Below are 115,343 nucleotides of genomic sequence, written 5' to 3'. Positions count from 1 at the left end.
CCGCGCATCGGCGCTGCCTTCTTCGGGCAGTGGACCTGCACAGCCGCCCGCGAGCAGCGCGCACACCAATGCTGCGGCCGCGCCGCGACGGATCACAGCTCGATCCGGAAGCGGGCTTCCTGACCCGGAGCTTCGGCCACGCCGACTTCGAGGACGCGCACGCCGCGGCGCGCGAGGATCGGAAGCTCGGACTTCAGACGCTCGCCGAGAAACGCCGCAAGCTCTTCGGCCGACGAATGCCGGATGTCGAGCAGCACGCAGTCGCCGAGCGGAAACGAAAAGCGCATGCCGTCCTCGCAGGTCATGCGGACTTCCGTGGCGTCGACTTCGATCTTCAGCACGTCCGACAGCATCGGGACGATCACGCGCTCATTCAGCGTCGCACAGACTTCGCGGGTCGCGCGCTTGATGTCGCCGAAATCGACGACGTAGCCGTCGTCGCCGACCGGACCTTCCATCCGCACCGACACGCGGTAGTTGTGCCCGTGCAGGCGCTCGCGGAAACCCGGATACGCGATGAAATGCGCCGCATTGAACTTGAAGGATTCCTTGCTGACGAAGACCTCGAAGCTCGACTGCATCCGCAGACTCCGTTTTGTCAGGCGACTTCGGCGATCGCATCGCCGTCGGCGTCAGCAGTCGGCATCACCGGGAGGCGGGCGTCGTCTTCGACGAGCTCTTCGAAGCGGCGGCCTTCGAGCAGGAACTCGCGCACGATGCGCAGGATGTCGGCGGGAAGCGTCGCCTTGCCGAGCACGCGCCTTGTGGCCGCGCCGCCCGGAAGACCCTTGGCCATGTGACACGCAAGCCCGCGCAGGCGACCGAGATAGGCCCGCAGGTCCTTGGTTTCGGCAAGCGAGCCGGCAAAGTGTTCGAGGATCGCGATGCGCTCGAGCGTGGACGGGTCGCGGACCTCGTATCCATTCGCGAGCGCGAGCGTCTGTCCGAAGATCCACGGGTTGGAGATCGCGCCGCGGCCGATCATCACACCGTCGGCGTAACCGCCGCGCAGCCGCTCGAGCGCGCCTTCGGCATCGATGACGTCACCGCTACCGATCACCGGGATCGAGAGCCGGCTCGCGACCTCGCCGATCAGGTTCCAGTCGGATTCGCCGCTGTAGAGCTGGAGCCGGGTGCGCCCGTGCACCGCCAGCATCGCCGCGCCTTCGCCTTCGACCATGCGTGCGACTTCGACGGCGTTGCGGCTGGCATCGTCCCAGCCGGCGCGGATCTTGACCGTTACCGGGATGGAGACCGCGGCACGCACCGCGACGAGGATGTCGCGCAGCACGTCGGGTGTGCGCATCAGCTGGGCGCCGCCTCCGCGACGAACGACCTTCGGCGCCGGGCAACCGCAGTTGATGTCGACGATGTCGGCGCCGATCTCCTCGACCATCTCGGCGGCACGCACCATGCGGTCGACGTCGGCGCCGAAGATCTGGATCGAGAACGGCCGCTCGACTTCCTGGTAGCGGAGCATCGCGATGGTCTTGGCGTTGTCGCGCGAAAGGCCTTCCGCCGCGACGAATTCGCTGACGAGCAGGCCGACGGCATCCCGACCGCTGGCCTCGAGCACGGTGGTGCGGAACGCGCAGTCGGTCACTCCCGACATCGGTGAAAGGATGAGGTTGGTGCGCGTGACGACCGGTCCGATCGAAAGCGGCCTCAGCAGCCCGGGCTCCATCACCGGTCGTCTATCTCAAATCCGGCCCGCGGCCGAATTGCCCCGAATCCGGCCCCGGAGAAACCACCGAGTCCGGGCCGCGGCCGAATTGCCGCCCGCCCGCGTCAGTCCTCGGCGACCAGGGCGTGGGAGCTCGGAAAATACACGGAATGCGTGACACCGTACGGCTTGTCCTCGTAGACGAACGCGTCCTCGACGGCGACGTTGAGCGCACGGCAGATCTTGAGCGCGGTGCGGACCGTCGGCACGACGCGCGCGTTCTTGACCCGGTTGATGTAACTCTGCGCGAGACCCGTGCGCCGCGAAAGCTCCATTTCGGTCCAGCCCTTGTCGTAGAGAATCTTCGAAAGCTTGGTTTTCATCGGCGCACTCCAGAGCGGATCGGGATGCACCACGCGTATCGAAAGCGGCGCCGGACGGTCAATGACATGGCCGCATGTCGGCGCGACGTTACGACGTTCACGCGCCGAGCGCTGATATCCCGGAACGTGCATATGCTGCCGAAGCTTCGGCCGTCGGAGCATGGAGTTCGCGGCGACGAACAGGTGTTTGCAGGCGACGCCGGACAGTTATCCACAGCACGGCGATCATGGCGGCGTGCTTCCTCGTTGTGGCAAAAACCACAATACCGGCAACCATCAAACCGGTGCTGCACAAACGAAGGGCCGCGGATCCAAAAGCAAAACGCCCCGCTGTGAAATCACAGCGGGGCGTTTTCGCTTCAGCCGCCTGGCAGCGACTTACGGGCAGGCCGGGATGCCGCCCGGCGTGTACTGGACGTTGTGGTCCGTCGTGCAGAACGTGGTCGCGCCGCCCTGGCTGATCACGCGGCCCGGTCCCGGCAGTCCGGCCACCGTATTGATCGCCGGGAACTCGGTCGGCGGTACACAGAAGGTCGAGCCCGCAATCGGGAAGCTCGGATCAGGATCGCCGACCGCGACGATCGGATCGAGGAAGCACAGCCTGCGCTGCGACAGCGTGCAGTGATCCCCGTTCGTGCAATCGAAGTTCGAAGCGCACGCGTTCATGCCCGTCCCGTCGATGCGCAGCAGGCCGTCGCAGTAGCCCTGGTCCGGTCCGACCGTGCATCGGCCGTTGAACCCGTCGCCGATGTCCTCACAGAGTCCGCTCGTGCACTTGTTCGGTTGCGGGATGTCACCGATGCCCGGCGACGAACATGTCGAGAGCGTGCATGTCCCGCCCGGCTGCATCCCGCATTGGGCGTTGGTCGTGCAGCTCAGCGTGGACGCGTTCGAGCACTTCGTGTTGCTCAGCAGCGTGCAGGTGCCCGTGTTGACGAGCGTGCAGTCGCTGTTCGTCGTGCAGTTGAACGTGGTCGGGTCGTTGAAGGCGGAACAGAACCGGCCCTGCGTGGCGCACTGGGCGTCCGATGAGCAGCCTCTCGTCTTGTCCTTCGAACACTGCAGGCACGGGCACAGGTCGGTCCCGGGACCGGCAGCGTCGCAGTCCAGAGTCGACGGCAAGGTCGACGTGCCCGTCGTCTGCTCCAGATCGATGACGAGACCCGTTCCCGAGACGTTGGCTCCGTCGCTCGGCATGCAGTCGAGGCTGTAGGAGCCTCCACCCGGAAGCTGCGCTACGCCTCCGCTGCTTCGTGCCGGGAACGTCGCGTTGGTCGCCGTCGCATCGCACGACAGGCCGGTGTTGATGCCGCCGCTGCACGTGCCGCCACGGAGCCCGTCGCTGGCGACGGGGTCGTACGAGCCGCACGTGCCTTGCCCCGCAAGGCAGTCCGAATTGTTCGCGCACGTCTTGGTCGTCAGAATGCTGCACTTGCCGCCGCAGACCGGACACGGCTTGGCCTGCGTGATGCCGAGGTAGATGCGCGTGCGCAGGTTGGCCGTGATGTCGCCCGAGCCGAGATCGACGTTGGCCGTACCGCTGATATCGTTGGCGAAGCGGTTGACGACGCACACCGCCGTGCCGGCCGAGTTGAGCGGGAACGGAGCGCCGAAGAAGCACTCGCAGCTCGCCTGGCCCGAGCACGTGCCGATACAGTCGGCGTTGGTGTCGCAGAACGTTCCGTTTCCGCACTTCTTCTTGAAGTTCGGCGCCGTCGACGTCGAGCAGTTGCCGACGTTCGTCGGAGTGACCGGAGTATGGCAGTCCGCGTTCGTCGTACAGGTAAAGGCCGAGTTACCCGAGCAGCGGCCGGCGCATGTCGGGAAATTGCAGTCGGTATTACTCGTGCACGTGTTGCCGTTGACTCCCGAGCCGCCGACGCACGCCGGGCATTCGCTCACCGCAGACGCGAATGGTTCGTCACACACCGTTCGCGAATTGTTCGAGCAGCGGCAGTTGTCCGTCGACGGATCGATTCCCGCCACTTCGCATTGGCCGCAGCCGGGCGACGGCGGTCCTTCACAAACGAGGTACGCGCGTGTCGCGACTCCATCGTTGATGTCGGAGTTGTGCGCGTTGCCGGTCCAGCCGCTGTCGAGGTCGGCAACCGTCGTGCAGTAGCCGATCGACGTGTTGCACGTGCGAGGGACCGTGCAGTCCGCGTTGCTCGTGCACGCGTCGAGGCTGTCGTGCGAGTACAGCACCAGCTCGCCGAGATTGGGGCATCCAGGATCGGATTCGCCCGAACCCGCACCGCTCTGGCACGTCGACGAGCAGCCGTCGCCGCTGGCGGTGTTGCCGTCGTCGCAGATTTCGCCGGCGGTCGTGTTGATCGTGCCGTCGCCGCAGACCCTGGCCGTGCAGTTGGCATCGCACGTCAGGGTTTCGCCTCCGCCGTCGCAGGTTTCGCCTGCCGCGGAGTTGATGAAGCCGTCGCCGCACGCGACGGACGTGCAGTTGGAGTCGCACGACACGGTGTTCACGCCGCCGCTGTCGCAGGTCTCGCCGGCGTCCGTGACGTTGTCGCCACAGAAAGCAGTGCGGCACGTGGTGCGGCAGGCGTTCGGCGTGACGTTGCTGTTGGAGCCGTCGTTGTCGCACTGCTCGACGCCGCCGCTCGGACCGGTCGTGCACCCAGGGGCACTGCACAGGAATCCGTCGCCGCAGGCCGCCGATGCGCAGGTCGTAAGGCAGTTGTCGGTGTTCAGGCCGTTGCCGTCGTCGCAGGCCTCCGCGCCGCCGCTCGGGCCGCTGACGCAGCCGGCGCCGTTGCACTTGACGCCGTCGCCGCACGTGGCGACCACGCAGCTGTTCAGACAATGGTCGGTGTTGACAGCATTGCCGTCGTCGCAGCCTTCACCGGCGTCGGTGACTCCGTCGCCGCAGCTCGCGAGCTTGCAGTTGGTGCGGCACGCGTTGGGCGTGACGTTGCTGTTGGAGCCGTCGTTGTCGCACTGCTCGACGCCGCCGGTCGGACCGGTCGTGCAGCCCGGCGTGCTGCAGAGATTGCCGTCGCCGCAGGTCGCCGCGGCACAGTTGGTCAGGCAGCTGTCGGTATTCGAACCGTTGGCATCGTCACAGGCCTCTGCGCCTCCGGACGGGCCGCTCACGCAACCCGCGCCGTTGCACCGGACGCCGTCGCCGCAGGTCGCAACCACGCAGGTATTCAGACAGTGATCGGTGTTGACCGCGTTCGCGTCGTCGCAGCCTTCGCCCGCGTCGGTCACGCCGTCGCCGCAGGTCGGGAGCTTGCAGTTGGTGCGGCACGCATTGGGCGTGACGTTGCTGTTGGAACCGTCGTTGTCGCACTGCTCGAGGCCGCCGGTCGGACCGGTCGTGCAGCCCGGCGAGCTGCAGAGGTTGCCGTCACCGCAGGTCGCTGCCGCGCAGTTGGTGAGGCAGTTGTCGGTGTTCAGGCCGTTGCCGTCGTCGCAGGATTCCGCCCCGCCGGACGGGCCGCTGACGCATCCGGCACCGTTGCAGCGGACGCCGTCGCCGCAGGTCGCGACCACGCAGGTATTGAGGCACGCGTCGGTATTGACGGTATTGCCGTCGTCGCAGGCTTCGCTGCCGGCCGCAATCCCGTTGCCGCAGGCCGAGACGGTGCAGTTGTTGTCGCAGCCGTCGCCGTTGGTGGCGTTGCCGTCGTCGCAGACTTCGCCGGCAGCAGTGTTCAGGTTGCCGTCGCCGCACGAAGGCAGCGAGCAGTCGTCATCGCAGGCGGCGGTTTCAGTGCCGGCGTCGCACGCTTCGCCGGCTGCAAGGTTGGTATGCGCGTCGCCGCAAGAAATGGTCGTGCAGTCGGAATCGCAGGATGCGGAGTCGCCGGCCGTGTCGCAAGGCTCGGGCGCTTCGGCGAGGCCGTTGCCGCACTGGCGGCACGTCTGGTTCACGACGCCGTCGTCGAACTGGTCGCAGGGAGTCGAAAGGTTGTCCATGGCGTTGGTCATCAGGCACATGCGGCACTCGACGTTACGCGCCACGCATGCGGACAGGGTCGCGGCCGAGCCGGCCTGGGCAGAGCAGCCCGGAAATGCCGTCGCCAGAGCGACGCCGGCGCATTTCGCCGTGACGGTATCCGACAGCTTGGTGGTCGCGCCGCTGACCTTGCCTTTCGGATCGGCAGAGCTCGGCGTTGTCAGACAGACCTGGAGCTGAACCGCGGTCGCCCCCGGGTTCGACTTGAGAAAGTCCTTCTTGCACCCGTTGAACGCCTTGAGCCGCGTCGATCCGAGCTTCTCGTACGACTTCGTCACGGCGGCCTGGCACGCGGCGCCGTCATGATCGGTCAGCATCGCGGTGTGGACCGTGGATCCGTAGATCGCGCTCAGCAGTGCAACCTCTTCGCTGATCGCTGCCGTGTTTGCCGTTGCGGCACCGGTGAACGCGATCGCCGGCAGCGGCGGACTGCACTTCGACGACTCGGCGTCGGTCGTCTTCGTTTCTGCGCCCGCGACCTTGCCCTTGTTGTCGGCCATCACGCACTGGTCGGTGGTCTGCATTTCCAGATTCCCGGAACCCGCCGCCTTGACGCACGCGGCGTTGTCTTTGCCCTGCGTGGCCGCGACCTTGGCGCCGGCCTTGTTGATCGCGTTCACACAGCCCTGCTGGTCGTTGGTGATCGCGAAGGCCGGAAAAGCGGTCATCGCCATCGCGATGGAGACGCCGAATGTACTGAGAAGGAATGCGGATACGTTCGAGCGAGGCTTCATACAGGTCCCCTCCGGGTTGGTAAGACTACAGGCCGAGAACAGGGCGGCGGGCGTGGTCGTGGCCCGCTGCGTTGTAGACAGGGCCAGCCACGCTGGGTCAAGGGTAAAAAAGCGCAGGTGCGGAGGGTGACGCTCCTCGTCGCCCGCCTTCTTGCTACTGACACCATTGTTGCCAGAGCGCTATAGAAACGCGGACTGATTGATACGAGAACGAAATTTGGGCCGTGGCTCGAAGTCGCAAAGTACGCTGCGGCACAGAAGCCCCCGCCTGCCTTGAGGCCTTTTCAGTTCCGAAACGACTCGGATTCGTTTTTTTCGTCGGGCATGCCGGCTCCCGTCACAACGCCTCCTGCGTCGTTCACCAGTCGGTGCGTTGTGCGGTTCGGCGTCTGGCAGTGCCACGCCGGCGAACATCGATACGCCAACGGTGCTGCACGCAAGTGCGCGATGCTGCGTCTCGTTCTCAACTCGCGCGTAGCTACGACGCGCACGCAGCCTCTACATGACATCCGTAATACGTGCGTAGCTACACGCGCGCTTGCGTGAATGAATTTCCGATCACGCTCTTTAGATACGCCAACATAATTCCCACGTCGCTTTGCATTGACCTCGTGCCAACCGGCCCCGCATACACGGAGCACTCGCAATTCGGCGATGAACAACGTCAATCAGGAGGGGTACGCATGCAAAACCAGAAATGGCTGCCGCGATGGATCGTCATCGAAGTCGCAGCTGTAATTTTCTTCTCTTCATTCAACGCACACGCAACGTCGTGTCCTGGGTCGAGCATCGACCTGTCGGCCTCGCCTTATTTCGGACTGTTCGAGCTGACGACCGACTATGATCTCGGATCGGGCGGAATTTGCTTTAACGTGTCGGGGACCGGCGTCATCGATCTCAAAGGCCACAATATCAGCCGAACCGGTACCGGCGCCGGCACTGCCGCAATCTACTGTGCTAACACGGGCATAACGATTCAAGACACCGGGACGACGAAAGGGACGATCTCGGGGACGAGCGTCTACGGAATTGCAAACTGCTCGACCATCGAGGGCGTGGTTATCGACGGGCGGGCCGGATACGGCGTGTATAACACCGGTAATCCGCTTCAGTCTCTCACCAACACATACATCAATGCCGATACGTTCGGGTTTTACGGCGATCTCGCAAAAGGCTCATCGGCCATCTCATTTAATAATATTCGCGCGACCAATGGCGGCATTTACATCACCGGAATGGCTGATACGAGCGATCTTCGGTCAGCCCGGATCGAACGAAATGTGATCAATGACGGGAAATACTACCAGATCCACAGCGATACGGACCTAGTTGATTTTCGGAGCAACTATCTCCGCGAACAGAATCCTGGCGACGCGGCCCCGGATCCGGCGTATTGCATCGATGTTGCGGGTAGCCCGAGCGGAGATGGTCACACCTATTGTGACGATGACGATTGTGTCTACGGCAGCTCCATCTGCGATACGACGACCGACATCGCTTACGAGTTCCCCGAATACGCATCGACGACGGCATGTCCGTCGAACATCACCACCAATACGACGTTATCCGCCAACTATGACCTCGCAGCCACATCCGGAACTTGCCTCAACATAGCCGCTGCGGGCGTAACGATCGACCTCAACGGACACACGATCATGAATTCGTTGAGCGGCGGCACTGCGATCACATGTGCCAATGTCAGCGGGGTCACGATCAAAGACAGCTCGTCCGGCGTAAACAAAGGCGGCATTCGCGGTGCGTTCGCCAATGGGATCATCAACTGCGCAACGATCGACGCGGTTCGAATGGATGGACCGGATGTTGGAGTGAGCAATTCGAATGGATATCCCCTCGCCGCACTGAAGAACAGTGTCATCACCGCCGTCACTACGGCGGCCGACGTATGGATGGCGAACCGCAACTCATCCACGGTCACCAACAACTATCTACGCGGTGGAACTCAAGGGCTGGTCATCGGAGGCGTGGTGAACAGCGGACTCGGCAAATCGCAATTGACGAACAACGTCGTGCGCGAGTCGAGCACGAACCCACTGCACACCACGGACCACACCACCTCGGCGTACGCCGAGTTCAAGAACAACCTTCTGTATCGCGACGCAACACCGACCGCTACGGGATGCCATTCGCTCGACTTGGCAGCCTACAGCCACCTGATGTGCGCATGCGCCGATCAGTGCGAAACGGATGATCCGCCCATCCTCTACCCACTGCTGTGAGGAAGGAGCACGCCATGTACGCACCTGTGAAAGACAAGATTCCGGCAAATTCCAGAACCAAACCCGGGAGGAGGATTTTCTCAATGAAGAATGAACGCTCCAGCATGATGCTCGCCGCTTTTTTTGCGATGGTCGGCCTGATCGGCGGTTCCGCATCGTCCGCGATGGCCGTCGGCCTCATCACCAGCTGCGGATCTTACGGTGGATCAGGCGACTGGAAATTGAACGGGGCGATCTCCTCGACCAACGCCGATGCCTGCATCACGATGACCAATGGGAAAAATCTCGATACCAACGGCTATACGATTACGTGCATTCGATCGGCCGGATGCGGACCCGCTGTGCAGTGTGAAGATGGTTCGGGGGTCACCAGCATCGTACAAGGTACGGTCAATGACACCGTGAACGATATCGTCAATGGAACTGGAACTTTTTCCGCGGGTGTCAAGAATTGCGGCACCGTAAGGGAAATGAAAATTGTCAACGCCACAACCGGCATTCTCTGGGCCAACGGCGGCAACAACGGCAAGGCCTACCAGCGCAATGTCATCCAGTCGCCTGCCGGTGGGACGGGGATCGATATGGTCTTGCTCGATTCGAGCGACGTCATCGAAAACAACCGGATTGATGGCGGCAGCATCGGCATCCACATCGTCGGAAGGAGTTCGGCGACCGGACCGTTGATTCAGAAGAACATGATAAGGGGTTACACGTACGCAGGTATCAACAACACCGATACCACGTATTTCCGGCTGACGGATAACGTAGTGATCGAGGGAGGCGAAGACTCGATACCGATCAATGCCGTCTATGCGAACGCGACCTTCACGCACAACCTGTGCGAGGATGACGGAGACATTGGCGGCACCGCACCTTGCAGTTGCCAGCTCGATCGCATGATACCGCCCGCTGCCGGATCGACGTTGAGTTGCCTCTGAGGGAACGAGAGCCTCCGGCGGCGCCTGACAAAAGGGGATCGGTGCATTGCACCGATCCCCTTTTTTGCATCGGGCGCCGAACCGGCGCCCGACTCGCCGTTGCGAGCCGATCGTCTACGGACAGGCCGGCGAACCGCCCGGCGTGTACTCCACGTTGTGGTCGTTGTGGCAGAACGTTCTCGCGCTGCCCTGGCTGATCACGCGGCCCGGCCCCGGCAAGCCGGCCACCGTATTGATCGCCGGGTACTCCACCGGCGGTACGCAGAAGGTCGAGCCCGCGATCGGGAAATTCGGATCAGGATCGCCGACCGCGACGATCGGGTCGAGGAAGCACAGCCTGCGCTGCGACAGCGTGCACTTGTCTCCGTTCGTGCAATCGAAGTTCGAAGCGCACGCGTTCATGCCCGTTCCGTCGATGCGCAGCAGGCCGTCGCAGTAACCCTGGTCCGGTCCGACCGTGCATCTTCCGTTGAAGCCGTCGCCGCTGTCCTCGCAGAGGCCGCCGGTGCACTTGTTCGGCTGCGGGATGTCTCCGATGCCCGGCGACGAGCACGTTGAAACCGTGCACTCCCCACCGAATTGCATGCCGCAGTCGGCGTTGGTCGAGCAGCTTCGGGTGGCCGCGTTCGAGCACTTCGTCCCGCTCAGCAGCGTGCAGGTCCCCGTATCGACGAGCGTACAGTCGTCGTTGCTCGCGCAGTTGTACGTGACCGGATCGTTGAACGCTGAACAGAACAGGCCCTGCGCGGCGCACTGCGAATCGGACGAGCACCCCCTCGTCTTGTCCTTCGAGCACTGCATGCACGGGCACAGATCGGTCCCGGCACCGGCACCATCGCAGTCGAGGGTTGCCGGCAAGCTCGTCATTCCGGTCGTCTGCTCGAGATCGATGACGAGGCCCGTTCCCGAGACGTTCGCCCCGTCACTCGGCTGGCAGTCAAGGCTGTAGGAGCCTCCACCTGGAAGCTGCGCCACGCCGCCGCTGCTTCGTGCCGGGAATGTTGCGTTGGTCGCTGTCGCATCGCACGACAGCCCGCCGTTGATACCGCCGCTGCACGTACCGCCGCGGAGGCCGTCGCCCGCGACGGGGTCGTACGAGCCACACGTGCCGCCCGGTGAAGGCGTCGCGCAATCCGCGTTGTTCGCGCACGCTTTGGTCGGGCTCTGGCTGCACTTGCCGCCGCAGACCGGACACGGCTTGGCCTGCGTGATGCCGAGGTAGATGCGCGTGCGCAGGTTGGCCGTGATGTCGCCCGCGCCGAGATCGATGTTGGCGGTACCGCTGATGTTATTGGCGAAGCGGTTGACGACGCACACCGCGGTGCCAGCCGAATTGAGCGGGAACGGAGCGCCGAAGAAGCACTCGCAACCCGCCTGGCCGGTACAGGTGCCGACGCAGTCGGCATTGCTGTCGCAGAACGTTCCGTTTCCGCACTTCTTCTTGAAGTTCGGCGGCGTCGACGTCGAGCAATTGCCGTAGTTCGCCGGCGTGACCGGAATATGGCAGTCCGCGTTCGTCGCACAAGTAGCTGCGACGTTGCCCGAACAGCGACCGCTGCACGTCGGGAAATTGCAGTCGGTGTTGCTCGTGCACGTGTTACCGGCGACGCCCGAGCCGCCGACACACGCGGGGCATTCGCTGGCCGACGATGCGAACGGGTTGTCGCAGACCGTCCGCGAGTTGTTTTCACAGCGGCAGTTGCCCGGCGACGGGTCGATCCCGAGCACATCGCATTCGCCGCAAGCCGGCGCGGGACCCGGACAGTACAGATAAGCGCGCGTCACTACGCCATCGTTGATGTCGGAGTTGTGCGCGTTGCCGGTCCAGCCGCTGTCGAGATCCGCCACGGTCGTGCAGTATCCGATCGCGGTGTTGCACGTGCGCGGAGCGGTACAGTCGCTGTTGCTCGTGCACGAATCCAGGCTGTCGCGCGAGTACAGGGTCAGCTCGCCGAGGTCCGGACACTGGACATCGCCGACAATCAGCGTCGTCGAGGTGGTGGTGGTCGTCGTCGTCGTCGTTGTGGCGACCGGTCCCGACAGGTCGACGATCTGCTGCGCGTTGGTCTGCGCATCGTTCAGCGCCGCCGTGCAGACACACGTCGCCAGCGCCGACGCGGTCGCCGAGCCGCCGCACGCATCGAGAGTCGTGCCAGGCAGCGTCGCCGCAGAGCAGTCGCCCTGGACCGCTTCGTGGCACTTGTCGTACGCGTCGCTGGTCAGCGCCGCGAACCCGCTGCCCGTGCACGTCGAGATATCGTTGAGCTCGTCGTAGCTCGCCTGGCATTTCGTGGCGTTCTTGACGGCCGAGTTGTAGAGCTTGCTGCTGTTCTTGACGATCGACGAATGGCAGTCGAGATCGGCCTCGTTGGTCAGCGGTACCGTCGGGCTGCCGTTGGCCTCGTCACTGTAGCTCTGCGTGTCGCTGTTGGACAGGCACACGATGCAGTCGACGACGTTCGCGAAAGTCGTGACCGTCGGTACCGCGCCGTGGCACGGGATCGGGCAGCCGTCATAGAGCACGTCGGTGGGATTGATGCCGGTGCACTTGTCGACGACCTTCGCTTCGATCTTGTCGGCGGCGGCGGGGACCTTGTTGTCCGGATCGGTCGCCGCGATGTTGTTGCAGTTGACCGCGCCGCCGTCCTTGTCCTGCGACTTGTGGCACTTGGTCATCGATTTGATCGCCGTCTTTACGTACTTGGTGCCGGACTTCCCGATCTCTTTGCGGCACCCGAGCTGGGCATCGGTGAAGGCGGCCGAGGCCGGCGACGGAAGACCCGCGGCGGCGAGCCCCAGCGTCAGCGACGCGGCGACAAAAAAACGTGTCATGTAGGACATGAAAAGACTCCTCCCTGGTTCTGGAAAACAATGGCGGGCAGCGGTCGCAGTATCGTCCCCGGAAGCCGGCCGCGTAACATACTCCTAACCAACGAAAGGGTGCGTAAGCAAGAGATTACTCGGCGTTGCGGGCGTCGCGAGGTCTCGACGCAGTGCGACGAAGGCCCGTCGTGGCCTTATCTGGTGGTAACCCTCGTTCAGAGCTCCAAATGACGACGCCCCGCTGTGACGAGTCACAGCGGGGCGTCGCGACGTTCGGCCGATGACCGAGGTCTTTATGGACAGGGCGGCGAGCCGCCCGGCGTGTACTGGACGCCGTGGTTGTTGTGGCAGAACGTTTTCGCGCCGCCCTGGCTGATCACGCGGCCCGGTCCCGGCAGTCCGGCCACCGTATTGATCGCCGGGTACTCGGTCGGCGGTACACAGAAGGTCGAGCCCGCAATCGGGAAGCTCGGATCAGGATCGCCAACCGCGACGATCGGATCGAGGAAGCACAGCCTGCGCTGCGACAGCGTGCAGTGATCCCCGTTCGTGCAATCGAAGTTCGAAGCGCATGCGTTCATGCCCGTGCCGTCGATGCGCAGCAGGCCGTCGCAGTAGCCCTGGTCCGGACCGACGGTGCATCGGCCGTTGAAGCCGTCACCGATGTCCTCGCACAGGCCGCTCGTGCACTTGTTCGGCTGCGGGATGTCTCCGAGGCCCGGCGACGAGCACGTCGAGAGCGTGCATGTCCCGCCCGGCTGCATGCCGCAGTCGGCGTTGGTCGAGCAGCTTCGGGTGGCCGCATTCGAGCACTTCGTCCCGCTCAGCAGCGTGCAGGTTCCCGTATTGACGAGCGTGCAGTCGCTGTTCGTCGTGCAGTTGAACGTGACCGGATCGTTGTAGTTCGAACAGAAGCGGCCCTGCGTGGTGCACTGGGCGTCCGTTGAGCAGCCCCTGGTCTTGTCCTTGGAGCACTGCATGCACGGGCACAGATCAGTCCCGGGGCCAGCAGCGTCGCAGTCCAGAGTCGACGGCAAGGTCGACGTGCCCGTCGTCTGCTCGAGGTCGATGACGAGGCCCGTTCCCGAGACGTTGGCTCCATCGCTCGGCATGCAGTCGAGGCTGTAGGAGCCTCCGCCGGGAAGCTGCGCCACGCCGCCACTGGTCCTTGCCGGGAACGTCGCGTTGGTCGCGGTCGCATCGCACGACAGCCCGCCGTTGATGCCGCCGCTGCACGTACCGCCCCGGAGGCCGTCGCCCGCGACGGGGTCGTAGGAGCCGCACGTACCGCCTGGCGACGGCGTCACGCAGTCCGTGTTGTTCGCGCACACCTTGGTCGGGCTCTGGCTGCACTTGCCGCCGCAGACCGGACACGGCTTGGCCTGCGTGATGCCGAGATAGATGCGCGTGCGCAGATTGGCCGTGATGTCGCCCGAGCCGAGGTCGACGTTGGCCGTACCGCTGATGTCATTGGCGAAGCGGTTGACGACGCACACCGCCGTGCCGGCCGAGTTGAGCGGGAACGGAGCGCCGAAGAAGCACTCGCAGCCCGCGTGCCCGGAGCACGTGCCGATGCAGTCGGCGTTGCTGTCGCAGAACGTCCCGTTTCCGCACTTCTTCTTGAAGTTCGGCGCGGTCGATGTCGAGCAATTGCCGTAGTTCGCCGGGGTAATCGGAGTATGGCAATCCGCGTTCGTCGCACAGGTATAGGCGACATTACCCGAACAGCGGCCGGCGCATGACGGGAAATTACAGTCCGTGTTGCTCGCGCACGTGTTGCCGTTGACGCCGGATCCGCCGACGCACGCCGGGCATTGGCTCGCCGAGGGCGCGAACGGATCGTCACAGACCGTCCGCGAATTGTTCGAGCAGCGGCAATTGTCCGTCGATGGATCGATACCTCCGATCGTGCATTCCCCGCACGCCGGGGCAGGACCCGGACAGACGAGCGTCGCCCGCGTCACCACGCCGTCGTTGATGTCGGAGTTGTGCGCGTTGCCGGTCCAGCCGCTGTCGAGGTCGGCAACCGTCGTGCAATAGCCGATCGACGTGTTGCACGTCCGCGGGAACGTACAGTCGGTGTTGCTCGTGCATGGGTCCAGACTGTCGCGCGAGTAGAGGGTCAGCTCGCCGAAATCCGGACACTTCGGATCCTGCAGGCCCGGGATCGTCGTGTTGGTCGTCGAGGTCGTGGACGTGGTGCTGGTGGTCGTCGTCGTAGTGGTCGTGACGACGCCGGTCAGATCGAAGAACTCCGGACCGAGCTCCTGCGCGGACGACTTGGCGGCATCGCACACGCACTGGGCGAGATCGAAGTCCGTCAGGTGATCGGCGCACGCGCCGAGCGTCGCGTTCGGCAGCTCGACGTCCGTGCACGTGTCGTAGACCGGCCAGAAGCACGAATCGTAAAGGTCAGTCGTCTCGAAGCCCGCGTTCGCGCAGGTGGTGATGCCGGTGGCACCGTCCTTCTCGGCGTTGGACTGGCACTTGGTGATCGCCTTGAGAATTTTGTTGTAGAACTTGCTTCCGCTCTTGACGATCGCGGAATGGCACGCGGCTTCGGGATCGGTGAGCGGCGGAGAGCTCGGGCTGCCGTTCGCGGTCTCGCTGAAAGACTCACTGTTGTTGTCGGTCAGGCACGAGAGACAGTCGACGACGTCGGAGAAAGTCGCGATGGCCGGAACCAGGACGTTGCACGGAGCCGGACAATTCTCGTACGACACGGCGGCCGGAGTTACACCGACGCACTTGGAATTGACGGTCGACTCGAACTTGGTTTGCGCCGCGGGAACCTTGTTCGCGGAATCGGCCATGTCGATGTCGTTGCAGTCGGTGCCGCTGAGGGACGCATCGGCATCGCGTTTCTTGTGGCACGTGGTCATCGCCTTGAGCGCAGTCTTGGCGTACTTGTCGCCGGACTTCGAAACCGAAGTGCGGCACTTCTGCTCGACGGTCGTAAAGGCGGAGGCCGGTGACGGAAGGGATGCCGCCGCGAGGCCGGCGGCGAGCGTCATCGAGACGAAGAAACGGGTACTGGTAAGCATGGGAAGGCTCTCCTCACTTTTTCCGGCTGGCGTTCGCGCGGGAATACTTCTGGAGCCGGCCTGTCAGGACGCGACTCCCCGCATCATTCCTAACCGTCCGAAGCGACCGTTAGCAAGCGTGCATCTCGTTGAAACGTCCTGCAAAAGCTGAGGATTTGAGCCGCCGTTCAGGCTTTCCATCGCGCGTCACATTTTGACTCTCCTGCGCGACGCGATGACAGTCGCGCACAATGGACCCCATCCGAAGCGTCGATGCGCGAGGACTGCGCTGCCCGGTCAACTGGGCCAAGGCGAAGAGCGTGCTCGAGATTGTCGCTCCGGGCGATCAGATCGAGGTGCTCGTCGACGATCCGCGCTCGGAGCGAGATCTACCCGCGGCCGCCGAAGCCGAGGGCTACGCTGTGCTCAGCGTCGAGGCACTGCCGACCCATTTGCGCATCGTCATCGAGAAATAGCCCGCTGCGCGACTACGCGCTGGAGTCGTTCCGTGACTCCGCAAGCCGGCCGGAGAACAGCTGAACGCGTTTTCAGGCGGAGATGAAAATCGCCGGTTTCAGGTTCAACGCACTGCTCAGTTCTGCCCGGTCGCGGGGGTCCACATCAGCTGCACGTTGACGACGTTGATCAGGTCGGTCTGGCCATACGGACCGGTGACTTTGTCGGTGTACGAATTGTGATCGTCGAAGATCCGGTCGCTCGAGCTGTCGACGCGATATTCGGCGCGCAGCACCACGCCATCGACGATCTCGTAGCCGCCGGTCAGCGTGAAGCTGACGATGTTCTCGTGATTGCGCCGTTCGAAATTCTTGTTCGTGCCTTTCTGATCGGTCCAGGAAAGGCGCATGTCGCCGCTCCAGTGTCCGAATGTCGCCCCGCCGTAGCCGGTTACGTCGCCGACCGTCGCATCGAGCGGCGCACGCGAAGCGTTGTGAGAGTGACCGTCGCCGTCGAACCACGTGCCTTCGAGCCCGTAGCGCCAGTGGTCGCGGCTTCCGGAGATCAGGCCGTTCAGCTCGACCTTGCGGACCGAGTCTTTCTCATCGCTGTAGATTGCGCTCAGCCGCAGGTCTGCGCCCGGGATTCGTGAGCCGATCGACGCGATCACGCCGTATTCGTCGTCGGGATTGTTCTGATCGTTGTCGCTGGTGTGAAAGCCGTTGACGACCGCCGCCATCATGCTCACCGGACCGGCTACTCCGGCAATGGCAGCGCCGTCATGACTGACCGGCTGGTAGAACCACGCACGCGAGCGGCTGATGTTGGGGTCGGCCCACGGCTCGACGACTTCATAGCCGATCGGCGTCGGTATGCGTCCTGCCGAGAACACCGCAAAGCCCGCATCGACGGCCAGGTACATCTCCTGAAGCGCAGCCTCGTCGCCGATGTCGTTGTCGACGACCTCGGACCAGTCGCCGAAATCGAATTTGGCTCCGTAGCTGACGATGCTGCGGGTTCCGCTCACGCCGATCTGTACGAGGTCGATGTTGAACGACTCCTCCGACTCGCCGTCTGCGTATGTCTTCCTGTTCTCGTCCGTGTTCTGTTTTCGAGGCTGATTGATGTCGACGTCAAACGATACCGACGACCCGAACGTGAACGTCGGCCCGGTGTCGTCCGCAAGCGCGACGGTTGCGCCCGCCAGCAGAAAAACCGCAGAAATCCCGGTAGAAACAAGCGATTTTGCCGACGGCATTGCGCCACCGTGCCAGCCGGACTCACGGAGGTCAACGCGCCCCGGTGCGCATCCTCGCTGGTCGGCTTACGGTCGTCGCTCGGACTGCAGCAGGCGAAGCGCCGCCGAGATACCGAGACAGATGCTGCCGAGTATCAGTCCCGCCGGTGCGGATGACCATGCGCCGGCCAGAAGCAGCATGTGACGCGGCTCGGCCATCTTGAACTCCGTCGTGTAGAGCACGTTGCCCGGGTACTTCTCGAGCGCCCTGGCCGCGTCGTAATAGGTATCGTCGCCGACGACGCCGAACGTGCACCAGATCGAACCGGCGATGCCGAGCACACAGAGCGCGATTCCAAGCATTCTCAAATACCGTGCCACGAAGACTCCTCTGTCTTGTCCGGCGCGCTGCCGCCGGGACCGGATCTGTTCACAGTTCGAGCCACAGCACCATCGGCAATGCGTCGGCGCGCCGGCCGACCCATTTCACGCTGGGAACCTTGTCGGCGCTCACGCGCTCGAATCCGCAGCGTTCGAAGAACGACGCCGCCCGCTGGTTCGACGTGCAGGCGAACAGCGCGCGCAGGCCGGCTTCCTTGGCCACGTCGATCAGATGATCGAGCATCCGGTCGCCGACGCCCTCGCCCTGAAACCTGGTGATCGTGTAGAGGCCGACCACTTCGCCGATGCGCCGGCGTGAATAGGCTTCGGTCTCGAGGCCGCAGACCCCGGCAAGCCTCGTGCCGCCGAACCATGCGCCGTAGCCGGCGAGCAGCAACCGGTGCTTCTGCTCCTCGCTGCGCGGAAGCAGGAAGCCTTCGCGCTCGCCGCGTGCGAGCAGCCGTTCGGCTTCCTGGAAATGCTCGACGCCGAGACGGTCGACGGTGCAGTACTCCTCGGCCGTGACCAGCGTGCCGGTGCCCTGGTACGTGAACAGCTCGGCCTCGACGCCTTCGGCCGTGGTGAGGTTGACCGCCTCGATGCCCGAGCGCACCGCAGCCAGCAACTGCTGGAGCTCGGACAGTCCCCAGTCGCCGCAGTCTTCTTCGGCACGGACGACTCGCGCGAGCGCAGCGGCGTGCACGAACGAGCGTGTGCCGGAGCCGGCATCGAGCCCGCCGCGCTCGTCGACGATGACCACCTTGCTTACGCCGAGCCGGACCGCGAGCTGGCGCGAATACGCCAGCGCGCGAGCGCCGGCGAGACCGCGCGGCAGGTACACGTCGACCCGGCAGTCGTCCATGAGACGTTCCGACAACGGAACGAGCGTGGTCGGGCTCTTCTCGAAATCGCGGCGCGCAAGCCTCAGCGGCCTGAGCCGCCGCTTCCGCGGAAACCGTCGCGCGACCAGGATCACCAGCGTCGGGTTTTCCTTGAGCTCGAGAAGCATGTCCGACGCGTGGCGCTCGAACTGGCGCGCATCCTCGACGTGAAAGAGGATCGCGCGGTGGCGAAAGTCCTTCAGATAGAACTGTTTCTCTGCAGGCTCGGGATGCATCGACGTGAACCGGCGCATACGCGCCGACTGCCAGCGTTGCAAGCGAACGCCTGACGGAAAATCGGGGACAGACACCGATTTCCGAAAATCAGTGTCTGTCCCCGATTTCCTGCAGACCGTTGCAACAGTCGACCCCACGCCGTAGGCAACCGCCATGCGCCATCGCAGGTCGATCCTTCCCGCAGCGCGCCTCGGCGCTGTTCGTTGTGCTGCCGCCGGCGCTATCGTTGTCACAATCCTCGGCGGCGCTGCGGTCGGGGCGCGGGCGGCATCGATCGAAGCGGCGCACGGCGCCGTCGCTGCCGAGCACAGGCTCGCATCCGCGGCCGGCGTCGAGATGCTCGAGCGCGGCGGCAACGCGGTCGATGCGGCGGTGGCCGCGGCTCTCGCGACCGGCGTCGTCAATCCGTCATCGTCCGGAATCGGCGGCGGCGGTTTCCTGGTGCTGTGGGATGCGCGGCGCTCGCGTGCCCGGACGATCGATTTCCGCGAGACGGCTCCGCGCGGTGCGACCGAAACGATGTTCGTGCGCGCCGACGGCACCGTCGACAGCGAAGCCAGCAAGACCGGGCCGCTTGCCGCAGGCGTCCCCGGAGAACTGCGCGGATTCGAGCTCGCACTCGAGCGCTACGGCCGGCTGAAGCTTGCCGACGTCGCTGCGCCGGCAATCCGGATCGCGCGCGACGGCTTCGCGATCGAAGCGCACCTCGCATCGATGATCGCCGCAGGACGCGCCCGCATCGCTGCGGACGCCGGCCTTGCGAGCGTGTTCCTGCATGAAGACGGCTCTCCGAAACGCGAAGGCGAGATCCTGCGCCGCCCGGACCTGGCGGCGACGCTCGAGCGCGTCGTGAAGGTCGGCGTGAAGGATTTCTACGAAGGAGAGATCGCCGCCGACATCGTGCGCACGGTTTCGCTGTGGCACGGACGCGGCATCCCGACGCCGGCGGTGCCGGACAATGCGCGAACGGCTTCGCAGCCCGGTTCGCCGGCCGCTTCAGCGGACAATGGGCGGGCAGCGGGCCCGGACTCGTTGCGACCGGCTGCGCCGGACATTCGGCAAGCGGCGTCCCCTCTCGACGCCACCGACCTGCGCAACTACCGCGCCATCGAGCGCGCGCCGCTGACCATGCGTTATCGCGGACGCGAGATCGTCTCGATGCCGCCGCCGAGCTCCGGCGGCGCGGTGCTCGACGAGGCGCTCGGCGTGCTCGCGGCATGGGACCTTGCAAGCATCCAGCCGCAGAGCCCGACGTGGGCACACCTACTCGCCGAAACGCTCAAATCGGTCTTCGCCGATCGCGCGACGTTCTACGGCGATCCGGATTTCACCGACGTACCGATGAAACGTCTGCTCGGACCGGCGCACGCCGCGGAGATCCGCGCGCGGCTCGACTGGAAGCACGCGTTGCCATCGTCGCAGATCGCTCCGGGCACCGGCGCGGCCAACGACGCCGGCACGTCGCACATCTCGGTCATTGATGCCGACGGCAGCGCCGCCGCGCTGACGACCAGCGTGAACACCGGCTTCGGCGCCGGCATCTCGGTGCCCGGCCGCGACATCGTGCTGAACAACACGATGGACGATTTCTCGGTGCAGCCGGGCAAACCGAACGCGTTCGGACTCGTCGGCACCAAAGCCAACGCGATCGCACCCGGAAAGCGCCCGCTGTCGAGCATGACGCCGGTCATCGTCCTCGACGGAAAGCGAGTGCGGCTGGTCGCCGGCGCGTCCGGAGGACCGCTGATCATCACGGCCACACTCGAGACGCTGCTCGGCGTCGTCGACTTCGGGCTGTCCACCGATGCCGCCGTCTCCGCGCCGCGCATTCATCACCAGTGGCTTCCCGACGTGCTGATGCTCGAGCCGGGAATTCCCGACGATACCCGGCGCGCGCTCGAGCGCGCCGGTCACAAGATCATTCCGATGCCCGCCAAGGCATCGGTGCAGGCTGTCGAGCAGTCACCGGCAACAGGCGCACGCGTGCTTCATGCGACGAGCGATCCGAGGAAAGGCGGCGTACCCGCGGGGTACTGAGCTGGAGAGCCTGGAGCGGTCAGAATACGACGCCGCTACATTACAGCGCCATCATACAGCGCCATCATCGACGGGGCTTCCGGCAGCCACCGCGGTTTGCTACGGTCGCGAAGTGGAATCGACGATGAACCGCGCGGCAGGATACTCGTCGAAACAGTACTTCCAGCTCGTCGAGGACGGTCTCCTCGATTCCGACGAGCCTGTTGAGCTGCTCGACGGTCTGATCGTAGCGAAGTCGCCGCAGAACCCTCGACACGCGGCAACAACGTGGAGAATCTCGACGAGGCTCGCGAAGCTGCTCGACGGTCGCGCGATCGTCCGGTCGCAGCTTCCCGTGATCGCCGGTGCGTTTTCCGTACCCGAACCCGATATTGCCGTCGTTCCGATCAGGGATGACGAGTGGCAATCCGAGCATCCCGACGTCTGCATGCTTGCCGTCGAAGTCGCCGACAGCACGCTCGCGCAGGATCGCCTTACCAAATCGCGAATCTATGCTGCAGCAGGCGTCGAGAACTACTGGATCGCGAATCTCCGCTCGCGCCAGGTCGAATGGTTCGCCGATCCCGATCCGGAGCCGCGGGTCTACCGGCAGCGCGGAACCGCGTCCGGCTCCGATCCGTTGCCGCCGACAACCTTCGGGCTCGACCTGTTCGCCGACGAATTGTTTGCGCCCGTGACAGTCGCCGACGCGCGCTAGCTCACGCTGCAGTCTGTTCGGGGGCAGTCGCAAGCCGATAGGCGTGTGTCCACGCCAGCCGCGACATCGGCGCCGTCACCAGAATCCCGACCACAAAGAAAAGCAGTCCGAGAATGTTGAGCATCCCGACCACGAGGACGAGGAGCGCAAACTTTCCCATCCTGCCGTCGACCAGCCGTGCGCTTTCCTTCATCGCATCGACGGCACCGATCGTGCGGTCCACGACCAGCAGCGGAGCGAACATGAAGCGCGTCATGAACACCAGCATGGCGCAGAACGCCGAGAACGCGGTGAAGATGAGGAACACCGCAATCGACGAGTGGTTCTCCCAGATCGCGCCGGCGATGCCTGCGAGGACCGCAACCGCGATCAGGAACGGGATCGAGATCGCAACGAACAGCAGCACGACGCGCAGGAATGGGCCGAACGCCTGGGGATGCCACAGATCGCTCATGCGCGACGTCGCAAGGTCGTCGTGCGCCTTCAGATAGAAAGCGTTGGTACCGACGGCGAGCAGGATCGAAGCCGCGAAGATGACCATTTCGGCCAGCAGCGCGATCGCCGGATTCGCGGAGACGAGCCCGCGCAGCATGCTCTGCGGCACGAACGAGAGCACGCCGACCAGTACCGTGACGCCGACGAGATAAGCCGGCCGCCGTCCGACGGCGTCCCAGCCGAAACGAAGGCACTCGTCGATGTCGAACGGGTTCATGCCGGCTCCAGGCTCAGCCGGCGAAGTCGAACGGCTCCGACAGCATCATCGTCTGGTCGCGGCCGGGCCCGGTCGAAAGGATCCCGACCGGAACTCCGATCAGCTCTTCGAGACGCCTCACGTAGTTGCGCGCAGCGAGCGGTAGATCGTCGAGCGAACGCGCCTCGGTGATCGACTCGGTCCAGCCCGGCATGTCTTCGTAGACCGGACGCACGCGCTCGAAGTCATCGGCGAGCGGCGGAATCGCATCCGTCGGCTTGCCGTCCAGGGTGTATCCGGTGCACAGCCGCAGCGTGTCGATGCCGGTCAGCACGTCGAGCTTGGTCAGCGCGATGGCGTCGACTCCCGACAGCCTGACGCCTTTGCGAACGACCATCGCATCGAACCATCCGCAGCGTCGCGGCCGGCCGGTCGTGGCTCCGAATTCGCCGCCTTCGACTCGCAGGCGCTCTCCGAGCGCATCGGCGAGCTCGGTCGGAAACGGCCCGCTTCCGACGCGCGTTGTGTACGCCTTGGAAATCCCGATCACACGGTTGACGAGCTTCGGGGAGACGCCCGCACCGTTCGGAACCCCTCCCGATCCGGTGTTGGACGACGTGACGAACGGATACGTGCCGTGGTCGACGTCGAGCAGCACTCCCTGTGCGCCTTCGAACAGCACGTTCTTGCCCGAGCGGATCGCCGCGTCGAGGAACGCGGACGTATCGGTGACCATCGGCGCGAGCTTGCGGCCGCATTCGACGAGCTCGTCGATCATGCCGTCGAAATCGAGGCGCTCCTGCGACAGCACCGCATGAAGATAATCGTTCTTGTCCTCGAGCACCGCGCGCAAGACGCGCGTGAAGTGCTCCGGGCACACCAGGTCGGCCATGCGCACGCCGATGCGCGCCGACTTGTCTTCGTACGCAGGACCGATGCCGCGACCGGTGGTGCCGATCATGCCGGTGCCGCGCTTGCGCTCGCGCGCCTGGTCGATCGCCTTGTGATGCGGAAGGATCACGTGCGCTTCCTGGCTGATCAAGAGCGAGCGCTCGCCGGCGAGGAAGCCGCGCTTCCTCAGCGCGTCGATTTCCTTGAGCAGCACGGTCGGATCGACGACCACGCCGCCGCCGATCACGCAGGTCGTGTTCGCATGCAGCGCGCCCGACGGAACCAGGTGCAGCACGGTCTGCACGCCGTCGACGACGAGCGTATGACCGGCATTGTTGCCGCCCTGATAGCGCACGACGACGTCGGCCTGGCCCGAGAGCAGGTCGACGATCTTGCCTTTGCCTTCGTCACCCCACTGCAGGCCGACGACGACCACTGTCTTTGCCGAATTCTTCACCCGCCGATTCTCACAGCTTGACCATCTGCGCGGAGGTCACGTCCTGAAGGCTGCGCAGCTTGTCGAGCTGGCCGGCGTTCAGCGGCGAATCCACATGGTAGAACGCCACCGCCTCTCCGCCAGGCCCCGAGCGTCCGAGCGAAAGGCCGGCGATGTTCACGTTGTGCTCGGCAAGGAACGTACCGAGCCGGCCGACCACGCCCGGAACGTCGCGGTTGTGAAGGATGAGGATGTTGCCTTCCGGTACTGCCTCGAGAAAGAAATCGTCGAAGCGCACGAGGCGCACGATCTTGCCGCCGAACACGGCGCCTTCGATGCGGCGCGACTGGTCGCCGCGCTTGAACGTGACCGACACCGAGTTACTGAAGGCCTTGGAGTCGCGGTTCTTGACCTCGGTGATCTTGACGCCGCGGTCCTTGGCCAGAAACGGCGCATTGACGGCGTTCAGCGGCACGTCGAGCACCGACGACAGCAGCCCCTTGAGCACCGCCGCATTGACCGGGCGCACGTCGAGGTCGGCCACTTCGCCGTTGTACGAGATGACGATCTCGTTCGGCGCGCAGCCGGCGAGCTGGGCGTGCAGGCAGCCGATCTTCTCGCCGAGCGAGACGTACGGTGCGATCGCACCGGCGGCCTCGGCCGACAGCGACGGAACGTTGATCGCGTTGCGGATCGTGCCGTCGGCGAAGAAGTCGCGGATCTGCTCGGCTACCGCGATCGCAACGTTGAGCTGGGCTTCGCCGGTCGACGCGCCGAGATGCGGCGTCGCGACCACCTTCGGATGCGTGACGAGCGGATCGTCCTTGGTCGGAGGCTCGGTCGCGAACACGTCGAGCGCCGCGCCGCCGACGTGCCCGGCGTTGAGGGCGGCGAGCAGCGCGGCCTCGTCGATGATCCCGCCGCGCGCGCAGTTGATGATGCGCACGCCCTTTTTCATCTTCGCGATGGCGGCTTCACCGATCAGTCCGCGCGTATCGGCCGTCAGAGGCGTGTGGACGGAGATGAAGTCGGCGCGAGCGTACATCTCGTCGAGCGACACGAGCTCGATGCCGGCGCGTGCAGCCGCATCGGCATTGACGAACGGATCGTAGCCGATCACGTTCATCTTCAGGCCCTTGGCGCGATCGGCGACGATCGCACCGATGTTGCCGAGCCCGATCACGCCGATCGTCTTGCCGGTGACTTCGATGCCCATGAAATCGTTGCGCTTCCACTGCCCCGCGCGCAGCGTCGCGTTGGCCTGCGGAATGTCGCGGGCGCACGCGAGCATCATCGAGATCGCGTGCTCGCCGGTGGTCACGTTGTTGCCGCCGGGCGTGTTCGCGACGATCACGCCGCGCTTGCTGGCCGCTTCGACGTCGACGTTGTCGACGCCGATGCCGGCGCGGCCGACGATCTTCAGCGACGTTGCGGCCTCGAGCAGATCGGCGGTCACCTTGGTGCCGCTGCGGATCACGAGGCCTTCGTACTTGCCGATGATCTTCTTCAGCTCATCGGGCGGAAGACCGGGGTTGTTGTCCACCTCGAGTCCAGGAGCCGCCTGAAGAATTTCGAGACCCTGCTTGTCGAGCTTGTCGGAAACCAGAATTCGCGCCACGTCAGCCTCTCTCTTTCTCGTTCATGAGTTGCGTGGACAGGTGAAAAACCTGTCCCGATGCTTCAAGCATACATTTCGAGCAGCACTTCCTGGGCTGCGCCCGGTCCGCGACCGAGCGGAACGTCCCTTCCAAAGTGCCGCAGTGCCATTTCCATTGCCGACAGTCCGACCACCACGTCGAACGTGTCAGCGTAACCGATGTGGGCAAGCCGCAGGATCTTCCCCTTGAGCTTTCCCTGTCCGCCCGCGATCGTGACGCCGAGGACGTCGCGCACGTATCTGGTGATCGCGCCGCCGTCGATTCCGTCGGGAACCCACACTCCCGTCACGGCCGGGCTCGGCGCGGCCGGTGCGAGCAGGCGAAGCCCCATCGTCTCGATTCCGCGCCGCGCGGCTTCGGAAAGAATCCGATGTCGGCGATAGACCGCGGGCCATCCGCCGTTGGTCTCGACCATCCGGTAGACGGCGTCGAGTCCGTACAGCAGCGTCACTGCCGGCGTGTACGCGCTGGTGTTTTCGTCGAGGCTCTTGCGGGCCTTGGCGAGATCGAAGTAGTAGCGCGGCAGCTTTGCCTTCGCGTTTGCCTTCCACGCTTTCTCGCTGAGCGCGATCAGCGCAAGGCCGGGCGGAAGCATCAGCGCCTTCTGCGAGCCGGTCACGAGCACGTCGATGCCGGTACGGTCCATCGGGCAGTCGAGCACGCCGACCGACGTGATCCCGTCTACGATCAGCAGCGTATCGGTGCCGCGCGTAAGCTTTGCGATCTCCTCGACAGGGTGCAGCGCGGTCGTCGATGTTTCGCTGTGCTGGATCATCACCGCGCGCGTCCCGGGGCTCCGCCGCAGCGCGTCCGCGACCAGGCCGGGATCGACCGGCGTTCCCCACTCGACGTCGATCTCGTCGACCTCGAGACCGTACGTGCGCGAGATCTCCCCCCAGCGCTCGCCGAATTTTCCGCCGCTGACGACAACCACGCGGTCGCCCGGCGAAAGCGTGTTCGTGACCGCGGCTTCCATTGCGCCGGTTCCGCTCGACGAGAGCGTCAGCACCGGTCCGTCGGTACCGAACAGCCGCGCGGACGCATCCGACACGCGCCGGAACAACTCGCTGAACCCGGGCGTACGGTGCAGCACGACCGGCGATGCCATCGCGAGCAACACCTCGGGAGGAACCGGAGTCGGTCCCGGCGCGAGCAGGTACTTCTTCAGCATGGGTTCGAGCGGGGGAAAGAGGCCGTGAGCTTCGTCCGCAGAGACGTACGCCTCGGCGGCCTCGGATCTCCCGACGTCGGATATTCCCGCCCCCTCCGGATGTCAACAAACCGCCGCCGCGACTTGACACCTGCTCATGCTGCGAAAAAGGTGCGCTTTCGTTGAGTTCCGCCGCTCCAATACGAGCCGCTGCGTGCTGTGCAGGTCCGCACGGTCCGGCAAAGGTTCCGATGATCCGGACGCTCCCGACCGCGCACTGATGACACACGGATTTTTTCACCAGCGCCTGTTCCGGCTATCGCGGAATTGCTGCCGTTTGTCCGGATCGAGCCTTCGACGAGGCGACGGCCGCTCGCCGCGCTCGCACAAGCGGCTGTTCGCCCTGCTGGCCGTGACCATCGTGCTCGCGGCCGTGCAGGCTCGTGCGCAGGATCCCGCCGACGATACGGCCGGAACGCAGCGCGAAAAAAAGGAAGCTTCCGGACGAGCGCCGGTCGCGATACCGGCGCCCGGGCTGATGCACTCGCGTCCGGCAAAAGACGCGCTCGCTGCTCCATCGCCCGAGGTCCACCATCCGACCAACGGCATGGCAGGCGCCGATGCGACCGCCGCCCGGATCGTCGAGCGCATGCTCGGAGAGATCAGCCGCACGCAGGGCGAGCCGAGGCGCCTCAGCCTTACCGAAGCCGTGCGTTTCGCGGTCGCGAACAATCCCGGAATCCGCGCGCAGGGAGAGATCCCGAATCGCGACGCGTGGGAGCCGTTCGGCGCGACCGAGCCGTTCGATCCGAAAGTGCACGCGAACGTCGTCGGCAGCGACATCCGCGCACCGTCGGCCAGCTCGCTCACGTCGGGAACCAGTCCGGTCTTCAACGAACGGGCGATTCGCTCGGGCGCGTCGCTCTCGAAGCTGTTCCGAAGCGGAGGCTTCATGGACCTGACCTGGAACAACCAGGCCGTCCACACCAATTCCCCGTTCTACGGTCTCAATCCGCGTTACGACGAGCGGCTCACGCTTTCGTTCCGGCAGCCGCTGCTCAGAAATTTCTGGGCCAGCAACGAGACCACCGCCGTGCTCGTCGCGAGGTCGGATGCCGAGGAGTCGCTGGCGCAGTTCGAAGCGAATCTTTCGCGTTTCGTCTCCGACATCATCGACGTGTACTGGACGTACGAGCAGGCAGCGGCCGAGCTCGAGGTCAGCCGGCGATCGATTGCGCTCGCGCGTGAGCTCGTGCGCGAAGCCCAGGCCAAGGTCGACGTCGGGCTGCTTGCGCCGGTGGCAGTCAAGGAAGCCGAAGCCGATGCAGCCGCACGCCTCGAACGTTCGATCGTCATCGAGAACGCACTGACGGTTGCTGCTCATGACCTGCAGTACAAGGTCATGCTCGGCGCCGCGGCCGGCAAGGCGCCCGAGCCGGTCGTCCCCGTCGAAGAACACGTCGTGACGCCGATCGAGCTCGACCGGCAGTCGAGTCTTCGAACCGCCGCCGAGTGCCGCGCGGAGATCCGTGCAGCGACATACGCGCTCGGCCGCCGTCGCATCCAGGAGAAGAACGAGCACAACCAGCGGCTCTGGGATCTCAGCCTCGTCGGCCACTACGGATTCCTCGGACTGTCCGGCGATGCCCAGGTGCTGCGCGACACGGAGACGGGCGAACCGATCCTTGACGAGAACCAGCGCCAGCAGGTGCGATCGATCTATGGCGGCGGATACGGCGATGCGTTCGACCTGTGGGGAGACGATTTCCACGACTACGCCGTCGGCTTCGAGATCGAGATCCCGTTCGGAAATGCCCGCGCCCGCGCCGACGTCGCGAAGGCCGAAATCGAGGTCCGCCAGGCGTCCCGCGACCTCGAGCAGACGATCTCGAACGTCGCTCTCGACGTGGAGCGTGCACTGGCCGACGTCGAATCGGCGGCCAAGCGCGTCACCGCATCGAAAGCGTCACGCGAGCTTGCCGAAGAGAACGTCCGCAACCAGACGCGCCGCTACGAGCTCGGTGCGGTCACGACGAAGGACGTGCTCGACTTCCAGGAGAAGCTCGCGATCGCGCTTGCATCCGAGGTGCGGGCGATCACCGACCACGCCCGCGCCGTTACCCGGCTCCGCATGGCGGAGGGGACCCTGCTCGCCCGTTTCGGGATCGAGATTCAAAGCCCGAGCGCGCCCGGCAAGCCGTGGTGGTATCTGTTCTGAGCTAGCGGCCGCGGCATCTTCCGCGACATTGCGGGCTGCGACGGCATTGCGGGTTCCGCGACATCGGGCGTATTGTCGCGCGCGTGAAAACCCTTCGGCCGTACCGGTCTTCTCACATCCTTTTCGTCTCCCTGCTGCTCGTGTCTCTGTTCACACCGTCGGCGCGTGCCGCCGCGGTTACGGTGCAGGAGTTCTCGCCGCAGGGGATCGTCAAGCAACCGCATCAGGTCACCGCGCGATTTTCAGCGCCGATGGTTCCGTTCGGCGATCTTCGCGACCTCGCACCGCCGTTCGTCATCGACTGTCCGGCCAAGGGCTCGAGCCGCTGGATCGATGCAACCAACTGGGTTTACGACTTCGAGAAACCCGTCGCCGGCGGAGTGCGCTGCACGTTCACGCTGCGTGACGATCTCAGGTCGACGAGCGGAAGCCCGGCCGGCGGCAAACGAGCCTTCGCGTTCTCGACCGGCGGGCCCGCCGTCATTTCGATCACGCCGACGCCGGGCGAGTACGAAGGCATCGACGAGCAGCAGGTCTTCCTGCTCGGTCTCGATGCCGACGTCGACTTCGCGCAGGCGCAGGGCCGGATCGGATTCTACGTCGACGGCCTTCCCGGACGCATCGAAGCCGACAAGGTCGAAGGCGCGGATCTCGATGCCATTCTTGCAACCTTGTCGTCGTGGTCGCGCCCGTCGCCGCCGATCCTCGCGATCCGGGCGCGACGCACGTTTCCGAACGACAGGAAGGTGCGCCTGCAGTGGTCGGCCGGCATTCGCTCGACCAGCGGCATCGCGACCGACAAGCCCCAGGTCTTCGAGTTCAAGACGCGCTCGCGATTCGACGTCGAGCTTTCGTGTACTCGCGAGAATGCGCGCGCCGGCTGCGTGCCGATCAAGCCGATCCGGCTCAATTTCACCGCGCCGATTTCGCGCGAAGCGTTCGATGCGATCCGGCTGAAAGGACCGGACGGAAGCGAGCAGAAGCCGAAGCCCGCCGACGACAGCGACGGCGAAATCACCACGGTGATTTTTCCCGGACCGTTTTCCGAGAACGCGGCGTACACGGTCGAGCTTCCGCGCGACCTTCGCGACGATGCCGGCCGCGTGCTCGAGGCGCCCGCGCTCGTTGCAAAGACCGGAGCGATGCCGGTGCTCGCCAAGTTCGCGGCGCCGTTCGGCATCGTCGAGCGCAATGCCGAGCCGGCGCTTCCGGTCACGCTTCGCAACATCGAGCAGATCGTACCGGGCACGCGCGCTACCGCGGCAGCGGTAGCCGACGGCACCCCGCCGGTAACGGGCGTCGACGTGCGCGTGAGCGCGGACGATCCGGCGCGCATTCTCGGCTGGCTGCGCCGGCTCGGCGCCGTCTCGAGGCACCATTCGATCTTCGAGTTCCCCAAAGTCGCACCAGCGAAGACTGCGCCCGGCGCGGCGCCGGAGCCCGAAACGCGGCGTCTCGAGACGGCCGGCGAAAAGACGAGCTTCACGCTTCCGAAACCGCTGCCTTCGAAAGAGACCGAAGTCGTCGGCATCCCGCTCGAGAGGCCGGGCCTGCATATCGTCGAGCTCGCAAGCCCGATGCTCGGCGCGGCGCTGCTCAGCACCGGGCGCACGATGTACGTCGCAGCGGGCGTGCTCGTCACCAACCTTGCGGTGCACTTCAAGTACGGCCGCGAGAGCTCGATCGCATGGGTGACCACGCTCGACACGGCGTCCCCGGTCGGCGGCGCGCGCGTCACGGTCAGCGACTGCAACGGCAAGGAGCTCGCGTCCGCGGAGACAGGCGCCGACGGTGTCGCGCGTTTCCGCATGCTGCCGAAGCAGACCGACCTGCCGAGCTGCTGGAACGACGGCGCGGCCGTCGAGCCGCAAGGGGAAGAGACGGACGTCTCGTACGACTACACGTCGTCGCCGGCGATATCCGGGCTCGATTCCGGGCTTCTCGTGGTCGCGCGCACCGCCGGCGACATGAGCTTCGTGCATACGTCGTGGGGCGACGGCATCGAAGCGTGGCGCTTCCACGTTTCGGGCGGCGAATGGTCCGGCGGCGGTCCGGCGCTGCGCACCGTGTTCGACCGGCCGCTCTATCGCCAGGGCGAAACCGTCCACATGAAGCACGTGCTGCGCACGCGCACGATCGCATCGGGATTCGAGATTCCGCCGGCGGACGCACGATCGGTCAAGGCTACGATCGAGCACACCGCCAGCGGCCAGTCCTATCCGATCGAAGTCGCGTTCGACGATCAGGGTCTGGCCGCTGGCGAGTGGGCCGTGCCGGCCGGCGCGACGCTCGGCACCTACACCGTGCAGTTCACGGCCGGATCATCCGTCGTCGAATCCGGAACGTTTCGCGTCGAGCAGTTTCGCGTGCCGCTGATGCACGGCGACGTGATCGTTCCGCCGACGCTTCCCGCCCGGCCGAAGTCGGTCGACGTCGACCTGTCGGTTCGCTACCTGTCGGGCGGCGCAGCTTCGGGCCTGCCGGTGGTGCTGCGCAGCGAGCTCGTGCCCGGCGCGTTTACCGCGCCCGACGATTACGAAGGCTTCACGTTCGCCGCGGGCCCGATCGAAGAAGCGGCGCAATCGGACGACTGCGAGGAAGGAGACTGTGACGGCGAAGGCTCCGGCGAGCCGGTGTCGCGATCGCTTCCCAAAAAAGAGCTGACGCTCGACGCTGCCGGCGCAGGCCGCGTCACGCTCGCGGACCTGCCGGCCATCGATCGGCCGACCGACCTCGTCGTCGAAGCCGAGTTCCGCGATCCGAACGGCGAGACCGTCAACGTCGCGACCACGCGGACTCTGATGGCAGCTTCGCGCGTGCCCGGCCTCCGCGTCGAGGACTGGCTCGATACCGGCGAGACGCTGCATCCGCAGGTGGTCGTGCTGACGACCGACGGAAAGCCGTCGGCAGGTACGCCGGTCCGTATCGAAGCCGCGTCGCGCCGCTGGCTGTCGCACCGCAAACGCCTCGTCGGCGGTTTCTACGACTACGACAACACGTCGGAGACCAGACGCCTCGGCGTGCTGTGCGAAGGCCGGAGCGACGCGCAGGGCCGCTTCCGGTGCGAGGCCAAGGCTCCCGCCGACGGTCAGGTCGTGCTCGAAGCCATCGTCACCGACCCCGAAGGCAACACCGCCACGACGCACTCCGAAGTCTGGGTCGGCGAGGAAAGCTCGGGCTTTGAAAATCACGCGGGCGATCGCATCGAGCTGGTTCCGGAGAAGCGTTCGTACGAACCGGGAGAAACGGCGCGGCTCCAGGTCCGCATGCCGTTTCGCGAAGCGACCGCGCTCGTCACCACCGAGCGCGAAGGTGTCGGTCTCACGCAGGTCGTCCATCTCACCGGTGAGAATCCGGTCGTCGAGGTTGCGATCGGCGGCGACGAGGCCCCGAACATTTTCATCTCGGTGCTCGCCGTGCGAGGTCGCGTCGGCGACGTTCAGCCGACTGCGCTCCTCGATCTCGGCCGGCCGGCATTCAAGCTCGGGCTGACCGAGCTCACCGTCGACTGGAAGACCCATCGCCTGGCCGTGGACGTGAAAAGCGACCGCGAGCTGTACCGCACGCGCGAAAAAGCCAGGGTGCACGTGCGCGTGCGCGATCCGGAAGGAAGGCCGCCCGAGGCCGGCAGCGAAGTCGCGATCGCCGCCGTCGACGAAGGCCTGCTCGAGCTTTCCGAAAACCGCAGCTGGAACCTGCTCGATGCAATGATGTCGCACCGCAGCTGCGAGGTGGAGACATCGACCGCGCAGGGCCAGGTGATCGGCAAGCGGCACTTCGGCAAGAAGGCACTGCCGACCGGCGGCGGCGGCGGCAACGGATCGACGCGCGAGCTGTTCGACACGCTGTTGTTCTGGTCGCCGCGCGTCAAGCTCGACGCGGCCGGCGAAGCCGACGTGGAAGTGCCGCTCAACGATTCGCTGACGTCGTTCCGGATCGTCGCGGTCGCGACGGCCGGCGCGGGCCAGTTCGGCAAGGGCAGCACGACCATTCGCGCGAACCGCGAGCTGTCGATCCTGTCGGGCCTTCCGCCGCTCGCGCGCGAGCGCGACGAGCTCGGAGCCGAGTTCACGGTGCGAAACACCGGCCAGAGCCCGCTCGTCGTGCGCGCGTTCGGAAGCGCCGAAGCAAACGGAAATGCCGGCAAGGTCGACCTTCCCGCGCAGGAAGTTGCCGTCGGCCCGGGCGAGTCGCGCGTGCTCGTATGGCCGGTCAAGGTTCCCGCCGGTGCGAGCGAGCTCGTCTACAGCATGCGCGCATCGGCCGCGCCGGCCGCCGAAGACCTGCTCACGATCCGCCAGCGGATCATTCCGCGTGAGCCGGTGCGCGTCGTGCAGTCCACGCTCGCGCAGCTCGACGGTTCGATCTCGATGCCGGTGCGGGCGCCCGCCGATGCCGATACCGGCGCTGCCGGAAGCGGCATCGTCGTCAGTGCCGCCGCATCGCTGGCTGCAGGCGTCGCGCCGCTGAAGGACTGGCTCGCGCACTACCGGTACTCGTGCCTCGAGCAGCGCGTATCGATCGCAATCGGACGCGAAGACGACGACGCGTGGCAGAAGATCATGGGCGAGCTCGGCACGTACATCGACGGTGACGGACTGCTCGGGTACTTCCCCGGCCAGACGCCGGGCGACGACCGCCTGACGGCATACGTGATCTCGATCGCGACGGCAGCGGGGCGCAAGATTCCGGAAGAGCTCCTGACGCGCATGAAGGACGGACTCGTCGGCTACGTGAACGGCAGCGTCGTTCGCCCGTCGTGGCTGCCGCTTCCGGATCTTTCGCTGCGCAAGCTCGCCGCCGTCGAAGCGCTCGCGCGCATCGGCGCCGCCGATCCGGCGATGCTCTCGACGATCGCGATCCAGCCCGAGCTGTGGCCGACGTCGAGCGTGCTCGACTGGTGGAGCATCCTTCTTCATCTGCCGGTCGGCGCCGGTGCAGCGCAGCTGCCGGCGGCCGACAGCAAACGGCGCGCCGCCGAAAGAATCCTGCGCGCGCGGCTCGACCTGTCGGGCACGACGCTCGTCTTCACGACCGAAAAAGACGACGCGATCTGGTGGATGATGGCGGGTCCGGATTCGAACGCCGCGCGCCTGCTGCTGCTCGTGGCCGAGCGCAACCTTTGGAAGGAAGACGCGCCGCGGATCCTGCGCGGCCTCGTCGCGCGCCGCAAGGACGGAGCGCTCGACACGACGGTCGCCAATGCCTGGGCCGTGCTCGCGATGCGCACGTTCGAAAAAACCTACGAGAGCGAGCCGGTCGCCGGCCGCACCACCGTCGCGCTCGCCGACCAGGCGCGAGCCATCGAATGGTCCGTGCCCGAGCCCGCGCCGGTCACGCTGCCGTGGCCGCCGGCGGAGGCGACGATGGCGGTCGCGCAGCAGGGCAGCGGCAAGCCGTGGATCACGACGACGTCGCGCGCAGCAGTCGCGCGTACGGCTCCGGTCGCCGCCGGATACCGCATCACGAAAACGGTTCGTGCGATCGATGCGCGCACGCCCGGCAAGTGGAGCCGCGGCGATCGCATGGGCATTCGCCTCGACATCGACGCGCAGCGGCCGATGTGGTGGGTCGTCATCGAGGATCCGCTTCCGACCGGCGCGTCGCATCTTGCCAGCGGCCTCGGACGCGCAGCGCCGCCGCCGCAGCTTTCGTGGTCCGACTGGATCCAGCAGATGAAAGACGGCGTGCTGTGGCCGCGCTACGTCGAGCGCAGCCACGAATCATGGCGCGCGTACGTCGAGCAGATGCCCGACGGTCACGCGTTCATCGAATATGCGATCCGCCTCAACCAGGCCGGCAGCTTCCACCTGCCGCCGACGCGCGTCGAGGCGCTGTATGCGCCGGAAGTGTTCGGCGAGGCCCCGAACACCGACCTCATCGTCGAGCCGTAGCATGCGACGAGCTCTCTACTGCACGCTTGCCGTTTCGCTGCTGATCGCGGCCGGCGTGTTCCAGTGGAGCATCTCGCGGGTGCGCGCGCTTCCTTCTTTCGAGCAGGTGCGCGGCGCGTGGTGCCCGTCGGACCTGCGCGTGCTCGACCGGAGCGGCGAGGTGCTGCACGAGACGAGAACGGATCCCGCCCGGCGAAGGCTTGCGTGGACGGCTCTCGCGGAAGTTTCGCCGTCGTTCGTCGACGCCGTCGTGTTTTCGGAGGACCGGCGGTTTTCCGAACACGGCGGCGTGGACTGGCGAGCGATCCTGGCGGCTGTACAGCAATGGATCGACGGCAGCAGCCGGCGCGGCGCAAGCACGATCACGATGCAGCTCGCGGCACTCCTCGACCCTTCGCTCGCACGCGGCAGCAGGCGGACGGGCGCAGAGCGCGGCGAGAGCCAGCGCGATGAGAGGATCGGCGAGAGCCAGCGCGATGAGAGGTCCGGCGCGAGCCAGCGCGACGAAACCTCCGGCCGAAGCCAGCGCGGTCCAATCGAAAAATGGCAACAGATGCGCGCCGCATGGGCTCTCGAACGCGCGTGGACCAAGGACGAGATCCTCGAGGCCTACCTCAACCTCGTGCCGGTGCGCGGCGAGGTCGAAGGCGTTCGCGCTGCGGCCTACGCGATCTTCGCGAAGGCACCGCATGGCCTCACTTCGCAGGAAAGCAGTGCGCTGGCCGCGTCGATCCGCGCGCCCAACGCCGCGGCGGCCGAGCTGCTTCCGCGCGCGCGGCGCGTGGCAGCACGCTTCGATGCCGATCCGGCGGCCGTCGAAGAAGCCGTGCGGCGCGTTGCGAGCACGCCCGACTCGCAGGGCCCGCGCACGAACCTCGCACCGCATGCTGCGAGACGCCTCGTCGCCGGCGCACCGGCATGCCGCGACGTAGAGTCGTCGATCGATGCGCGCGTGCAGGCGCTCGCCGTCGAGTCGCTGCATCGCCGCCTCAGCGATCTCCAGGACCGGTCGGCAGGCGACGGCGCGGTGCTGGTCGTCGACAATGCGAGCGGACAGGTGCTGGCTTATGTCGGATCTGTCCGCGGGCTTTCGCGCGCGTCCGACGTCGACGGCGTCCGCGCGAAACGGCAGGCGGGATCTTCACTGAAGCCGTTCCTCTATGCGCTCGCGCTCGGGCGCGGGCTCGTCACTCCGGCGACGCTGCTCGAGGACGAGCCGCTCGAAGTTCCCGTCGACGGCAGCCTGTATCGTCCGGCCAACTACGACGGGAACTTCCGCGGGCTGGTGTCGGTGCGCACCGCGCTGGCCGCGTCGCTCAACATTCCGGCGGTGCGGATGCTGATGCTCGCGGGCGAAGACTCATTCGTCGCAACGCTTCGGCAGCTCGGATTCGACGGCGTCACGCAGGGCGGAAGCTGGTACGGCCCGTCGCTCGCGCTCGGTTCGGCGGACGTCAGCCTGTGGGAGCTCGTCGGCGCGTATCGGGCACTCGCCAACCGCGGCAGTTGGAGCCCGCTCACTCTGCGTCCGGAAAACGCGCGCGAGTCGCGAGCGGTGTTCGACGAGCAGACGGCGTGGCTCGTCGGCGACATCCTCGCCGACCGCGAGAGCCGCGCGACGACGTTCCATCTGGAAAACCCGCTCGCGACGCGCTTCTGGAGCGCCGTGAAAACCGGCACGAGCAAGGACATGCGTGACAACTGGTGCATCGGCTTTTCGAGCCGCTACACCGTCGGTGTGTGGGTCGGCAATTTTTCGGGCGAGCCGATGCACGACGTCAGCGGCACCACCGGCGCCGCACCGGTCTGGAACGACGTGATGGGCTATCTGCACGCCGACGTCGCGAGCGCCGCGCCGGCGATGCCCAACGGAATCGTCGACGCATGGACTGCGTTCGCTCGCGACGCCGAGCCCGCGCGCAGCGAGCATTACCGCGCCGGTACGCAGCCCGATGTCGCGACCGATGTCGCGCAAGATATCGCGGCCGAGCCCCTCGACGACTGGCCGCGCATCGCCGCGCCGGCCGACGGCAGCCGCTTCGCGATCGATCCGGACATTCCGAAAGAGCGCCAGCGCATTCCGCTCGTGGCACGCTCGGCAACCGCGCAGACGGTCTGGCGACTCGACGGCCGCGAGCTCGGCCACGCCGCGACGCCGCTGATGTGGGAACCGGTGCGCGGGCAGCACGAGCTGGTGCTCGCGGATGGTGCGCAGACGTACGGTGTCGTGCGGTTTCAGGTGAAGGGGACGGAGCGGGAGTGAAGCAGCGTCGATGAAGCTGTTACTCCGCCAAGCGTATTGTTGCGCGGTAAAGAGACGTCCAGCAGGGTGTTCGTTGTGAGAGAAATGCTCTCGAGTCGTCATGGCGACGGACGAGCCTGATTCGCGCGGCTAGATCCCGGCTCGCGTCGACCGGCTGGTGTCGATGCCACTACCGGCGATGGGCTTGTTGTTGCGATGCGCCGCACGCCAGCGCGGCGACGTCCGTGCTGCACGAACATTCCCCGGGGAATGTTGGCGATGCTGCCGGGTCCGAACGCTTTCGTCGGATCATACACGCGCGGCGTCGGACGCCCGCGCGCGGCGTCGGGTTCCGTCGGACGCACGCGCGCGGCGTCGGGTTCCGTCGGTCGCACGAGCGCGGCGTCGGGCGCGGATCCCGGCCGGCTATGCTATTTTTGTTATGGAAGCGTCGTCGCGACGTCGATTTCGCTTGACGCCGATTTTTCGCCGCTTCACGTCGCGTATAGCGAAGCGAAACGGGGCGCTCTGCTTTTTTCGCGGCTTCGCGCGTTGCGCCGCTCGGACTTCGCGCCTTGTCGCGAGAGGCGCAAGTCTGTAGGCGTCGCGTCCTTGCGGAGAACGACCACTGAAAAACCCGTGTTACAAGGGTCGTCATGACGACATCCTTCGACAGCATTGCAAAGCTCTCCGAAAAGGAACTGCTCGATCACTTCGAGTGCCTCGTCGCCCGCGACCGTCGTACGACGGCGGCGTTACTCGTCGCGATCGCCGAGATCGATGAGCGCAAGCTCTGGGCCGGGCATACCTGCTCCTCCATGTTCAGCTTCTGCATGGAGCGCTTCCACATGTCGGAGCAGGTAACGGCCAAGCGGATCTGGGCTGCGCGCACGGCGCGCCGCTTTCCGGTCGTGCTGGATCTGGTCGCACGCGGCGAAGTGCATCTCAGCGCGATCCATCTGCTGGCGAGGCATCTGACCGCCGAGAACCACGTGCGAGTGCTCGAGCGCGCCAGGCACAAGAGCTCGCGCGAAGTCGAGCGGCTGGTTGCCGAGCTGGCGCCGCGAGCCGATGTGGCGTCGCGTGTTCGTGCGATGCCCGGGCCTCGCGCAGGGGGCGCGGCGAACAATGGGCCGGCGGTGTCGGCCGGCGCGACTTCGATGGATTGCGAGCAGGTCGGCAGTGCGAGCGATCGGTGCACTTCGACAGACCGCGAGTCCGTCAGTTGCTCGAGTAATCGGCCGGACTCCGAGGTCGTCGGCGCTGCAATCGCTCCATCGTCAGCGCAGCCGGCAACAGTGCCGAAGCCGATCGTTCCGCTCAGCCCGCGTCGTTACAAGATCGAGATCACTGTAGACGAAGACACGCACGACAAGCTGCGATCGCTACAGGATCTGCTCGGCCGCTCGGCGACCGGTCGCGACCCGGCCGCAATTATCAGTCGTGCGATCGACGTGCTGCTCGTCCGGACACTCGCGCGCAAGGCAGGCTGCACCGACCGACCGAAGTCGACGACGCCGACGAACGCGGAATGCACCGATCGGCCGGACTCAATGGCGCGCGCGGCCGATACGGCAGCTTCGCAGCGAGAACAGCGATCCCGGACCATCCCGGCGGCCGTGCGGCGCGAGGTATGGCGACGCGACTCGGGTCGCTGCTGCTACGTAGACGGCCGAGGACGTCGCTGCCGCGAGACCAGCAACATCGAGTTCCACCACAGAGCTCCCTTCGCGATGGGCGGACCTCCTACGCCCGAGAACATCGAGCTGCGCTGCGCGGCACATAACCAGTATCAGGCCGACCTCGACTTCGGCCGCGCCTTCATGGACGCGAGGCGCGGCAATCTCGCCCATGCGCGAACATTCCCCGGGGAATGTCGGGGAATGGCGGCCGCGCCGTAAGACGTCGTCGGAGTGAATGATGCGCTATCAGCGTATCTTCCGAACGATGCGCTCTTCAGCGTATCTTCTGAACGATGCGCCTTTCAGCGCATCTTGGTCGAAATCGGGTTGTTGAATTCCTGGCGGGTTTTTTTCGCGGAAGGAGCCGACGAGCGAGCTCGTGACGACCACCGAGTGACGGATCAGTTCTCGACGGGCACTCCCGCTCGCGGCAAGTCGAGGGTGAACACGCAGCCCTTGCCCGGAAGATCCCGGACGCGAAGCTCACCACCGCTCATGGTTACCGCGCGCATGCAGATCGAGAGTCCGAGTCCGAGACCGCTACGATCCGGTCCGATCTGCTGGAACGGCAGGAACAGATCCGCGGCTTTACCGACGGGCAGACCACCGCATTCGTCCTCGACCTCGAAAACGACGCGACGAGACGTGACAGTTGTCGTCAGCGAGACGCGACTGTTTTTGTGCGTGAACTTGAAAGCGTTCTGAAGAAGGTTGGTCAGTGCCGCGGAAAGAATCTGCCGGTCGCCTTCGATGGCAACGGCAGCCGCCACCTCGGAAACGCTGAACTTGACGCCGCGGGCCCTGGCCACCATCGAGGATCCGGTCGCGATCTCCTCCAGGAGATCGGCAACTGGAATCCGCTCGTGCTGCATGATGCCGGCATCGAGCCGGACGTGAGCGAGCGACCGGCCGAGCAGAAGATTCAGGTCGGTAAGAGCCCGTCCCAGCACCTGCCCGGTGCTGCCACCCGGAGCCACATGCCCGTCGCGAATGGCTTCGAAGGCAAGCATGGCCGTGTTCAGATGATTGCGCAGCTCGTGGGCGAGCACACCGAGGCGCTCGTTTTCCTGGCCGGCAATTTCGAGCTCGCGTTGCTTCGCGAACTCCGTGACCGCTCCGGCAATCGCATCGTCGAGGCAGAGGTTGAGCGTCCGGAAGTCGCTGCTCGAGATGGTCGTTCCGGAATCGACAGCGAGCTCGGTTACGGACTGGCAGACGTCGCCATAGTCGTGCACGACCTGTCCGATCGTCAGTCCCCTGCGGAGCAGCTCGTGGCCGTGACGGGCCGCGCTCTTTGCGATCTCGTCGTGGTCGATGACGTCGCTCAGCGCCGCCAGCCGTAGCGCCTCGCCAAGCTGATCGAGAAAGACCGGGATGCCTTCCATCTCGCGCTCCGTGGGTTTCGGAGATTCGCGCGATGCGACCCGTGTCCGGATCGAATCGATGATCACATCGCGATGGGAGATGAGGAAATCGCTCAGCACGCACGAAATCTGCGCCAGCCCAAGCGAACGGACAAGGAAAAATGGCGCGATCGAGACGATTTCAGCTGCCCGCTGGCACGAACGAGCTTTTCCGGACAAGCGATCGGCCGCCAGCGCAGTGTTCTGAACGCTGCGCGTCATCCCTCTGAACGATGCGCCTCTCAGCGCATCCTGCTGAACGATGCGCCGTCAGCGCATCTTGGTCGAAATCAGATTGTTGAATTCCTGGCGGGTTTCTTTTTCGCGGAACACGCCGACGAGCGAGCTCGTGACGACGACCGAGTTCGGCTTCTCGACGCCGCGCATGCGCATGCACATGTGCTCGGCCTCGATCACGACGCCGACACCGCTCGCGCCGAGCACCTCGCTGATCGTGTTCGCGATCTGGTCGGTCATGCGCTCCTGTACCTGGAGCCGGCGGGCGTAGGTTTCGACCAGCCTCGCAATCTTGCTGATGCCGACGATTCGGCCCTTGGGCAGATACGCGACGTGCACGCGGCCGAAGAACGGCAGCAGGTGATGCTCGCAAAGCGAGAAGAAATCGATGTCCTTGACGATGATCATCTCCGAGTAGTCCTCGGTGAACATCGCGTCCCCGATGACCGCGCGCGGATCCTCAACGTAGCCTTTGGTGAAGAACTTGTACGCACGCATGACGCGCGCTGGCGTCTTGCGCAGGCCTTCGCGGTCGATGTCTTCGCCGAGAACCGTGAGGATCTCGCGGACCTGGGATTCGCCGGGCTCGGACATGATCAGTCGTCCAGGACCTCGTCCTCGTCGTCGGGCAGATCGTCGACGTCCTCGTCATCGTCGAGAGGCTCGTCGAGCTCCTCGACCGGCACGCCTTCTTCGTCGCCTTCGAACTCGCCGCCCTTGACGCGCTGGTACTTGCGGTAGTCGTAGCCGGTGGCCATCGCCATCAGCAGGCCTTCCATGCCGCCTTCCTTCTCGCGGCGCAGCACGCGCAGGCGATCGAGATACTCGCGGAAGTCATCGTTGATGCGGGCGGTCTCGTCGGGCTCGCCGTCGAAGAACTCGCACAGGCGCGTGACCGCGAAGCGCAGCGCGGCAAAGCGAAGCTCGTTCGGGAACGAATCCCATTCGGCGAGCGACAGCGTGCGAAGCGACTCGTAGCCGGCCATCATCGATTCGAAGCGCTCGAGCACGTAGGTGCCGTCGACGAAGCACGCGGCGTTGACCGCCGTGGCAAGGTCGAACACGTACTTGCCGCGGCACGCCGCATCGAAGTCTCCGATCGAGACGACGTCGTCGCCGCGGGCGAGCAGCCCGTAGCAGTGCACGGTGCCGTGGATGATTCCCTTCGGCAGCTTGGTCTCGAGGTAGTTGCCGAGATACTCGGTCTCCTCGTCCATCGTGCGGATGATCTTCTTGAAGTACGGAGGAATGCGCCGCCGCACGGCCGCATACGCCTCGAAGATCCTCTCGAAGCCGAAGCGGTTGTCGATGGCCTTCTTGTAGCCGCGCCCGACGATGTGGAGCTGGCCGATCGCGCGCCCGAGGCTGTTGACGGCCTTGATGTTGAGTGCGGCCGGCGTCGGCATCTTGCCGTTGGCCAGCCGGTAGAGCACCAGGTAGTGCCCTTCGCGCTCGAGGAAATGACGGCCGCGCCGGTCGGCCACCGGCCGCGGGCTCGGAAACGCGTGTTTTTCGAGGAAAGAAAGAAGCTCGAGCTCCCTGCGCAGATCGAACTCGTCCTCGAGCGAACGAACCTGCAACTCGTAGCAGGTCTTCGAGACGTCGAGCAGGTAGCGCTTGTTGCCCCAGAGCGGAATTGCGCCGCTCGACGGACCAAGCTTGCCGAGCCCGTACTCCGCAGCGATGTCGGTGAGAGCCTTCTTGTCGAGGGCGAGTGGTTGCAGCGGCATCAGTTGGTTACGTCACGCCTGCGTGGCTCTGAAAAAAAACAAAGAAAGCCCGGGCGGATATGTCGCCGCGTTGGAACAAAGTCAATATGAGGCGCACAGACAGCGAAACCCCGGCTGGTCTTCAAGCCGCCGATTCCTCGGCTTCCCGACTGCCGCCCTCGCGAAAGGCGGCCGCTTCGCGCCGCAGATACTCGCGATACGAGGCGACCTCCGCTCGGGTCCGCTCCGCATCCCATCCGAGGCGAGACGCGAGCACGTCGCCGACCGTAACGACGACATCACCGGCACGCTCGCGGCTGCGCAGTGCGAGTGGCACGCGCCGTGACAGGACGTCGTCGATCGAGCACGCGAGCTCGAACTCGACGGCGTGTACGAGCTCGGCGACGAGGTCGGGGCGATCGTCGACGGCTCGCTCGCCAAGGCGTCCGTCGCCGCGCACGAGCGCGTCGATCTCTCCGGCGAGCGAGCCGTAGCGCTGCCGGATGTGTTCGGCCGTCGACTGCGGCTCGTCGCGCGCGGCCTCTCCGGCCGGGAACCCGGCGCCGCCGGGCAACGGCACTTCGGCGGTGCGGCACGGACCGACGCGCCGGCCGATCTTTTCGGCCGCGCGATCGACGAGCAGCTCGGCGACTTTGCGATGCGTCGTCAGCTTGCCGCCGCCGAGTGACAGAAGGCCGGCGGGGCTTTCGAAGACCTGATCCTCGCGACTGACTTCGGACGCGGTGCGCTCGTCTTCGGGCGCGACCAGCGGGCGCAGCCCGGCATACGCCGAAATGATGTCACGCGCGGTCACATTCGCCTGCGGGAACGCGCGGTTGACGGCCGCCAGGATGTAGTCGATGTCGTCGGGCTCGGCGCGGCATTCGGCCGGGTCGCCGGTATAGAACGTATCGGTCGTACCGATCACCGACTGGCTCTGCCATGGAATCGCGAACATCACGCGGCCGTCGATGCCGCGCATCACGACCGCGTCGCGGTTGCCGATGCGCGAGCGGTCGAAGATCGCATGAACACCCTTGGTCAGGCGAAGGCGCGGCGGCGCGCCGCCGTCGTCGAGCCGGCGAACCGCGTCCAGCCACGGACCGGCGACGTTCACGAACGAGCGCGCGTGCACCGTCGCCTCGCGGCTGCCGAGCCGGTCGCGAACGCCGGCTGCAACCACGCGGCCGGTCGAATCCTTCTCGAACGCGACGACTTCGGCATGGTTGAGCATGGCTGCGCCTGCGCCGCGCGCGGCGAGCGCCGTCTCGAGCGTCAGGCGCGCGTCGTCGGTCCAGCAATCGTAGTAGAGCGCTCCGCCGCGCAGGCCGTCGCTGGCAATGGCGGGCTCGTGCTCGCGCAGCGCGGCCACGCTCAGATGCTTGTGGCGCGCGACATTCTGGAAACCTGCCAGCAGATCGTAAAGCGTCAGCCCGATGCGAAGCTGCCAGACCGGCGTCGAGTCGTCGTCGTAAATCGGGAACACGAAACGCTGCGCACGCACCAGATGCGGCGCAATGCGCGTGCGCAATACGTCGCGCTCGCGGCACGACTCGAGCACCAGCGCGACGTCGCCCTGCTGCAGGTAGCGAACGCCGCCGTGCACGAGCTTGGACGAGCGGCTGCTGGTTCCGCACGCGAAATCGCAGCGTTCGAGCAGCGCGACCGTCATGCCGCGCAAGACCGCATCGCGCGCGACTGCAGCGCCGTTGATTCCGCCTCCGATCACGCAGACGTCGAACGTCTCGGACTCGAGACGTTCCCAGGTGAGCTCGCGCTGGCGCAGCGGACCGGCGTGCGCCGTCATCGAACGCCGACCAGCTTGTGGATCTGCGGAAGCACGCGGGTGTCGGCGACGTGCGTCGCAGCCAGCGCCGCAAGCTCGGCAAGGCGTCCCACTCCGATCGTCCATGCGTTGGTCTGAGGATCGGACACCGGCTGCACGTAAAGAATCGCGCCGGGCGCGGCTTCGGCGACGAGCGTCGCCGCGCGAATGACTTCGGACGGATCCGTGCCGGCGTCGACCGGCATCTTCACGTAGGTTTCGGTCTGGCCGCACGCCTGGAGAAATTCCCGATGGCGGTCCCACAGGGCGGGCTCGCCGGTGTTCGACGGGAGCTTGACGTCGGCCGAGACGATTGAAATTCCGGGCAGCACTTCCGGAAGTGCGCTCGCGAACATCGCGTTGGTTTCGAGAAGGCACGGACGCGCCGGCGGCACGCGGCGCAGCCACTCGGCAAGAAACACGCTCTGCACCATCGGCTCGCCGCCGGTGATCGCGATCATCGCGATCGACGGGTCTTCTTCGAGAGCGCGGGCGAGGATCGACGCCAGCTGCTCGACGGAAACGGGATTCGCCAGAACATCGGAGCCGCCGCCGGGATAGTCCACGCGGCACGACGCAACCTTGACGAGAGAATCCGGCGTATCGCACCAGCGGCAGCGGATGTTGCAGCCGGCGAAGCGCACGAACAGGTGGCGCTGGCCCGCGCGCGAGCCTTCGCCCTGAAACGACGCGAAGATCTCGCTCAAGTATGCCGATGGTGAAGCGGCAGCCATCCGCGTCCGCATAACACGAACCGGCTCTGGCAGCGACGACGAGCAAGCCGGCGGGTCATTCCTGTGTTCCAGGACTGGCCGAAGGCCCGGATGCCGACGATCGCAGAAAGTGGCATGGGCGACCGGCTTCTCTTAGGCTCCGGCGATGGGCGGGGCGGATGTCGCGAAGCGCGCGCTACTGGTGACGGCATCCGTCGTGTTCGCTTTTCTCGTGACCGAGGCGGGATTCCGGCTCGACGGATATCGGCAAGGCATCGACTACCGGCTCTATCTGAAAGAGCTGACCAACGCGGACCGGATGCCGCGCGTCCTGCTCCAGCCCGACGAGACCCTCGGGGTCACGCTCGTGCCGAACACGCAGGCGCTTCAGGTGACGTCGGATTTCTCGGTCGTCTACCGCATCAACAGCAAGGGCCTGCGCGATCGCGAATACGACTACGCCAAGCCGCCCGGAAAGCTTCGCGTGCTCGCGCTCGGCGACAGCTTCACGTTCGGAACAGGCATTCCGTACGGCGCCCGGTTCACCGACATTCCCGAGGACCAGCTCGACGGCGTGGAGGTCATCAACACCGGTGTACCGGGCTGGGGCACCGAGGCGGAGCTGCTTTTTCTCGCGCGCGAAGGGCTGCGCTACCGCCCCGACGTGGTCATGATCTTCATCAACTTCGTCGATACCAGGAGGCAGCGGCCCAACCTCTTTCGCGACGGCGGAATCGATCTGCCGGCGCCAACCGAAGCGTCACAATCGCCGTCGCAGGCGTTGTCCCGGGAAGAGCAGGCTGCGCAGCGCCAGGAAGGCGGCACGCTCTACCTGAAAGCCGACGATCCGCTGTTCAAGGAGCGCGGCTGGCTGGTGCGTCACTCGTACGCAGCCAGCTATCTGAGCTTCCGGCTCGCGCTCGCGCAGCACAGGCAGGAGTTCGAGCAGCAGGATGCCGAGCGATGGCAGAAAACCGACGCCGACCGGCAGGGACTCGCGTCATCGGTGGGCACCCATGTTCCGACCGCGTCCGAACGGACGATGCTCGTTCTTCGAAAGTTCGTCGAGCTTTCCAGGGCCGAAAAATTCCGGCTGGTGATCGTGAACATCAGCGGCTGGGCGCACCTGGATTTCGTGAAGGACGTCGACCCGAGCGTGGAGTACCACGACCTGGCGCCGGTATTGATCGCCGAATCGCAGAAGCGTCCGATCCTTTTCAAGTACGACAACCATCTCAATCCCGATGCGAACGCGCTGCTCGGGCGCGAAGTCACCGAGATCCTGCGACCGTTGGCGAAGGAGTATGCCGCGAGGCATTGAGGCGCGGCGTGCACCGGCCGATGCGGCGTTCGTGGTCCATCTGCGCGCCGATCGTGATCCCGCGCGAAGGAAAATCGTATGAGATTCGTCGGTACGTGCGTGAAAGTCCCGATCCTCGTTCGCGCAGCCCTGCTTGCCGGTGTGTGGCTGCTGTCCGTCGACATGCAGGACAACGATCCTTTGTCACCCTGGGACGGCGACGCGGTGGAAGAAAACCGGGATCCGATGGCAAACGCGCCGCTTCAGCCGGATTCACCCCGATCAGAAGACTCGGACATCCTGCCCAGACCGATCAGTCCCGCATGGCCCCCGGAGGAAGCACGACCTCCGCAGCCACCGCTTCCTCCCGAGCCGCCGCTCGCGCCGGAGCCGGATTGGTGATCGCAATCTTCATTCCGCGAACGTCGTCCACGCCACGCAGGGCGTTCGCAAGGGGTTGAGCCATGTCTGAACATTTCACCGAACCCGTCACCGAGCCCGCCGAAGTAACCCATCGCCTGCTCGCCGATCGCGGGACCATCGTGGTCGAAGTCGCGCGCGCCCTGCGTGCCGGTGATTTCGATTCACTCTCGGAAACTGCCGATCGCTGGATTCGCGATCACGGGCGGCTGACGGGATTGGTCATCCACGCGCGCGAGTTTCCCGGATGGGAAAATTTCGCGAGCTTCCTGCGGCACATCCGTTTCGTGCGACAGCATCATCGGAACATCGACCGGATTGCGCTCGCGGCCGACACGAAGCTCGCGAGCATCGCTCCGCACATCGCCGAGCATTTCGTCGAGGCTGAAATCCGTCGCTTCGACTACGACGAGTTCGACGAAGCGATCGACTGGGCGTCCGAACCCCGCAACCCCCAGAGTCGTACCGCGGCCGTCTGAGCGCCAGACGGCTGGAACGCTCCCGGGCGCACCCTGCGGGGCTTCCATGCCGCGGGCTTGACTTCGATACCGCCGGTATTGCAATACTACCGGTATGGCGAAGCGACGCACTCGCACCGAACAAGCCGAAGTGACCCGCCAGAGCCTCCTCGAGGCAGCGCGCACCGTGTTCATCGAACGGGGCTTCCACGCGACATCGCTCGACGCCATTGCCGACGAGGCCGGCTTTACCAAAGGCGCGGTCTACTCGCAGTTTCGCAGCAAGGCCGATCTCTTCCTCGCGCTTCTCGAGCAGCGCATCGTGCAGCGGGTCGCCGAGATGCGCCGCTCCGCCGAGACCGTGCGCGGACCGGCCGAGCTCGCAACGGCACTCAGCCGTCAGTGGGATGAAAAGCTTCGTGGAGACGAGCAGTGGTCGCTGCTGTCGATCGAGTTCCGGCTGCACGCTGCGCGCGATCCCGATCTCAACCGCCGCTACGCCGCCCTTCACGCGCAGACTCGTGACGCAATTGCGGCGCTCATCGAACGCGAGGCGGCAGAGACCGGCTTCGTGCTGTCGATCCCGGCCGAAGACATTGCCCGCGGCGTGCTCGCGCTCGGTACCGGCGCCGTGCTCGAGCGCTGCGCAGAAGGATCGAGCTTTCCACCTCGCCTGATGGAAATGACGAACAGGGCGATGATCTTCGGTCTCGAGATCCCAGAACGCGAGCTGCCTGCCCGCGCAAAAAAAAGAGCGGTGCGATGACGCTCGGCTACAGGTGGAAGAACGCGCAGGACGTAGCCAGCGCGCTCGCCGGAAGCCGCAGCTCCGCCGAGCGCGAGCGATGGCCGAGAGAGCGTCTGAAGTCGTTCCAGCACGAGCGTCTGTCCGCGCTCGTCGAGCACGCGACTTCCCACTCGGCGTTTTACCGCGATCTCTACGGCGGCAGGCTTTCGCGGTCCGATGTTCGTCTCGAGCAACTGCCCGCGGTCACCAAGTCGATGATGATGGACCATCTCGACGAGTTCGTAACCAGCCCTCGCCTGCATTGTTCGGCTCTCGAGCAGCATCTGCAGCAAGTCGGTGCATCCGACGAGCTCTTCCTCGACGAATACCGCGTGATGGCCTCCGGCGGCAGCTCCGGCCGCAAGGGCATTTACGTGTACGATCGCAGTGCCTGGCGCGGCTTTCTCGACGGTGCGCTGCGGTGGAGCCGCATGATGGGCCTGACTCCGCGGTTGCCGCGCCGCCGCCGTCTCGCCCAGATCGCCGCTCCCGACGTCAAGCACATGACTTGCCGCGGCGCCGCGTCGATGTCGGTAGGCCTTTTTCTCCCGCTTCGTCTCAGCGCGACGCAACCGATCGACGAGCTGGTCTCGAAACTGAACGAACAACAGCCGGATGCCCTTACCGGTTATCCGTCCGTGCTCGATCTGCTGGCGACCGAACAGCTCGAAGGACGGCTGCGCATCGCGCCGGCGATCGTCTCGACCACGAGCGAGGTGCGTACCGAACAGATGACCGAGCGCATGCGCAAGGCCTGGGGCCGCGAGCCGTTCAACTGCCTCGGCTTGACGGAAACCGGGATCACGGCCACCGACTGCAGCGAGCACTGCGGCCTGCACATCTACGAGGACAGATGCATCTTCGAGGTTGTCGACGAGAACGGCCGTCCGGTGGCGCCGGGCCAACCCGGGCACAAGGTCCTGATCACCAATCTCTACAACTGGAGCCAGCCGTTCATTCGTTTCGAGATCACGGATCTGGTTTCGGTCAGTGAGGATCCATGCGCGTGCGGCCGTACGTTCGCGCGCATCATCGCGCTCGAAGGTCGCTCGGATGACATCCTCGAGATGCGGCGTGAGGGCGGAGGCACCGTCAAGGTCCATCCGATTCACCTGCGCAGCCCGCTGGCGGCGGTCGCTGCGGTTTCCCAGTATCAGATCGAACAGACCGATTCGGGACTCGACGTAACCCTCGCGCTGTCGCGTGGAGCGGCCGAAAACGAAGTCCGCAGCGCCGTCGAGCGAACGCTTCACGATCGTCTGTGTGAGCTCGGCGCGGTTCGGCCGACGATCCGTGTGAAGGTCGTGCCGGGGATCGCACGCGAGGAAGGGGCCGGAAAGTTCAAGCTGATCAAGGCCGCTCGGCCGCACGCAGCGGCCTGAGGGAGGTCATTCGCCGGCGTCAGCCGACGCGACACCGGAATACGACAAACGTCCGCCGGCAATCGACGCCGCGGACGTGTACGGATGCGGCTCCGGAACGGCTCGTCCGGTGATGTGCAGGACGTCGTGACCGTCGGCCTTGAGCCAGTCCGAAACGAGGCCGCGATGGCAGCGCCACCATACGGCCTCCGAACACAGAATCGCCGTGCGTCGCCGCTCCGCGAGATCGACAAGCTTGCGGATCGCACTGTCGAACTCGGTAGTCATCATGAAGTCGGCGTAGCCGCGAAACGCTTCGCTCCTCCACGCAGTGTTCGGTGAATCCGGCCTGGCCTTTCGCCTGCCGCCGAGCTCGACGAAATGCTCGTAGCCGATGCCGGCTGCGGCGAGTGCCTCGCGAAGCGCATCGCGACCGAAGTGCGGGAACTTGCGCGAGCCAGGATAGCGGCGCACGTCGGCGACCGTTTCGATATGATTCGCGCGCAGCAGCTCGAGAAACTCCTCGAGGCTGCGTGTCGAGTGTCCGATGGTCCATATCGTGGCCATGGATCTTCGAGCTCATGCCGAGGTCACAGCGCGCGGTGCCCGGATGACCGGGCCGCCTTCACGAGCAGGCGTCGGTGCAACGCCTGCTCGTCGGTGTGGACACGAGAACGCCCAGCGTCACTCGAAGCAAGCGCAAACGTTTCCCGAATCCTCGCGACATTCCGCCGTGCTCGACAGACACGTACCGCCGCACGTCGGTGCGCTGGCATTTTCACAAGCGGGCAGCGTCGAGGTCGTGGTCGCGCCGGGCAGGGTCGTCGTCGCAGCCGGCTCGGTCGTCGTCGGACCCGACAACGTCGTGGTCGGCAATCCCGACAGCGTCGTCGTCGAGCTGGAAGGAAATCCGCAATCCTCGTGACACGACCGCGCGTCTGCTTTGCAGCCACTGGCGGTTTCTCGCGCCGCCGACGTGCAGCCGCGGACACAGGCCCCATGGTCTTCCGCCGATGCGCAGTTCTTGATGCACGAAGCGCCGCCGGCGGCGACGTCATGCGCGCAGCTTCCGAGCGTCTGCCCGCACTGGCCCATGCAGCTTGCCGAATTCGTGCCGGAGGAATTCCCCGGGTTATCGTCCGATGGATCGTCGGACGGATCATCGGGAGGAGGGTTCTGGGACGGATCATCCACGCCGGCCCTGCATGCATCGATGCAGCTCGAGCGTCCGGTCCGGCACGTGGACCTCGTCATGGTCAGGACGTCCCTGCATCCGGCCATGCAGTCGGCCATTCCACCGTCGGATGCCGACGAGCGGCACTCGAGCCTGCAGTCGAGCAGCGTCGGACGCGCCGCAGCGGCGCAGTCCTTTATCTCGTGGCTGCAGGTTTTCAGGCAGCCGGCCGAGGCCTGACTCGACATGGCGAAGACGAACGGAACCGCGAGGCAAAGAGCGATGCGAAGCGGGAATCTTGTTCTCATCGTCGATTCTCCTGTTGAGGGGTGGTCGCCCCGCCGAGACATCTACAACGTTGAAAACATCGTACGCGGGCGCGATCGAGCAACAAGGTTTGCCATCCGCGTTCGCATCGAGCCGATCGGAATCTGCCTCGCAAGCGGGATCGTCGCGCGATGAGACAAGGCTCAAAATGTGATGCGGCGCCAGGCTTCGGAAGACGATGGAAGCGCGCATCCGGAGGGTCGAAGAACAACGATCAGGAATACGGGGACCGTTGCCCACTCGGCAGCGCGAGGATCGTTCGCACGCATTGGCCGAGCTCGCGAGCACCTGAGTCAGTGGTGCTACGCCATGCGACGTGACCATCCGGGCGCACCAGGACTGCGCCGGCCTTCCCCACTCCATAGGCGCGAGCAAAGGCGTCGCCGTCGGCAAGACCTGCATCACCGATGATGTAGCAGTCGATGCGTGTATCGAGCTCGCGCGCGATCGACGCTGCAGCGTCGCGCCACGCCGATCCGCCGGACGCCGCCAGCAGCGTGAGCCCGGGACCGAACAGATCGAGCGTCGAGAAGCGGGCATCGCGACGCCCGAGCCAGATATGCGGCGCCCTGCATCCCGGCGTCGCCGACTGGATGTAATCCGAGTACGGATCTTCGACCGCGGGAGGCCTGGTGCCGTCGGCGATGACCGCCGGTGACTTGTAGGCGGCGCCGAATTCGACGCCGAGATGATTGCCGTAGCGGCGTGATGCGGCGATCACTTCTTCGGCATCGAGACCGCTCTCGGCTCCGGACATCGCGGCCATGTTGATCCGCATGACGTTCATCGTGTTCTCGAGCGACTGCGACGTGATCTCTTTCGCCACGCCCCGCCGCTCGAGGTCGTAGGTCTCGAGCAGCGGCCATCCTGCCTTGCCGAGCACGCACCAGGCGAGCTTCCACATGGCGTTGTGCATGCCCTGCAGCCCGGTGTTGACCCCGAGGCCTCCAGTCGGCGGAAACTGGTGGGCGGCGTCGCCGCAAAGCACGACCCGGCCGCTGACGAGGCGTTCGACGACGGTTGCATTGAGCTGCCAGAGACCGATCGAAAGGATCTCCGGCTCGAAGTCCGCAACGCCGACAGCAGCGCGCAGCCACTGGCGTGCGCGCTCCTTGGTGAACACTTCGAGCGACCACTCTTCGATCGGGACGTTGATCTGGCAGAGCCAGCGCCCGACACCGTCGAGCGGCTGCAGCACGCCCCTTGCGTGCTCGTTGGTCACGAACAACAGCACGCCGCGCCGCTCGCCGATGAGCCGCTCGATGTCGGCGCGAAAGTAGCAGTTCACGACGTTGGTCACGCTGTGGATGCCTTCCATCCGCAGGCCGAGCTCACTGCGGACGAGGCTCGACGCTCCATCGGCTGCAACCAGCGCACTTGCCGACAACGTTTCGATGTTGCCGGTCGCGACGTCGCGCACCTCGAGCTCGACACCGTCGTCGGCCGGCGAGCCGCCCGTGACGAGGCGGGTGGCTTCGGTGGCGAATCGCAGCTCGACCATGCCCGACATGCGCACGGCATCGACGAGGATCTTCTCGATCAGATCCTGGGAAGTCATCGACGGCAGCGCAGGGCTTATATCGGGGCCTGGCCCCTCGAAGCCGCGCGACTCGATGAACCCGAACTCTTTGCCCACCGCGCTTTCGAGAAAGCGGATCGGACTCTTCCAGCCGTCCGGAGTGTCGATGCTGCGAAGACGCTTGTAGACGGCCGGTCCCCATCCCCGCGCGATCTCCATCGTTCGCGTGTTGAAGTTGCGCGTCTTCGGATGCCACGACGTCGCGGCGTGCTTCTCGACGAGGACGCTGCGCACGCCGAAGCGCGCCAGCTCGAGCGCCGCAGCCAGGCCCACGGGGCCGCCGCCGAGAACGATCACTCCGCGATTCGGCTGGAAGACAGGCATCCTCAGGTCTCCTCGATCGACGATAGCCGGGGGCCGCAACTGCGGCGACCGTTCCGCTCACGCTGAGGGATGAGACACGCTGCCTGCGCGGGGCGTCGATCCACGCGGGCAGTCCTGCTATCGTCCGGCAGCCGCGCGCCCGACGGCGCGGCGGTTCGCTCGAGAAGCGAATCGGAGGTGCACCATGTCGACCGCCGCAAAGACTGCAACGCTGGACGTAAGAAAACTCTCCGGCTCGCTTGGAGCGGAAATCCGCAGGATTCGGCTGGTGGAAGCCGATCGCGCCGACGCCGAAGCGATCCGCGCTCTTCTGACCGAGCATCTGGTGCTGTTCTTTCCGGATCAGCACCTGACGCCCGACGAGCATATCGCTTTCGGAAAGCTCTTCGGCGAGCTCGAGTCGCATCCGAACCTCAGTCTGAATGCCGAGCGTCCGGAGTTTTTCGAGCTGCATGCGTACGGCGGCCAGGGTGCAGTCGCCGACGAATGGCACAGCGATCTGTCATGCCAGCGAAGCCCGTCGCTGATCGCCATCCTTCACATGGTCAGATGTCCGGAGTTCGGCGGCGACACGATGTGGACGAACACGTACAAGGCGTACGAAGAGCTTTCGCCGCCGATGCGCGACTTCCTCGACGGGCTTTCCGCGCTGCACGACGCGCAGCCGCATGGAAAGCCCGAACAGATGGCGGTGCATCCGGTGGTTCGGACCCATCCCGAAACCGGCCGCCGGGCGCTGTTCGTCAATGAGCATTTCACCCGCCGCATCGTCGAGCTGAGCCATCAGGAGAGCGAAGCGCTGTTGCCGTTCCTTACTCGCTGGGTTGCGAGCCCGCGCTTTACGGTGCGCTATCACTGGACGCAGGGCACGATCGCGATGTGGGACAACCGCTGCACGCAGCATCACGTGCTGAACGATTTCGAAGGAGAGCGCGTGATCCAGCGCGTGACCGTGATGGGCGACCGGCCCGAGCCGGCAACGCCGCCGCGGTGGAAGCCCTATCTCAAGACCGTGACGGCCGGCAGCCATCGCGACTTTCAACTTCAGAGTTACCTGGGGAGTGCGCGAACGCGCGACGACAACTGACGTCGCCTGCTCGCATCGACCGCGTTCAGTGGGCCGCGTGTACGGTCGGAAATCTCTTCGCGAACGACATCGGGAAGCGGTCGGTGGACCTTGCCGTGGAAACCCGCCGGCGGAATGTCATCGCGAGATGCGTAGCGGGCGTCGCGGCCACTCGCCGCGCGAACTTCCTGGCAACGGCCCTGCGCAGCACGGGCTGCAGGAGCGCGGACGTCCAGGTCGAAAGAGTCTGGCTGCTGGGAACCGGCGGGAGCGAGGTGGAAACGTTCATCTTGGAGTCCTCCGTTGTTTGCGGCCCCCAGTGGGCGGCCGCGGTATGGTCGGAGGATGCGCTGCTTCGGCCGGAAGGCCTTTGAGAAGTTCTTGAATCGCTCTTGAAAATGAATCGCCGGGGCTGCGGGTCCCAATCGGGCGGTGAAAATGTTCAGCAAAAACGGGTGTCGGGGCGGCGGCGACCTGCGAATCGGCCGCGACAGCGACCTTGGGGCCGGCCTCAGCCGGTCACGACGACCGTCAAATCGCCGACATTGGTGCCGGTCGGCCCGGTCACGACCAGATCGCCTGCGGCGTCGAGCGCCGGCTCGGTATCGAACGCTTCGAGCGCAGCGGCGAGCGGGAATCCGGCCACCTCGCAGCGACCAGACGTTCCGCCGTCGACGATCGCGCCGGCCGCCCGGCTGGATCCGTCCACACCGTCCGTGCCCGCGCTGATCACGGCGATGCGCTCGCGATCACGAACGTGAAGCGCGACTCGCGCCGCGACGTCGAGGTTGCGGCCGCCGCGGCCAGCGCCGCTGGGCGGCACCGCGACGGTCGTCTCTCCGCCGAACACGACGGCGCAGCGCTGCTGCGATGACGAAGCCGCCGCGCATTCGCCGGCGACCTCGGCGATGCGCGCTGCTGCGATCGAGGTATCGCCGTAGAGACGCTCGCCGCCGTTCGGCGCAATCACGCGGTAGCCTGCCCGTGCGAGCTCGTCGCGCGCGGCGCCGATGGCGTTGCCGATCGATGCGATGACCGTGTAGTCGATCGCAAAGCGGGCCTGTCCAGGCTTGTCTTCGGATGCCTCTGCACTGCGTCGCAATAATTCGAGTACGCGTGGCGGCAACGAGAGGTGAGCGTCTGCGACGACGTCGAGCGCGCGGCGGCAGCGCTCGGAAACAGGCAGCACGGGCTCGACGGTCGGCCCGGATCCGATCACGGCCGGGTCGTCGCCCTCGACGTCGGAGATCGCGAACGTCGTCGTGCGCGCGGGCCCTGCTGCAGCGGCAAGACGGCCGGCTTTGACCGCCGACAGGCATCCGCGAATCAGATTGATCGACCGGATCGCAAGGCCGCTCGCGACGAGCGCGCGATAGGTGGCGGCGAGACTTTCGAAATCGACGCCGGCCGCGGGAGCTTCGAGAAGCGCCGACGCTCCACCGGACAGCAGCACCAGAAGGCGATCGCCGTCGCCGAGCGTGCGCGCGGACTCGAGGACCCGAAGCGTTGCCGCACGACCTTCCGCGGTCGGATACGGATGACCGCCGCGCAGCACCTCGACCGTCGAAGGGAGACCGGCGATGTCGGCGCCGGACGGGAGCACCGCGATGGCGCGAGCGATTCGAGGCGCGCCCGCATCGTCCCGGCAAAGACCACGCAGCATTCCGGCCGCGGCCTTGCCGGCTGCGACGACGAGGGTTCGAGGATCGGCGGGATCGAGATCGGGACGAGCCGCCAGCGCGCGCCGGACGCTCGACTCTGCGTCGACGGCGCGAAGGCCGGCGGTCCACGCCGACATCGCGTCGGCGCGGAGGCTGCCGTCAGAACGAATCGTCTTCGGTTTCGTTGGCCGGGTAGCGCGGCGCGGCCATGCCGCCCGAGTCGACGTGCATCGTGCGCTGGGCCTGCTCGTGCTCGTCCTGGCACGTCACGCACAGGCGCGTGAACGGCATCGCGTCGAGGCGCCCGCTGACGATTTCGCCGCCGCATTCCTCGCACTCGCCGTATTCGCCGGTGTCGATGCGATGGAGCGCGTCTTCGATGAGCTGGAGCTTTTTGCGCTCGCGGTCGCCGAGCAGGAGGTTGATCTCCCGGTCGCGCTCGTCGCTCGCGATATCGTAGGTGTCGCGGCCTTCTCCGGCCTCGCCCTCGCGACCTTCTTTCATGTCTTCCTGAATGACGCGCAGGATCTCCTTGCGCATTTCGAGAAGCTTAAGCTGGAACTTGTCGCGGTCGCGTTTTCTCATTTTCCTACTCCGGTTGCCCCTTGCCGGGCGAAAGGCGGGACACCTTAGTGACGAGATGCCCGTTCGTCAATGCGCCGGGGCACGAAAGATCGGCCTGGCGGGCGCATTCGAGAACAAACGAGTCGCATTCGACGTTCGCGGAGCGAACCCGCCATTTTGCTCAGGAAAAATAAATGTACCTGTCCCCTTTTTTATTCGGCGAACAGGTCGATGCCTTCGGAGCCGGTGATCTCGACGTCGATGAGCGAGCCGCGGCGGTATTCGCCGCCGGCGCCCCCGAGAAAGGTCACGCCGTCGATCTCCGGAGCCTGCAGGTCGGTGCGGCCGAACCACGCGCCGTCTTCGTCCTCGCCGCAGACGAGCAGCCTCTGACGGCTGCCGACCTGGGCGGCGAGCAGCTCGGCGGTGATCTGCTGCTGGAGCGACATCAGCACGTCGTGCCGGCGCACGGCTTCGTCGGGATCGACGGCGCCCGGAAGATCATGGGCGCCGCTTCCTTCCTCGGGTGAGTACGCAAAGACGCCGATGTTCGAGAAGCGCGTCTCGACGACGAACTCGCAGAGCCGCTCGAAAGCGGCCTCGGTCTCACCGGGAAAGCCCGCGATGAACGCGCTGCGGATCGCGGCACCCGGGATGCGCTCGCGGATGCGCTCGACGACGCGACGGATCTGCCCGGTGTCTTTCGCGCGCCGCATCGCGCGCAGCACGTCGGTGTCGGCGTGCTGCAGCGGTATGTCGATGTACGGAACGACGTTGTCCACGTCGCGAATGGCATCGAGCGCGCTGTCGCTGAGCGTGCTCGGATAGAGGTAGAAGCAGCGCACGCGCTCGAGGCCCCGCACGCGGCCGAGCCGCCACAGAAGGCCGGCGAGTCCGTCCTTTATGCCGAGGTCACGTCCGTACGCCGAAAGATCCTGCGCGATCAGGTTGAGCTCGACGATGCCGCCGGCCGCAAGATGCTCGGCCTCGGCCGCGATGTCCTCGATCGTACGGCTCTCGTGCTTGCCGCGGAACGACGGGATCACGCAGAACGAGCATTCGTGATCGCAGCCTTCGGAGACCTTGAGATAGGCCGATCCGTCGGTTTCGGTGACCGCGCGCTCCATCAACGCCGACGGCAGATAGTGCCGCGAGGCCGCGCGGAAGATTTCTCCGCCGCGCGCAACGAGAGCATCGGGAAAACGGTCGAGCGCGCCGGTTCCGACCATCGCGTCGATCTCGGGGATCGCGCTCGTCAGCTCGCTGCCGTAGCGCTCGGCCATGCAGCCGGTGACGACCAGGCGCCGTCCTTCGCGCGCGGCCTTGATGCGCGCGAGCTCGAGAATCGTATCGACCGATTCCTCGCGTGCCTGCGCGATGAATGCGCACGTGTTGACGACCAGGATGTCGGCGTCGTCGGGATTCGCCACGACGGAATGGCCGTCGGCCAGCGCGCGGCCGAGCATCAGCTCGCCGTCGACCTGGTTTTTCGGGCACCCGAGACGGGCGAGATAGATTTTCTTCGATTCCATTGAGGGAACTGTCCATAGCCTCGGGAGCCGGCGCGGGAAAACCGCGGCTTTCTGCGGCGGTAACCTGCTTGACCCAGCTCTGGTAGGCAGTGCACTCTTGCTCGCCGGTCTCGACCGGTCGAGGGGAAGGCCGAAATGACAACGACAAACCGACTGTATCGCCATGCGCTCCGGTGCTGGCTCGTGACCTCGTTCACGTTGCTGCCGCAAATGTCATCCGCCGGCATTCCGTACCTCGTCAAGGATCTCAACAGCGGCGGACTCTCGTCTGTGAGCGTGCTGGGCGAATCATCAGGCCGCGTGTTCCTGATCGAAGGTGCGGCCTACGAGGAGTTCCGGATGATGTGGAACACCGACGGAACGTCCGCAGGAATGCGACAGCTCACCGAAGTTGGTGCGACCTCTACGTACTTCTGTGATGTCGACGGCACGGCATACTTCGTCAACAGCTTGTCGGGACATCCCGAAATCTGGAAGAGCGACGGGACCGCGGCCGGTACCGTGCGCGTCGCGTCCGCCGGTGAAAGCATCAAAGACCTGACGAACATCGGCGGCACGCTGTACTTCGCGTCGGCTCCTGAAATTTCCGACTCCGCCACGAGCTACGACCTGTGGAAGAGTGACGGTACCGAGGCAGGGACCGTACGCATCGCGGACATCGACTACGCGGGCGATCTGGCAGATGTCGACGGCATCGCCTGGTTTTCGGCGAAAGATGTCGACGGGACCGAGGCGTGGCGAAGCGACGGAACCGAAGCAGGTACCTACCGCGTTGCCGACATCAATTCGGGCGCAGCTTCTTCCCTCCCGAAGTCGTTCGTCAGCATCGGCGGGCAGACCTGCTTTTCGGCGAACGGCACTGGAGGACGCGAGCTCTGGGTCAGCGACGGGACGGAGGCCGGCACCCATCTCGTGGTGGACGTTCCCGGAGGCTCGATCAGCGGATCGCTGACAAAGTCGGGCGGCAAACTCTATTTCACCGAACTGTTTTTTGTACCCGGGACACGGCAGCTCTACGCGAGCGACTGCACCGAAGCGGGAACGGTTGCCCTCGCTTCAGACTCGGACACGACGGTTCCGTTCGATGGAGGCGGCACGGTGTACTTCGGCAGGGATGACGGAGCTACGGGAAACGAGCTTTGGAAAACCGATGGCACGCCCGGAGGCACGGTTCTCGTTCGCGATATTGTAGTCGGTTCGTCCGGCTCGTTTCCCACACATTTCGTGAATTCCGGTGGGTTCACCTACTTCCTGACGGGATCCGGCTATGAGCTCTGGCGTACCGATGGCACGAACGCCGGAACGACTCGCGTCGCCGACATCGGTCCGTCGGATACCCCGGTCGCGACCGGAAGCGGACTACTCGTGTTTCGCGCCTCGAGCGGCCTTTCGGCAAGCGACGGAACAGAGGCGGGCACGGTGCTGCTCGCGTCATTCGGTTCCGCATTGGGAGCGAGCAGCTATCCCGAGCGGCTGCTTGCCAGTGGAGGCAGCGTTGCGTTCGGCCGCTTCTTCGATTCCTCACTGCACATCAGTGATGGCACATTCGCAGGCACCACCAGCGTAAACCTGCAGCCGGAAGCTTTTGCGGACTGGAACGGAAACATCGTGCTCAGCGACGGTAACTCCATCTGGATTCGCCAGCCGGATGGTGGCCTCTCGAGAATGACCTACGGCCGAGCCGCCTACTTCACGCCGGTCGGCGACTCGCTGTTCTTCGCGAGAAACGGCAAAGCGTTCGCCAGCGATGGCACCTTCGGCGCCGAAGTCGAGCTTGCATCCTTCCCGTACGCATCCTGCCAGGGAGAACTGTGCCCCTTTCATCCCGTGCACAGCCCATTCGGATTCGTCGACACCGGCACGATCGTGATGATCGTCGTGCGCCGCATCTCCGAGGCCGATCAGGACGAGCTGTGGAAGACAGACGGAACGGTGGCCGGCACGTCGAAGGTCGCCGACGTCACTCTGGTAAGCGGCCAGTTCGAATTCGACTCTGCCGTTCTTGGCGGGAAGCTACTCTTCACGGCTTCGGACCCGGCCCATGGCCTGGAGCTATGGATATCGGATGGAACCGGAGCCGGCACCTCGCGCCTGGCGGACATCGAGCCGGGTACGGGCGGCAGCAGTCCGGCAGGTTTCGTAAAGGTCGGCGATCGCGTTTTCTTCAGTGCAACCACCGCTTCGAACGGGCGGGAGCTCTGGAGCACCGACGGTACCGAGATCGGCACCGTTCCGGCCGGTGACATCAACCCGGGTCCGGCGAGCTCGTCGCCCGAGGACGTGACCGTTTTTGGAGACGGCGTGCTGTTCTCGGCCGAAGAAGCCGGTAGCGGGCGCGAGCTCTGGCGCAGTGACGGAACGGTGAGCGGAACGACGCTCGTCGCCGACATCAGTCCAGGCGCAGCCGGAAGCGATCCGGGCGATTTCGAAACGGTCGGTGCAAGAGCGTATTTCCGCGCCAATGACGGCGTCACCGGTCCGGAGCTGTGGACGACCGACGGCACCGAGTCCAGGACGCACCTGATCGCCGACATTCATGCCGGCCTTGGCGGGTCGACACCCGGCGAGATTACGAGATCGGGCTCGCGAATCTTCTTCGCGGCAACGACCACGCAGAATGGAAGAGAGCTCTGGGCATACGACCTTCCTGCCCACTGCGGCAACGGCACGCTCAATGCCGGCGAGACGTGCGACGACGGCAACGCCCAACCCGGCGACGGATGCGACGACGAATGCGTGCTGGAGACGTGCGGCGACGGCGCGCTCGACGCAGGCGAGCAGTGCGACGACGGCAACCGCATCGACGGCGACGGATGCTCCCGTGCATGCATCAACGAATGTCCCGCGGTTGCCGCGGAAGACTGCCGTGAGTCCCCGGTAGCCGGTGCAAGTCGCTTCCAGATCAAGGCGAGCGTTGATCCGTCGAAGGCCCAAGTAGCGTGGTCCTGGAAACACGGAGACTCTGCAAAGGAAGATTTCGGCGACCCCACGAGCTCTACGAGCTTCTCGCTTTGCGTGTACGACGACGATGGCCTGAACGTGGACGTGAACTTTGGCGCCGGCGGCACGTGCGGCAGCAAGCCCTGCTGGACAGAAACGAGCACCGGCTTCGCTCTGCGGCGCAAGACGTCGACCGGGTCATTGCAGCTGAAGCTGAAGGGCAGCGCGGACCCGGGGCGGGGATCGATCGATCTCAAGCTTCGCGGCGACGAGACCGCGCAGATCACGACGCGCGTCGGGTGGACGCCGCCGCGAATCCAGCTCCGCAACGATCTCGGGTGCTGGAACGCGCAGTTCGCGTACTCGAACGACGGATGGGTCCAGGTGTTGCCGTAGGCGAAATCCGAAGTATCGCCGGCGATGGCGTCGGCGATGCCGACGCCGATGGCGGACGCGGACTGCTTACGCGTCAGTCGCGGAAGTTTTCGAACTGCAGCGGAAGCCCGTAATCGCCTTTCTTCAGGAACGCGATGGCCTCCTGCAGATCGTCGCGCTGCTTTCCCGATACGCGAAGACTGTCGGCCTGGATCGCGACCTGCACTTTCATCTTGGTCGCCTTGATGTCCTTGACGATCTTCTTGGCCGTCTCGGTTTCGATGCCGGCCTTGATGGCGATCTTCTGGCGCGCACGGTTGCCGGACGCCGGTTCGATCTTTCCCTTGTCGAGGCACTGCAGCGACACGCCGCGCTTGGCGAGCTTGCCTTCGAGCACTTCGACGGCGGCCTTGATCTTGAAGTCGTCCGTCGACTCGAGCTGAAGCGCCTTGTCCACGAGCTCGATCTTCGTGTCGCTGCCCTTGAAGTCGTAGCGCTGCGACACTTCCTTGACGGCCTGGCCGAGCGCGTTGTCGACCTCATGCCAATTGACCTTGGAAACTACGTCGAACGTCGGCATCGAAGTTGGAGCGCAGCCGCGCAGAGAATCTGGAAATAACGATCGGTGAAGATCAGAACGCGGCTTCGTTGTCGGAGATGATATCGACGGCCGGCGGCGGGGTAAAGGTAAAGCGCGAGCGGTCGATTCCGCGATTGCGCAGCGGCTCGGCGAACGTCATGCGCGTGACCGAGCCGGCGGCGTCGTGAACCGTTACAGCGCGCAGGTCGAATGTGTCCGCCGATAGCGTCACCTCGAGATTGCCGCCGTCATCGTTGAGCGATTTCAGCAGGATACGAACTGTGCCGGCGTCCGGACGCTCGAGCGAGGCACGGTATCGCTCCGACACACCCTGGCGACCTGCGAGAAGCTCGACGAGCCCGCCGCGACCGAACGCCTTCGCGTAGGCAATCTTGTAGACCTGTTCGAGATCGGGTTGGTAAAGCCAGAGCCACGCACCGTCGCCGACGACGGTCTGCGGCGGACCCTCGGTGTACTCCCAGCGCACGAGGCCGGGTTTCGCAAAATAGAAACGTCCCGCGCTTTCGACTTTGGTTCCGACGTCGGGGACTTCGATCGTCTGGCGGAATCCCGCCGAGTAATCGTCCGTCTCCGACCAGCGCTTCTCGTACGCGCGCCACACGGCTTCGGCTTCGGTTGTCTGCGCCGGCGTGGCGCTCTCGGCACCGGTTGCGGGCTTGATTGCTTCGGGAACGGCGGCCGGCGACGGATTGGCAGTGGCGGGTGCCGCAGAAGGCGGCGCCACCGGTTGCGGTGAAGCAGGAGCAGTTGCTGCCGCTGCCGCTTTTGCTGCCGCGGAAGTCTTTGCGCGTTTCGATGACGGTTTGGTTGCGGGCGCTGCGGCATTGGCAGGGGCCGTCGCAGGGTTCGTCCCGGACGCCGGTGCCGCGGTGGACGGTGCGGAGGGTTTCGTCGCGGCTTCTGCGGGCTTCGCGCCGGGAGCTGCCGCAGGCGTCGCCGTTTTTGCAGCCGGTGCGGCTGCGGGCGGCGTCGTTGTTTTCGCGGCGGGTGCGGCCGCGGGCGGCGTCGTTGTTTTCGCGGCGGGTGCGGCTGCGGGCGGCGTCGCTGTTTTCGCGGCGGGTGCGGCTGCGGGCGGCGTCGATGTTTTCGCGGCGGGTGCGGGTGCTGCCGTCGTCGGCGTGGCGGGCGCGCTGGCCCCCGTCGTCACGGGCTTGTCGGCCGGAATGATCGCAGGCGCGGCCGGTGCGGCGTTGAGCTCTCCGGCAGCGACTGCCGGTTTTTTTGTCGCGGGCTTCTTTTTCTGGACGGTGGTTTTCGTCTCGGTCGTTTTCGACTCGATCGTCGTCACGGCAGGAGCTGCGGCCGGAGCCGGAGCGACCGGACCGGTCGGAGCCTGGGCGCGGGCAATCGTGGAAAACAGCATCGCCGCGACAAACGTCGCGCGAAGGATCGTCGGATGCGCACGGCACCCGGCCTCTGTCTTCGAGCTGTGATTCACGATCAGAGTGCCGCTACGAGCACTTTGCGGGGTTTTGCACCATCCGCCGGTCCGACCACCCCTTCGCGCTCCATCATCTCGATCATGCGAGCTGCGCGGTTGTAGCCGATTCCGAGCTTGCGCTGGACCCACGACGTCGAACCCTGTCCGTGCTGCGTCACGAGCGCAACCGCACGGTCATAAAGCTCGTCGTATTCGTCGACGCCCTCACCGTCCTCGTCGGAGTCGCCGCCGCCGCCTTCGAGGATGTCCATGCGGTATTCGGGCTCGCCCTGCGTGCGAAGGAAATCGACGATTTCCTTGATTTCGCCGTCGCTGATGAGCCCGCCGTGCAGCCGCTGCAGGTGCGAGGTGCCGGGAGCCATGTAGAGCGCATCGCCGTTTCCGAGCAGGCGATCGGCGCCGACGGTATCGAGAATGGTCCGCGAATCCGGCCGCGACGTCACCTGGAACGAGATTCGCGACGGGAAGTTGGCCTTGATCAGGCCCGTGATGACGTCCACAGACGGCCGCTGCGTCGCAACGATCAGGTGGATGCCTGCGGCGCGCGCCTTCTGTGCAAGGCGCGTGACCGCCGACTCGACCTCACGACCGACCGTCATCATCAGGTCGGCGAGCTCGTCGATGATCACGACGATGCGCGGCAGATGCTCGTGGCGAAGGCCGGGGGCTTCGACGATGGCCTCCGCGGCTTCGGCCTCCTCGCCCTCCTCGCCTTCTTCGAGCTCCTCTTCGACGGGTTCGGCCTTCGCCTTGGCCTTGGTCTTGTTCTTCGCAGCCTCGGCTTCGGCGGCGGCGGTCTCCTCGGCGATGCGGCGATTGTAGTCGTCGAGGCTGCGGACCTTCTTGTCCTTCATCAGCTCGAAGCGGCGATCCATCTCGCGCATCACGTTGGCGAGCGCGGCCGAAGCTTTCTTGACGTCGGTGACGACCGGAACCAGCAGGTGGGGAATGCCCTCGTAAAGCGACAGCTCGAGCATCTTCGGATCGATCATGATGAAGCGCACGTCGTTCGGCGTCGCCTTGTACAGGATCGAGACGATGTACGTGTTGAGCGCGACCGATTTTCCGGTGCCGGTTGCGCCGGCCATCAGCAGATGCGGCATCTTCGCAAGGTCGGCGTAGACCGCGAGCCCGGTCGTGTCGCGCCCGAGCGCGAGCGCGAGCGGCGAGCGATGATCGCGGAAATCACCGGCGTCGATGAGGTCGCGAAGCCCGACCACGGCGCGGTTGCGGTTGGAGACTTCGATGCCGACGCAGTTCTTGCCGGGGATCGGCGCCACGATGCGCACGCCGTGCGCGCGCAGCGCCATCGTGAGGTCGTCGCACAGGTTGACGACGCGGCTCACCTTGACGCCCGCTTCGGGCTCGAACTCGTACGTCGTGATCACGGGTCCGGGGCGTACCGCGGTCACACGGCCGCCGACGCCGAACGTCGCGAGCTTCTGCTCGAGGATCGCCGAGCTGTCCTTGAGCGCCTTCTCGTCGATGTGGTTGCTGCGGTCGTCGTGCTTGCCGAGCAGGTTGCCGGCCGGAAGGCGGAAATTGCCGCCGGTGTGGAACGAGAATTCGGCCTGTTCCCCACCGCGGCGCGCGGACTTGTCGCGCGCCTTCGGTCGCAGCACCTCGATGATCGGCGACGAGCGGCGCGCCGGAGCGGGCGCTTCGTCGTCTTCTTCGTCGTCGTGGCGATCCCTGGCCGGCCGCATGATGCGCGGCTCGTTCGCGGCCGCCTCGCTCCTGCGCTGCAGGAAGGCCGGCATCGAGAGCCTCGCGAACGGGTTGAGCGCGCGTGCGCTCGGCACGGCCTTGCGCAGACCCGCGGCAAGCGAGCGCATCCGCTCGGTGATCGCCGCGCGCGCCGCTTCGTAGGCCTCGTCGATCGCGCGCGCGAGCCGGTGCAGCAGCTCGGACAGCGCGTGGCCGGTCAGCATCATGAAATCGAGCAGGAACAGGCAGATCAGCAGCACGACCGAGCCGCCCTCGCCGAGGCCTTCGAGCATCAACGTGGCAAGGAAGCCGCCGACCCATCCTCCCGCGACTTCGGGAGCGACGTGCGGGCGGTAGACTCCGAGCGTCACGGCGACGAGGAACAGCAGGAAGATCGCACCGACCCAGCGGACCGGCGTAAGCCGCATCGTGCGGCTGAGAAACAGCGATGCGCCGGCCGAGATCAGCGCGAACGGGAATACGAATGCGCCGTAACCGAAGCCCTGCGTCAGGACATCGGCGATCGTGAAGCCGACAAAGCCGCCGTGATTGACAGCCGGAGATTCGGGAACGTACGACAGGAGGCAGACGACGAGGAACGCGCCGACGCCGGAGGCGACGATGGCTTCGACCTCCTGGATCAGCCTCGAAGGGTCTTTGCTGCTTGCACCGGATCTAGCGACCGAACCCACCCAACACACTCCCACGCCAGCGTCGCCGCCGACCGCCGGTCAATATAGCGAAAGCTTCCGCAGAATTCGCCCGGCCCGGTGCGATTCTGCCTCTTTAGTCTGCCCAGACGACCCACTGGAAGTGGGCGGTGGCCAGGACGAGCAACCCGAAGGCAATCCGATACCATGCGAACGCGCGAAAATCGTGCGTCGCGACGTACCGGAGCAGCCAGCGAACGCACAAAAATGCACTGGCGAACGAGGTGACCAGCCCGACGGCGAAAATCGGGACATCCGACGCGTCGAAAAGCGCCCGCTCCTTGACCACGGAATAGAGGGTCGCGACGAACAGGGTCGGGATCGCCAGGAAGAACGAGAACTCGGTCGCGGCCGGACGCGACAGGCCGAACAGCATGCCGCCGATGATCGTCGCGCCCGAGCGCGAAGTTCCCGGGATCAGCGCGAACGCCTGCGCGATGCCGACCTTGAGCGCGTCGACGACCGTCATCTCGTCCATGGAGCCGATCCGGGCATCGCCCGGGCCGCCGCCGCGCTCGACCCACAGGATCACCAGTCCGCCCGCGATGAACGCGAGCGCGACCGGCACCGGTGCGAACAGCGTCGCCTTGATGCGGCTGCCGAACGCGAGCCCGAGCACCGCCGCCGGCAGGAACGCAACGGCGAGGTTGACCGCGAAGCGCTGTGCCGACCGATCGCCTGCAATCCCGGTCGCGACGCGCAGCAGGCGATCGCGGAGCTCCCAGCACACGGCAAGGATCGCACCCGCCTGGATGATGATCTCGAACGCCTTGGCCTTGTCGCCGGTCCAGCCGAGCAGGCTGCCGGCAAGGATCAGATGCCCGGTGCTCGAGATCGGCAGGAACTCCGTCAGTCCCTCGACGATGCCGAGCACGGCGGCTTTGAGAAGGAGGATCAGATCCACGGCGTCTGCCAGGCGCGGGCCGGCACTGGCGGTTATGCCATAGAGGGAGAATCAAGGGAGCGATTCGATGCCCACGTGTGCGTGAACGCTCGCCGTACTTGTCGTCGCAGTTGCGAACGGGCTCGTCAGAGCTCGACGACGTACGGCACGACGACCGGGCGCGAACCGAGCGTGCGACGGAAGAACCGGCGCACCGCGAGGCGCACTTCCTCGGTCAGCTCGTCGATATCGCGAACGGCCGCCTTCGGCATCGCCGCGATGGCATCGACGACCGCGCGGCGAAGCGGCTCGTCGTCGGGCTCGTTGCCGTCGCCGGTGACGACGCCTCGCATCAGGAACTCCGGACCCGACAGGATCATCCCGCTCTGCTGGGCGACCGCGAGCACGGCCAGCACCATTCCGTCGCGCGAGATGTTGCGGCGGTCGCGCATGACGCTTTCGTCGTCAATGCCGATCACACCGCCGTCGATCAGCACGCGCCCGGCCGTCACCGTACCTGCGCGCCGTCCGCCATCCTCGGAGATTTCGAGAACGTCGCCGTCGGTCATGCGGATGCACTTGTGCTCGGCGACGCCGGTTTCGACGGCGAGACGCGCATGGTGCACGAGATTGCGGAACTCGCCGTGGACGGGGACGAAATACTCCGGGCGCACGAGCTCGAGCATCGTCCGCAGCTCTTCCTTGCACGCGTGTCCGGAGACGTGCGCGCGCGCGAAACGCGGATAGTACACTTCGCAGCCGAGCCGGTAGAGCTGGTCGATGACGGCACCGATCGGCCGCTCGTTGCCGGGAATGACCTTCGACGAAAAGATCACCGCATCGCCGACGCCCGGTACCACGCCTTTCATGTTCTCGAACGCGATGCGCGACAGCGCCGAACGCGGCTCGCCCTGCGACCCGGTCAGCAGGTAACACACTTCGCCCGGCTTCAGCCGCGTCGCTTCGCGAGGATCGACGAGCAGATCGCCCGGAATCCCGAGATGCCCGATCTGGTTCGCGAGCGACGTATTGGATTCCATGCGCCGCCCGAGAATCACGACCTTGCGACCGAACTGCTGCGCCAGCGACAGAACCGCCGCGACGCGATGGATGTGCGACGCAAACGTCGCGACGAACACGCGCCCGCGGGTCGCGGCGAACATCGGCTCCATCATGCCGCGCACGAGCCGCTCGGATCCGCTCTTTCCTTCGTTCTCGACGTTGGTCGAGTCCGACAGCAGGAGCTTCACCCCTTCGTCGCCGAGCGCCCGAAAGCGTTCGGTCGCGAACGTGCGGCCGTCGATCGGCGTCTCGTCGATCTTGAAATCGCCGCTGTGGATCACTGTTTCGCCGTGCGAGCGGATCGCGAGCGCAACGGCATCGACGATGCTGTGGGTGACCGGAATTGCCTCGATGTCGAAATCGCCGACCTTGAACAGGTCGCCGTCCGCGAACGGCTCGATCGTCTTGTGGCGCAGCGCTTCGTGGTCGCCGAGGCGCTCGCGCAGCAGCCCCTCGGTGAAACGAGTCGCGAAGACGGGCACGTCGAACTCGCCCCATACGTACGGAAGCGCGCCGAGATGGTCTTCGTGACCGTGCGTCAGCACGAAGCCATGGAATCGGTCGCCGAGCTCGCGCAGGTACGTAACGTCGGGGATCACGAGGTCGATCCCCATGAGCTGCGCATCGGGGAACATCACGCCGCAATCGACGGCGATCGCACTATCGCCGCGTTCGATCACCATGCAGTTCAGGCCGAACTCGCCGAGCCCGCCGAGCGGAACGATGCGAAGAGGTGGTTTGGAGGGCACCCGGCCCTTCTATGCCGTCGCAGCCTCGGGCGGAAGCTTGGCACTCTCGATCGCCGCCTCTCGCGCCGGCGGCGGACCTTCGAGGTCGAGCAGCATCGCCTGGATTTCCTTGCGCACGCGCTCGGTGAGCTCGACGCGATCGTCGCCCGTCATGGCGCTGGTATCGATCGGTTTTCCGAGCCGGACGCGAATCGTTCCCGGCGTGGAAATCACCGAATGGTTCGGGATGCAGCGCTCGGATCCGGAAACCGCCATCGGCAGCACCCACATCTTCGACGAGATCGCGAAGGCCGCCGCCCCTTTCTTGAACGGCAGCATCTGCCTCGTCGACGAACGGTGTCCTTCGGGAAAGAAACAGATGAGCGCGTCGCGATCGCCGGCGTGACGGTTCAGCTCCTGGACAGCCGACGACGTGTCGCCGCGATCGATGAAGATCTGACCGGTAAGATCGAGCGCCTTGCCGAGAATCGGCACGCGTCGCAGCTCTTTCTTGGCAACCCAGCGCGTCTGACGCGGCAGCACTGCTACTCCCATCGCAACCGGATCGAGCTGGCTGCGATGGTTGGCCATCACGACATAGTTGCGGCCGGGCGCCAGATTCTCGAGTCCGCTCGCTTCGAGCGTGACGCCGAAGATCTTGAGAACGCCGCGTATCCACGGTCTTGCGGCAATCCAGTAATCGTCGGTTCCCGGCCGCAGCACGACATAGACCATGATCGCCGTGAGCATCACGGCGCTGTAAATGAAGAAGGCGATGAGGCGGACGTAGGCGGCGAGGAGCTTCAACGCGTTGCCACTCGCGCAATGGTTGTTTCTGCTCGTGATTTTCGCACGCTTCGCACGAGAGTCATGCACTCCACGTCATTGACTCCGCCCGGGGCCGGCTCTAGCCTCGCCGCAAAATTCCCCCGGAAACAGGCGCGTAGGCTGGCTCGAATGCGCAGGCCGTGCTCGCAACGAGAGGACATCATGGCATCAGTAAACAAGGTTATTATCCTTGGCAATCTCGGACAGGACCCCGAACTGCGCAACACGACCAGTGGGAAAGCGGTCACTACGCTGCGCGTGGCGACAACCGACACATGGAACGACCAGAGCGGGCAGCGCCAGGAACGCACCGAGTGGCACACGATCGTCGTCTGGGGCCGCACGGCCGAGAACTGCAAGCAGTATCTCTCCAAAGGCCGCTCCGTCTACGTGGAAGGACGCCTTCAGACCCGCAAGTGGCAGGACAAGGAAGGACACGATCGCTACTCGACGGAGATCGTTGCCGACCGCGTGCAGTTCATTGGCGGAGGTGGCGGAGCGGAGAAAGGCGGCGGCGGCAGTCGCAGCAGCAGTGGCGGCGGGGGCAGCCGCGAAACCGACTTCGGTGACATGGGCGGCGGAGCGCCGCCCATGGACGACGACATTCCGTTCTAGACTGGAGCGCACCGATCCGATCGCCGGTGTTACGGAATCGTCCGGGTTCTTGATGTCCGGCAGAGAGGATGTGCCCGTACGCATTCCGAGCAACTCGTTGCCGTTCTACGACCGGCGCGCGGCACGTCAGCGTTCACCTTTCTACGTCTTTGGCCCCTGCCGGTAAGCGGCAATTGGCACTATCCCCCCGACCGCAGCCCCGAAAGAATTGCAGCCTGATTCGCCGCAGCCGTCCTTCGGCGGCCGGCGCGAAGTGAGGGCAGCCATGCTGAAGATGAAAACCGCCTGCGAGAAGTGCGAGCGCTCGCTCGAGCAAACCGATCTCGCTTACATCTGTTCGTTCGAGTGTACGTTTTGCGAGTCGTGCACGCAGGCCATGAGCAATGTCTGCCCGAACTGTTCCGGCGAGCTCGTCAAGCGGCCCGCGCGCGTCCGCAAGGTCGCCGACGTTGCCGCCGAGCAGATGCGTCGCAAAGTCGGCAAGCTGTTCGGTCGCTGATGAGACTTAATTTTTCTTCGCCGGAATGCCTGTGAAGACGACGCGCCTGCTTCGATAGATGAATGGCGTTCTCACTGCGTGAGACAGCGAAGACGTCCCGACTGAGCCGCCGTCATCTCGGCTTCGCATTCGGCGGCGTCGAACGGGAATTCGGCACACAACCCGGCATTGCCGTCGGCGTGCTCGCCGAACGTGATCGACAAGACCATCGGCAAGTACCCCGCCCGCACTCCGTACTGGCTGCCCGCGGCGGTGGCCCGGACCGTCACGAGGCCCGGCGCACGCGCCGAAGAATCCTGCACGATGACCTTGCGGAAGCCGAGCACCGGCTCCGGCGTGCTATCGCGGTAGAGATAGACGCCGGGCTTGACGGTCCATCCGCGGGTCCCCGTGCCCGCCCATGTTCCTCCCGGAAGCTGCGCATCGACGAGCGAGCCGCCATCGGCGCTGTCGATACGTATGCGGAGGCCGCGATCGACCAGTGGAAGCGATGCGAATGTTCCGGGCGTGAGCGCGGCGACCGCGCGCACGCGCACCTGATTGCCACGCTGCGGGAACAGGTTCGCCCTTTCGGCATTGCGAACCGCAGCGGACGCGAATGATATCGCAGGTGCTCCCGCGGGCGTGACGCAGGGATCGCACGCATCCGCAAGGCCGTCACCGTCGACATCGGTCGAGTCTCCGGCAGTGCAAGGGTCGCATTGCGGGTCGGCCGAATCGCAGAAAAGCCGCAGATAGTGCCGGACCGTGTCCTCGACCGGAAGCGCGCCGATGTCGTAAAAGTGGTTGCGGTTGCGCGTGGCGGTGTAGAGCGCCGCGACGCTTCCGTACGCATTCATCGCGACCGCCGAGTCCCACGCCATCATCGGCGAGAGGTCGCTGCGCCCGGCATACGCGTTGCCGATCGGCGTGCCGCCGGTCTCGTGCTGCTGCAGCGATTCCGTCTGATAGATCGCGTAGTGAGCGTCGTCGTCGGTCGATGACACCCATAGACCTCCGGGCGCGATTGCGATCGGCTGGACGCCCACCGCGACGTCCGATGCGATCGTCGAGCCGTCGGCTGCGATTACTTCAGCTTTCGGCTGCCATCCGATGTATGCGTTGGCGTGCCGCACGACGAGCGTGCCGTCAGAAGCCATGACCGGCTCGACGACGGTGGAGAAGTTGTGGGTCGATACTCCGAGAACCCTGCTTACGATCGTCTGGTTGTCCGAGTCGAGCATCCGGACTTTGTTCAACTCCCCGGTCAGATCGGACCAGCCAACGGCGTACGTGCCGCTCCCGCCAGAGGCGAGGCTCGAACCGCGCAATGCCGTCGTTTCGATCGGCACGTCGGCGCCCATCGACGTACCGAGCAGGTCGAACTGGCGAACGCGGAGCGTCGTGTTCGGATAAATCCCGTCGGTCCAGAGCGCGATCCAGGTACCACTGCCGAGATATGCAACGTCACCGTCATACTGATCGCCTGCAGAAGCGGCATTGACCTGGAAGGGCTGCGCGAGTGCGGTTCCGTCCGCAGCAAACGGCCGCGCGAAGATACCGAAACTATCGCCGTCTTTCATCGGTCCCGGAGTTCCGGTCTCTGCGGCCGGCGTGAAGGTCTGGAAGACGACAACGATTGTGTCCGCCGGCCCTTTCGCAAATCGCGGTGCCTGCGAAAGAACTCCGTCGACGGAGCTCACACGCACCGGTGGGCCGAGCGAGCTGCCGTCCTGGGCGACGTGCAGGAGGTACGCTCCAGCATCCACGCCAGGCCCGGCGTCCGCGGAGGAGCGCTCGTACAGAATCCAGAGCGTGCCGTCCGACATCCACTGTATCTGCGGAGGTCGATAGGAAACGTCCTCGCCCGGTACGTCCACCGTCACGTCGATGCCGGGCGGAACGAATTCCGCAACACCTTGCACGGGCAACGCGAGCATCGACAAACCGGCGAACAGGCGCATCGCTGGACTTCGCATGAATCCCTCCAGGGAAACGAACGGCTGCGGATTGTTGCACGCCGCGCAGGTCCCGGACAAGGCGTCGCGCGAGCGGGAGCGGGGGCGCTGACAATGCTGAAGAAAGACGTCGGCGACGAGTCTTGTGGCGAGCCGATCCTACCAGCCGTTGTCCGCAAACGACCAGTAGCCGCCCCGCCCGACCACCACATGGTCGAGCACCGGAATTCCCATCAACTCGCCGGCGCGCCGCAGGCGTTCGGTGATGCGGCGGTCTTCCTCGCTCGGAGTCGGGTCGCCGCTAGGATGGTTGTGGACGAAGATCACAGCAGCAGCGGCCTCGCGGACCGCGAACCGGAACGCTTCGCGTGGATGCACGATCGATGCGCACAGCGAGCCCTGCGAGATGCGGATCTTCGACAGCACGCGGTTCTTGCCGTTGAGAAGCACGATGTAGAAGCTCTCGCGCTTCTCGTCGGCAAGCAGCGGGCCGAAATGCGCGTGTACGGCCGTCGCCGACGACAGAAAGCTTCCGGCGTCGAGACGGTCGGACTCGACACGGCGCGCGACTTCGCCGATCGCGACGATCCGCGCGGCACGGGCGCGTCCGACTCCGGGCTGCGCGGCCAGCTCGCTGATCGATGCACTGAGCACCCCTCGAAGATCGCCGAACGTCCGCAGCAGTGCGCGCGCGATTGCGAGCGCACTTCCCGCGCCCGCGTGGCCGGTGCCGAAGATTACGGCGAGCGCTTCGCCATCGCTCAGCACGCCGGGTCCGAGAGCCAGAAGTCGTTCCCGCGGCCGCTCGGTTTCGGGCCACGTTGCAGGCGAATCGGCATCAGCGGGCAGGATGCCGCTTGACGGCAGGGGAGTCGGACGTTTCATGCGGCGAACGTAGCCGCTGCCTAACGGTCACGTCATCGCTAGCGATGTAATGAAAGCGAGGAAGTCGCGGCGAGAATCACTTGTCCGTCCTGATGAGGCACTCACGCCGCGTGATTCGCCGCCGTTCGTGGAGGCCACGGCCGTGCTGGATGCGAGGGCACGGACAGGTCCGTCTACCGCTTCAGGTAGATGGACCTGTCTCGTATGCGGCCGCTAGTTCGGTGTGCAGGGGCTCGAGCAATATCCGTTCGGGCAGCATGTGTTGATGATGCACTTCTGGCCCGGCGCGCAGTCCGAGCTGGAATCGCAATTGGGAGGTCCGGCGCAGCTGATTTCGTGAACGCAGACGCCGCAGGAATTCTCCGGCGTCTGGTACACGTAACATCCCTCGATCGTGTTGCACAGCGCCGACGAGCCGCAGAAGTGATCGTCGCAGCTGTCGATGATCGTGGAGGTCGTCGTCGATGTGGTCGAAGTCGTGGTCGAGCTTGGCGGCGGCGCAGTCGTCGACGTCGTGCTGCTCGTTGTCGTCGACGTGCTCGTCGTGGACGTTGTCGTCGTCGATGTAGTAGTCGTCGTCGAACCCGAAACACACTGGTTGCTTCCGTCACAGAACGAGCCCGGGTCGCAGCCGCCGCACTCGATGGGCGTGCCGCAACCGTCGTCGATGGTGCCGCACTGCGCGCTCAGTTCCGGACAATTCTTCGGCTGGCAGCAGACTCCGAATTTGTCCTCGGGGTGGAGTCGCACGCACACCTTCGTCGAGCAGCTCTTGCCGACGTGGCACATCGCCCCCGGCGGCTTCCCCCCTGCCGAAGCGACGTCGGCCGTCATCACGAAAACCGCCAGGAAAAACACGGTGGAGATCAATGATCTCATGGGCCTCCTCGTCGCCCGGAGAAAAAGCCCCGGCCGTCGCGGGATTTTCCCCGCAAACACGGCGCGGCTCAAGACTGTTCGTCGGAAAGTTTGCGTTATGACGCAGTGAGCGAACGAAAAATCGGGCTCGATGCACACGATGCGGGCCATCTGTGGCCGAGCTTCCGCCGGTAGCCGCCACGCCTTCTCGCCGATGATGCGCCGCGCGGTGATATTCGCCGGCCATTGTGCGACGCGGCGATACTCGCCGGTCATTCTCCAGCGCGGCGATACTCGCCGCTGTTGCCTCCGCTCTTCGCGACCAGCCGCACGTCGGTGAGCATCATCGACTTGTCGATGGCTTTGCACATGTCGTACACGGTAAGCCCGGCAACGGATGCGGCTGTCATCGCCTCCATCTCGGCGCCGGTGCGCGCGGTAACGGCCACCGTCGCTTCGATCTCGAGCACGCCGGGCTCGCTTCCGGCGCGGAACGAAATCTCCACCGCCGAAAGCGGAAGCGGATGGCAGAGCGGAATCAGGTTCGGCGTCTGCTTGGCCGCCATGATGCCAGCGATGCGGGCAACGGCGAGCACGTCGCCTTTCGGGATGTTGCCTTCGAGAATGCGCGTGAGCGTATCCTGGTCGGTACGCAGCCTGGCGCGTGCGACCGCGCGCCGCTCGGTGATGTTTTTTGCGCCGACGTCGACCATGCGGGCGCGGCCTTGTTCGTCGAGATGGGTCAGCTCGGATTTGGGTTGCATGCCTGCAGGGTCCTTCTTATATCGACGCGTTCATGGCGGCCGGTCCGTGACAGGCCGAACCGTAACAGCACCCCGAACCTAAACCGAAGCCCACGCCGAGACGACGAGCCATGACCGCGAACAACAACTCTCACCACAAAGTCCTCATCCTCGGCTCGGGCCCCGCCGGCCTGACGGCCGCGCTCTACGCTGCGCGCGCCAACCTGAAGCCGCTGGTCGTCGAGGGCAGCCAGCCCGGCGGGCAGCTTACCATCACGACCGAGGTCGAGAACTATCCGGGCTATCCCGAGGGCATTCTCGGCCCCGACATGATGGTGCAGTTCCGCGAGCAGGCGGCCCGATTCGGTACCGAGTTTGCCGTCGGCGACATCGAAAGCGTCGACCTGTCGAAGCGGCCGTTCACGCTGCGAAGCGCGGAGCAGACGTTCACGTGCGATTCGCTGATCGTCTCCACCGGCGCCACTGCCCGCCTGCTTGGTCTGCCGTCGGAAACTGCGCTGATGGGGCACGGTGTCTCGGCCTGCGCGACGTGCGATGGCTTCTTCTTTCGCGACAAGAAGGTGCTCGTCGTCGGCGGCGGCGACTCCGCCATGGAAGAGGCCAACTTCCTGACCAAGTTCGCGAGCTCGGTGACGATCATTCACCGGCGCGAGGAATTCCGAGCGTCCAAGATCATGCTCGATCGTGCGCGCAAGAATCCCAAGATCGAGTTCCTGCTCGACCACACCATCGACGAGATCCTCGGAAAGCCGGGCGGCGGCGTCACCGGCGTCCGCCTGCGCAACACGAAGACGGACGCCACGTCCGAAATGGCGTGCGACGGCGTGTTCATGGCAATCGGCCACGTGCCGAACACGAAGATCTTCCAGGGCAAGCTGAAGCTCGACGACAAGGGCTACATCGTCACGCGCCCCGGGAGCACGTACACGAACGTCGAGGGCGTGTTCGCGTGCGGCGACGTGCAGGACTCGACGTACCGCCAGGCCGTCACGGCGGCGGGAAGCGGATGCATGTCGGCGATCGATGCGGAACGCTGGCTCGAGGCGCAGCACGGGTAGGCCGGAATCGCCCGTCGTCTTTCCTGATCCCAGCGTCCTGCTAAGTTGCGCGGCCTATGCCGCGCATCGGACGTTACGAGAACCCTTACCTTACGACCGAGTTTCATCACGAGCTGCCGATCGGCTCGTCGAGCGAGGTGCTCGGGCTTCGAAGCGAAGACCGCGCCAACAGCCATGGCGTGCTGTGGATGCCTCCCGGGCAGCGGCCGAAGACGGTGCTCACCGTCATGCACCCGCGTGCGGATTTTCACCGGCACTACGTCGTGCCCGGCCTGCTCCGGGCCGGCTACGCGGTGTTCGCGCAGAACAGCCGCTGGGTCGGCAACGACTCGATGCTGATTCACGAGACGGTTCTGTTCGATGTGGCTGCCGGCATGCAGCGCATGCGCGACCTCGGCTTCGAGAACGTGATCCCGATCGGCAACAGCGGCGGCGGCTCGCTCTACACGTTCTACATCTCGCAGGCGCACGCCGCGCCTTCGGCGCGAATCCTGCAGACTCCGGCCGGTGATCCGACGGCTCTCGACCGCCTTACGATGCCGCCGGTCGATGCCGTGGTCTATCTTGCCGCGCATCCCGGCGAAGGTCTGTTCCTGCTCGAAGCCAACGATCCTTCCGTCGTCGACGAGACCGATCCGGTCGCGTGCGACGCGGCCATCGACATGTACGATCCGTCCAACGGATTCGTGCCGGCACCGGAAGCGACGAGCTACAGCCAGGAATTTCTTTCGCGCTACCGCCGCGCCCAGCACGATCGCGTCGAACGCATCGACCGGCATGCGCGCGCGCTGGTGCGGCGCAGGCGCGATGCCCGGCGTCGCGCGATGGAGCATCCGACCGAACAGACGCCGTGGCGCGAAGCCATCGCCGTCGAGTTCCTGCGCATCTACCGGACCGAAGCCGACCCTCGCTACGTCGACCTGTCGCTGGATCCGTCGCGCCGCGACTACGGCTCGCTGTGGACGCACCGGCCCGACCTGTTCAACTACGGCCCGTTCGGCTTCGCGCGGGTCGTCACGCCCGAAGCGTGGCTGTCGACGTGGTCGGGCCTTTCGTCGCACGCATCGATTCCTGCGCGCGGCGCCGGCGTGGCGGTCCCGGCGATCATTGTCGGATACACGGGCGACAACGGCGTCTTCCGCGACGATGCGCGGCTGATCTTCGACAGCCTGGCGTCCGCCGACAAGCGCCTGGTCGAAGTGGACGGCGATCATTACGGATTCCCGCTCGCCGGCACGGACGAGTGGGGGCGCGACCGCGCGATCGCACAGATCGTCGAATGGCTGCGCGAGAAAGGGTACTGAGCGTCCGTCGTTGAGCGCGCCTTCGCAGAACGAGCCGGAGGCGTCGCTGTCCGCTTCGCGGCGACTGAAGAAGACCGGCGTCCGGGTGGTGATGCGCATCGCACCGGTCGTCTACCGCGCGTGGATGCGACTGGTCGCGGCTACGTCCCAGGTCGACGAATCGGCCGCGCGCGAGCTCGACGGGAGGCGCCGCCGCGGCGAAGGCATCGTGCTGCTGATGCTGCACCAGGACGTCTTCGTCGCGCCGTGGTTCCTTCGCGGTCTCGGCGTGTGCGGCCTGGCGAGCACGGGCGACGCCGGCGACATCATCGATGCGGTGATGCGCTCGCTCGGACATTCGAACGTGCGCGGCGGAACCAGCGGCCGCGAGAGCCGCCGCCGCACGCTCGGCGCGCTGCGCTCGATGATCCGCTATGGCAAGGATCGCGCACACGAAGGCTTCCTGATCGCGATCACGCCCGACGGATCGATCGGACCGGCCGGCGCGTGCAAACCCGGATTCGCACTGGTCGCGCTCGAAACCGGCGCGTCGGTCTGGTGCATCAAGATCCACGCTGCGCCGTCGCTGCTGCTCGATACCTGGGACCGCACGATGATTCCGCTCCCGTTCGGCCGCGTATGGGCGCGCATGGAAGGTCCGTTCGAAATTCCGGCCGATGCCGACGCAGCGGCGCTCGAACACGTGCGACGCGAAAGCGAAGTCGCGCTGCACCGGCTGCACCGCGAGGTATTCGCCGAGCAGGGAAAGGCTCCGTCGCCCGCTCTCGCACTGCACTCACGCGAGGGAATAATCGGGGACAGACACTGATTTCGAATAATCGGGGACAGACACCGATTTCGGGAAATCGGTGTCTGTCCCCGATTTCAGCCGCAATTGTTTCGTGCCGGCGAACGCGATAGCGGCGGCTCCGAGCAACCGCTGGAGCACCTCATGATCCGGTACAAGACCTTCATCTTCGACAGCAGCCGCTGGGACGGATTTCGATTCCGACAGGGCGACATCGTCATCAGTACGCCGCCGAAAGCGGGCACGACATGGACGCAGCGGATCTGCGCCCTGCTGATCTTCCAGACGCCGGAGCTCAGCGCGCCGCTGACGACGCTCTCGCCGTGGATCGACATGCTGACGCGCCCGCACGCGGACGTGATCGCGGATCTCGAACGTCAGACGCATCGCCGCTTCATCAAGACCCATACGCCGCTCGACGGGATACCGTTCGACGATCGCGTCACGTACATCTGCGTCGCGCGCGACCCGCGCGACGTTGCGCTCTCGTGGGACAACCACATCGCGAATGCGGACTTCGGCGCGCTGCTGGGCGCGCGCGATCGCGCAGTGGGAAACGCCGACATCGCAGACATGATCGAGAACGGTCCTCCGCCGCAGCCGGAAACCGAACAGGAACGCTTCTGGGCGTGGGTGAGCGACGAGACGCCGCCGCAGGAAAGCCCGAGCACGCTGCTTGCGACGATCAACCACCTGCAGACGTTCTGGAAAGTGCGCGACCTGCCGAACGTGATCCTGCTGCACTACGACGCGCTCAAGGACGATCTCGAGGGCGAGATGCGCCGCCTGGCCGCGCGTCTCGGCATCACGGTGCCCGAAGCGCTGTGGCCGTCGCTCGTCGACGCCGCGACGTTCGAGCAGATGAAGCGCGCCGCCGACAGGACCGCTCCGGGAGTGACCGAGTCGATCTGGCAGGACAACTCGAAATTCTTTAACCGCGGGACCAGTGGACAGTGGCGCTCGCTACTGACGACCGCCGAAGACCAGGCGCGCTACGAAGCTCGCGTCCGCTCCCTCGCCGATGCGGCTCTCGCCTCGTGGGCGCATCACGGCCGGCTTGGTCGATGAGCGGAAGCCGGCGCCGGCTCAGCCCATCCGGAAACAGCGCAACGGCTCGATTTTGTAGATGACCCGCGTCTCGGTCGGCCGGTGGAACGGATAACGATCGACCCCCATGTAGGTTTTCGCGAGCGAGTCGATGTGATGGTCGGCGCCTGTCTCGGAAATCTCGACGACCTTGCCGCCCACTTCGAGATAGCGGTACGCATTGTCGGGATCGACGATCGAAAGCGCCACGCGCGCATCGCGCCGCATGTGGCGGTCCTTGGCCCGGCCGCGCGCCGAATTGACCCGGATGAATGTTCCGTCGAAATCAAACCATACGGGAGTAACTTGCGGAGCGCCGCTGGCCGTTACGGTGGCCAGATGCGCGAGCGCCTTCTTGCTGAGCAGGTCACGATGGGATGCGGGAATTTGCACAGGCATTGCTGGTCTCCAGTGGTCGAGTAGGCAGGCCCGCGGACGCATAGCGCAGATGTCTTGCCACGGCCATTCTGATGGCCTGTGCAACGGCCACTACTGGAGAGAAGCATGCAGAAATTCGCCTACGATCACCTGACCTTCCTCGACAACTCGTTCCTGATCCTCGAGAAGGAAAACACGCCGATGCACATCGCGGGCACGGCAACCTACGACGCCGAGCCGCTCACGAAGGAAGACGGCGGCATCGACATCGACCGGATCCGCGCCTACATCGAATCGCGGATGCACCTGATCCCGCGCTATCGCCAGCGCCTGCAGCACAGCTGGTTCCACAGCGCTCCGATCTGGGTCGACTACGAGCACTTCAACATCCACTACCACGTGCGCCACACCGCGCTTCCGAGGCCGGGCGACGAGCGCCAGCTCAAGCGGCTTGCCGCGCGCATCATGGCGCAGCACCTCGATCGCACGAAGCCGCTGTGGGAGATCTGGATCGTCGAAGGTCTCGACGACGGCCGTCGCGTGGCGATGATCAGCAAGATCCACCACTGCATGGTCGACGGCGTCTCGAGCGTGGACCTGCTGAACGTGCTGCTCACGCCGAAGCCGCTCGAGACGTTCGCGGCCGCCGAGAAATACATTCCGCGGCCGGCTCCGACCGAGCTCGATCTTCTGCTGGAGACGGCCGGAACCGTTGCGCGCCTCCCGTTCGACATCGGCAAGAACGTGACCAGCCTCGTGACGCAGATGCAGGATCCGGTCTCCGACCTGCGTTCCCGCTTCCGCGCGCTGCGCGAGATGGTGACGACCGGCTTCGGTGTTTCCGAGACGCCGCTCAACCAGCCGGTCGGCCCGCACCGCCGCTTCGATTCGATGAAGATGAAGCTGAGCGACATCAAGGCCGTCAAGGACGCGCTCGGCGGCACCGTCAACGACATCGTGCTGGCGACCGTTGCCGGCGCAGTCCGTCGCTTCCTCACGCGCCGCAACGTCAACTGCGAGTTCCTCGACTTCCGCGTGATGGCGCCGGTCAGCGTGCGTTCGCAGGACGAGCGCGGCGCGCTCGGCAACCGCGTTTCCGCGTGGATCGTGCCGATGCCGCTCGGCGAGCCCGATGCCACCAAACGCCTCGAAGCCATCCGCCAGACGACCGCCCACCTGAAGGAAGCCAAGCAGGCCGCCGGCGCCGAGATGCTGACGCAGGTCGGCGAATGGACGCCGAGCACGGTGCTGTCGCTCGCCTCGCGAATGGCGACGCGTGCGATTCCGTTCAACCTGATCGTGACCAACGTGCCCGGGCCGCAGGTTCCGCTCTACATGCTCGGCGCACGCATGCACGACAACTTCGGGTTCCTGCCGCTGATGGACGGCCTGTGCCTCGGCATCGTGCTGTTCAGCTATGCGGGCAATCTGTGCTGGGGCTTCACGTGCGACTGGGACCTGGTTCCCGACCTCCACGACTTCGTGCTCGACGTCGATACGTCGTTCGGCGAGCTTCGCGACGCGGCGGCGGCGGTGATTGCCAAACGCGAGGCCGCCGCGCCGGAAGTCGCCACCGAGGACGCAGCGCACAGCGAAAAGACGCGCACCGCTGCGCGGGCCAAGAAGCCCCCGACACCGGCTCCCGTCGCAGCGCCGTCGACGGATACGCGTCACTGAGACCGCTTACAGCGGACAATCGAAAGCGACGTCGATTCCGACCGCCGCCTCGAGCACGAGCAGCGCATCGCTCGCGGTGACCGACCCGCTGGCGTTGACGTCGCAGACGCGCACGTCGCACTGACCGGTGCCGACCGACGCGTGCAGGATGAACAGCGCATCGCTGGCCTTCGGCGCGTCCGCATCGGCGCCGCCCGGCGAGCCGCACGGGATCAGGCTGCAATCCGCCGAGCAGAAGTCGCCGGGCTGGAAGTCGGTGTCGCCGTCGTCGCACTCTTCCCCGCCGTCGACACTGTCGTTGCCGCACACCGGCGCGCACGAAATCGTGTGCACCTCGACCACCGGCGGCGGCACGATGTCGTTCGTCTCCGGATCACCGGCTTCGGTCACGGTGACGCTGAAGTCTTCTTTTTTGGGAATCCCCGTCGGGACGAACGTGCACTCGACGATGTCGGTGGTGCCGCTGACTCCGAGCGGTGCGATCCAGCCGAGCGTGAGCGTGCCGGCATCGTCATCGAATTTGCCGAGCAGGACCGGGACCAGAGCGGTGCAATCGACGCCGTCGCCTTCTCCGGCGAATCCGCCCGGCGCGTTCGTGTAATCGGTTTCCCATCCGAGGTTTCCGACGGTGGCGTCCGTCGTCATCCGGAACGTGATCGTGCAGTTTCCGTCGCCGGCTGCGCGCTCGACCCCGTACGACGCGGGCAGACCTCCCGCAAGGCCGCTGCCTGTCGCCGGAAAGCCGACGAGGACTAGTGCAACCAGAACGATCGACGCGCGTATTGGTGTGGCAGGCATCGTCTTCCTTTGTGGCGTGGCGCACGCAGTCCAGCCAGACTGTTTCTCGCGAAGTGGCGCCACTACGCCGCGGCGGCCGGTAAATCGGGGCGCGCCACCTTCGCAACGATCGATTCGGACGTCGCCGTGCCGCACGACTGGCCAATGGCCCCCGCCGACGGCCCTCAAGCGGCCCTTGTTCGGCCCGGCGCTGCGCAGTACCAGTGAGGCTCGCGCAAGTCCCACGCGCCAAGGAGCCACCAGCGATGCTTCACCGACTGCCTCCCGAGCTCGAGGCCGACCAGTACAGTCAGCAGCACAACCAGCTGGAGGACCACGCCGACGGACGGGTCGGCAGCGAATCCGCCACCCGGACCGTCTTCCGGAGCTGTTCGCTCTGCGAGGCGGCATGCGGCCTGGTCTTCGAAGTCGCCGGCCAGCCGGGCGCCGAGCGCATCGTCTCGGTCCGCCCCGACCACGACGACGTGCACTCGAAGGGCTACATCTGCCCGAAGGGCATCGCGATGGCTGCGGTTCACCACGACCCCGATCGCCTTCGCACCCCGATGCGACGGCGCGCCGACGGCGAGTTCGAGCCAATCACGTGGGACGAAGCGTTCGATCTCGTCGGCGAGCGGCTGCTCGCGATCCGCCGCGAGCACGGCAACGACTCGATCGCGAGCTACTTCGGAAATCCCGTCACGCACAATCATGGCGCGCTCTTGATGCGCAACGGATTCCAGAAGGCGCTCGGCTCACGCAACTCGTTCAGCGCCGGGTCGCAGGATACGAGCCCGCGCTTTGCCGCTTCGCACTATCTTTACGGGAGCTCGCTCGTCATTCCGGTGCCGGACGTCGATCGCTCGGACTACTTCCTGTGCATCGGCGCGAATCCGCTGATCTCGCAGGGAAGCGCGATGGCCGGAGCGGACGTGAAAAACCGCATTCGCGCGATCCGCGAGCGCGGAGGCAAAGTCGTCGTCGTCGATCCGCGCCGCAGCGAGACCGCGAAGGAGGCCGACGAGCTCGTGCAGATCCGTCCCGGCGGCGACGCGTCGTTCCTTCTGGCGTTCGTCAAGCTCGTCGTCGATCGGAGCGGCGTTCCAGCCGCGGTGCGGGCAATGCTCGACGGCTGGGATGCCGTCGCGGCGCGACTCGAGCGGCTCGACGTATCCGCGGCCGCGCGCCACGCCGGCGTGGAGGTGGCCGTCCTCGAACGGCTCGCGCAGGAATTCACCCAGGCTTTGCGGCCGGTCGCCTACACGCGCATCGGCGTGTGCAACAACCGTTTCGGAACGCTCGCGACGTTCGCCGGCGATCTTCTCGACATCGTCGCCGGCCGCCTTGGTGCCGCCGGCGGCGCAATGTTCACGACGCCCGCGCTCGACGCCGCACTGCTCGCGCACGTCGGCAAAATGGACGGCCACGCGCGCTGGCACAGCCGCATCCGCAAGCTTCCCGAAACCGTCGGCGATCTGCCCGCCGCGTGCCTTGCCGAAGAAATCGAAGCACCGGGCGACGGCCAGATCCGCGCGCTGATCACGTACGCCGGCAATCCGGCCCTGTCGCTTCCGAACGGTCGGCGCGTAACGGCCGCGCTCGAAAAACTCGACTTCATGGTATCGATCGACATCTATCTGAACGAGACGACGCGGCACGCGGACGTGATTCTGCCTCCCGCATGGTCGCTCGCCGAGGACCACATCGATGCGGTGGTGCCGATGATTTCGATCCGCAACATCGCGCGCTGGTCACCGCCGGTCGTCAGCAAGCAGCCCGGTGAGCTTGCCGACTGGGAGATCCTGCACGAGCTCGCGCTGCGCCTCGGCGGCGGGCCGTTCGGACTGAAGGCTCTCGATTCGCTGTACCGCATCGGCCGGCACGCCGGCTGGAAATGGACGCCCGACAGCTCCGTCGATCTCGTGCTGCGCATGGGACCGCGCGGCGACCGGTTCAACCCGTGGTCGAGCGGGCTGTCGCTGAAGAAGCTCCGGGCCGCGACGCACGGTCTCGATCTCGGCGCGCTCGAAGAAGGCGTCGCGCATCGCATCTTCCACAAGGACGGGAAGATCCACGTCGGCGCGGCTCCGTTTCTCGCTGCGATGGACGAGCTCATCGAAAAGCTCCAGACGCCGCATCAGCAGGATGAGCTTCTGCTCGTCGGACGGCGCGAGCTGCGGACCAACAACTCGTGGATGCACAACGTGCCGTCTCTGGTCTCGGGCCGCGGCCGCTGCGTGCTGTTCGTGCACCCGGACGACGCGCGGAGCGCCGGCATCGAAGACAACAGCGACGTCTTGCTGACGAGCCGCGTCCACAGCGGCCCGGTGCGCATCAAGATCACCGACGAGATGCGTCCCGGCGTCGTCAGCCTGCCGCACGGCTACGGTCATGCGGCGTCGGCCAGGTGGCAGCGCGTCGCCGGCGCGCACGCGGGAGTATCCGTCAACGACTGGACCGACGACTCCGAGGTCGAAGGGATCGTCGGCCAGTCGATCCTGAACGGTGTTTCGGTGCGGCTGTCGCCGCTGCCGCAGGAAGCGGCCGCTTAGCTCCGACGCACAGTTGCGCAGGCCGGCTTCCCTGCGCAATTCCTGGCCGTTGGTCCATACGTCCCCGAACGCGTCCCGGCCTTTCACGTGGATTGCGGCCGTCCGTTGAACGGCTGCATCGGTGAGACCGGTGAGATGCGTTTCTCATCGTGATTCAGCGCGCTGGACACATCCCTGCCAAGCCCGTACCCGGCTTGCCAGCCCCGCAGGTCCGGCGGCACCTGCGGAATTTCGTACCGGAGACAAATCCGGTTCCCGCGCTGAAACGTACCTGCTGGAAAGCCCACCGAGACCGAAAGGAGAAAACTCATGAACCCCACGCCTCAGCTTCTTCTGCGAGCGGCTGCCGTGCTCGCTGCAGCGTCGTTATTTTCCGGACAGGCGACGGCCGCCGATCATCTCGAGGCCCCGCTCGTCGAGTCCGATCAGGGCGCCGACATCGCCGACGTCTACGCATTCGTCGACCCGAACGACAACGCCAAGGTCATCCTGGCTTTCGACGTTCATGGCTTCATCGTCCCGGGAGAGAACGGGAACGCGGGCGGCTTCGACCCGAATGTGCAGTACCGTTTCAACATTGAAAACACCGGAGACGCCGCGCCCGATGTTCTGATCAACGTACGCTTCGACGAGCAGACATCGCGCTCGCAGCCGCAGATGGCCCACATCGTCCTCAACCCGAAGGCCGGCAGGGCCAAGGAGTTGTTCGAGGCTCCGACGACGGTCGGGTCGGCGACGGCCGCGGACGCGCCGGCGCCAGTCGTCACGACGAAGGCCGGCGTCTCCTTCTTTGCCGGAATCACCGACGATCCGTTTTTCTTCGACATACCGGCGTTCCAGCGGTTCGCCGGATCGGTCCTCGCCGGTACGCCGGATGCTTCCGCGCTCAATCGCGGCCGCAACACGTTTGCCGGCTACAACATCCAGATGATCGCACTGAGCGTGCCGGCAAATATGCTCAAGGGTCCGGCGGGTGATGTGATCGGTGTCAGCGCAACGACGCTGCGCAACACCGAGGTGCATTACTCGCGTACGGACGATCCCCTCGCCGAGGGCCGTTTCGTGCCCATCGACCGCATGGGCGTACCGGCCATCAACACGGTTCTCATCCCGTTCCCGAGGAAGAACGAATACAACCGCGCGACGACGCAGCAGGATGCGGCCGGCAGGTTCGCCGGCGACATCGTCGCGACGCTTACCGCGCTCGGCACCGATCAGGCGCACATCGGAATCCTCGCCAACGTGGCGGTCGCCCATGGCGACATGCTGCGCCTCGACACGAGCCTGCCGAACATCGGGCTTCAGGGCGGCACCAACAGCGGAGCGGGATTTCCGAACGGCCGGCGGCCGGCCGACGACGTGATCGACACCGTTCTGTTCCTCGTGACCAACGAGCAGCTCACGACGGGCGATCATGTGGACGCCAACGACGTGGCGTTCCGCGACACGTTCCCGTTCTTTGCCGCCGCGCAGCAGCCGTTCGCTCCCGGAACCGTCGATGATCGGACGCGCAACTGAGATCACCGTGCTCGCCGTAACAGCGGCCCTGGCGCTGGCGGGATCCGGGCTCGTTCGCGAGGGCCAGGCCGTGCCGACAGCACGGCCTGGCGTCGCAACCAGCCCGACGGTGGCCTTCCTCAAGGCTCGCGCGGTCGAGGATCCTCTCGACTACGTTGCCCACAACCGGCTCGCGTCGAGTTACGTCAAGCTTCTGCGCGACAGCGGCGAGTTTGCGTACCTCGAGCTGGCCGCAGTCGAAGCCCGCGCGTCGCTCGCGGCCGTACCCGCCGAGCGCAATCCCGGCGGATTGTCCGCTCTCGCACTGGTGGATTTCGAATCGCATGACTTCGCCGGTGCGCTGTCGTCCGCGGAGCGTGCGTACCGGATCGATCCGAACAACACCGGCGCGCTCGCACTCTGCGGAGACGCCGAGCTCGAGCTCGGCAACTACGAGAACGCGGCAAGGATCTACGATCAGCTCGGCACCGACGCGGCGTCCGCGCCCGTACTCGCGCGCCGCGCGAGGCTTGCCGAGTTGCACGGCCATACCGAGGACGCTGGCCGACTGCTCGCACAGGCCGGCGATCAGGACGGCTGGTATCACGTGCGTCGCGGTGAGCTGCTGTTTCGTGCCGGCGACCTGGACGGCGCCGAGCGCGAATACTCGAAAGCACCGCAAAGCTTCGCGCAGCTCGATCATCTGGCCGAGCTTCGCGCCGCGCAGGGACGCTACGACGAAGCGGTCGCGGCCTACAGCGGATTGTTCGAGCGCTCCGGCCGCGCCGAAACTCTGCAGGCCCTCGGAGACCTGTACAGTTTTCGCGGACAGCCCGAGCAGGCAAAGCCGTGGTACGACCGGGCCAGGGCCGCGTACCTCGACTCCGTCGCGGCCGGCAACAATCATTATCTCCACCACCTCGCGGAGTTTTATTGCGACAGCGAGGAAGACCCCGCCGAAGCGCTTCGCTGGGCGCGTAAAGACCTGCAGGTCCGTCACAGCATCTACGCGTGGGACGCGCTTGCGTGGGCGCTGTACAAGTCCGGCGATTTCGCCGGCGCCAGGGATGCCTCTGCGAAGGCAACCGCGCTCGGCACCAGGGACGCCCATCTGCTGTACCACGCGGCGATGATCTCGCTTCGCACCGGCGATGCGGAAAAGGGCCGGTCCCTGCTGCAGCAGGTTCTGGTCGTGAATCCGGCGTATAACCGTTTTCACGTTCACCGTTAGGAAGTCCTGGCGGCCTCTTTGGGTTCGACGCGCGGTCCGACGCGGGTTGGACACAGCGCCGGTTGTGCCCTACGGACTTCGAGCGCCCGACCCGCAAGCATCCCGATGCGCCGCCATTTCACACTTTCCATCGCGATTTCCGCCGCCGTTGTGGCGGCATGCGGCGTGCGCGCGACCGCGGCATGCACGACGCACTGGGACGTCGTCTCGAACGTGACCTCGGATGCCGACTGGGGCGCGCTGCAGTTCGACATCGCGTATTCGACCGGCCGTTTCTCGGGCACCGATGCCGGCGTGCACTGCACGAACCTCGCGTCCGGCGCGCTCTACGCTCCATCCGATCACGACGCGTCTTCGCCGAAGATCCTCAGACAGGGCTGGATCGCGAATTCCCCGCACGCCGCGCCGGGTCCCGTGAGCCGCTGCACGTTTCTGTCGAGCGATGCCGTGAGCGCAACCGACTTTGCCGTCACGGTGACCGCACACAACAACACTGCGGGCAGCTCGATTCCACTCACCGTCGGCCTTTCCGTCACCTGCAGTCTTTGCGGCAACGGCACGGTCGATCCCGGCGAAGCGTGCGATCCGGCAATCGCCGGGCAGGAGTGCTGCAACGCCGACACGTGCGCGGCGATCGTCTCCGGCTGCAACCTTTGCGGCAACGGCATCCTGAACTCCGGCGAGCAGTGCGACGACCACGAGACGCTCGCCGGCGATTGCTGCTCGCCCGCGTGCCGGTTCGACGCGTCCGGAGCAGCGTGCGGAAGCGCAGCGCAGACCTCGTGCGACCTCGCCGATACGTGCAACGGCGCCGGCACCTGCAGGACCAACGTTCAGCCTGACGGTACGCAGTGCGCCGGAGACCTCTGTCACGGCGACAGCTTCTGCGCGTCGGGCGTATGTCCGAACGACGGCGCGCCGCTGTGCGACGACGCGAACCCGTGCACGCGCAACGACTGCGACCTCCAGAGCGGAGCCTGCTCATACGTCGTCGCTCCGACCGACGGCTGCCTGACCGCGTCCGGCTCCAGCCTGCTGCTGTCGACCGCGCACGAGGGCAAGGCGATCTGGAAGTGGGATCACGGCCAGACCACCGATTGCGCGGACTTCGGGGCACCGGACCAGGACTCCGTCTACGAGATGTGCATCTTCGATGCCGTCGGCAGCGGCCAGTACGTCCTGGCGTCCGACTTCCATCTGCCTGCGACGGCGATCTGGCAGATTCACGATCGCGACGGAGAGTGCAGCTGGACCTACAGGGACAGGAGCATGGCGATGCACGGCATCAAGCGGCTCGGTCTCGATTCCGGACCCGACGGAAAGGCGGCCATCGCGCTCAGCGCGCAAGGCCCGCAAACTCCGATGCCGACTCCCGTCAGCAGCGAGCGGTTTCTGAGCTTCAATCCCGCGGTCGTCGTCCAGCTGTTCAACGTTTCGGATGCGGGCCAGGGGATGTGCTGGCAATCCACGTTTACCGACGCAGCGAAGAACGACGGGAAGAAGTTCCGCGCAGCGCTGAAGTAAGGTTCCGCGAGCGCGCGCGACGGATGCAATGCGGGTGCATGCGGCGCCGGCGCCGCATCAGTCGCGGTCGATCTTGTGCCAGACCGCTGACGCGCGTTTTCTCGCGCGCTTCCATAGCCCCTCGCTCGTGATCGCCTTGCGCGCGCCGCGCGGCGAGCCGGCTTCGGCGAGCATGAGCGAATAGACTTCCCCGCCGGCGTCGCCTTTGCCGCTCTCCGATTCGAACACCGACAGGCGCACTTCTCCGCTGCGAAGAAAGTCGACCTGCATGAAGCCGGTGTGTTTCGGGCTCGAATGCGCGAACAGCGTGTTGTGGGTCGAGCCGACTTCCGAAGATCGCGACGTCGCGCCGAGCCCGCTCACGACCGTGTAGCGGGGGCCGCGCGCGGTCTTGAAGACCTGCAGGCTGTGATCGTGCCCGGCGGCATAGAGGAGCGTCGGCGCATCCTGCTTTTCGGCTTCGGCCATCGCGTCGCGCAGCAGCGTTCGCAGGTGGATGTTGGTTGCGTTCGAGGCATCCTGCGGGCTCGGGGAGAAATGCTGGCGAGCCAGGACCGCCATGGTTCCGAGCACCGGCATCGGAATCCATTCGAAGTACCACGGCAGGTAGTGCCGCATGAAGCGCAACGGAAACAGATGCGTGAGCGGTTCGACGAAGCCGCCGTGCGGCCCCGCGCTGTTGAGCGGATGATGCGCAGCCACGACCGCCCAGCGTCCCTCCTTCGCCGCCTCGCGAAGCTCCGCGATGAGCGCTTTGACGACGTCCTGTTCCGTCGTGCACTCGCAGCCGGTCGGATTGTTCTCCGGGCAGGGCTTGTCGTTCGGCTGGTCGTGTTTGATCGCCAGCTCGAGGAACCATTCGGTGTCGAGCACGATCAGCTCTCCGCGCTTGCCGAGCGGTATTGCGACCGGCCCGGGGCATCCGCCCTCGGGAACCATGCGCACGTTCACGCCGGGGCTCATCTTCGAAACCGCTTTCAGGTAGTTCTGCTGCTCGAGCACGCGCTTCCAGCCTCCGGCTGCAAACGGGTCCCAGTCGTGATTGCCGGGAATGAAGATTCCCTCCGCCGGCGTATCGCGGACGGTATCGATCTGGGCATCGAGCAGACGCTCGGCCTGGTGCCGGCTGTCGAAGACTTTCGGGAGAACGGCGTTGGCCGCTTCGGCCGCTTCGTCGGCAGCAACCGACTCGCCGGCCTCCGGCATTCCGCGCTCGTAGACGTTGTCGCCGAGGAACGCGACGGTCGTACGATCGGGCAGCAGGCGCACCTGCCGGCCAAGCATCTCGAGCGCGGGCTCGCCGTTCGGATCCGCATCGCCGGCGTCGCCGACGAGCAGCAGGCGATGATCGACCTGGGCCGCGGCCGACGGCGGAACCAGCGTCATGCGTCCCGCGCGGTAATACGGCGAGAGATGCGTGCATGCGCTGACGAAGAACGTCGCCGCCAGCAGAAGTGCCGTTGTGAACCTGGGCGCAGTCACCCTGCACCCGATACACCCCGGCATCGAAGTCATTTCAACTCGTGATGCGAACGGACGGCAGATTTTGCCGCCAGGCACGGAGCTGGATTGCCGTGCGCGGCTCGAATGAGTCGCAGTATGGACGGAAAGTTGCGGCGGGCTCCGGGACCGGAGCCCGCCGCGTACGGGCAGGATCGAACGGCGGTCCGATCAGTTCGTGATGACCAGATCCGAGGTTTCGCAGTGCTGCGAACCGAGCACGCCGCCCGTCGTCGGACTGAAGACCACCTTCCACGAAACCACCGCGCTCTGGGTGACCTTGACCGTCGTGTTGGTCGTCGAGGCAGTCGCCGGTGAGGCCGCATCCGTGAACGGAATCGTCTCCGTATCGCGAAGGATTCCGTTGCCGGTCGCGCCGCAGTCGGGGCCGTCATACAGCGTGAACGAGAAGCTTCCGCTCAGATTGGTGTCCGTCGTCCAGCTGGCCGAGGCGGTGTCGTTCGGAAGCCAGTCCTGCTCCGACGTCGTGATCGACGTCTCGTAGATCTTGACTTTCCACTCTTCAAAGCCGCCTTCGCTCGGGAACGTTCCGCCCCACTTCGAATACAGCACGAAGTACGTGTCGCATCCGGAAACAGAGCCGTACTCGCAACCGGGCGGAATGGTGCTCACCGGAACGAGGTAACGCAGGTCGCCGCGGCCTGATCCCTGATTGACGTCGTTCATCAGGATCGCGCCGTCGAATGCGTACTCGGGAGTCAGTGCGAACGGGTAGCCGGTCAGTGCCGGATTGTCGGTGAAGTAGACCTCGAACTTGTCGAGAGAAACCTTCTTCGCGCTGTTGCCCTCATTGGTATCGCAGAAGATCTCCCAGTACTCGTTGCCGTTCACCGTCACGAGCGGAATCTCGCTGACCAGCATCGAGCGCGTGAACGTGCCGGCCTTCGTGTTGAACTGGACCGCACCGTCGGTGTTGTAGCCCTGCTCGGTCGGCGCGCCCTGAAGACGCACGAACGAATCGAAGATACCCGAGCCGGACGAGCCGAACGTGGTGTTGGAATCGCCGATATACGAGACGATCGCGCCGTCCTGCGTGGTTGCCTCGGCGAATCCCTTCCGGTTCGGAATCTGGATGTCGTAGGTGCCGCCGTCGGCCAGCGCAGCCACGGGCGACGTCAGAGAAAGTGCAATGGCTGCCGCAGAGGCAGCCGCCCCGATTGTTGTCGACTTGAATCCTTTCATCGTGTTTCTCCTGAGTGATGAGCGAGCGGACACCCGCTTCCTGTTGCGGTGAGGAGATTCACGGACCGGCGAAGTTAACGCCAACGGATCACTGATCATGGACAAAGTCTTTTGGCGTCACATGTGATACGCGACACCAATCGAATGAGCGTCGGCTGCCCGAAAAGGCGGCAGCACTGGCGCGGGGCGCGGAAAGGCGGGAGCCAGCCCGCCGCTGTCCGGATCAGATGATTCCGCTCTGCCGCAGGCCTTCGATCTCGTCCGCATTGAAACCGTGCTCGGCGAGCACTTCGTCGGTGTGCTGGCCAAGCAGCGGAGATGCGGTGATTGCCGTCTCGGCGCCGCCGCCCATCTTGATCGGCGAGCCAGGCAGCTCGAGGCTGCCGCGCACCGGATGGTCGATGCGAGCGATCATTCCCCGCGCGCGAAGATGCTCGCTCTGGAACAGGTCGGCCGTATCCATGACCGCACCGCACGGCACGCCGGCTTCACCAAGGAGGCGCATCGCTTCGAACTTGTCGTGGCCGGCCGTCCAGTCGCCGATCATTTTCGAAACCTCGTCCCAGTGGTTTCCGCGATCGCGCTGGATTTCGTAGTCGTCGTGGCCCTTGAGGTCGGGGCGACCGATCACGTCGAGCACCGCGTGCCACATGCGGGCGGTCGTGACCATCAGGTAGATGTAGTCGTTCGGGCCTCCGCCTTTGGTCGCATAGAGATCGGTCGGGCACAGCAGGCCCATGCGGTTGCCGTACCGCATCGCCGGAAAACCGCCGGTCAGATAGTGCGCGACGAGCGCCGAGCGCATGAAGTTGAACATCGCGTCCTGCATCGACACTTCGACCGACTGGCCTTGGCCGGTGCGAAGCCGTTCGATGTAAGCCGCCAGCACCGCGACCGCGAGCGTAAGCCCTGCGCCGGTATCGCCGAACGTAACGCCGGGTTTGAGCGGCGGCGTCTCGGGAGTGCCGGTCACGGCCAGCACGCCGCCGGTTGCCTGCCCGATCATGTCGAAGCTCTTGTAGTCGGCCCACGGTCCCCACGATCCGAAGCCTTTGACCGACGCGTGGATGATGTCGGGCTTGATCGCCTTCATCGCGTCGTAGCTGAAGCCGAGCTCTTCGAGCACGCCGTTCGCGTAGTTCTCGGCAACGACGTCCGCGCGCGAGATGAAACGCCGCAGCAGCTCGCGGCCGCGCTCGGTTTTCAGGTTGAGGGTGACCGAGCGCTTGTTCGAGTTGAACATCAGGAAGTAGATCGCGTCGGCGTCGGGCCGCTCCGAGATCAGGCGCCGGCCGGGCTCGCCCTCGGGAGGCTCGACCTTGATCACGTCGGCGCCGAGCCAGGCGAGCAGCTGGGTGCAGGAGGTTCCCGCTTCCCACTGGGTGAGATCGACGATCCGAAGTCCCTCGAGAGCTGCCATCGCTGCCTCCGCCTTTGTAGAGATGTCAGACGCGCACGCAGACGCCGCGCTGTCCGAGAAATTCCTTCACTTCGCCGATCGAATACTCGGCGTAGTGGAAGATCGAAGCCGCGAGCACGGCGTCGGCTTTGCCCGCCGTGAGCCCGTCGAACATGTGCGCCGGCGTTCCGACTCCGCCCGACGCGATGACGGGAACTCCGACGGCTTCGGCGACGGCGCTCGTCAGCGCAACGTCGTATCCGGCCTTGGTGCCGTCGCGGTCCATGCTCGTCAGAAGAATCTCGCCGGCGCCGAACTCTTCCATGCGGCGGGCCCATCGCACGGCGTCGATGCCGGTCGGACGCCGTCCGCCGTGCGTGTAGATCTCCCAGCCTTCGTCCGTCGATTCGTCGACGAGAAGCTCCGGGTAGCGCGCAGCCCACGGAGGTTTGCCGCTCACGCCTCCGCCTTCGGCTTCCGATGCGATTTTCGTCTGCCCCGCGCGAAGACGCGCGTCGACGGCAACCACGATGCACTGCGCGCCGAATGCCCGCGCGGCCGTGCGGACGAAATCGGGATCCGAAACGGCCGCAGTGTTGATCGAGACCTTGTCGGCGCCCGCGTGCAAGAGCGTGCGCACGTCGTCGACGGTTCTCACCCCGCCGCCAACCGTCAGCGGCATGAACGCCTGCTCGGCCGTGCGCCGGACCACGTCGAGGATGATGCCGCGCTTCTCGTGGCTTGCGGTAATGTCGAGGAACGTCAGCTCGTCGGCGCCTTCGGCGTCGTAGCGCGAGGCGCATTCGACCGGATCGCCCGCGTCACGCAGTCCGAGGAAATTGACGCCTTTGACGACGCGCCCGTCCTTGACGTCGAGACACGGGATGATGCGTTTGGCGAGCATTGCGGTTCTTCCGGTCGCCTCAGCCTGCGGCAGCTGCAAGCAGATCGCAAAGCCGCACGTCGCCGTCGTAGAGCGCGCGGCCGACGATGACGCCTTCGATTCCCGACGATGCCACGCTGCGTATCCGCGTCACGTCGTTCGCCGAATGAACTCCGCCCGATGCGATGACCGGGATCGACAGCGCTTCGGCGAGTCGCGCGGTCGATTCAACCGATACTCCCTTTCCGGTGCCATCGCGCTCGATGTCGGTAAAGACGATGCCGGCCGCGCCGCGCGACTCCATGTCCCGCGCGAGCAGGGTCGCATCGACCGACGTGGTTTCCATCCAGCCGCGCGTGGCAACCTTGCCGCCGCGCGCATCGATGCCGACCCACACGCGGCCCGGCCACAGGCGCGCCGCCTCTCCGACGAAGTTCGGATCCTCGACTGCCGCGGTGCCGACGATGACGCGCGAAAGGCCGACTTCGAGCCAGCGTTCGACGTCGACGAGGGTCCGGATGCCGCCGCCGAGCTCGGTGACGACACCGCGGCCTGCGACGAGCGCCGTACGCAGGATCGCGAGCACGGCTTCGCGGTTGGTTGCGGTACCGTCGCGTGCGCCGTCGAGGTCGACGATGTGGATCGCCTCGGCGCCTTCGGCGAGCCAGCGCTCGGCCATCTCGGCGGGGTCGTCGCCGAAGACGGTTTCCTTCGCGTAATCGCCCTGCACGAGCCTGACGCAGCGCCCGCCGCGGATGTCGATTGCCGGTAAAATCAGCACGTCGGTCCTGTGAAGAGCCCGTGTTGCGCCGGGCTCCGGAAAAGCAGGGTTTTTGTCGTCATGCCGCGCGGCGCGCAGCCACGAGCCCGGCGAAGTTTTCGAGGATGCGTAGCCCTGTGGCCTGGCTCTTCTCGGGATGAAACTGCGTCGCGAAGATGTTGCCGCGCCACGCGCTCGACACGAACTCGACGGCATAGCGCGTCGACGTCGCGATGATCGACGGATCCGGCGTCTCGACATAGTACGAATGCACGAAGTACACGCGCACACCTGGCGCGAGGCCTTCGAGATGCGGCGCACGCCGCTTGATGTCGAGCTCGTTCCATCCCATGTGCGGAACCTTGAGCGCATGGTCGCGCGGCTCGAACCTGCGCACGCGGCCGGGAAGGATGCCGAGACCTTCGACGCGCCCGAACTCGTCGCTCTCCTCGAACAGGATCTGCATGCCGACGCAGATTCCGAGGAACGGCCGGTCCGACGCCGCGGCCGCGCGCACCGCCGGCTCGAGGCCGGCCGACCGGAGGTTGTCCATGCAGTGCGCGAACGCACCGACGCCCGGCAGCACGACGGCATCGGCCGCGTCGATCTCGGCAGGCGATGACGTCACGCGCACGTCGGCGCCGACTTTCTCGAGCGCCTTCGAGACGCTGCGCAGGTTGCCCACGCCATAATCAACGACTGCGATCACGATCCTTCCTTCAGAGCGATCCTTTCGTCGACGGCACGCCTTCGACGCGCGCGTCGAGCGCGCATGCCATCCGCAGGGCTTTCGCGAACGCCTTGAACGTCGCTTCGATGATGTGGTGCGGATTGCGACCGTAGCGCACGTTGATGTGCAGGTTCATGCCCGCCGACGTCATCAGCGCCTGGAAGAAATCCTCGACGAGCCCGACGTCGAAGGTGCCGACACGCTGCGGCTTGAGCCCGACGTTGTAGACCAGGTACGGACGCCCGCTCAGGTCCACCGTCACCGCGACCAGCGCTTCGTCGAGCGGAGCCTCGAAATGACCGAAGCGATAGATGCCGGCTTTCTCGCCGAGCGCGCGCCGGATCGCTTCGCCGATGGCGAGGCCGACGTCCTCGACGGTGTGGTGGTCGTCGATGTGCGTGTCGCCCGACGCTTCGACGGCAAGCCCGATGTTCGAGTGCCGCGACAGCGCCTCCAGCATGTGATCGAGAAACGGAACGCCGGTCGTCACCTGGTAGCCGGGCTCCTCGATCGCCACGCGCACCGAGATCCGCGTCTCGCTGGTTTCGCGAAGAACCTCGGCGCGGCGGACTTCTGTGGACGCGGCAGCTGCGCGGCCGCGCTTTTTGCGCAGCGCCACGACCGGGGCCTTCGTGCGCACGGCCGCGCTTGCGGACGCCTTCCTGCGCGAGGCCTTCGCCTGAGTCCTGGCTTTGGTTCCGGCTTTTTTGCTTGTCGCCATCTTTTCCTCTCCGTCGTCTGCTGCGCCGGAAGTCGCCGGCAATGCTCTCGCGTCCTGTGCGGCAGGCAGCGCTTGCGCGTCGTTGCCTATGGAATCCGTCTCAGCACGGCCAGTGCGTGGGCATCGAGGCCCTCGGCGGTGGCCAGTCGTACGACAGTCGGCGCCAGCCGCTCGAAGCCGGCGCGATCGACTTCGATGATACTGGTTCGCTTGACGAAGTCATAGACACCGAGCGGCGATGCGAAGCGCGCCGAGCCGCCGGTGGGAAGCACGTGGTTCGGCCCGGCCGCGTAGTCGCCTATGGATTCGGTGGTCATCGATCCCACGAAAATCGCACCCGCGTTGTGCAGCTTCGCGACCAGGCTTTTCGGCCGGCGCGTGAACACTTCGAGGTGCTCGGGCGCAATCTCGTCGGCGATCTCGCAGGCACGCTCGAGGCTCTCGACGACGAGGATCGTTCCGAAACGCTCGAGCGAGCGGGCCGCGATCGACGCCCGCGGGAGCTCGCTGCACTGGCGCTCGACCGCGCGCGCCACGTCGCGCGCGTGCTGCTGCGACGTCGTGATGCAGATCGATGCGGCCAGCTCGTCGTGCTCGGCCTGCGCGAGCATGTCGGCGGCAACCCACTCCGGATTGGCCGAATCGTCGGCAATGATCAGCACTTCGCTCGGCCCGGCCACCATGTCGATGTCGACCTCGCCGAAGACCAGGCGCTTGGCCGTCGCGACGTAGATGTTTCCGGGGCCGACGATCTTGTCGACGCGCGCGACGGTCTTGGTCCCATAGGCGAGCGCGGCAACGGCCTGCGCGCCGCCGATCCGAAGCACACGCGTCGCGCCGGCAATTCCGGCAGCCACCAGCACCGCGTCCGCAATCCCGTCACGGCCCGGCGGCGTAACGACGGTGATGTCGGCGACGCCGGCAACCTTTGCGGGCACGATGTTCATCAGCACGCTCGACGGATACGCCGCCTTGCCTCCCGGCACGTAGACGCCGGCGCGGGCAAGCGCAGTCAGGCGCATCCCGGTGCGGATGCCTTTCTCGTTGCGCTCGAAGCTCTTCTCGCGCTCGAGCATGTGAAACGCACGGATGCGGTCGTGCGCGGCTTCGAGCGCTCGCACGAGATCCTTCGCAAGGCGCCGGCGCGCGGCCGAGATCTCTTTCGGCGTGATCTCGAATGCGGATGGCGAAAGGCGCACGCCGTCGAACTGCTCGGTAAAGCGCACGATCGCCTTGTCGCCGTCGTTGCGGACCGCGTCGAGGATCCGGCGGACGGCAACTTCGACGCCGCGCGGCCCCTGCCCGCGCTGCGCAAGTGCCGCGAGCTGCTCGCGCGCGGCTTTGCTGCCGTCGGCGAGCGGCTTGAGGCGCGCGGTTTCTCCCGCGCCCCGCGCCGGATTGCCGGACATCGCGGACCTGGCCGATCTCGCTGACCTCGCCGTGCGTATCGATTTCATCGCTCAGTCTCCCCCGCTCTCGCGCCGCACGTTGGCGCCGAGCGCCGCGAGCTTGGCGTCGATCAGCTCGTAGCCGCGATCGAGGTGATAGATGCGCAGCACGTCGGTGCGGCCCTCGGCCGCAACGCCGGCCAGCACGAGGCACACGCTCGCGCGCAGGTCGGTCGCCATGACCGGTGCGCCCGACAATCGTTCGACGCCCGAAACGACGGCGTGCCCGCCCGGCAGAACGTTTACATCCGCGCCCATGCGCGCGAGCTCCGAGACGTGCATGAAACGATTCTCGAAGATCCGCTCGTGCACTTCGGCGCGGCCGTCGGCAACGCACAGAAGCGCAGTCCACTGCGCCTGCAGATCGGTCGGAAAGCCCGGAAACGGTGCCGTGACGATGCTGACCGGGCGAACCCGCTGCGTCATCTTCAGGCGCACGCCGCCGGTGTCGATGTCGACCTGGCAGCCCGCGCGCATCAGCGCTTCGAGCAGGCTTTCGAGATGCTCGGCCTTCGCGCCGCGCACGTAGACGTCGCCGCCGGTCATCGCCGCGCCGATCAGGAACGTCCCGGCGACGATGCGATCGGGAATCACCTCGTGTCGATAGCCGCCGAGCTTGGGGACACCTTCGACTTCGATCACCGACGAGCCGGCGCCGCGGATCCTCGCACCCATCTTGACGAGCGCCGCCGCCAGATCGACGATCTCCGGCTCGCGCGCGGCGTTTTCGATGCGCGTCGCGCCGTCGGCGAGCGACGCCGCCATCAGCACGTTCTCGGTGGCGCCGACCGACGGCATCGGGAAGATCACATGCCCGCCCGCAAGCCGCTTCGCTTTTGCGTCGGCGTAGCCGCCTTTGAGCTCGACGCGGGCGCCGAGCCTCTTCATGCCTTCGAGGTGGATGTCGATCGGCCGCGCTCCGATCGCGCAGCCGCCGGGACGCGAGACGTGCGCTTCGCCGAAGCGCGCGAGCAGCGGCCCGAGCGTCAGGAACGACGCACGCATCCGGCGCACGAGCTCGTATGGAGCTTCGCGCCCTTCGATCGCGGAGCAGTCGATGACGAACTCGGACGGCGTCGGCCATTCGACCTGCGCGCCGAGGCTCTGCAGCAGGCGGATCGTCGTGCGAATGTCGGCGACGTCCGGGACGTTCGACAGGTGACACGGCTCGTCGGTCAGAAGGCTCGCGAACAGAAGCGGCAGCGCGGCGTTCTTGGCGCCGCCGGCCTCGACGTCGCCGTCCAGGCGACTCGGTCCTTCGATGACGAGCTTGTCCATTGTCCGATGCCCTTGCCTGTATCCCGCTACGCGCGCCTTCGACCCATGACCACGCGATCGATTCCGGCCAGGTCGCGCCGCACGACGACCTGGTCGTAACCACGGCTGACGAAACGTTCGCGGACGCGCGCCGACTGCGTGCCGACCTCGACCAGCAGCACTCCGCCGGGAGCGAGCATCTCGAACGCGTCGTCGACGAGCGGCGCCGTGACATCCATGCCGTCGGCGCCGGCTTCGAGAGCCCAGCGCGGCTCCCACTGTCCGACTTCGGGCGGAAGCGTGCGCATCTCTTCGCTGCGGATGTACGGCGGATTGGACACGATCGCATCGAACAGGCCGCAGCCGGCAAGCGGCGCGCAGCCGTCGCCGAGCCGGAACTCGATGCGGTCGGACACACCGTGACGAGCCGAGTTGGCCGGTGCGATCTCGAGCGCCGCTTCGGAGCGGTCGGTTGCGATCACGCGCGCATGTTTCATCTCTTTGGCAATTGCGACTGCAATCGCGCCCGAACCGGTGCCGATGTCGGCAACGAGCGCAGCGCCGCTGTCGCCATCCGGCCGCGTCCGCAGCGCATCCACCGCGAGCTCGACGACCAGCTCGGTTTCGGGACGCGGCACGAGCACGCGACGATCGACGTCGAATTCGAGCGACCAGAACTCGCGGCGACCCGTGATGTAGGCCACCGGCTCACGAGCCGCGCGCCGCCGCACCAGGTCGCGGTAACGGCCGATCTCGGCCGCACCGAGCGGCTGCTCGAAATTGGTGTAGAGCTGCGTCCGCGTCATCCCGAGCACTTCGGCCAGCAGCAGCTCGGCATCGAGCTTGGCGCCGTCGATGCCTTTGCTCGCCAGGAACGTGGCCGTGACCTGCAGGTACTCGAGCAGCGTGCGCGGCGCGCTCATAGCGCGGCCTCGGCCTTGAGCGCTTCGGCCTGGAAGTGCGCGCGCAGCGCGCTCAGCATGTCGTCCATCTGGCCGGCCAGAAACGCATCGAGCGAATACAGCGTCAGGTTGATGCGGTGGTCGGTCACGCGGTTCTGCGGAAAGTTGTACGTGCGGATGCGCTCGGAGCGGTCGCCCGATCCCACCATCGCCTTGCGATCGGCCGCGATCTCCGCGTGCTGCTTGGCCATCTCCTGGTCGAACAGGCGCGAGCGCAGGATCTTGAGCGCCTTCGCCTTGTTCTTGTGCTGGCTCTTTTCGTCCTGGCACGTGACCACCAGGCCCGACGGAATGTGCGTGACGCGCACCGCCGAATCGGTCGTGTTGACCGACTGCCCGCCCGGACCCGACGAACGGTAGACGTCGACGCGCACGTCCTTGTCTTCGAGACGGACGTCGACTTCCTCGGCCTCGGGAAGAACCGCGACGGTGACCGCGGACGTGTGGATGCGGCCCTGCGATTCGGTGTCGGGCACGCGCTGCACGCGGTGCACGCCGCCTTCGAACTTGAGCAGGCCGTAGGCGTCCTTGCCCGAGATCATCAGGATCGCTTCCTTCGCGCCGCCTTTGCCGCCTTCGCTGACGCTCAGCATTTCGGTCTTGAGGCCGTGCTCCTGCGCGTAGCGCAGGTACATCTTGAGCAGGTCGCCGCCGAACAGGGCCGCTTCGTCGCCGCCGGTTCCCGCACGGATCTCGAAGATCGCGTTGCGCTGGTCGAGCGGGTCTTTCGGCACCAGCAGCATGCGAAGCTCGCCGTCGAGCGCTTCGAGCGCGGCCTCGAGCTCGCGATATTCTCCGGCCGCCATCTCGCGGATCTCGGGATCGCCGTCCTCGCGCAACGCGCGGGCCTGCTCGAGCTCGCTTTCGGTCTGGCGGCGGCGGCGATAGACGCTGACGATCTCGTCGAGATCGGAGCGCTCGCGCATGAGCTTCGCAAAACGACCCTGGTCGCTGAAGACCTCGGGGTCTGCGACCTGCGCTTCGATCTCTGCGAAGCGGCGTTCGATTTGCGCGAGCTTGTCGAGCATGGGCTTTCCAGCGGCCCTACCTCGGCCGGGCTGAAACACGAAGAGGGCCGAAGTTTCCTCCGGCCCTCTTCGAAAGTCTCCGTCTGTGCGCCGCTACTTGGAGGCCGCGGGCTTGACGTTGGCGTACTTGAGCCGGAACCTTTCGACGCGGCCTGCCGTGTCGAGGATCTTCTGGTTGCCTGTATAGAACGGATGGCAATCCGCGCAGATTTCGACGTGAACCTTGGGCGAGGTCGACCTCGTCTTGAAGGTGGCGCCGCAGGCGCAGACGACCTCGATCTCGTTGTACTGGGGGTGGATGGCTGCCTTCATGACGTCCTCGCTACCGCAGCCGGAACCGCGGAAACGAGGGGTATAGCAACGAGGGCGGCCGGGCTCAAATCGGACCCGCCCCGACCCGGAGGCATCCGCGGACGGTCCCGAGTGCGAGAGCGGGCCGCCGCCTTTGTCATTGCCCGGTGACGACGGCTTAAGAGCGCCCTGGAGGATCCTCGATGTCCGAGCTCGTTTCCTACGATCTGAAGCACGGCGTTGCCACGGTGACGATGGACGACGGCAAGGTGAACGCGATGTCGCCTGCCATGCTTGCGTCGCTGCATTCGGTCTTCGCGCGCGCCGAGGCCGACGATGCCGTGGTGCTGCTGACCGGCCGCCCGGGAGTCTTCTCGGCCGGATTCGATCTCAAGGTCTTCTCGCAGGGCCGCGAAGCCACGCTCGAAATGCTGCGGCTCGGCGCCACGCTGATCGAGCGGATCCTCGCGTTTCCGTCGCCTGTCGTCACCGCATGCGGCGGCCATGCCTATCCGATGGGAGCTTTTCTCATGCTGTCCGCCGACCGGCGCGTCGGCGCGAGCGGTGACTTCCGGATCGGAATGAATGAGGTCGCCATCGGTCTGACGCTGCCATGGTTTGCGATCGAGACCGCACGGCAGCGGCTCAGCCCTGCGTATTTCCAGCGCTGCGTGACCGGCGAGATGTACGGGCCGGACGAAGCCGTCCGCGCGGGTTTCCTCGACGAGGTCGTGGCGCCGGATGAGCTGATCGCGCGCAGCTCGGCCATCGCGCGGTCGCTTCTTGCCGTGGATCGCGCCGCGCATCGCGAGACCAAGAAGCGCCTGCGCGCGTCGGCGCTCGCTGCGATCCGCGCATCGATCGAAGGCGAGCTCAGCGAATGAATCCGGCGCCGTTTTTTGTCTTCCAGTTCGTGTGGTTCCTGATCTCGTGGACGGCGCTTGCCGCGCTGTTTGTGGCTCCCGCGCTGCGGCGCTACGCGGCCGACGATGCTCTCGCGATCTGCATCGCCCCGCAGCTGTTCCGCGTTCTCGGAGTCGGACTGCTGGTTTCGAACCTCGCGCCGGGCATGCCCAGGTCGTTTGCGATCCCGACCGCCGCCGGCGATTCGCTTACGGCGTTCCTGGCGCTGCTCTCGGTCATCGCGTTGCGGCGCAGGTGGCCGGCGCGGCGGAAACTGGCGTGGACCTGCAACATCGTCGGCACCGCCGACCTTCTGATCGCGCTGCCCCACGCAGCTGCGATCGGCTCGGCACAGTTCCTGACGGCGCAGTGGTACGTGCCGGCGCTCGGTGTTCCCCTCATGCTGGTCAGCCACGCGATGACGTTCCGCCTGCTGGCCGCAGGTCATACAACGGACGCTGCGACCGCGCCCGGCTGACGCTCGACCGACACACCACATTCAGGAGATCCCGCAATGTCCAGACACGACGACCTCGAGGCCATCCGGCAGCTCAAGTACCGCTACTTTCGCGCGCTCGACTGCAAGGACTGGGACGCGCTCGCAAGCACGCTCGCCGAAGACGCCACCACGTCCTACGACAACGGCCGCTACGCGTTCGAAGGTCGCGCGGCCATTCTCGAGTTCCTTCGCGGTGCGCTCGGCAGCCCGAACATGATCAGCATGCATCACGGCCACCACCCGGAGATCGAGCTCACCGGTGACAGCTCGGCGCGAGGCACGTGGTATCTCGAGGACATGGTGATCTTTCGCGAGGCGAACACGGTGCTGCGCGGCGCCGCGTTCTACAGCGACGAGTACGTGCGCATCGATGGCGAGTGGAAGATCCGCTCGACCGGCTACGAGCGCACGTTCGAGGAGATCGAGCTGCGCGCGGCGCCGCTGCAGATCCGTACGCGCTTCGATGCCGCCGGGTGAGGCGTAAAAGTTTCCTCATCGATCGGCCGGGCATGACTACGGCAGGCGAACATGAGAGAGCGGCCGGGCAATACTGCGTCTCAACGAGGAGGAACGCATGCGGGTCTACGGATCGTTCGGCCCCAATCCACGAGCCCTTCGGATGTTTCTCGCGGAGAAGGGAATCACCATACCAACCGAAGAAGTCGACCTCATCGGCGGCGAGAATCGGCGCGGCCCGTACACCGGCAGAAATCCCGGCGGTCAGCTTCCCGCCCTCGAGCTCGACGACGGTACGATGCTCGCCGAGACCGTCGCGATCTTCGAGTACCTCGAAGAGCTTCATCCCGCGCCTCCTCTGATCGGTGCAACTGCCATCGAGCGCGCCGAGACGCGCATGTGGCAGCGCCGCATCGAGCTGCGCATCACCGAGAACATTTACAACGGATTTCGCTTCGCCGAGGGCCTCGGTCTTTTCACCGATCGCATGCGTTGCCTCCCGCAGGCCGCCGACGGTCTGAAGCAGACGGCGCAGGACAACCTGCGCTGGCTCGACGAGCTCATCGACGGCGGGCCGTCCGTGGTCTCGGACCGTTTCACGATCGCCGACATCATCCTGTTCTGCGCACTCGATTTCGGACGCAGCGTCGGCCAGCCGTTGCCAGACGAATGCACGAAGATCACAAACTGGTTCGCAGCCGTCTCCTCGCGGCCCAGTGCCGACGCGAGCCTGCATGCCTCGTCTGCGGCAACCGGCATGCGGGGATAACGCAAGCAGCCACAACCGCCCGCGTGAACGCCGAGCCGCGCGGCGACAGGAAAAGGAGCTCCCATGAAAACGTTTTCAATCGTCCAGGCGTTGATCCTGAGCATGGTACTGAGCCCGCCATGCTCTTACGCCGCCGACCAGCAGTGCGGAGATCTCAACAACAGCGGAGGCGCTCCGCTTTCGTCGGATGCCCTGCTCCTGCTCAAGTACGCCGTCGGTCAGCCGGTGTCCGTGAGCTGTCCTGCTCCTCCTGCGGCCGGAGTGAAAACCAGCGCGCGCAATGAGTTCCTCACCATCAACACTACCGATACGACCGTGGCGACTCTCGACGTAACGTTTCCGGCAGCCGGAAATGCGGTTGTGATGTTTGAAGCCGAGGTCAAGGCATCCGACATCAATCAGTTCGTGCTGTGCTCCCTGCTCGAAGGCGTAACGCAACTCGACGCCTTTGACTTCGATCCCGGTGACAACGACACGCGGTTTGACCTGCAGCAGTCGCACCATTCGACGATCCCCGTAACGGAAGGACCGCACACGTACCATCTGGTTTGCCTTACGAAGCCCGGTGACAGCGCCGCAGTCGATACGTATGACGCCAAACTGGTCATCATGTATTTCCCCGGCTCCCTGTAAGTCCGCGCGTTGAAATCGAAAGGGCGCGAGACGGAATCCGTCTCGCGCCCTTTCTCGGAAAACCGACGAGGTCCCGCGTCGGTCGTCTACTCGACGGGGCACCCGCCGACGCCCGGTGTGTAGTGCGCCTCCGGGTCGCCTTTGCAGAACAGGGTAAGCGCCGTCTGCAAGGTCAGGCGTCCCGGCCCTGGCAGTCCGGCTGCCGTGTTGACCGACGTCGCGGTGGTTGCCGGTGAGCAGTACGTGCCCGCCGCCACCGGAATCGCAGGACTCGGGTTGCCCTGAGATACGATCGGATCGGGGAAACACGCGCGGCGTTCAACGAGCGTACAGGTTCCTGCATCGACGCCGATGATCAGCGGCGTGCAGTCGACGTTGGTCGCGCATCCGACCAGACCGCCGCCGTCGGCGCGCGTGAGCGCATCACACCACGTATCGTCGGGTCCGGTTTCGCAGAAGCTGTCATTACCGCCGGAGTCGACACAGACGCCGTTCAGGCATGCGTTCGGCTCGGTCTGCTCGCCTTCGCCGTTGCTCGAACAGGTCCCGGCGCCTTCGGCAGCACAGTCCGCATCGACGTGGCACGCGATCTTGTCGTTGTCGCTGCAGACCCGGCACGGGCAGTTCACTTCGGAGAGCGGTCCTTCGACCGCGCACGGAACAACCGCGTCGAGCTGCGTTTGGCCGGTCGTGAGATCGATCGTCAGCGGCAGGCCGCCCTGGCTGATGTCCGCACCGGCGAGCGGGAAACAGTCGAGGCTGTAGAGGGCGCCGGTGGGCGGCGGGAACGTCGAATTGAAGGCCTGTGCATCACAGCTCATCGTGTCGTTCCTGCCGCCTTCGCACACGCCGCCACGCACGCCGTCGGCCGGGGTCGGATCGTTCAGGCACAGAGGACATGGCGTCAGCAGCGACGCACCGAGGAAGATCTTCTCGGACAGCTGCAGATGGATGAAGCCGCTGCCGGTGTCGACGTTGCCGGTGCCGGTTGGCTGCGCCGCCAGGCCGTTGAGCACGCACACCGGCGTGTTGCCGGACGACAGCGGCATCGGCGGGCCGAAGTAACACTGGCAGAAGCCGCCGTCGCAGAACTGGTCGTCGTTGCCGGCAACCGTGAAGCAGACTTTCTGGTTGTCGGACACGCAGCGGCAGTCACCGAGCGAGGGATCGTGGCCGGTGATGGTGCACTCGCCACAAGGAGCAGGCCCCTCGCAATCCACAAAGAGTCGAGCCGGAATCGGGTCGTCGATGTCCGCATCGTGCGCGAGGCCGTTCCAGCCGATATCGGAGTCGGTCACGGTGCGGCAGCGATGAATGCTCTCGTCGCAGGTCGAGAACGGCGCGCAATCGCCGTTGGTCGCGCACACTCCGCGAATCTTGGCGAACAGCGCGAACTGTGCGACGCCCGGGCACTGGAGCGAGGGGTCATCGCAGTCGCTGCAGTTTGCGGTTACCGGAAGGCCGACGGCCAGCTGCAGCACCAGCATCGCGTCCGTCGCGGTCACGTCGCCCGACTCGTTCACGTCGCAGACGCAGAGCGCGCATTCCTCGAGCTCGACCGACGTACGCAGCACGAAAAGCGCATCGGCGGTGGTCGGCGCCGTGCCGGTCGACAGAGGCTGGCCGCAGTCTCCCGTCGCGGCGATCGACGGAGCGGAGGCGAGCAGCACGGCTGCGACAAGCAATGGAACGCGGGAAGTCGAGAGACGCGAGAGACTGGCCATGGCACTACCTCCATCGGGAGCACGGACACCAGTGTCTCCGCCTCCGCACGCATTATCCGGCCCGGCCAGCCCTCCTTTTCAATGGCATTCCATGCGATGCGCTGATCCTTACCCCCGCTGCGCAGCGGAAAAACTCACAAACGGGTGCCGTTGCGCACCGTATCGAGCGGGCAGCTCTCCGCCCGCGCGGTCTGTCGTCAACCGCGCTGCGTAGAAACACGCGGTCAGTAACGCGCCGTTCCTTCGGGCTCGTCGATCACGCGATTCTCGATCGCGCCGAGGCCCGCGATCTCGATGCGCACGACGTCGCCGTCTTTCAGCCACGACTTCGGATTCATCCACAGCCCTACGCCGCTCGGCGTACCGGTAACGATCACGTCGCCCGGCTCGAGCGTGAAGGCGGTCGAAAGATGCTCGATGATTTCGTCGCAGTGGAAGATGAGGTCGGAGGTATTCGCGTTCTGGCGCAGCTCGCCGTTGACCCAGGTCTTCAGGTCGAGCGCATCGGGATCGGCAACTTCGTCCGAAGTCGTGATCCACGGGCCGAACGGACAGTGCGTGTCCCACGACTTTCCCATCGTCATCGTCGGCACGCGGATCTGCCAGTCGCGCACGCTGACGTCGTTGGCGACCGCGTAGCCCGCGACGACGCTGCGTGCTTTCGCACGCGGAACGCGGCGGCACCTCTTGCCGATCACGATCGCGAGCTCGCCTTCGTAGTCGATCTGCTCGGATTCGCGCGGGCGATGGACGGCGTCGAACGGTCCGGCCGCCGACGTCGACTGCTTGTTGAAGATGATCGGCACGACCGGAATCGGCATGCCGCACTCCTCGGCGTGCGCGCGATAGTTGAGGCCGACCGCGAGGATCTTCGGCGGCCGCGCAATGGGCGCCTCGAGCCGCACTTTGTCCAGCGGCAGGCGGCGTGCGTTGCGCGAAGCGATGCGGATGGCCGCCATGGCATCCTCGCCGCCCTCGAGAAGCCCGAGCATCGTTGACGGGCACGCAGGTCCCGAAAGATCGGCAATCCGGTCGTCGTATACTTCGCCGATCCTGGTCTTTCCCTCATATGTGAACGTCGCAAGTTTCATTTCATCTCTCCTTTAGCGGCTCGCGAACATCGCGAGTGGCGAGTGGCGAATGGCGAAAACCGTCCGGTCTGTTTCTGGAACCGGTGGGCGGTTCTCGACGAATCGAATGAGCCCTGGCCGGCATCACGGAAGCGGCTGGCCGAAACCGGGGGGCATGTCGGCGCCCCACTGGCTGGTTTCGAGACCGTGGACTTCGCCGGGCCACGACGCATCGAGCAGGTCGCCGTCGGTGAAGTGCTCGTGGATGAGGCCCCACGGATCGCGCCAGTAGTCGAAGATCTGGCTGCCGAGCGTGTGCCGCGCGATTCCCCACGTGTGCCGGTAGCCTTTTGCGGCCAGATGCTCGTGTCCGATCCAGACGTCGTCGAGATCACAGACCTCGAACGACGCGTGATTCAGGCTGGTCTGCCCGTCGAACGAGCGGGCGAACACCAGTGTGTGATGATCGGTGAACTCGCTGCCGAGATCGCAGCGGCAGAAGTGCGCGAGCGCGAAGTTCTCGAGCGCGATCGAATCGCTTTTGAGCAGGCCGAAATGCCGCGAATACCAGTCGAACGCTGCATCCGGATCCGCCAGGTTGATTGCAGTGTGGCCGAGCCTCTTGACGCGCGCCGGTCCTTTCTCGACGCGCTTCAAAATCCCGCGCCGCTCGATGCGGCTTCCGAGGTTGAGACCGAGCGACGGCCGTACGGCGAGCGGCTCGACGCTGTCGATCCCGTGCACGACCTCGACCCGCACGCCGAACGGATCGTGCAGCACGACGCGCCGCCCGCCGCCGGGCTCGCCGGTGTCATGCACCTGCGAAGCTCCGGGAGCTTTCGCGATTTTGTCGAGATCGCCCGCGCTCGACGCGAGCAGCGCGATGCCGATCAGCCCTGCGTCGGCGCCGTGCTCGCTGACGTGCACGTGATGCGCAGTGCCGGCCCCGCGCATATAGAGCGCCGATTCCGTGCGCGCACTTCGCTCGAGGCCGAAATCGGCCAGGTAGGTTTCCATCTGATCGAGGTCGGGCACGCGAAGGCGAACGAATGCGATGTCGCGGATTTTGATCAGGGGAGTTGTCATCGTGCGTCTCCAGCTTCGCCATGCAGCGTGGTTTTCAGGGTGGCGACGAGGTCGTCGAGCGAATGGGCGTCGTCGGTGACGCCGAAGACATACCGGTCCGGCCGGATGACGGCCGCCGCGTGCGCGCCGAAGAGACGGTCCCAGTGACCGCGAACCAGCGTCAGATCCTCGAGTGAGACGGCGGGCGCGCCGATGCGCTCGAGGTACGTGCGGCTCGCATCGTTCATCGAAAGTGCAGCAGCATTGCGGCCGACTACGCAAAATCCGTTGCCGAGAACCTCGTCGAGCAGCTTCGCATTTCCATCCGCGGCCGCGACCGTCGGCTGATTCGACAGATAACCGGTCACGCCCGAGTCCGAGACCTGGCTTTCGACGACGAGACCGAAGCGAATCGGCGGCGCGCTTCGTCCCTGCCCGTAACCGCTGCGCATCAGATCGTCGGGCGGGGGACCGCATGCGCGTCCGGCTTCCGCGTCGGCCAGCGCATCCATCAGGCGTCCGACGGCGACAGCCCAGTCGACGAGCTCGTGCGCGTGCGGATCGCGCTCTTCGGCGTACGTATCGAGCAGCGATTGCGGTGCGGCGCCGCGGCACACGAGCGCGAGCTTCCAGACGAGGTTGACCGCATCGCGGAAGCCGGCGTTCATTCCCTGGCCGAGAAACGGCGGCGTCTGGTGCGCGGCATCGCCGGCAAGAAAGATGCGGCCGTCGCGCCAGCGCGCGGCGGTCGCCGCATGGAACTGATATACGGCCGCGCGCCGAACGGTGTAGCGATCCGGCGCGATCCACGGCGCGAGCATGCGCCGGACGTTGTCGCCATCGACCATGTTCTCGCGCGTCTCGCCGTCGAGCAGGCGGAACTCCCATCGCCGATACGGATCCTTGCCGCAGATGTACGTCGTCAGGCGCGCCGGATCGCAGACCTGCATCGTCACGCCGGGAAGATCGGCGACGTCTTTGACTTCCACGTCGACGACCAGCCAGTCGTGATCGTACCCAAGGCTGCGCCACGCAATGCCGAGGCTTCGCCGCACGAAACTCGACGCTCCGTCGCATGCGATGAGCCAGCGTGCGCGCACCTGCGTTGCTTTTCCGCTCGCCAGATCCGTTGCCGAGACCTGCACGCCGTCGTCGTCCTGACCGATGGCGGTGACTTCGTGCCCGAACCTGGCATCGACGTTCCGCTCGCGAAGCATCAGCCGGCGAAGCTCGCCTTCGAGCTCGGGCTGGTCGAAGAACGCGCCGTCGCGCCAGCCGTTGACGCCTTCGGCAGGCATCTCGACGCCGAAGTGCGGATTGCGGCGCGAATCGGTGAAGTATGCGGCGTCACCGGCGCGATACGGCTGCAGCAGCGCATTGATTTCCGAGCCGAGGCCGACGCGCTGGAACGCGCGCACCGTCTCTCCGTCGAGCAGCACCGCGCGCGGCAGGTCCGAGACGGCGGTCGTGCGGTCGAGCACGACGACCTTCAGGCCCGCGCGCGCGAGCAGAATTGCCGCGCCGGCGCCGACCGGACCGCAGCCCACCACCGCAACATCCGCAACGTCTGCAACGTGCGCCGTCCGCGCGTCATTGCCGCCGGCCTCTGCGTCGCGCGATACGCTCATGCACCCTTCTTCCTCGCGTTCGGCTTCACAGCGGCATCGAGCGACGACAGCAGGCGGCGAATGCGCGCATCGTCGAGACCAAGGATCCGCAGCACCATCTCAATGAGGCCGGCTTCGATCCTCGATTGTTCGAGCGGCCGCCCGGCCGCATCCGAAAGCGCGCCGACGATGATCCATTCCCAGTAATGGCCGACGCGCGGCAGCGCGTCGCCATGGACGTCGCCTGCGGCAACCATGGCCGCGACATCGCGGCGCGCGAACGGTCCGCATGCCTCGCGAAGCGCAGCAGCAAGAACCTGCGGCCTCTCGAGCATCCACGGCAGCGCCGGGTGACGCGTGAGCATGCGGAACGTGCTCGACATGCTCTTTACGAAGACCCAGGCCTTGTCGGAGGCTTCGGAGAACTCGCGTTCGATGGCGGCCGCAAATTCGCGCATCGACGCCTCGATGCCGGCCGCGAGCACCGCCTCGGTCGACGGAAAGTGATGGTAGAACGTGCCGTGCCCGACATCGGCGCGCTCGGTGACGGCCTTGACGGTGAGGGCCGGGACGCCCTGCTCTTCGAGCAGCTCGCGGGCCGCGTCGACGAGATCCTTGCGCGTCTTGCGGCTGCGGCGGGTGGGTCGCTCGATGGTCGGGATCGCAGCGGGGCGGCGCCCGGCCTCGGCTTCCGTGGCCGATATCGCCGATGCCGCATGGGTCGCTGCCGACGAACCGGCGGGTAATTTGCGGGCTTTTTTGCGATCTGCGGCCGGGTCCATGTTTGACACTCCGTCGGAAACCGACATATTGTCGATTTTCGACGATCTGTCAATCAGAATCTCCGGCGTCGCTCCGCGACGTCGGAAACGGACGGCGCCCCGTGCGGCGATCGCGATGTCAGCGGCTGGTGCGCACGCGGGCCACCGCTCCGGTCCATCCGCGATAGAGCGACTCGCGTTCGGCGTTCTTCATCTTCGGCTTGAACACGCGATCGACCTTGCGCACCGATTCGAGATCGCGCGCGCTCCTCCACAACCCCGCGCCGACACCGGCGAGGAACGCCGCGCCGGCCGCCGTGGTTTCGATGACCGTCGGACGGTCGACCGGCACACCGAGCACGTCGGCCTGGAACTGCATGAGGAAGTCGTTGGCACTTGCGCCGCCGTCGACGCGCAGCACGCGCAGCTTCTTGCGGCAGTCGGCGGTCATCGCATCGACGACGTCGCGCGTCTGATACGCGAGCGACTCGAGCGTGGCCCGCACCAGATGGTCCGACGTCACTCCGCGCGTCAGGCCGACGATGGCGCCGCGTGCATCGGCGTCCCAGTACGGCGCACCGAGACCGGCAAACGCCGGGACGATGTACGTGCCGAGCGTCGAGTCCACACGCCGCGCCGCTGCTTCGCTGTCGCCCGCGGTCTTCAGGATCTTCAGCCCGTCGCGCAGCCACTGCACCGCGGCTCCGGCCACGAATACCGCGCCTTCGAGCGCGTAAGCCGGTCCGCCGTCGGCGCGGCAGCAAAGCGTCGTCAGCAGGCCGTTCTTCGACTCGATCGGCTTGTCGCCGCTGTACATCATCAGGAAACAGCCGGTGCCGTACGTGTTCTTGACCATGCCCGGCGACGTGCACGCCTGGCCGAACAGTGCCGCCTGCTGGTCCCCGGCCACACCGCTGATCGCAACGGTGCCCGGACCGACGATTCCCGGCGCCGTCCTTCCGAACATTCCCGCCGACGGTCGCACTTCGGGCAGCATCGCCTTCGGCACGCGAAGCAGCCGGCAAAGGCTGTCGTCCCACCTCATCGTGCGGATGTTGAACAGCATCGTGCGCGACGCATTCGTGTAATCGGTCGCGTGCACATCGCCGCCGGTGAGCTTCCAGATCAGCCACGAGTCGATCGTGCCGAACGCGAGATCGCCGCGTTCCGCTCGCGCGCGTGCGCCGCGCACGTTGTCGAGGATCCACGCGACTTTGGTTCCGGAGAAATACGGATCCAGCACCAGGCCGGTCTTCTTGCGGACATCGCGTTCGTCGCCCGCGGCGCGCAGCCTGTCGCAGACCGACGCCGTGCGCCGGTCCTGCCAGACGATGGCGCGATGGATGGGTTTGCCGGTCTTTCGATCCCAGACGACCGTCGTCTCGCGCTGGTTGGTGATGCCGATGCCCGCAAGCGCCGAAGGCTTCACTTTCGCGTGCGCGAGCGCTTCGCCGATCAGCCGCTGCGTGACGTTCCAGATCTCGTCGGCGTCGTGCTCGACCCAGGCCGGCTTCGGGTAGTGCTGTCGGAACTCGGAGTACGCACGCGAGCGCACGCGGCCTCGCTCGTCGAACACCATGACCGTCGAGCCGGTCGTTCCCTGGTCGATGGCGAGAATGTAACGGGCCATGGCGCAGAACCTCCGGCCGCGAATGATGTCGCCGCAGCCGGAAAACGCGAAGGCATCCGGTGTTCAGTGCCCGTGCTTGCCGCCGCCGTGACCACCGCCGCCGTGACCTCCTCCACCCGGTCCGTGCTGTCCGCCTCCGCCATGCGGCCCGCCTCCACCATGGCCGCCGCCATGCATGCCGCCCGGTCCGCCGCGACCACCACCGCCGCCGTGCATTGCCGCGCCCGAACCACCACCGCCGTGACCGCCGCCATGACCACCGCCGTGCATCGCGCCGCGATCCTTCGACGAACCGCCGCCATGCGAAGGCGGCCCGCCGTGGCCCGATCCCGGACCATGTCCGGACATGGACGGAGCTTTGCCGCCGCGGTCGGCGCCGCCGCCGTGCTGGCCGCCTTTGCCGTGCGCTTTTCCGGCGCCACCGCGATTTCCCTTTCCACCGCCGCCGCGATTTCCCTTTGCGCCACCGCCTCCGCGGTTTCCTTTTTCGCCACCGCCGCGGCTGCCCCTCTCGACGCCGCCGCTGCGATTGCCCTTGCCGCCGCCGCCGCCGCGGTTGCCCTTCTCGACCCCACCGCCGCGATTGCCTTTAACGCCGCCGCCGCGCTCGCCACGCATCGCCGCTCCGCCGCGATCCGGTCCGCGTTCGCGTCCGGCGCCGCCGCGCACATCTGCGCGATATCGATCGCCGTAGCGCGAGCCTTCGCGTGACCAGTGCTCACGATTGGCCGAGCCGTACTCGCGCTCGAGATAAGCCTGGCGGTAGGCAACGCCGCGTCGGTGGCGCACGTCATGACGCCAGTAGTCGTCATCTCCGTAATTGCCGCTGTAATACCCGCCGTCGTAGTGACGCCGATAGACGTGATGGTGGTGCCAGTCGAGGTCGCCCCAGAAAAGCCCGCCGAACGTGATGCCTACGCCGAACGTGATGACCGGAGCGATCCCGACGGCAATGCCCGGATAAACGTAGACGCGCGGATAGAAGATGACCGGCGGAGGCGGTCCGAAGATCACCCGAGGATTGTAGACCGGCACGAACAGAACCTCCGGCTGCACGGGCACGATGCGGACGATGCGCGGCGGAGGAGGAACGACATAATGCACCGCGGGCTGCGCAGGCGGCGGCGGAGCCTGCTCGATCTCGACCCGCTGCTGTTCGGTGGTCTTCAGGTTGCCGAGGTCGCACGCGCGGCTGCGCATCACCTGCACGGCGTTGAGCACATCGTCCTGCTGTGCGAGGAACGCTTCGCCGAGATCGCTCGTCCATTGCGGATCGGCGCCCATCAGCTCGATCGCCTGGGTCGCGTGCGTGAGCGAATTCACGCTCACGTCCCAGTTCTTGTCGGCGATCGCATCGTCGAGTGCTTTGCCGTTGAGGTTCGGATGCTCGCGATGCCACGCGGCCGCTTCGGCGACTTCGGCCGGATAGGTCGCCGCCATGAGCACGTCCATCAGCAGCGGGTCCGGATAAAGGGCGACCGGCGCGACGAGCTGCTCGAGCCGCTCCTGGGTGAACTGCGGTGCAGCGGGTGCCTGCGCGGAATCCGCGCCGGGGCCGGCCGGCGTTCCGGGTGCGGCCGCCGGTTCCGGATCGTTCTGCGCGTCGATTCCTCCAGTCGCGTGAGCGTCGCCGGAGGCACCCGGGTCTTCACTTGCGATGCGCCCGGGGACGCCCGTCGATTCGCCCGTCACGCTGGTCGTCGGCGAATCGCATCCTGCCAGCGCGATCACGATCGAAAAGAAACAGCCGGTGATCACTGCGGACGTGTGCGTCGGCTGAAGGCTGCGAATTCCCATGGCGTCTCCCTGCGAAAGCGTGCGGAGAACAACTCTCTCGCATGCGCGCATCCGCAGAATGGTCTGCCTGCCCGCACCGAGCAAGAAACCATCCGCCTCAACTGCGGCGAAGTAATCGCAGGAAGTAATCGCGGGGAGAAGAGCGCAAAGATCGGCCGGGGTGTGAACGCACGAGCATTCGCACCCCGGCAAGGAGCTTACGGACCGACTGCAGAGAACTGGGCAGTGGTGTTCTTCTTCGGCGCAGTGAAGTCCGACGTCCAGCAGGCTCCGGTGCTGTTGATCATCTGCACCGTCAGCGACGGATCGACGTCGAAGTACTCGGATGCGCTGAGCGTCGGCGGCAGCGCCAGGTGCGTGGACGACAGCTTGGCGCTCATCGAGGACTTGCCCGGTTCGAGAGTGGTTTTCGCCTTGATCTGCGCGAAGCCTTCGACCATTCCGTTCTTGTCACTGTACGAGATCGACCCGGTCTTCTCGACCCACACGGTATTGGCCGGCAGGCTGTACGATCCGACCTTCTCCGGCGTGTTACCGGTGCGGTCATAGATGCACAGCTGGTACTTGGTCATCGCCTTCGGCGAGCCGAGAGCGCTCCCCGGAACCGGTTCACCGTTCTTCCACTTCCACTGGATCCGGTTCTTGGTCGGATCGGCGTCGCTCCTCACTTTGAAGCCGGATTTGGCCGCCGTGAAGCAGCCGGTGGCCGGCAGATCGCCGCAAAGATCGACGCATGCGTTCCCGTTGCCGCCGCCACACACGCCGGCGCTGCAGGTCTCGCCGATGGTGCAACCATCGCCGTTGTCGCACGCGCCGCCATCCGGATCGGTGGAGATGCACGCATCGGCAGCTTCGTTGCAGCTTTCCGAGCAGTCGCCGTCGCCGTCGCCGGCGAAGCACGGATCGCCCGTATGCACGCTGCATGCGCCGGATGCGCACGTGTCGGCACCGTTGCAGAACGCGCCATCGTCGCACGTCTTGCCGTTGGCTTCGTGGTTCGCGTTGCAGGTTCCCGAACCGTCGCAGGTATCCGGGTTGTCGCAGGCATCATCGGCGCTGCTTCCGCACGGCGTCGTTGCCGCTTCGATATTGGTCCGGCACGTTCCCGAGCCGTCGCAGCTGTCGGCATGATCGCAGTCGCTCTCGGCGCCGTTGCCGCACGCCGTATCGACCGGCGCCGCTGCATCGGCCGGGCAGGCTCCTGCGCCATCGCAGTTTTCCGCCGCATCGCATGCATCGACCGCGCCGCGGCAGAGCGTCGTGCTCGACGCCGCAGCGTCGGCCGGGCACGCGGCGGCAGCTCCCGTGCAGCTCTCGGCGGCATCACAGATACCGGTCGCACCGCGGCAGACCGTCGACGACGACGCAAAGCCGTCGGCCGGACAATCCGCAGCGGCGCCCGTGCAGTTTTCGACCTGGTCGCAGACGCCGGCTGAGCCGCGGCACGCCGTCGTCGATACGGCGAACGAATCGGCCGGACACGCATCGGCAACGCCGTCGCAGGTCTCGGCCACGTCACAGACACCGGCCGCGCCACGGCACTCGGACGTGCTTTTCGAATCGCTCGGACAGGCGTCGCTCGCACCATCGCAGGTTTCCGCAACGTCGCAGATCCCGCCCGACCCACGGCACTCTGCCGTGCTCTTGGAATCGGCCGGACATTCGTCGCTTGCGCCGTCGCAGGTTTCGGCGAGATCGCACACGCCACCGGCCGCGCGGCATTCCGCCGAGCTCTTCGTGTCGGCCGGGCAAGCGTCGGCGACGCCGTCGCAGGTCTCGATGGTATCGCAGATTCCGGCAGAGCCGCGGCAGACGGCCGAGCTCTTCGCGTCACCTGGACATGAGTTTGCAACTCCGTCGCAGCTTTCCGCTACGTCGCAGACTCCCGCAGCACCGCGACACTCCGCGGTGCTCTTGGCATCGCCCGGACAGGCGTCCGCGAGGCCGTCGCAGCTTTCGGCCGTGTCACAAACGCCGGCCGAGCCGCGGCACTCGGCCGTGCTCTTGGCGTCGGCCGGGCATGAATCGCCCGCGCCATCGCAGGTCTCGGCGAGATCGCAGATCCCGGCCGATGTGCGGCAGACCGACGTGCTCTTGATGTCGCTCGGACATGTATTGACAAGGCCGTCGCAGGTCTCGGCGAAATCGCATACGCCGGCCGCGCCGCGGCACACCGCCGTGCTCTTCGCATCGGCCGGGCACGAATCGCTCGCGCCGTCACAGGTTTCCGCCAAGTCGCAGATGCCGCCGGATGCACGGCACTGGGCCGTGCTCTTCGCGTCGATCGGGCACGAGTTGCCGGTGCCGTCGCAGGTTTCCGCGGTATCGCAGACGCCGGCGGACGCGCGGCACTGAGCCGTGCTCTTCGCATCGCCCGGACACGCGTCGCTTGCGCCGTCGCACGTTTCCGCAACGTCGCAGACTCCAGCCGCTCCTCGGCATTGCGCGGTGCTCTTGGCGTCGTTCGGACACGTATTGACGAGGCCGTCGCAGGTCTCGGCGAGATCGCATACGCCGGCCGCGCCGCGGCACACC

91 protein-coding genes and 1 pseudogene (1 of these 92 running past the window's edge) are annotated in these 115,343 nt (G+C 65.8%); 34 read left to right on the top strand and 58 right to left on the bottom strand.

Annotated elements, in window-relative coordinates; genetic code table 11:
• From VN634_10025 to VN634_10005, 5 genes are all read right to left on the bottom strand, one after another.
• Positions 1 to 96: the start of a hypothetical protein gene (locus tag VN634_10025; protein HXC51209.1), read on the bottom strand. The gene continues 183 nt to the left of window position 1, outside the view; only the first 96 of its 279 coding nucleotides appear in the window; its start codon is at positions 94 to 96; its stop codon lies off the left edge, out of view.
• Entirely contained in the window at positions 93 to 581 is a 489-nt protein-coding gene (locus tag VN634_10020) for a 6-carboxytetrahydropterin synthase (protein ID HXC51208.1), read from the bottom strand. The genes VN634_10025 and VN634_10020 overlap by 4 nt, the downstream gene beginning before the upstream one ends.
• A 17-nt stretch (positions 582 to 598) precedes the next feature.
• A complete protein-coding gene (dusB, locus tag VN634_10015) occupies positions 599 to 1,684 on the bottom strand; it encodes a tRNA dihydrouridine synthase DusB (protein ID HXC51207.1) in 1,086 nt (361 codons plus the stop codon).
• A 104-nt stretch (positions 1,685 to 1,788) separates the two neighbouring features.
• On the bottom strand, positions 1,789 to 2,178 hold the full coding sequence (locus VN634_10010) for a helix-turn-helix transcriptional regulator (protein HXC51206.1): 390 nt from the start codon (positions 2,176 to 2,178) through the stop codon (positions 1,789 to 1,791).
• A gap of 246 nt (positions 2,179 to 2,424) precedes the next feature.
• Positions 2,425 to 6,759, bottom strand: a complete 4,335-nt coding sequence (locus tag VN634_10005; protein HXC51205.1) for a DUF4215 domain-containing protein — start codon at positions 6,757 to 6,759, stop codon at positions 2,425 to 2,427.
• Between the two features lie 683 nt (positions 6,760 to 7,442).
• On the opposite strand from VN634_10005, the gene VN634_10000 reads away from it, so the two are divergent.
• On the top strand, positions 7,443 to 8,996 hold the full coding sequence (locus tag VN634_10000; protein ID HXC51204.1) for a hypothetical protein: 1,554 nt from the start codon (positions 7,443 to 7,445) through the stop codon (positions 8,994 to 8,996).
• Positions 8,997 to 9,010: 14 nt separating this feature from the next.
• Complete coding sequence (locus VN634_09995; protein HXC51203.1) at positions 9,011 to 9,934, top strand: right-handed parallel beta-helix repeat-containing protein; 924 nt, start codon at positions 9,011 to 9,013, stop codon at positions 9,932 to 9,934.
• Between the two features lie 114 nt (positions 9,935 to 10,048).
• Here the strand turns inward: VN634_09995 and VN634_09990 are convergent, their stop codons facing one another.
• Both VN634_09990 and VN634_09985 read right to left on the bottom strand, forming a co-directional pair.
• Positions 10,049 to 12,775 (bottom strand): hypothetical protein, encoded by a 2,727-nt coding sequence (locus VN634_09990; GenBank protein ID HXC51202.1) that lies wholly within the window; start codon positions 12,773 to 12,775, stop codon positions 10,049 to 10,051.
• Positions 12,776 to 13,050: 275 nt separating this feature from the next.
• Positions 13,051 to 15,801, bottom strand: coding sequence for a hypothetical protein (locus VN634_09985; protein HXC51201.1), 2,751 nt, complete (start codon positions 15,799 to 15,801; stop codon positions 13,051 to 13,053).
• A 230-nt stretch (positions 15,802 to 16,031) separates the two neighbouring features.
• On the opposite strand from VN634_09985, the gene VN634_09980 reads away from it, so the two are divergent.
• The gene (locus VN634_09980; GenBank protein ID HXC51200.1) at positions 16,032 to 16,256 is read left to right on the top strand and encodes a sulfurtransferase TusA family protein; all 225 of its coding nucleotides are present in this window, start codon (positions 16,032 to 16,034) and stop codon (positions 16,254 to 16,256) included.
• Positions 16,257 to 16,372: 116 nt separating this feature from the next.
• Here VN634_09980 and VN634_09975 read toward each other — a convergent pair whose 3' ends face one another.
• From VN634_09975 to VN634_09965, 3 genes are all read right to left on the bottom strand, one after another.
• Entirely contained in the window at positions 16,373 to 17,494 is a 1,122-nt protein-coding gene (locus VN634_09975) for an outer membrane beta-barrel protein (protein HXC51199.1), read from the bottom strand.
• Between the two features lie 66 nt (positions 17,495 to 17,560).
• The gene (locus tag VN634_09970; GenBank protein HXC51198.1) at positions 17,561 to 17,842 is read right to left on the bottom strand and encodes a hypothetical protein; all 282 of its coding nucleotides are present in this window, start codon (positions 17,840 to 17,842) and stop codon (positions 17,561 to 17,563) included.
• Between the two features lie 61 nt (positions 17,843 to 17,903).
• A complete protein-coding gene (locus VN634_09965) occupies positions 17,904 to 19,013 on the bottom strand; it encodes a GNAT family N-acetyltransferase (protein HXC51197.1) in 1,110 nt (369 codons plus the stop codon).
• A 112-nt stretch (positions 19,014 to 19,125) separates the two neighbouring features.
• On the opposite strand from VN634_09965, the gene VN634_09960 reads away from it, so the two are divergent.
• Both VN634_09960 and VN634_09955 read left to right on the top strand, forming a co-directional pair.
• Positions 19,126 to 21,009: a gamma-glutamyltransferase family protein gene (locus tag VN634_09960; GenBank protein ID HXC51196.1), complete on the top strand. Its 1,884-nt coding sequence runs from the start codon at positions 19,126 to 19,128 to the stop codon at positions 21,007 to 21,009.
• Positions 21,010 to 21,133: 124 nt separating this feature from the next.
• A complete protein-coding gene (locus VN634_09955) occupies positions 21,134 to 21,706 on the top strand; it encodes a Uma2 family endonuclease (GenBank protein ID HXC51195.1) in 573 nt (190 codons plus the stop codon).
• A gap of 1 nt (position 21,707) precedes the next feature.
• Here the strand turns inward: VN634_09955 and VN634_09950 are convergent, their stop codons facing one another.
• The 4 genes from VN634_09950 to VN634_09935 form a co-directional block, all read right to left on the bottom strand.
• Positions 21,708 to 22,418 carry a hypothetical protein gene (locus VN634_09950; GenBank protein ID HXC51194.1) on the bottom strand — a complete coding sequence of 237 codons (711 nt, stop codon included), beginning with the start codon at positions 22,416 to 22,418 and terminating at the stop codon, positions 21,708 to 21,710.
• Between the two features lie 13 nt (positions 22,419 to 22,431).
• A complete protein-coding gene (locus VN634_09945; protein HXC51193.1) occupies positions 22,432 to 23,745 on the bottom strand; it encodes an adenylosuccinate synthase in 1,314 nt (437 codons plus the stop codon).
• 10 nt (positions 23,746 to 23,755) lie between these two features.
• Positions 23,756 to 25,342 carry a phosphoglycerate dehydrogenase gene (serA, locus tag VN634_09940; protein ID HXC51192.1) on the bottom strand — a complete coding sequence of 529 codons (1,587 nt, stop codon included), beginning with the start codon at positions 25,340 to 25,342 and terminating at the stop codon, positions 23,756 to 23,758.
• 62 nt (positions 25,343 to 25,404) lie between these two features.
• Positions 25,405 to 26,553, bottom strand: coding sequence for an alanine--glyoxylate aminotransferase family protein (locus tag VN634_09935; GenBank protein ID HXC51191.1), 1,149 nt, complete (start codon positions 26,551 to 26,553; stop codon positions 25,405 to 25,407).
• Positions 26,554 to 26,869: 316 nt separating this feature from the next.
• On the opposite strand from VN634_09935, the gene VN634_09930 reads away from it, so the two are divergent.
• The 4 genes from VN634_09930 (at position 26,870) to VN634_09915 (ending at position 38,787) form a co-directional block, all read left to right on the top strand.
• A complete protein-coding gene (locus VN634_09930) occupies positions 26,870 to 28,750 on the top strand; it encodes a TolC family protein (protein HXC51190.1) in 1,881 nt (626 codons plus the stop codon).
• Between the two features lie 83 nt (positions 28,751 to 28,833).
• Positions 28,834 to 34,644: an MG2 domain-containing protein gene (locus VN634_09925; protein HXC51189.1), complete on the top strand. Its 5,811-nt coding sequence runs from the start codon at positions 28,834 to 28,836 to the stop codon at positions 34,642 to 34,644.
• 1 nt (position 34,645) lies between these two features.
• Positions 34,646 to 36,907, top strand: coding sequence for a transglycosylase domain-containing protein (locus VN634_09920; protein ID HXC51188.1), 2,262 nt, complete (start codon positions 34,646 to 34,648; stop codon positions 36,905 to 36,907).
• A 635-nt stretch (positions 36,908 to 37,542) separates the two neighbouring features.
• Positions 37,543 to 38,787 (top strand): hypothetical protein, encoded by a 1,245-nt coding sequence (locus tag VN634_09915; protein ID HXC51187.1) that lies wholly within the window; start codon positions 37,543 to 37,545, stop codon positions 38,785 to 38,787.
• Between the two features lie 182 nt (positions 38,788 to 38,969).
• Here VN634_09915 and VN634_09910 read toward each other — a convergent pair whose 3' ends face one another.
• The 5 genes from VN634_09910 to VN634_09890 form a co-directional block, all read right to left on the bottom strand.
• Positions 38,970 to 40,193 (bottom strand): HAMP domain-containing sensor histidine kinase, encoded by a 1,224-nt coding sequence (locus VN634_09910; protein ID HXC51186.1) that lies wholly within the window; start codon positions 40,191 to 40,193, stop codon positions 38,970 to 38,972.
• Between the two features lie 48 nt (positions 40,194 to 40,241).
• Complete coding sequence (gene folE / locus VN634_09905) at positions 40,242 to 40,802, bottom strand: GTP cyclohydrolase I FolE (GenBank protein HXC51185.1); 561 nt, start codon at positions 40,800 to 40,802, stop codon at positions 40,242 to 40,244.
• 2 nt (positions 40,803 to 40,804) lie between these two features.
• Entirely contained in the window at positions 40,805 to 41,938 is a 1,134-nt protein-coding gene (locus VN634_09900) for a phosphotransferase (protein ID HXC51184.1), read from the bottom strand.
• Between the two features lie 121 nt (positions 41,939 to 42,059).
• Complete coding sequence (locus tag VN634_09895) at positions 42,060 to 43,724, bottom strand: glycerol-3-phosphate dehydrogenase/oxidase (GenBank protein ID HXC51183.1); 1,665 nt, start codon at positions 43,722 to 43,724, stop codon at positions 42,060 to 42,062.
• On the bottom strand, positions 43,721 to 44,449 hold the full coding sequence (locus tag VN634_09890) for a 7-carboxy-7-deazaguanine synthase QueE (protein HXC51182.1): 729 nt from the start codon (positions 44,447 to 44,449) through the stop codon (positions 43,721 to 43,723). The genes VN634_09895 and VN634_09890 overlap by 4 nt, the downstream gene beginning before the upstream one ends.
• Before the next feature lie 172 nt (positions 44,450 to 44,621).
• Here VN634_09890 and VN634_09885 point away from each other — a divergent pair, with 172 nt between their 5' ends.
• The 5 genes from VN634_09885 to VN634_09865 all read left to right on the top strand — a co-directional run bounded on the left by VN634_09885 (position 44,622) and on the right by VN634_09865 (position 48,802).
• The gene (locus tag VN634_09885; protein ID HXC51181.1) at positions 44,622 to 45,776 is read left to right on the top strand and encodes an SGNH/GDSL hydrolase family protein; all 1,155 of its coding nucleotides are present in this window, start codon (positions 44,622 to 44,624) and stop codon (positions 45,774 to 45,776) included.
• Positions 45,777 to 45,854: 78 nt separating this feature from the next.
• A complete protein-coding gene (locus tag VN634_09880; protein ID HXC51180.1) occupies positions 45,855 to 46,157 on the top strand; it encodes a hypothetical protein in 303 nt (100 codons plus the stop codon).
• A gap of 62 nt (positions 46,158 to 46,219) precedes the next feature.
• Positions 46,220 to 46,654 (top strand): STAS/SEC14 domain-containing protein, encoded by a 435-nt coding sequence (locus VN634_09875; protein HXC51179.1) that lies wholly within the window; start codon positions 46,220 to 46,222, stop codon positions 46,652 to 46,654.
• A gap of 130 nt (positions 46,655 to 46,784) precedes the next feature.
• Positions 46,785 to 47,399 carry a TetR/AcrR family transcriptional regulator gene (locus VN634_09870; protein ID HXC51178.1) on the top strand — a complete coding sequence of 205 codons (615 nt, stop codon included), beginning with the start codon at positions 46,785 to 46,787 and terminating at the stop codon, positions 47,397 to 47,399.
• The gene (locus VN634_09865; GenBank protein ID HXC51177.1) at positions 47,396 to 48,802 is read left to right on the top strand and encodes a hypothetical protein; all 1,407 of its coding nucleotides are present in this window, start codon (positions 47,396 to 47,398) and stop codon (positions 48,800 to 48,802) included. Before VN634_09870 ends, VN634_09865 begins: the two co-directional genes overlap by 4 nt.
• Before the next feature lie 6 nt (positions 48,803 to 48,808).
• Here VN634_09865 and VN634_09860 read toward each other — a convergent pair whose 3' ends face one another.
• Entirely contained in the window at positions 48,809 to 49,348 is a 540-nt protein-coding gene (locus VN634_09860) for a DUF488 domain-containing protein (protein HXC51176.1), read from the bottom strand.
• A 166-nt stretch (positions 49,349 to 49,514) separates the two neighbouring features.
• Here VN634_09860 and VN634_09855 point away from each other — a divergent pair, with 166 nt between their 5' ends.
• Complete coding sequence (locus VN634_09855) at positions 49,515 to 49,706, top strand: hypothetical protein (GenBank protein ID HXC51175.1); 192 nt, start codon at positions 49,515 to 49,517, stop codon at positions 49,704 to 49,706.
• Positions 49,707 to 49,808: 102 nt separating this feature from the next.
• Positions 49,809 to 50,195 carry a hypothetical protein gene (locus tag VN634_09850; protein HXC51174.1) on the top strand — a complete coding sequence of 129 codons (387 nt, stop codon included), beginning with the start codon at positions 49,809 to 49,811 and terminating at the stop codon, positions 50,193 to 50,195.
• A gap of 301 nt (positions 50,196 to 50,496) precedes the next feature.
• Here the strand turns inward: VN634_09850 and VN634_09845 are convergent, their stop codons facing one another.
• Complete coding sequence (locus VN634_09845) at positions 50,497 to 52,185, bottom strand: FAD-dependent monooxygenase (protein ID HXC51173.1); 1,689 nt, start codon at positions 52,183 to 52,185, stop codon at positions 50,497 to 50,499.
• Positions 52,186 to 52,369: 184 nt separating this feature from the next.
• Here VN634_09845 and VN634_09840 point away from each other — a divergent pair, with 184 nt between their 5' ends.
• Complete coding sequence (locus VN634_09840; protein HXC51172.1) at positions 52,370 to 53,272, top strand: TauD/TfdA family dioxygenase; 903 nt, start codon at positions 52,370 to 52,372, stop codon at positions 53,270 to 53,272.
• Between the two features lie 25 nt (positions 53,273 to 53,297).
• On the opposite strand, the gene VN634_09835 is transcribed toward VN634_09840, so the two are convergent.
• From VN634_09835 to rimO, 4 genes are all read right to left on the bottom strand, one after another.
• Positions 53,298 to 53,540, bottom strand: coding sequence for a hypothetical protein (locus VN634_09835; GenBank protein ID HXC51171.1), 243 nt, complete (start codon positions 53,538 to 53,540; stop codon positions 53,298 to 53,300).
• 222 nt (positions 53,541 to 53,762) lie between these two features.
• Positions 53,763 to 55,049 carry a DUF4147 domain-containing protein gene (locus tag VN634_09830; GenBank protein HXC51170.1) on the bottom strand — a complete coding sequence of 429 codons (1,287 nt, stop codon included), beginning with the start codon at positions 55,047 to 55,049 and terminating at the stop codon, positions 53,763 to 53,765.
• 22 nt (positions 55,050 to 55,071) lie between these two features.
• Positions 55,072 to 55,497 (bottom strand): TraR/DksA family transcriptional regulator, encoded by a 426-nt coding sequence (locus VN634_09825; GenBank protein ID HXC51169.1) that lies wholly within the window; start codon positions 55,495 to 55,497, stop codon positions 55,072 to 55,074.
• Positions 55,498 to 55,688: 191 nt separating this feature from the next.
• On the bottom strand, positions 55,689 to 57,008 hold the full coding sequence (gene rimO / locus VN634_09820) for a 30S ribosomal protein S12 methylthiotransferase RimO (GenBank protein ID HXC51168.1): 1,320 nt from the start codon (positions 57,006 to 57,008) through the stop codon (positions 55,689 to 55,691).
• 135 nt (positions 57,009 to 57,143) lie between these two features.
• On the opposite strand from rimO, the gene VN634_09815 reads away from it, so the two are divergent.
• Complete coding sequence (locus VN634_09815) at positions 57,144 to 60,344, top strand: ELWxxDGT repeat protein (GenBank protein ID HXC51167.1); 3,201 nt, start codon at positions 57,144 to 57,146, stop codon at positions 60,342 to 60,344.
• A 73-nt stretch (positions 60,345 to 60,417) separates the two neighbouring features.
• Here the strand turns inward: VN634_09815 and VN634_09810 are convergent, their stop codons facing one another.
• The 7 genes and pseudogenes from VN634_09810 to VN634_09780 all read right to left on the bottom strand — a co-directional run bounded on the left by VN634_09810 (position 60,418) and on the right by VN634_09780 (position 68,262).
• The gene (locus VN634_09810; GenBank protein HXC51166.1) at positions 60,418 to 60,903 is read right to left on the bottom strand and encodes a YajQ family cyclic di-GMP-binding protein; all 486 of its coding nucleotides are present in this window, start codon (positions 60,901 to 60,903) and stop codon (positions 60,418 to 60,420) included.
• A 52-nt stretch (positions 60,904 to 60,955) separates the two neighbouring features.
• A complete protein-coding gene (locus VN634_09805; protein ID HXC51165.1) occupies positions 60,956 to 61,648 on the bottom strand; it encodes an outer membrane lipoprotein carrier protein LolA in 693 nt (230 codons plus the stop codon).
• A 258-nt stretch (positions 61,649 to 61,906) separates the two neighbouring features.
• A pseudogene (locus VN634_09800) lies at positions 61,907 to 62,113 on the bottom strand (hypothetical protein).
• 251 nt (positions 62,114 to 62,364) lie between these two features.
• The gene (locus VN634_09795) at positions 62,365 to 64,764 is read right to left on the bottom strand and encodes a DNA translocase FtsK (protein HXC51164.1); all 2,400 of its coding nucleotides are present in this window, start codon (positions 64,762 to 64,764) and stop codon (positions 62,365 to 62,367) included.
• 94 nt (positions 64,765 to 64,858) lie between these two features.
• Positions 64,859 to 65,686, bottom strand: coding sequence for an undecaprenyl-diphosphate phosphatase (locus VN634_09790; GenBank protein ID HXC51163.1), 828 nt, complete (start codon positions 65,684 to 65,686; stop codon positions 64,859 to 64,861).
• Between the two features lie 125 nt (positions 65,687 to 65,811).
• Positions 65,812 to 67,476 (bottom strand): ribonuclease J, encoded by a 1,665-nt coding sequence (locus VN634_09785; protein ID HXC51162.1) that lies wholly within the window; start codon positions 67,474 to 67,476, stop codon positions 65,812 to 65,814.
• Positions 67,477 to 67,485: 9 nt separating this feature from the next.
• Positions 67,486 to 68,262 (bottom strand): lysophospholipid acyltransferase family protein, encoded by a 777-nt coding sequence (locus tag VN634_09780; GenBank protein HXC51161.1) that lies wholly within the window; start codon positions 68,260 to 68,262, stop codon positions 67,486 to 67,488.
• Between the two features lie 183 nt (positions 68,263 to 68,445).
• Here VN634_09780 and VN634_09775 point away from each other — a divergent pair, with 183 nt between their 5' ends.
• Both VN634_09775 and VN634_09770 read left to right on the top strand, forming a co-directional pair.
• Entirely contained in the window at positions 68,446 to 68,898 is a 453-nt protein-coding gene (locus VN634_09775; GenBank protein HXC51160.1) for a single-stranded DNA-binding protein, read from the top strand.
• Positions 68,899 to 69,163: 265 nt separating this feature from the next.
• Entirely contained in the window at positions 69,164 to 69,397 is a 234-nt protein-coding gene (locus VN634_09770; GenBank protein HXC51159.1) for a DUF1272 domain-containing protein, read from the top strand.
• A gap of 71 nt (positions 69,398 to 69,468) precedes the next feature.
• Here VN634_09770 and VN634_09765 read toward each other — a convergent pair whose 3' ends face one another.
• From VN634_09765 to moaC, 4 genes are all read right to left on the bottom strand, one after another.
• Positions 69,469 to 71,355 (bottom strand): hypothetical protein, encoded by a 1,887-nt coding sequence (locus VN634_09765; GenBank protein ID HXC51158.1) that lies wholly within the window; start codon positions 71,353 to 71,355, stop codon positions 69,469 to 69,471.
• Between the two features lie 138 nt (positions 71,356 to 71,493).
• Positions 71,494 to 72,219 carry a DNA repair protein RadC gene (gene radC, locus VN634_09760; protein ID HXC51157.1) on the bottom strand — a complete coding sequence of 242 codons (726 nt, stop codon included), beginning with the start codon at positions 72,217 to 72,219 and terminating at the stop codon, positions 71,494 to 71,496.
• A 213-nt stretch (positions 72,220 to 72,432) separates the two neighbouring features.
• Positions 72,433 to 73,098, bottom strand: a complete 666-nt coding sequence (locus tag VN634_09755) for a hypothetical protein (GenBank protein ID HXC51156.1) — start codon at positions 73,096 to 73,098, stop codon at positions 72,433 to 72,435.
• 251 nt (positions 73,099 to 73,349) lie between these two features.
• On the bottom strand, positions 73,350 to 73,841 hold the full coding sequence (gene moaC, locus VN634_09750; protein ID HXC51155.1) for a cyclic pyranopterin monophosphate synthase MoaC: 492 nt from the start codon (positions 73,839 to 73,841) through the stop codon (positions 73,350 to 73,352).
• 110 nt (positions 73,842 to 73,951) lie between these two features.
• Here moaC and trxB point away from each other — a divergent pair, with 110 nt between their 5' ends.
• The 4 genes from trxB (at position 73,952) to VN634_09730 (ending at position 78,058) form a co-directional block, all read left to right on the top strand.
• Positions 73,952 to 74,899: a thioredoxin-disulfide reductase gene (gene trxB, locus VN634_09745; GenBank protein HXC51154.1), complete on the top strand. Its 948-nt coding sequence runs from the start codon at positions 73,952 to 73,954 to the stop codon at positions 74,897 to 74,899.
• A gap of 56 nt (positions 74,900 to 74,955) precedes the next feature.
• Positions 74,956 to 76,203, top strand: a complete 1,248-nt coding sequence (locus VN634_09740; GenBank protein HXC51153.1) for a hypothetical protein — start codon at positions 74,956 to 74,958, stop codon at positions 76,201 to 76,203.
• 10 nt (positions 76,204 to 76,213) lie between these two features.
• Positions 76,214 to 77,011 (top strand): DUF374 domain-containing protein, encoded by a 798-nt coding sequence (locus VN634_09735; protein HXC51152.1) that lies wholly within the window; start codon positions 76,214 to 76,216, stop codon positions 77,009 to 77,011.
• 123 nt (positions 77,012 to 77,134) lie between these two features.
• Positions 77,135 to 78,058, top strand: coding sequence for a sulfotransferase domain-containing protein (locus tag VN634_09730; GenBank protein HXC51151.1), 924 nt, complete (start codon positions 77,135 to 77,137; stop codon positions 78,056 to 78,058).
• Positions 78,059 to 78,076: 18 nt separating this feature from the next.
• Here the strand turns inward: VN634_09730 and VN634_09725 are convergent, their stop codons facing one another.
• Positions 78,077 to 78,475: a PPOX class F420-dependent oxidoreductase gene (locus VN634_09725; GenBank protein ID HXC51150.1), complete on the bottom strand. Its 399-nt coding sequence runs from the start codon at positions 78,473 to 78,475 to the stop codon at positions 78,077 to 78,079.
• Between the two features lie 105 nt (positions 78,476 to 78,580).
• Between VN634_09725 and VN634_09720 the strand changes: the two genes are divergently transcribed.
• Positions 78,581 to 80,131, top strand: a complete 1,551-nt coding sequence (locus VN634_09720) for a wax ester/triacylglycerol synthase family O-acyltransferase (protein ID HXC51149.1) — start codon at positions 78,581 to 78,583, stop codon at positions 80,129 to 80,131.
• A gap of 6 nt (positions 80,132 to 80,137) precedes the next feature.
• On the opposite strand, the gene VN634_09715 is transcribed toward VN634_09720, so the two are convergent.
• On the bottom strand, positions 80,138 to 80,929 hold the full coding sequence (locus VN634_09715; GenBank protein HXC51148.1) for a hypothetical protein: 792 nt from the start codon (positions 80,927 to 80,929) through the stop codon (positions 80,138 to 80,140).
• Positions 80,930 to 81,174: 245 nt separating this feature from the next.
• Here VN634_09715 and VN634_09710 point away from each other — a divergent pair, with 245 nt between their 5' ends.
• From VN634_09710 to VN634_09695, 4 genes are all read left to right on the top strand, one after another.
• Complete coding sequence (locus VN634_09710) at positions 81,175 to 83,460, top strand: molybdopterin-dependent oxidoreductase (GenBank protein HXC51147.1); 2,286 nt, start codon at positions 81,175 to 81,177, stop codon at positions 83,458 to 83,460.
• 309 nt (positions 83,461 to 83,769) lie between these two features.
• Positions 83,770 to 84,978, top strand: a complete 1,209-nt coding sequence (locus VN634_09705) for a DUF4331 family protein (GenBank protein HXC51146.1) — start codon at positions 83,770 to 83,772, stop codon at positions 84,976 to 84,978.
• Positions 84,959 to 86,188 carry a tetratricopeptide repeat protein gene (locus tag VN634_09700; GenBank protein ID HXC51145.1) on the top strand — a complete coding sequence of 410 codons (1,230 nt, stop codon included), beginning with the start codon at positions 84,959 to 84,961 and terminating at the stop codon, positions 86,186 to 86,188. Before VN634_09705 ends, VN634_09700 begins: the two co-directional genes overlap by 20 nt.
• A 105-nt stretch (positions 86,189 to 86,293) precedes the next feature.
• Positions 86,294 to 87,712: a hypothetical protein gene (locus VN634_09695; protein ID HXC51144.1), complete on the top strand. Its 1,419-nt coding sequence runs from the start codon at positions 86,294 to 86,296 to the stop codon at positions 87,710 to 87,712.
• A 57-nt stretch (positions 87,713 to 87,769) separates the two neighbouring features.
• Here the strand turns inward: VN634_09695 and VN634_09690 are convergent, their stop codons facing one another.
• From VN634_09690 to rpmE, 12 genes are all read right to left on the bottom strand, one after another.
• Positions 87,770 to 89,194, bottom strand: a complete 1,425-nt coding sequence (locus VN634_09690; GenBank protein ID HXC51143.1) for a metallophosphoesterase — start codon at positions 89,192 to 89,194, stop codon at positions 87,770 to 87,772.
• A 189-nt stretch (positions 89,195 to 89,383) separates the two neighbouring features.
• Positions 89,384 to 90,415 (bottom strand): hypothetical protein, encoded by a 1,032-nt coding sequence (locus VN634_09685; protein HXC51142.1) that lies wholly within the window; start codon positions 90,413 to 90,415, stop codon positions 89,384 to 89,386.
• 223 nt (positions 90,416 to 90,638) lie between these two features.
• Positions 90,639 to 91,835: a CoA transferase gene (locus tag VN634_09680; GenBank protein ID HXC51141.1), complete on the bottom strand. Its 1,197-nt coding sequence runs from the start codon at positions 91,833 to 91,835 to the stop codon at positions 90,639 to 90,641.
• Between the two features lie 25 nt (positions 91,836 to 91,860).
• Positions 91,861 to 92,718: an imidazole glycerol phosphate synthase subunit HisF gene (gene hisF, locus VN634_09675; protein ID HXC51140.1), complete on the bottom strand. Its 858-nt coding sequence runs from the start codon at positions 92,716 to 92,718 to the stop codon at positions 91,861 to 91,863.
• A gap of 19 nt (positions 92,719 to 92,737) precedes the next feature.
• Positions 92,738 to 93,478: a 1-(5-phosphoribosyl)-5-[(5-phosphoribosylamino)methylideneamino]imidazole-4-carboxamide isomerase gene (gene hisA / locus VN634_09670; protein HXC51139.1), complete on the bottom strand. Its 741-nt coding sequence runs from the start codon at positions 93,476 to 93,478 to the stop codon at positions 92,738 to 92,740.
• A gap of 58 nt (positions 93,479 to 93,536) precedes the next feature.
• On the bottom strand, positions 93,537 to 94,166 hold the full coding sequence (gene hisH, locus VN634_09665) for an imidazole glycerol phosphate synthase subunit HisH (GenBank protein HXC51138.1): 630 nt from the start codon (positions 94,164 to 94,166) through the stop codon (positions 93,537 to 93,539).
• Between the two features lie 10 nt (positions 94,167 to 94,176).
• Positions 94,177 to 94,908, bottom strand: coding sequence for an imidazoleglycerol-phosphate dehydratase HisB (gene hisB, locus VN634_09660; protein HXC51137.1), 732 nt, complete (start codon positions 94,906 to 94,908; stop codon positions 94,177 to 94,179).
• 86 nt (positions 94,909 to 94,994) lie between these two features.
• Complete coding sequence (gene hisD, locus VN634_09655; protein HXC51136.1) at positions 94,995 to 96,365, bottom strand: histidinol dehydrogenase; 1,371 nt, start codon at positions 96,363 to 96,365, stop codon at positions 94,995 to 94,997.
• Positions 96,366 to 96,368: 3 nt separating this feature from the next.
• Positions 96,369 to 97,634, bottom strand: coding sequence for a UDP-N-acetylglucosamine 1-carboxyvinyltransferase (murA, locus tag VN634_09650; protein HXC51135.1), 1,266 nt, complete (start codon positions 97,632 to 97,634; stop codon positions 96,369 to 96,371).
• Positions 97,635 to 97,660: 26 nt separating this feature from the next.
• Positions 97,661 to 98,536, bottom strand: a complete 876-nt coding sequence (gene prmC / locus VN634_09645) for a peptide chain release factor N(5)-glutamine methyltransferase (GenBank protein HXC51134.1) — start codon at positions 98,534 to 98,536, stop codon at positions 97,661 to 97,663.
• A complete protein-coding gene (gene prfA, locus VN634_09640) occupies positions 98,533 to 99,603 on the bottom strand; it encodes a peptide chain release factor 1 (GenBank protein ID HXC51133.1) in 1,071 nt (356 codons plus the stop codon). The genes prmC and prfA overlap by 4 nt, the downstream gene beginning before the upstream one ends.
• A 93-nt stretch (positions 99,604 to 99,696) precedes the next feature.
• Positions 99,697 to 99,915 carry a 50S ribosomal protein L31 gene (gene rpmE / locus VN634_09635; protein ID HXC51132.1) on the bottom strand — a complete coding sequence of 73 codons (219 nt, stop codon included), beginning with the start codon at positions 99,913 to 99,915 and terminating at the stop codon, positions 99,697 to 99,699.
• Positions 99,916 to 100,097: 182 nt separating this feature from the next.
• Between rpmE and VN634_09630 the strand changes: the two genes are divergently transcribed.
• The 5 genes from VN634_09630 to VN634_09610 all read left to right on the top strand — a co-directional run bounded on the left by VN634_09630 (position 100,098) and on the right by VN634_09610 (position 103,154).
• Positions 100,098 to 100,778, top strand: a complete 681-nt coding sequence (locus tag VN634_09630) for a crotonase/enoyl-CoA hydratase family protein (protein ID HXC51131.1) — start codon at positions 100,098 to 100,100, stop codon at positions 100,776 to 100,778.
• The gene (locus tag VN634_09625; GenBank protein HXC51130.1) at positions 100,775 to 101,275 is read left to right on the top strand and encodes a hypothetical protein; all 501 of its coding nucleotides are present in this window, start codon (positions 100,775 to 100,777) and stop codon (positions 101,273 to 101,275) included. The genes VN634_09630 and VN634_09625 overlap by 4 nt, the downstream gene beginning before the upstream one ends.
• Before the next feature lie 36 nt (positions 101,276 to 101,311).
• The gene (locus VN634_09620; protein HXC51129.1) at positions 101,312 to 101,773 is read left to right on the top strand and encodes a nuclear transport factor 2 family protein; all 462 of its coding nucleotides are present in this window, start codon (positions 101,312 to 101,314) and stop codon (positions 101,771 to 101,773) included.
• A 97-nt stretch (positions 101,774 to 101,870) separates the two neighbouring features.
• Entirely contained in the window at positions 101,871 to 102,521 is a 651-nt protein-coding gene (locus tag VN634_09615) for a glutathione S-transferase (GenBank protein ID HXC51128.1), read from the top strand.
• Between the two features lie 63 nt (positions 102,522 to 102,584).
• A complete protein-coding gene (locus tag VN634_09610; GenBank protein HXC51127.1) occupies positions 102,585 to 103,154 on the top strand; it encodes a hypothetical protein in 570 nt (189 codons plus the stop codon).
• An 86-nt stretch (positions 103,155 to 103,240) separates the two neighbouring features.
• Here VN634_09610 and VN634_09605 read toward each other — a convergent pair whose 3' ends face one another.
• The 8 genes from VN634_09605 to VN634_09570 all read right to left on the bottom strand — a co-directional run.
• Positions 103,241 to 104,878 (bottom strand): hypothetical protein, encoded by a 1,638-nt coding sequence (locus VN634_09605; protein ID HXC51126.1) that lies wholly within the window; start codon positions 104,876 to 104,878, stop codon positions 103,241 to 103,243.
• 224 nt (positions 104,879 to 105,102) lie between these two features.
• A complete protein-coding gene (locus tag VN634_09600) occupies positions 105,103 to 105,969 on the bottom strand; it encodes a fumarylacetoacetate hydrolase family protein (protein HXC51125.1) in 867 nt (288 codons plus the stop codon).
• A 123-nt stretch (positions 105,970 to 106,092) separates the two neighbouring features.
• On the bottom strand, positions 106,093 to 107,034 hold the full coding sequence (locus VN634_09595; protein ID HXC51124.1) for a VOC family protein: 942 nt from the start codon (positions 107,032 to 107,034) through the stop codon (positions 106,093 to 106,095).
• Complete coding sequence (locus VN634_09590) at positions 107,031 to 108,641, bottom strand: bifunctional 3-(3-hydroxy-phenyl)propionate/3-hydroxycinnamic acid hydroxylase (protein HXC51123.1); 1,611 nt, start codon at positions 108,639 to 108,641, stop codon at positions 107,031 to 107,033. Before VN634_09590 ends, VN634_09595 begins: the two co-directional genes overlap by 4 nt.
• Complete coding sequence (locus tag VN634_09585) at positions 108,638 to 109,402, bottom strand: TetR/AcrR family transcriptional regulator (GenBank protein ID HXC51122.1); 765 nt, start codon at positions 109,400 to 109,402, stop codon at positions 108,638 to 108,640. Before VN634_09585 ends, VN634_09590 begins: the two co-directional genes overlap by 4 nt.
• A 118-nt stretch (positions 109,403 to 109,520) precedes the next feature.
• Positions 109,521 to 111,011: a glycerol kinase GlpK gene (gene glpK, locus VN634_09580; protein HXC51121.1), complete on the bottom strand. Its 1,491-nt coding sequence runs from the start codon at positions 111,009 to 111,011 to the stop codon at positions 109,521 to 109,523.
• Between the two features lie 63 nt (positions 111,012 to 111,074).
• A complete protein-coding gene (locus VN634_09575; protein ID HXC51120.1) occupies positions 111,075 to 112,808 on the bottom strand; it encodes a DUF3300 domain-containing protein in 1,734 nt (577 codons plus the stop codon).
• A gap of 197 nt (positions 112,809 to 113,005) precedes the next feature.
• Positions 113,006 to 115,343: hypothetical protein (locus VN634_09570; GenBank protein ID HXC51119.1), on the bottom strand; the 2,338-nt coding region annotated here is incomplete at its 5' end.

This window comes from Candidatus Limnocylindrales bacterium, assembly GCA_035571835.1.
Lineage (GTDB): Bacteria > Desulfobacterota > Binatia > UBA1149 > CAITLU01 > DATNBU01.
The sequence above is the reverse complement of the archived record's forward strand: the minus strand, read 5'-3'. Positions and strand labels throughout refer to the sequence as shown.

Coding starts and splice junctions, on each gene's coding strand:
- VN634_09950 (HXC51194.1), bottom strand. CDS start 22,418: ATGAACCCGTTCGACATCGACGAGTGCCTTCGTTTCGGCTGGGACGCC.
- VN634_09615 (HXC51128.1), top strand. CDS start 101,871: ATGCGGGTCTACGGATCGTTCGGCCCCAATCCACGAGCCCTTCGGATG.
- VN634_09740 (HXC51153.1), top strand. CDS start 74,956: ATGCCGCGCATCGGACGTTACGAGAACCCTTACCTTACGACCGAGTTT.
- VN634_09920 (HXC51188.1), top strand. CDS start 34,646: ATGCGACGAGCTCTCTACTGCACGCTTGCCGTTTCGCTGCTGATCGCG.
- hisD (HXC51136.1), bottom strand. CDS start 96,365: ATGAAATCGATACGCACGGCGAGGTCAGCGAGATCGGCCAGGTCCGCG.
- VN634_09630 (HXC51131.1), top strand. CDS start 100,098: ATGTCCGAGCTCGTTTCCTACGATCTGAAGCACGGCGTTGCCACGGTG.
- VN634_09955 (HXC51195.1), top strand. CDS start 21,134: ATGAACCGCGCGGCAGGATACTCGTCGAAACAGTACTTCCAGCTCGTC.
- VN634_09600 (HXC51125.1), bottom strand. CDS start 105,969: ATGAAACTTGCGACGTTCACATATGAGGGAAAGACCAGGATCGGCGAA.
- VN634_09810 (HXC51166.1), bottom strand. CDS start 60,903: ATGCCGACGTTCGACGTAGTTTCCAAGGTCAATTGGCATGAGGTCGAC.
- VN634_09985 (HXC51201.1), bottom strand. CDS start 15,801: ATGCTTACCAGTACCCGTTTCTTCGTCTCGATGACGCTCGCCGCCGGC.
- VN634_09830 (HXC51170.1), bottom strand. CDS start 55,049: ATGTCGGCGTGGACCGCCGGCCTTCGCGCCGTCGACGCAGAGTCGAGC.
- VN634_09680 (HXC51141.1), bottom strand. CDS start 91,835: ATGGCAGCTCTCGAGGGACTTCGGATCGTCGATCTCACCCAGTGGGAA.
- trxB (HXC51154.1), top strand. CDS start 73,952: ATGACCGCGAACAACAACTCTCACCACAAAGTCCTCATCCTCGGCTCG.
- VN634_09835 (HXC51171.1), bottom strand. CDS start 53,540: ATGAACGTTTCCACCTCGCTCCCGCCGGTTCCCAGCAGCCAGACTCTT.
- VN634_09685 (HXC51142.1), bottom strand. CDS start 90,415: ATGAAAGGATTCAAGTCGACAACAATCGGGGCGGCTGCCTCTGCGGCA.
- VN634_09610 (HXC51127.1), top strand. CDS start 102,585: ATGAAAACGTTTTCAATCGTCCAGGCGTTGATCCTGAGCATGGTACTG.
- VN634_09850 (HXC51174.1), top strand. CDS start 49,809: ATGCACGAAGCGCCGCCGGCGGCGACGTCATGCGCGCAGCTTCCGAGC.
- VN634_09895 (HXC51183.1), bottom strand. CDS start 43,724: ATGACGGCGCACGCCGGTCCGCTGCGCCAGCGCGAGCTCACCTGGGAA.
- folE (HXC51185.1), bottom strand. CDS start 40,802: ATGTCCGAGCCCGGCGAATCCCAGGTCCGCGAGATCCTCACGGTTCTC.
- glpK (HXC51121.1), bottom strand. CDS start 111,011: ATGGCCCGTTACATTCTCGCCATCGACCAGGGAACGACCGGCTCGACG.
- VN634_09995 (HXC51203.1), top strand. CDS start 9,011: ATGTACGCACCTGTGAAAGACAAGATTCCGGCAAATTCCAGAACCAAA.
- dusB (HXC51207.1), bottom strand. CDS start 1,684: ATGGAGCCCGGGCTGCTGAGGCCGCTTTCGATCGGACCGGTCGTCACG.
- VN634_09755 (HXC51156.1), bottom strand. CDS start 73,098: ATGAGATCATTGATCTCCACCGTGTTTTTCCTGGCGGTTTTCGTGATG.
- VN634_09710 (HXC51147.1), top strand. CDS start 81,175: ATGCTTCACCGACTGCCTCCCGAGCTCGAGGCCGACCAGTACAGTCAG.
- radC (HXC51157.1), bottom strand. CDS start 72,219: ATGAAACGTCCGACTCCCCTGCCGTCAAGCGGCATCCTGCCCGCTGAT.
- VN634_09725 (HXC51150.1), bottom strand. CDS start 78,475: ATGCCTGTGCAAATTCCCGCATCCCATCGTGACCTGCTCAGCAAGAAG.
- prfA (HXC51133.1), bottom strand. CDS start 99,603: ATGCTCGACAAGCTCGCGCAAATCGAACGCCGCTTCGCAGAGATCGAA.
- VN634_09840 (HXC51172.1), top strand. CDS start 52,370: ATGTCGACCGCCGCAAAGACTGCAACGCTGGACGTAAGAAAACTCTCC.
- VN634_09730 (HXC51151.1), top strand. CDS start 77,135: ATGATCCGGTACAAGACCTTCATCTTCGACAGCAGCCGCTGGGACGGA.
- VN634_09885 (HXC51181.1), top strand. CDS start 44,622: ATGGGCGGGGCGGATGTCGCGAAGCGCGCGCTACTGGTGACGGCATCC.
- VN634_09880 (HXC51180.1), top strand. CDS start 45,855: ATGAGATTCGTCGGTACGTGCGTGAAAGTCCCGATCCTCGTTCGCGCA.
- VN634_09910 (HXC51186.1), bottom strand. CDS start 40,193: ATGACGCGCAGCGTTCAGAACACTGCGCTGGCGGCCGATCGCTTGTCC.
- prmC (HXC51134.1), bottom strand. CDS start 98,536: ATGAGCGCGCCGCGCACGCTGCTCGAGTACCTGCAGGTCACGGCCACG.
- hisF (HXC51140.1), bottom strand. CDS start 92,718: ATGCTCGCCAAACGCATCATCCCGTGTCTCGACGTCAAGGACGGGCGC.
- hisB (HXC51137.1), bottom strand. CDS start 94,908: ATGGCGACAAGCAAAAAAGCCGGAACCAAAGCCAGGACTCAGGCGAAG.
- moaC (HXC51155.1), bottom strand. CDS start 73,841: ATGCAACCCAAATCCGAGCTGACCCATCTCGACGAACAAGGCCGCGCC.
- VN634_09620 (HXC51129.1), top strand. CDS start 101,312: ATGTCCAGACACGACGACCTCGAGGCCATCCGGCAGCTCAAGTACCGC.
- VN634_09700 (HXC51145.1), top strand. CDS start 84,959: ATGATCGGACGCGCAACTGAGATCACCGTGCTCGCCGTAACAGCGGCC.
- VN634_09605 (HXC51126.1), bottom strand. CDS start 104,878: ATGGCCAGTCTCTCGCGTCTCTCGACTTCCCGCGTTCCATTGCTTGTC.
- VN634_10005 (HXC51205.1), bottom strand. CDS start 6,759: ATGAAGCCTCGCTCGAACGTATCCGCATTCCTTCTCAGTACATTCGGC.
- VN634_09695 (HXC51144.1), top strand. CDS start 86,294: ATGCGCCGCCATTTCACACTTTCCATCGCGATTTCCGCCGCCGTTGTG.
- rimO (HXC51168.1), bottom strand. CDS start 57,008: ATGGAATCGAAGAAAATCTATCTCGCCCGTCTCGGGTGCCCGAAAAAC.
- VN634_09845 (HXC51173.1), bottom strand. CDS start 52,185: ATGCCTGTCTTCCAGCCGAATCGCGGAGTGATCGTTCTCGGCGGCGGC.
- VN634_09705 (HXC51146.1), top strand. CDS start 83,770: ATGAACCCCACGCCTCAGCTTCTTCTGCGAGCGGCTGCCGTGCTCGCT.
- VN634_10020 (HXC51208.1), bottom strand. CDS start 581: ATGCAGTCGAGCTTCGAGGTCTTCGTCAGCAAGGAATCCTTCAAGTTC.
- VN634_09915 (HXC51187.1), top strand. CDS start 37,543: ATGACGACATCCTTCGACAGCATTGCAAAGCTCTCCGAAAAGGAACTG.
- VN634_09980 (HXC51200.1), top strand. CDS start 16,032: ATGGACCCCATCCGAAGCGTCGATGCGCGAGGACTGCGCTGCCCGGTC.
- murA (HXC51135.1), bottom strand. CDS start 97,634: ATGGACAAGCTCGTCATCGAAGGACCGAGTCGCCTGGACGGCGACGTC.
- VN634_09960 (HXC51196.1), top strand. CDS start 19,126: ATGCGCCATCGCAGGTCGATCCTTCCCGCAGCGCGCCTCGGCGCTGTT.
- VN634_09765 (HXC51158.1), bottom strand. CDS start 71,355: ATGCGAAGTCCAGCGATGCGCCTGTTCGCCGGTTTGTCGATGCTCGCG.
- VN634_09990 (HXC51202.1), bottom strand. CDS start 12,775: ATGTCCTACATGACACGTTTTTTTGTCGCCGCGTCGCTGACGCTGGGG.
- VN634_09865 (HXC51177.1), top strand. CDS start 47,396: ATGACGCTCGGCTACAGGTGGAAGAACGCGCAGGACGTAGCCAGCGCG.
- VN634_09770 (HXC51159.1), top strand. CDS start 69,164: ATGCTGAAGATGAAAACCGCCTGCGAGAAGTGCGAGCGCTCGCTCGAG.
- VN634_09900 (HXC51184.1), bottom strand. CDS start 41,938: ATGCCGCTGCAACCACTCGCCCTCGACAAGAAGGCTCTCACCGACATC.
- VN634_09815 (HXC51167.1), top strand. CDS start 57,144: ATGACAACGACAAACCGACTGTATCGCCATGCGCTCCGGTGCTGGCTC.
- VN634_09720 (HXC51149.1), top strand. CDS start 78,581: ATGCAGAAATTCGCCTACGATCACCTGACCTTCCTCGACAACTCGTTC.
- VN634_09860 (HXC51176.1), bottom strand. CDS start 49,348: ATGGCCACGATATGGACCATCGGACACTCGACACGCAGCCTCGAGGAG.
- VN634_09575 (HXC51120.1), bottom strand. CDS start 112,808: ATGGGAATTCGCAGCCTTCAGCCGACGCACACGTCCGCAGTGATCACC.
- VN634_10010 (HXC51206.1), bottom strand. CDS start 2,178: ATGCACGTTCCGGGATATCAGCGCTCGGCGCGTGAACGTCGTAACGTC.
- VN634_09585 (HXC51122.1), bottom strand. CDS start 109,402: ATGGACCCGGCCGCAGATCGCAAAAAAGCCCGCAAATTACCCGCCGGT.
- VN634_09715 (HXC51148.1), bottom strand. CDS start 80,929: ATGCCTGCCACACCAATACGCGCGTCGATCGTTCTGGTTGCACTAGTC.
- VN634_09875 (HXC51179.1), top strand. CDS start 46,220: ATGTCTGAACATTTCACCGAACCCGTCACCGAGCCCGCCGAAGTAACC.
- VN634_10000 (HXC51204.1), top strand. CDS start 7,443: ATGCAAAACCAGAAATGGCTGCCGCGATGGATCGTCATCGAAGTCGCA.
- VN634_09825 (HXC51169.1), bottom strand. CDS start 55,497: ATGAGAAAACGCGACCGCGACAAGTTCCAGCTTAAGCTTCTCGAAATG.
- VN634_09775 (HXC51160.1), top strand. CDS start 68,446: ATGGCATCAGTAAACAAGGTTATTATCCTTGGCAATCTCGGACAGGAC.
- VN634_09595 (HXC51124.1), bottom strand. CDS start 107,034: ATGACAACTCCCCTGATCAAAATCCGCGACATCGCATTCGTTCGCCTT.
- VN634_09625 (HXC51130.1), top strand. CDS start 100,775: ATGAATCCGGCGCCGTTTTTTGTCTTCCAGTTCGTGTGGTTCCTGATC.
- VN634_09590 (HXC51123.1), bottom strand. CDS start 108,641: ATGAGCGTATCGCGCGACGCAGAGGCCGGCGGCAATGACGCGCGGACG.
- rpmE (HXC51132.1), bottom strand. CDS start 99,915: ATGAAGGCAGCCATCCACCCCCAGTACAACGAGATCGAGGTCGTCTGC.
- VN634_09935 (HXC51191.1), bottom strand. CDS start 26,553: ATGCTGAAGAAGTACCTGCTCGCGCCGGGACCGACTCCGGTTCCTCCC.
- VN634_09975 (HXC51199.1), bottom strand. CDS start 17,494: ATGCCGTCGGCAAAATCGCTTGTTTCTACCGGGATTTCTGCGGTTTTT.